The organism is Streptomyces sp. NBRC 110028, from assembly GCF_001417735.1.
GTDB lineage: Bacteria > Actinomycetota > Actinomycetes > Streptomycetales > Streptomycetaceae > Streptomyces.
Map to the genome: position 1 here is coordinate 268,276 of NZ_BBUZ01000027.1, position 90,433 is coordinate 358,708.

The 90,433-nt window shown below is 72.3% G+C and carries 81 protein-coding genes, 4 pseudogenes and 1 riboswitch; of the genes and pseudogenes, 42 read left to right on the forward strand and 43 right to left on the reverse strand.

Going from position 1 to position 90,433, the window contains the following annotated elements; genetic code table 11:
* The 4 genes and pseudogenes from ASC60_RS18405 to ASC60_RS18420 form a co-directional block, all read left to right on the forward strand.
* Positions 1–231: pseudogene (locus ASC60_RS18405) on the forward strand (hypothetical protein); the annotation flags it as partial.
* Positions 228–1,889 (forward strand): cation acetate symporter, encoded by a 1,662-nt coding sequence (locus tag ASC60_RS18410; protein WP_079038467.1) that lies wholly within the window; start codon positions 228–230, stop codon positions 1,887–1,889. The pseudogene ASC60_RS18405 and the gene ASC60_RS18410, both read left to right, overlap by 4 nt.
* On the forward strand, positions 1,819–2,598 hold the full coding sequence (locus ASC60_RS18415) for a PTS sugar transporter subunit IIA (protein ID WP_055552496.1): 780 nt from the start codon (positions 1,819–1,821) through the stop codon (positions 2,596–2,598). Before ASC60_RS18410 ends, ASC60_RS18415 begins: the two co-directional genes overlap by 71 nt.
* Before the next feature lie 28 nt (positions 2,599–2,626).
* Positions 2,627–4,192, forward strand: coding sequence for a PTS ascorbate transporter subunit IIC (locus ASC60_RS18420; RefSeq protein ID WP_055552217.1), 1,566 nt, complete (start codon positions 2,627–2,629; stop codon positions 4,190–4,192).
* 10 nt (positions 4,193–4,202) lie between these two features.
* Here ASC60_RS18420 and ASC60_RS18425 read toward each other — a convergent pair whose 3' ends face one another.
* The gene (locus ASC60_RS18425) at positions 4,203–6,494 is read right to left on the reverse strand and encodes an excinuclease ABC subunit UvrA (RefSeq protein ID WP_055552219.1); all 2,292 of its coding nucleotides are present in this window, start codon (positions 6,492–6,494) and stop codon (positions 4,203–4,205) included.
* Between the two features lie 122 nt (positions 6,495–6,616).
* Here ASC60_RS18425 and ASC60_RS18430 point away from each other — a divergent pair, with 122 nt between their 5' ends.
* Together ASC60_RS18430 and ASC60_RS18435 are read left to right on the forward strand one after the other, a co-directional pair.
* Positions 6,617–7,348 carry a MerR family transcriptional regulator gene (locus ASC60_RS18430; RefSeq protein WP_055552221.1) on the forward strand — a complete coding sequence of 244 codons (732 nt, stop codon included), beginning with the start codon at positions 6,617–6,619 and terminating at the stop codon, positions 7,346–7,348.
* 57 nt (positions 7,349–7,405) lie between these two features.
* Positions 7,406–7,888 carry a VOC family protein gene (locus tag ASC60_RS18435; protein ID WP_055552223.1) on the forward strand — a complete coding sequence of 161 codons (483 nt, stop codon included), beginning with the start codon at positions 7,406–7,408 and terminating at the stop codon, positions 7,886–7,888.
* Positions 7,889–7,953: 65 nt separating this feature from the next.
* Here the strand turns inward: ASC60_RS18435 and ASC60_RS18440 are convergent.
* Positions 7,954–8,897 (reverse strand): annotated as a pseudogene (locus ASC60_RS18440) (serine/threonine dehydratase).
* A gap of 51 nt (positions 8,898–8,948) precedes the next feature.
* On the opposite strand from ASC60_RS18440, the gene ASC60_RS18445 reads away from it, so the two are divergent.
* Complete coding sequence (locus ASC60_RS18445) at positions 8,949–9,599, forward strand: TetR/AcrR family transcriptional regulator (RefSeq protein ID WP_055552226.1); 651 nt, start codon at positions 8,949–8,951, stop codon at positions 9,597–9,599.
* 7 nt (positions 9,600–9,606) lie between these two features.
* On the opposite strand, the gene ASC60_RS18450 is transcribed toward ASC60_RS18445, so the two are convergent.
* From ASC60_RS18450 to ASC60_RS18510, 13 genes are all read right to left on the reverse strand, one after another.
* Positions 9,607–10,563: an alpha/beta fold hydrolase gene (locus ASC60_RS18450; protein WP_234357008.1), complete on the reverse strand. Its 957-nt coding sequence runs from the start codon at positions 10,561–10,563 to the stop codon at positions 9,607–9,609.
* A 145-nt stretch (positions 10,564–10,708) separates the two neighbouring features.
* Positions 10,709–12,589 carry a molecular chaperone HtpG gene (htpG, locus tag ASC60_RS18455; protein ID WP_234357021.1) on the reverse strand — a complete coding sequence of 627 codons (1,881 nt, stop codon included), beginning with the start codon at positions 12,587–12,589 and terminating at the stop codon, positions 10,709–10,711.
* Positions 12,590–12,851: 262 nt separating this feature from the next.
* Entirely contained in the window at positions 12,852–13,034 is a 183-nt protein-coding gene (locus tag ASC60_RS18460; protein WP_055552232.1) for a hypothetical protein, read from the reverse strand.
* A gap of 201 nt (positions 13,035–13,235) precedes the next feature.
* A complete protein-coding gene (locus ASC60_RS18465) occupies positions 13,236–13,682 on the reverse strand; it encodes a nitroreductase family deazaflavin-dependent oxidoreductase (RefSeq protein WP_055552233.1) in 447 nt (148 codons plus the stop codon).
* A gap of 100 nt (positions 13,683–13,782) precedes the next feature.
* Positions 13,783–14,784: a Ppx/GppA phosphatase family protein gene (locus tag ASC60_RS18470; protein ID WP_055552235.1), complete on the reverse strand. Its 1,002-nt coding sequence runs from the start codon at positions 14,782–14,784 to the stop codon at positions 13,783–13,785.
* A 28-nt stretch (positions 14,785–14,812) separates the two neighbouring features.
* The gene (locus ASC60_RS41710) at positions 14,813–14,992 is read right to left on the reverse strand and encodes a hypothetical protein (RefSeq protein ID WP_159043284.1); all 180 of its coding nucleotides are present in this window, start codon (positions 14,990–14,992) and stop codon (positions 14,813–14,815) included.
* Between the two features lie 211 nt (positions 14,993–15,203).
* Positions 15,204–16,157, reverse strand: coding sequence for a DMT family transporter (locus ASC60_RS18475; protein WP_055552237.1), 954 nt, complete (start codon positions 16,155–16,157; stop codon positions 15,204–15,206).
* A gap of 68 nt (positions 16,158–16,225) precedes the next feature.
* Complete coding sequence (locus tag ASC60_RS18480) at positions 16,226–16,681, reverse strand: protein-tyrosine phosphatase family protein (RefSeq protein ID WP_055552239.1); 456 nt, start codon at positions 16,679–16,681, stop codon at positions 16,226–16,228.
* Positions 16,682–17,060: 379 nt separating this feature from the next.
* Positions 17,061–17,675 carry a hypothetical protein gene (locus ASC60_RS18490; protein ID WP_055552242.1) on the reverse strand — a complete coding sequence of 205 codons (615 nt, stop codon included), beginning with the start codon at positions 17,673–17,675 and terminating at the stop codon, positions 17,061–17,063.
* 54 nt (positions 17,676–17,729) lie between these two features.
* A complete protein-coding gene (locus ASC60_RS18495; RefSeq protein WP_055552244.1) occupies positions 17,730–19,274 on the reverse strand; it encodes a Rieske 2Fe-2S domain-containing protein in 1,545 nt (514 codons plus the stop codon).
* A gap of 109 nt (positions 19,275–19,383) precedes the next feature.
* A complete protein-coding gene (locus ASC60_RS18500) occupies positions 19,384–20,187 on the reverse strand; it encodes an ABC transporter ATP-binding protein (protein WP_055552246.1) in 804 nt (267 codons plus the stop codon).
* Positions 20,184–21,248: an iron chelate uptake ABC transporter family permease subunit gene (locus ASC60_RS18505; protein WP_055552248.1), complete on the reverse strand. Its 1,065-nt coding sequence runs from the start codon at positions 21,246–21,248 to the stop codon at positions 20,184–20,186. The genes ASC60_RS18500 and ASC60_RS18505 overlap by 4 nt, the downstream gene beginning before the upstream one ends.
* Positions 21,245–22,279: an ABC transporter substrate-binding protein gene (locus ASC60_RS18510; protein ID WP_055552250.1), complete on the reverse strand. Its 1,035-nt coding sequence runs from the start codon at positions 22,277–22,279 to the stop codon at positions 21,245–21,247. The genes ASC60_RS18505 and ASC60_RS18510 overlap by 4 nt, the downstream gene beginning before the upstream one ends.
* A 209-nt stretch (positions 22,280–22,488) precedes the next feature.
* A riboswitch (cobalamin riboswitch) is annotated at positions 22,489–22,578 on the reverse strand.
* 114 nt (positions 22,579–22,692) lie between these two features.
* Between ASC60_RS18510 and ASC60_RS18515 the strand changes: the two genes are divergently transcribed.
* Positions 22,693–23,262, forward strand: a complete 570-nt coding sequence (locus tag ASC60_RS18515; RefSeq protein WP_055552252.1) for a histidine phosphatase family protein — start codon at positions 22,693–22,695, stop codon at positions 23,260–23,262.
* 155 nt (positions 23,263–23,417) lie between these two features.
* Entirely contained in the window at positions 23,418–24,749 is a 1,332-nt protein-coding gene (locus ASC60_RS18520; RefSeq protein ID WP_370592938.1) for a S1 family peptidase, read from the forward strand.
* Between the two features lie 53 nt (positions 24,750–24,802).
* Here the strand turns inward: ASC60_RS18520 and ASC60_RS18525 are convergent, their stop codons facing one another.
* The 6 genes from ASC60_RS18525 to ASC60_RS18550 all read right to left on the reverse strand — a co-directional run bounded on the left by ASC60_RS18525 (position 24,803) and on the right by ASC60_RS18550 (position 31,515).
* Positions 24,803–27,919, reverse strand: coding sequence for a glycoside hydrolase family 2 TIM barrel-domain containing protein (locus tag ASC60_RS18525; RefSeq protein ID WP_055552254.1), 3,117 nt, complete (start codon positions 27,917–27,919; stop codon positions 24,803–24,805).
* Between the two features lie 100 nt (positions 27,920–28,019).
* Positions 28,020–28,571, reverse strand: coding sequence for a cysteine hydrolase family protein (locus tag ASC60_RS18530; protein ID WP_055552255.1), 552 nt, complete (start codon positions 28,569–28,571; stop codon positions 28,020–28,022).
* A gap of 23 nt (positions 28,572–28,594) precedes the next feature.
* Positions 28,595–29,260, reverse strand: coding sequence for an HAD family hydrolase (locus ASC60_RS18535; protein ID WP_055552257.1), 666 nt, complete (start codon positions 29,258–29,260; stop codon positions 28,595–28,597).
* Between the two features lie 80 nt (positions 29,261–29,340).
* Entirely contained in the window at positions 29,341–29,583 is a 243-nt protein-coding gene (locus tag ASC60_RS18540) for a hypothetical protein (protein WP_055552259.1), read from the reverse strand.
* 76 nt (positions 29,584–29,659) lie between these two features.
* Entirely contained in the window at positions 29,660–30,706 is a 1,047-nt protein-coding gene (locus tag ASC60_RS18545) for a cation diffusion facilitator family transporter (protein ID WP_055552261.1), read from the reverse strand.
* 191 nt (positions 30,707–30,897) lie between these two features.
* On the reverse strand, positions 30,898–31,515 hold the full coding sequence (locus tag ASC60_RS18550; RefSeq protein WP_055552263.1) for a hypothetical protein: 618 nt from the start codon (positions 31,513–31,515) through the stop codon (positions 30,898–30,900).
* Between the two features lie 245 nt (positions 31,516–31,760).
* On the opposite strand from ASC60_RS18550, the gene ASC60_RS18555 reads away from it, so the two are divergent.
* Positions 31,761–33,644, forward strand: coding sequence for an amino acid transporter (locus ASC60_RS18555; protein ID WP_234357023.1), 1,884 nt, complete (start codon positions 31,761–31,763; stop codon positions 33,642–33,644).
* A 15-nt stretch (positions 33,645–33,659) separates the two neighbouring features.
* Here ASC60_RS18555 and ASC60_RS18560 read toward each other — a convergent pair whose 3' ends face one another.
* Positions 33,660–34,190, reverse strand: coding sequence for a GNAT family N-acetyltransferase (locus ASC60_RS18560; RefSeq protein ID WP_055552266.1), 531 nt, complete (start codon positions 34,188–34,190; stop codon positions 33,660–33,662).
* Entirely contained in the window at positions 34,187–35,521 is a 1,335-nt protein-coding gene (locus tag ASC60_RS18565) for a radical SAM protein (protein ID WP_055552500.1), read from the reverse strand. The genes ASC60_RS18560 and ASC60_RS18565 overlap by 4 nt, the downstream gene beginning before the upstream one ends.
* 156 nt (positions 35,522–35,677) lie before the next feature.
* On the opposite strand from ASC60_RS18565, the gene ASC60_RS18570 reads away from it, so the two are divergent.
* Genes ASC60_RS18570 through ASC60_RS18585 form a run of 4 tightly spaced genes read left to right on the forward strand, consistent with a single transcriptional unit; the run spans position 35,678 to position 40,472 of the window.
* On the forward strand, positions 35,678–36,733 hold the full coding sequence (locus tag ASC60_RS18570; RefSeq protein ID WP_055552268.1) for an NAD(+)/NADH kinase: 1,056 nt from the start codon (positions 35,678–35,680) through the stop codon (positions 36,731–36,733).
* Positions 36,734–36,769: 36 nt separating this feature from the next.
* Positions 36,770–37,381: a 2Fe-2S iron-sulfur cluster-binding protein gene (locus ASC60_RS18575; protein WP_055552502.1), complete on the forward strand. Its 612-nt coding sequence runs from the start codon at positions 36,770–36,772 to the stop codon at positions 37,379–37,381.
* The gene (locus tag ASC60_RS18580; RefSeq protein WP_055552270.1) at positions 37,381–38,376 is read left to right on the forward strand and encodes a xanthine dehydrogenase family protein subunit M; all 996 of its coding nucleotides are present in this window, start codon (positions 37,381–37,383) and stop codon (positions 38,374–38,376) included. Before ASC60_RS18575 ends, ASC60_RS18580 begins: the two co-directional genes overlap by 1 nt.
* Positions 38,373–40,472, forward strand: a complete 2,100-nt coding sequence (locus ASC60_RS18585) for a xanthine dehydrogenase family protein molybdopterin-binding subunit (RefSeq protein WP_055552272.1) — start codon at positions 38,373–38,375, stop codon at positions 40,470–40,472. Before ASC60_RS18580 ends, ASC60_RS18585 begins: the two co-directional genes overlap by 4 nt.
* A 119-nt stretch (positions 40,473–40,591) precedes the next feature.
* Here the strand turns inward: ASC60_RS18585 and ASC60_RS18590 are convergent, their stop codons facing one another.
* Complete coding sequence (locus tag ASC60_RS18590) at positions 40,592–41,743, reverse strand: S1 family peptidase (RefSeq protein ID WP_079038469.1); 1,152 nt, start codon at positions 41,741–41,743, stop codon at positions 40,592–40,594.
* A gap of 235 nt (positions 41,744–41,978) precedes the next feature.
* Between ASC60_RS18590 and ASC60_RS18595 the strand changes: the two genes are divergently transcribed.
* The gene (locus ASC60_RS18595) at positions 41,979–42,224 is read left to right on the forward strand and encodes a hypothetical protein (RefSeq protein ID WP_055552274.1); all 246 of its coding nucleotides are present in this window, start codon (positions 41,979–41,981) and stop codon (positions 42,222–42,224) included.
* Positions 42,225–42,242: 18 nt separating this feature from the next.
* Entirely contained in the window at positions 42,243–42,611 is a 369-nt protein-coding gene (locus ASC60_RS18600; RefSeq protein WP_055552275.1) for a hypothetical protein, read from the forward strand.
* 1 nt (position 42,612) lies between these two features.
* Here the strand turns inward: ASC60_RS18600 and ASC60_RS18605 are convergent, their stop codons facing one another.
* The 3 genes from ASC60_RS18605 to ASC60_RS18615 form a co-directional block, all read right to left on the reverse strand.
* A complete protein-coding gene (locus tag ASC60_RS18605) occupies positions 42,613–43,713 on the reverse strand; it encodes an acyltransferase family protein (protein ID WP_079038483.1) in 1,101 nt (366 codons plus the stop codon).
* A 168-nt stretch (positions 43,714–43,881) separates the two neighbouring features.
* The gene (gene dhaL, locus ASC60_RS18610) at positions 43,882–44,592 is read right to left on the reverse strand and encodes a dihydroxyacetone kinase subunit DhaL (RefSeq protein ID WP_055552281.1); all 711 of its coding nucleotides are present in this window, start codon (positions 44,590–44,592) and stop codon (positions 43,882–43,884) included.
* A 33-nt stretch (positions 44,593–44,625) separates the two neighbouring features.
* Positions 44,626–45,624: a dihydroxyacetone kinase subunit DhaK gene (locus ASC60_RS18615; protein ID WP_055552284.1), complete on the reverse strand. Its 999-nt coding sequence runs from the start codon at positions 45,622–45,624 to the stop codon at positions 44,626–44,628.
* Between the two features lie 241 nt (positions 45,625–45,865).
* Between ASC60_RS18615 and ASC60_RS18620 the strand changes: the two are divergent.
* Positions 45,866–46,868, forward strand: a pseudogene (locus ASC60_RS18620) (1-aminocyclopropane-1-carboxylate deaminase).
* Positions 46,869–47,032: 164 nt separating this feature from the next.
* Positions 47,033–47,755 (forward strand): SDR family oxidoreductase, encoded by a 723-nt coding sequence (locus tag ASC60_RS18625; RefSeq protein ID WP_370592940.1) that lies wholly within the window; start codon positions 47,033–47,035, stop codon positions 47,753–47,755.
* Positions 47,756–47,787: 32 nt separating this feature from the next.
* Here the strand turns inward: ASC60_RS18625 and ASC60_RS18630 are convergent, their stop codons facing one another.
* The gene (locus tag ASC60_RS18630) at positions 47,788–48,111 is read right to left on the reverse strand and encodes a hypothetical protein (RefSeq protein ID WP_055552504.1); all 324 of its coding nucleotides are present in this window, start codon (positions 48,109–48,111) and stop codon (positions 47,788–47,790) included.
* A 224-nt stretch (positions 48,112–48,335) separates the two neighbouring features.
* On the opposite strand from ASC60_RS18630, the gene ASC60_RS18635 reads away from it, so the two are divergent.
* Entirely contained in the window at positions 48,336–50,351 is a 2,016-nt protein-coding gene (locus ASC60_RS18635; protein ID WP_234357009.1) for a spermidine synthase, read from the forward strand.
* A 76-nt stretch (positions 50,352–50,427) separates the two neighbouring features.
* Here ASC60_RS18635 and ASC60_RS18640 read toward each other — a convergent pair whose 3' ends face one another.
* Entirely contained in the window at positions 50,428–51,480 is a 1,053-nt protein-coding gene (locus ASC60_RS18640) for a hypothetical protein (protein WP_234357010.1), read from the reverse strand.
* A gap of 90 nt (positions 51,481–51,570) precedes the next feature.
* Positions 51,571–52,536: a D-2-hydroxyacid dehydrogenase gene (locus tag ASC60_RS18645; protein ID WP_055552292.1), complete on the reverse strand. Its 966-nt coding sequence runs from the start codon at positions 52,534–52,536 to the stop codon at positions 51,571–51,573.
* 466 nt (positions 52,537–53,002) lie between these two features.
* Here ASC60_RS18645 and ASC60_RS18650 point away from each other — a divergent pair, with 466 nt between their 5' ends.
* The 4 genes from ASC60_RS18650 to ASC60_RS18665 all read left to right on the forward strand — a co-directional run bounded on the left by ASC60_RS18650 (position 53,003) and on the right by ASC60_RS18665 (position 58,185).
* Positions 53,003–54,376, forward strand: coding sequence for an MFS transporter (locus ASC60_RS18650; protein ID WP_055552294.1), 1,374 nt, complete (start codon positions 53,003–53,005; stop codon positions 54,374–54,376).
* 21 nt (positions 54,377–54,397) lie between these two features.
* Entirely contained in the window at positions 54,398–55,063 is a 666-nt protein-coding gene (locus ASC60_RS18655) for an HAD-IA family hydrolase (protein WP_055552296.1), read from the forward strand.
* Positions 55,064–55,101: 38 nt separating this feature from the next.
* Entirely contained in the window at positions 55,102–56,484 is a 1,383-nt protein-coding gene (locus ASC60_RS18660; RefSeq protein ID WP_055552298.1) for an FAD-binding oxidoreductase, read from the forward strand.
* A gap of 99 nt (positions 56,485–56,583) precedes the next feature.
* On the forward strand, positions 56,584–58,185 hold the full coding sequence (locus ASC60_RS18665) for a PucR family transcriptional regulator (protein WP_055552299.1): 1,602 nt from the start codon (positions 56,584–56,586) through the stop codon (positions 58,183–58,185).
* Here ASC60_RS18665 and ASC60_RS18670 read toward each other — a convergent pair.
* Positions 58,172–59,137, reverse strand: a complete 966-nt coding sequence (locus tag ASC60_RS18670; RefSeq protein ID WP_055552301.1) for a D-2-hydroxyacid dehydrogenase family protein — start codon at positions 59,135–59,137, stop codon at positions 58,172–58,174. The genes ASC60_RS18665 and ASC60_RS18670 overlap by 14 nt on opposite strands.
* 73 nt (positions 59,138–59,210) lie before the next feature.
* Here ASC60_RS18670 and ASC60_RS18675 point away from each other — a divergent pair, with 73 nt between their 5' ends.
* On the forward strand, positions 59,211–60,230 hold the full coding sequence (locus tag ASC60_RS18675) for a ketopantoate reductase family protein (protein WP_055552303.1): 1,020 nt from the start codon (positions 59,211–59,213) through the stop codon (positions 60,228–60,230).
* Here ASC60_RS18675 and ASC60_RS18680 read toward each other — a convergent pair.
* The gene (locus ASC60_RS18680) at positions 60,193–61,038 is read right to left on the reverse strand and encodes an alpha/beta fold hydrolase (protein WP_055552305.1); all 846 of its coding nucleotides are present in this window, start codon (positions 61,036–61,038) and stop codon (positions 60,193–60,195) included. The genes ASC60_RS18675 and ASC60_RS18680 overlap by 38 nt on opposite strands.
* A 360-nt stretch (positions 61,039–61,398) precedes the next feature.
* On the opposite strand from ASC60_RS18680, the gene ASC60_RS18685 reads away from it, so the two are divergent.
* Positions 61,399–62,223: a hypothetical protein gene (locus tag ASC60_RS18685; protein WP_063787159.1), complete on the forward strand. Its 825-nt coding sequence runs from the start codon at positions 61,399–61,401 to the stop codon at positions 62,221–62,223.
* Positions 62,224–62,348: 125 nt separating this feature from the next.
* Here the strand turns inward: ASC60_RS18685 and ASC60_RS18690 are convergent, their stop codons facing one another.
* Positions 62,349–63,479 carry a galactosyldiacylglycerol synthase gene (locus ASC60_RS18690; protein ID WP_055552307.1) on the reverse strand — a complete coding sequence of 377 codons (1,131 nt, stop codon included), beginning with the start codon at positions 63,477–63,479 and terminating at the stop codon, positions 62,349–62,351.
* A 134-nt stretch (positions 63,480–63,613) separates the two neighbouring features.
* Here ASC60_RS18690 and ASC60_RS18695 point away from each other — a divergent pair, with 134 nt between their 5' ends.
* From ASC60_RS18695 to ASC60_RS44100, 4 genes are read left to right on the forward strand one after another with little or no spacing between them, the layout of a single operon-like run.
* Positions 63,614–64,441: an SDR family oxidoreductase gene (locus tag ASC60_RS18695; RefSeq protein WP_107097105.1), complete on the forward strand. Its 828-nt coding sequence runs from the start codon at positions 63,614–63,616 to the stop codon at positions 64,439–64,441.
* 7 nt (positions 64,442–64,448) lie between these two features.
* Complete coding sequence (locus tag ASC60_RS18700) at positions 64,449–65,402, forward strand: DMT family transporter (protein ID WP_055552311.1); 954 nt, start codon at positions 64,449–64,451, stop codon at positions 65,400–65,402.
* A complete protein-coding gene (locus ASC60_RS18705) occupies positions 65,399–66,169 on the forward strand; it encodes a polysaccharide deacetylase family protein (RefSeq protein WP_079038470.1) in 771 nt (256 codons plus the stop codon). Before ASC60_RS18700 ends, ASC60_RS18705 begins: the two co-directional genes overlap by 4 nt.
* Positions 66,166–66,345 (forward strand): hypothetical protein, encoded by a 180-nt coding sequence (locus tag ASC60_RS44100; protein WP_370592932.1) that lies wholly within the window; start codon positions 66,166–66,168, stop codon positions 66,343–66,345. Before ASC60_RS18705 ends, ASC60_RS44100 begins: the two co-directional genes overlap by 4 nt.
* Positions 66,346–66,436: 91 nt before the next feature.
* On the opposite strand, the gene ASC60_RS18715 is transcribed toward ASC60_RS44100, so the two are convergent.
* Positions 66,437–67,387 (reverse strand): sensor histidine kinase, encoded by a 951-nt coding sequence (locus ASC60_RS18715; protein ID WP_055552313.1) that lies wholly within the window; start codon positions 67,385–67,387, stop codon positions 66,437–66,439.
* A gap of 186 nt (positions 67,388–67,573) precedes the next feature.
* Between ASC60_RS18715 and ASC60_RS18720 the strand changes: the two genes are divergently transcribed.
* From ASC60_RS18720 to ASC60_RS18730, 3 genes are all read left to right on the forward strand, one after another.
* Positions 67,574–68,455 (forward strand): alpha/beta fold hydrolase, encoded by an 882-nt coding sequence (locus ASC60_RS18720; RefSeq protein WP_055552315.1) that lies wholly within the window; start codon positions 67,574–67,576, stop codon positions 68,453–68,455.
* 171 nt (positions 68,456–68,626) lie between these two features.
* The gene (locus ASC60_RS18725; protein WP_055552318.1) at positions 68,627–68,950 is read left to right on the forward strand and encodes a hypothetical protein; all 324 of its coding nucleotides are present in this window, start codon (positions 68,627–68,629) and stop codon (positions 68,948–68,950) included.
* A gap of 58 nt (positions 68,951–69,008) precedes the next feature.
* Positions 69,009–69,845: an SAM-dependent methyltransferase gene (locus ASC60_RS18730; RefSeq protein ID WP_055552320.1), complete on the forward strand. Its 837-nt coding sequence runs from the start codon at positions 69,009–69,011 to the stop codon at positions 69,843–69,845.
* Between the two features lie 31 nt (positions 69,846–69,876).
* Here ASC60_RS18730 and ASC60_RS18735 read toward each other — a convergent pair whose 3' ends face one another.
* From ASC60_RS18735 to ASC60_RS18745, 3 genes are all read right to left on the reverse strand, one after another.
* Positions 69,877–72,690 carry an AfsR/SARP family transcriptional regulator gene (locus ASC60_RS18735; RefSeq protein WP_055552322.1) on the reverse strand — a complete coding sequence of 938 codons (2,814 nt, stop codon included), beginning with the start codon at positions 72,688–72,690 and terminating at the stop codon, positions 69,877–69,879.
* 220 nt (positions 72,691–72,910) lie between these two features.
* A complete protein-coding gene (locus ASC60_RS18740) occupies positions 72,911–73,852 on the reverse strand; it encodes a TauD/TfdA family dioxygenase (protein ID WP_107097106.1) in 942 nt (313 codons plus the stop codon).
* Between the two features lie 358 nt (positions 73,853–74,210).
* Positions 74,211–75,194, reverse strand: coding sequence for a LysR family transcriptional regulator (locus ASC60_RS18745; RefSeq protein ID WP_079038471.1), 984 nt, complete (start codon positions 75,192–75,194; stop codon positions 74,211–74,213).
* A gap of 112 nt (positions 75,195–75,306) precedes the next feature.
* On the opposite strand from ASC60_RS18745, the gene ASC60_RS18750 reads away from it, so the two are divergent.
* The 6 genes and pseudogenes from ASC60_RS18750 to ASC60_RS18775 all read left to right on the forward strand — a co-directional run bounded on the left by ASC60_RS18750 (position 75,307) and on the right by ASC60_RS18775 (position 80,624).
* Positions 75,307–75,687 carry an SgcJ/EcaC family oxidoreductase gene (locus ASC60_RS18750; protein WP_055552324.1) on the forward strand — a complete coding sequence of 127 codons (381 nt, stop codon included), beginning with the start codon at positions 75,307–75,309 and terminating at the stop codon, positions 75,685–75,687.
* Positions 75,687–76,910 (forward strand): flavin-dependent oxidoreductase, encoded by a 1,224-nt coding sequence (locus tag ASC60_RS18755; protein WP_055552326.1) that lies wholly within the window; start codon positions 75,687–75,689, stop codon positions 76,908–76,910. The genes ASC60_RS18750 and ASC60_RS18755 overlap by 1 nt, the downstream gene beginning before the upstream one ends.
* Before the next feature lie 150 nt (positions 76,911–77,060).
* Positions 77,061–78,203, forward strand: coding sequence for an inorganic phosphate transporter (locus ASC60_RS18760; RefSeq protein WP_055552328.1), 1,143 nt, complete (start codon positions 77,061–77,063; stop codon positions 78,201–78,203).
* 37 nt (positions 78,204–78,240) lie between these two features.
* The gene (locus ASC60_RS18765; protein ID WP_055552330.1) at positions 78,241–78,489 is read left to right on the forward strand and encodes a hypothetical protein; all 249 of its coding nucleotides are present in this window, start codon (positions 78,241–78,243) and stop codon (positions 78,487–78,489) included.
* An 84-nt stretch (positions 78,490–78,573) separates the two neighbouring features.
* Positions 78,574–79,441: pseudogene (locus ASC60_RS18770) on the forward strand (pentapeptide repeat-containing protein).
* A 13-nt stretch (positions 79,442–79,454) separates the two neighbouring features.
* A complete protein-coding gene (locus ASC60_RS18775; RefSeq protein ID WP_055552332.1) occupies positions 79,455–80,624 on the forward strand; it encodes a damage-control phosphatase ARMT1 family protein in 1,170 nt (389 codons plus the stop codon).
* 103 nt (positions 80,625–80,727) lie between these two features.
* Here ASC60_RS18775 and ASC60_RS18780 read toward each other — a convergent pair whose 3' ends face one another.
* From ASC60_RS18780 to ASC60_RS18795, 4 genes are read right to left on the reverse strand one after another with little or no spacing between them, the layout of a single operon-like run.
* A complete protein-coding gene (locus tag ASC60_RS18780) occupies positions 80,728–81,555 on the reverse strand; it encodes a carbohydrate ABC transporter permease (protein ID WP_055552334.1) in 828 nt (275 codons plus the stop codon).
* The gene (locus ASC60_RS18785) at positions 81,552–82,538 is read right to left on the reverse strand and encodes a carbohydrate ABC transporter permease (RefSeq protein ID WP_234357011.1); all 987 of its coding nucleotides are present in this window, start codon (positions 82,536–82,538) and stop codon (positions 81,552–81,554) included. Before ASC60_RS18785 ends, ASC60_RS18780 begins: the two co-directional genes overlap by 4 nt.
* Before the next feature lie 10 nt (positions 82,539–82,548).
* Positions 82,549–83,829 (reverse strand): sugar ABC transporter substrate-binding protein, encoded by a 1,281-nt coding sequence (locus ASC60_RS18790; protein ID WP_055552338.1) that lies wholly within the window; start codon positions 83,827–83,829, stop codon positions 82,549–82,551.
* Positions 83,830–83,853: 24 nt separating this feature from the next.
* A complete protein-coding gene (locus ASC60_RS18795) occupies positions 83,854–84,906 on the reverse strand; it encodes a LacI family DNA-binding transcriptional regulator (RefSeq protein WP_055552340.1) in 1,053 nt (350 codons plus the stop codon).
* A 191-nt stretch (positions 84,907–85,097) separates the two neighbouring features.
* Between ASC60_RS18795 and ASC60_RS18800 the strand changes: the two genes are divergently transcribed.
* Positions 85,098–85,799: a pentapeptide repeat-containing protein gene (locus ASC60_RS18800; RefSeq protein WP_055552342.1), complete on the forward strand. Its 702-nt coding sequence runs from the start codon at positions 85,098–85,100 to the stop codon at positions 85,797–85,799.
* Complete coding sequence (locus ASC60_RS18805) at positions 85,799–87,067, forward strand: MFS transporter (RefSeq protein ID WP_055552344.1); 1,269 nt, start codon at positions 85,799–85,801, stop codon at positions 87,065–87,067. Before ASC60_RS18800 ends, ASC60_RS18805 begins: the two co-directional genes overlap by 1 nt.
* Positions 87,068–87,084: 17 nt before the next feature.
* On the opposite strand, the gene ASC60_RS18810 is transcribed toward ASC60_RS18805, so the two are convergent.
* On the reverse strand, positions 87,085–87,591 hold the full coding sequence (locus ASC60_RS18810) for a DUF664 domain-containing protein (protein WP_055552345.1): 507 nt from the start codon (positions 87,589–87,591) through the stop codon (positions 87,085–87,087).
* 136 nt (positions 87,592–87,727) lie between these two features.
* On the opposite strand from ASC60_RS18810, the gene ASC60_RS18815 reads away from it, so the two are divergent.
* Positions 87,728–88,495 (forward strand): hypothetical protein, encoded by a 768-nt coding sequence (locus ASC60_RS18815; RefSeq protein ID WP_159043285.1) that lies wholly within the window; start codon positions 87,728–87,730, stop codon positions 88,493–88,495.
* Positions 88,496–88,506: 11 nt separating this feature from the next.
* Here ASC60_RS18815 and ASC60_RS18820 read toward each other — a convergent pair whose 3' ends face one another.
* On the reverse strand, positions 88,507–89,388 hold the full coding sequence (locus tag ASC60_RS18820; protein ID WP_055552349.1) for an alpha/beta fold hydrolase: 882 nt from the start codon (positions 89,386–89,388) through the stop codon (positions 88,507–88,509).
* 129 nt (positions 89,389–89,517) lie between these two features.
* Here ASC60_RS18820 and ASC60_RS18825 point away from each other — a divergent pair.
* The coding region (locus ASC60_RS18825) for a LysR family transcriptional regulator (protein ID WP_063787160.1) at positions 89,518–90,433 on the forward strand (916 nt) is incomplete at its 3' end.

Below are 90,433 nucleotides of genomic sequence, written 5' to 3' on the forward strand. Positions count from 1 at the left end.
CGGCGGCGGCCGTGGCCGTGGACGGCGCGGGCCGCGTGTGCCGCGCTGGCCTGCCATCTGGCCGCCGTGGTGGTCAACTGCACCGCGGGCGGCGGGATCGCCATCGGAGCGGGCGACGGTTTCACGGTGGGCGCCCTGCTGGTGGCCGCCGACGCGGCGGTCCTGGTCACCGTTCTCGTCCGGGCCGAGCGACGCGCCCCCGCCGAGGACACCTACGAGAGGGAGCGATGAGCGGCGACTTCGAGCCCAGAACCCTGGCGTTCGTGCTGTTCGCCTGCTTTATCGCCGTATCGTTCCTGCTCTGCATCCTGGCGGCCACCGACAGCGACGACCCCTCCGAGTTCTACGTCGGCACCGGCGCGCTCGGCTCCATGCGGAACGGCCTGGCCATCGCGGGCGACTACATCTCGGCCGCCACCGTCCTCAGCACCACCGGCACCATCGCCATCGCCGGATTCGACGGTGTCCTCATCACCATGTCCACCGTGGTCTCGATCCTGCTGTTCATGCTGGTGATGGCCGGACCCCTGTGCGGACGCGACCGGTACACCCTGGGCGATGTGCTGTCCGAGCGGCTGAGCGAGCGCCCGGCCCGGATCGGCACCGCCGTCCTGGTGCTGGCGGTCACCATGCCGCTGCTCACCGTCCAGCTGGGCGGCGCGGGCGACATGATGTCCCTGCTGATCGGCATCCCCGGCACCGCGTCGGTCACCGGCTGCACCATCTTCATCGGCTCCCTCATGGTCTGCTACGCCGCCCTCGGCGGGATGAAGGGCACCGGCTTCATCCAGATCCTCAAGACCGTCATCCTGCTGGGCGCGTTCATCCTGCTCGCCGTGCTGGTCGTCAAGCGCTTCGACTGGAACCCGGCGAGCCTCTTCGGCGCGGCGGCCGACAAGAGCGGCTACGGCGACGCCTTCTGGGAGTCCGGCCGCCAGTTCGGCGACTCGTTCACCGGCAAGCTGGACGTCATCAGCGTCCAGCTCACCCTGGCCACCGGCGCGGCCTGCCTGCCGCACATCACGATGCGGCTGCACCCGATCCGCGGCGCCCGCGCCGCCCGCGCCGCCACGACCTGGGCCGTCGGCGCCGTCGCCGCGCTGGGCGCGCTGATCGTCGTCGTCGGCGCGGGCGCCACGGCCATCGTCGGCCTCCCGGCGCTGCGCGCCGCCGACCCCACCGGCACCACCTCCCTGCTGCTGCTCACCCGCGCGCTCGACCCCGACGCCGCGGCCCACCGCAGCCCGCTGTTCACCCTCATCGCCTGCGCGGTCGTCATCACCACGCTCGCGGCCGTCGCGGGGCTCACCCTCGCGGCCGCGGCCTCCCTGGCCCACGATGTGCTGGCCAAGGTCGTGCTCCCGGAACGGCTCTCCCCGGCCCGTGAACTCGCCGCGGCCCGCGCGGCGATCGTGAGCGTCGGCGTGGTGGCCGTCGCCCTCGCGCTCGTGACGCAAGCCTGGAACCGCCAGGTCCTGATCTCGTTCACCTTCACGGCCGCCGCCTCCGCGCTGCTGCCGGTCCTGCTGTACGGGACGATGTGGCGCGGTTTCACGGCGGCCGGAATGCGCTGGGCGATGTACGGCGGCCTCGGCCTGACCCTCCTCACGACCGTCTTCTCCCCGGCCGTCTCGGGCGGCGCCCTCGCGGTCTTCCCCGACCGCGACTTCCACTGGTTCCCGCTGCGCAACCCGGGCCTGATCACCATCCCGGCGGGCTTCCTGCTGGGCTGGGCCGGCTCCCGCCTCGGCGGGCGGCCGCGTCTGGAGGACCACTCGCCACCTGGGACGCAGGGCGAGGATGCGAGGATTTCGCGCCATGGACGAACTGATAGACCTGCTCCCCGTCGAGTCCGTGCGGCTCGACGCGAGGGCGGCGGACTGGCGTGAGGCGATCGCGATCGCCGGCGGGCTCATGGTGGAAGCGGGCCGCACCACCGCCGAGTACACCGCCGAGATGATCGCGAGCGTCGAGGAGAACGGGCCGTACATCGTCGTCGCCCCCGGCGTGGCGTTCGCCCACGCCCGGCCCTCTCCCGCCGTACGCGCGACCGGTATGTCCTGGGTGCGTCTGGCCGAACCCGTCGCGTTCGGCCACGCGACCAACGATCCGGTCACCCTGGTCGTGGCCCTCGCCGCCACCGACTCCGGCGCGCACACCTCGGCGATGGCGAGCCTGGCCCGGCTGCTCGGCGACCCCGCCGCCACGGCGGCCCTCGCCGCGGCGCCCACCCCCGAGGCGCTGCGCGCCGTGCTGGGCGGCGACGAACGGCCCGCCCCCGCCGCCGGGAAGCCCCCGGCGGCCGGGCCCTCGCTGCACAAGATCCTCACGGTGTGCGGCAACGGCGTGGGCACGAGCCTCTTCCTCAAGAACACCCTGGAGCAGGTGCTGGACCGCTGGGGGTGGTCGGCGTACGTCACCGTGGAGGCCACCGACACCATCTCCGCGAAGGGCAAGGCGTCCGAGGCCGTGGCCCTGCTCACCTCCCGCGAGATCGCCCGGACCCTGGGCGACGTGGGACGCCCGGTGAAGGTGGTTCAGGACTTCACGAGCACCGCGGAGGTCGACGCGGTGCTCCGGGACACGTACGACGTCTGACCGAGCTGACGGGAACAGTGGAAGAATCATGGGCTGGCTCGTAACACCCGCGAAGTTTCTCGTGAACGAGATCCTGAGCGAACCCGCGTATCTGATCGGCATCATCACCGCCATCGGACTCATCGCGATGAAGAAGACCACCGGGCAGATCATCGGCGGCGCCATCAAGGCGACCCTCGGCTTTCTGCTCATCGGGGCGGGCGCGGGGCTCGTCACCAACTCCCTCGCCCCGCTGGGCACGATGATCCAGGGCGTCACCGGCGCGCACGGCGTGATCCCGACCAACGAGGCCATCGTCGGCATCGCCCAGGCACAGTTCGGGTCGCGCGTCGCCTGGCTGATGATCCTGGGCTTCGTGGTCAGCCTGCTGCTGGCCCGGTTCACACCGCTGCGCTATGTGTTCCTGACCGGACACCACATGCTGTTCATGGCCACCCTGCTGACCGTGGTGCTGGCGGGCGCCGGCCAGTCCACCGTCGTCGTGGTGGCGGTCGGCGGCGTGCTGCTCGGCATCATGCTGGTGGCCATGCCCGCCTTCGCCCACCCCTGGACCAAGCGGGTCACGGGGAACGACACCGTGGCCATCGGCCACTTCGGCACAGCGGGTTACGTGGTGGCGGGCGTGGCCGGCAAGGTGGTCGGCAGGCGCAGCCGCAGCACCGAGGAGATGAAGCTCCCCGAGGGGCTGCGCTTCCTGCGCGACTCCATGGTGGCCACGGCCCTGTCCATGCTGATCATCTATGTGGTGATGGCGGTGCTCTTCCTCCTCAAGACGGGGCAGAAGACGGCCTTCAAGGCGTTCGCCACCGGCACCGGAACAGCGGCCACGGACACCGGCAACTATGTGATGCAGTCGGTGATGCAGGGCCTGCAGTTCGGCATCGCCGTCGCCGTCATCCTCTTCGGTGTGCGGACGATCCTCGGCGAACTCGTGCCCGCCTTCCAGGGCATCGCGAGCAAGGTCGTGCCGGGCGCGCTGCCCGCCCTGGACGCCCCGATCGTCTTCCCGTACGCGCAGAACGCCGTGCTCATCGGCTTCCTCTCCAGCTTCACCGGCGGCCTGGTCAGCCTGGCGCTGCTCACCTGGGTGTTCAACCCGGCGTTCGGGCTCGCGCTGGTCCTGCCGGGCCTGGTGCCGCACTTCTTCACCGGTGGCGCGGCGGGCGTCTACGGCAATGCCACCGGCGGCCGGCGCGGCGCAGCCGTGGGCGCGTTCCTCAACGGTGTGCTCATCACCTTCCTGCCCGCCCTGCTGCTCAAGGTGCTCGGCGCGTTCGGGCAGCAGAACACCACCTTCGGCGACGCCGACTTCGGCTGGCTCGGCGCGCTCATCGGCAACGCGGGCAAGGCCGGCGGCGGGGTGGGGCTCGCCCTCATCCTGCTCATCGGCCTGGCGGTGCTGGGCGCCGCCGTCCTGGTGCAAAAGCGCGTGGTCGACACGGGCTGGGACCCGGGCGCCGCCCGCGATGCCCTGATGCCCAGGGACGCGGCGGACACGGGCACGGTGGCGGCGGACGCCCCGGGCCGGAGCGCGTCGTACCCGAAGATCGCCCCGCCCGCGGGCGCCCCCGCACCCCCGCCACCGCCCCGGTGACACCCGGCGGCTACCCGCCGACGTACTCCCGCAGATGCGTGGCGGTCAGCGACGTACCGGAGTCCACGAGGTCGGCGGGCGTCCCGGTGAACACCACCCGGCCGCCGTCATGGCCCGCCCCCGGGCCCAGGTCGACGATCCAGTCCGCGTGCGCCATCACCGCCTGGTGATGCTCGATGACGACGACCGTGTTGCCGTCGTCCACCAGCCGGTCGAGCAGCGCCAGCAGCTGGTCCACATCGGCCAGATGCAGCCCGGTCGTCGGCTCGTCCAACACGTACGTCGTGCCGTTCCTCGCCATGTGGATGGCGAGCTTGAGCCGCTGCCGCTCACCACCGGACAGGGTGGTGAGCGGCTGGCCGAGCCCGAGATAGCCGAGCCCCACCGCCGTCAGCCGGTCCAGGATCACCCGCGACTGCCCGGTGGTGAAGAACTCCCGCGCCTCGGCCACCGACATGCCGAGCACATCGCCGATACTGCGCCCGCGCAGCCGGTACGCCAGCACCTCCGCCTTGAACCGCCTGCCCTCGCACTCCTCGCACACCGACGCCACCTCGGCCATCATCGCGAGATCGGTGTAGGTCAGGCCGATGCCCTTGCAGCGGGGGCACGCCCCCTCGGAGTTGGCGCTGAACAGCCCCGGCTTCACCCCGTTGGCCCGGGCGAACGCCGACCGGATCGGGTCCAGCAGCCCCGTGTACGTGGCAGGGTTGCTGCGGCGTGAGCCACGGATCGCCGACTGGTCGGCGACGATCACCCCGTCCCGTCCGCCGAGCGACCCGTGGATCAGGGAACTCTTGCCGGACCCGGCGACCCCGGTGACGACGGTGAGCACCCCGAGGGGGATGTCCACATCGACGTCCCGCAGATTGTGCAGCCGCGCGCCGGTGATCGGCAGGTGCCCGCGGGGCTTGCGCACCTTGTCGCGCGGGCTCACCCGGTGGCCGAGGTAGTCGCCCGTCAGGGTGCCGGAGGCCCGCAGCCCGGCCAGATCGCCCGCGTAGGTGATCTGCCCGCCCGCCGCACCGGCGCCGGGGCCCAGATCCACCACATGGTCGGCGATCTGGATCGTCTCCGGCTTGTGCTCCACCACCAGCACCGTGTTGCCCTTGTCGCGCAGCTGGAGCAGCAAGGTGTTCATCCGCCGGATGTCATGCGGATGCAGTCCGACGGTGGGCTCGTCGAAGACGTACGTCACATCCGACAGACTCGAACCGAGGTGGCGGACCATCCGCACCCGCTGCGCCTCGCCACCGGAGAGCGTGCCGGACTCCCGGTCCAGGCTCAGATATCCAAGACCGATCTCCACCAGCGAGTCCAGTGTGCCGCGCAGGGTTTCCAGGACCGGCCCGACCGCGTCGTCCCGGATGCCCCGGACGAACGCGGCCAGGTCGCTGATCTGCATCGCGGAGCACTCCGGCAGGGTGCGGCCGTCGACCGCGCAGGTCCGGGCGGCCTCGTTCAGCCGGGAGCCGTCACAGTCGGGACAGCGGGCGAGCGCGACCGCCCGGTCGGCGAACGCGCGCGCCTGCGGCTGCATCGTCTCCCGGTCCTTGGCCAGGTACAGCCGCCGGACCTTGGTGACCAGCCCCTCGTAGGTCAGGTTGTTCTTCCCCACCTTGATCTTGGTGGCGGGCTTGTGCAGGAAGTCCTCCCACTGCTCGGGGGTGTAGTCCCCGAGCCGGGCATCGGGGTCGAAAAGGCCGGAGTGCGCAAAGAGCTGCCAGTACCACGTGTCCACCCCGAATCCGGGGACGGTGATCGCCCCCTGGTTCAACGACCGCTCACAGTCGACCAGTTGGTCGATGTCGATCTCCGACACCCGGCCCAGCCCCTCACACCGCGGGCACATGCCCTCGGCCGTGTTGAAGCTGAAGGCGAGCGGCGGGCCCACATACGGGGTGCCGATCCGGCTGAAGAGGATCCGCAGCATGGTGTGGGCGTCCGTGGCGGTGCCCACGGTGGAACGGGAGTTGGCGCCCATCCGCTCCTGGTCGACGACGATCGCGGCGCTGAGATTGCGCAGCGCGTCGACGTCCGGGCGGCCGAGCGCCGGCATGAAGTTCTGCACGAACGCCGTGTAGGTCTCGTTGATCAGCCGCTGTGACTCCGCGGCGACCGTGTCGAAGACGAGCGAGGACTTCCCGGACCCGGAGACTCCGGTGAAGACGGTGAGCCGCCGCTTGGGTATGTCGAGGGAGACCCCCCGCAGATTGTTCTCCCTGGCCCCGCGGACCTGGATCACATCGTGGCCGTCCGCGGCGTGGTGGTGTCGTACATCGTCGCTGTCGCTGACATCCATGCCTTCAAGTGTTTCATTGAAGTGCCGCGTAGAGACTTTTCACCATCCGGTGCCGCTGTGACGGGCAGTGAGGGCGGAAAACTCTCAACTCGCCGTGAAAAAAGCGCGGGTAGGCTCGCCCCATGAGCCGCACTGAAACGCCGCTGCGCCCCATCGATCTGGCGCGCTCGGCCGGAGTCTCGACCCAGCAGATCCGCAACTACCTCGACGCGGGGGTCCTGCCCCCGGCGCCCCGCACCCCGGCCGGCTACCGCAGGCTCGACACCCGCCACCGCCGGGCGCTGGTCACCTACGACGCTCTCGTCCCGGGGTACGGACAGCAGACGGCCCGGGAGGTCATGCGGGCGGTGCACGCGGGGGACGTACCCCTGGCGCTCAGCCTCGTGGACGCCGCCCACGCGGCCGTGCACGAACAGCGGCTGTCGCTGCGGGCCGCGGGCGAGGCGCTCGAAGCGGTCGCCGGACAGACTCCCGAGGCCCTGGACGTACCGCGGGGGGCCTTGCGCATCGGCGAAGTGGCCGCGTACCTCGGCGTCCGCACCTCGGCGCTCAGGGTGTGGGAGTCGGCCGGGCTGCTGGTCCCGAAGCGGGAGCGCGGCACCCGGTACCGTACGTACCGCCCGGCCGACGTCCGGGACGCCCGGATGATCCATATGCTGCGGCAGGACCGCTACCCGCTGGACCGGATCCGGCCCGTCCTGGAGGGGCTGCGCCGCACCGGCGGCAGCGCCGCGCTGCGCGAGGTCATCGCCGAGCGCCGGGAGGGGCTGACCCGGCGCACCACGGCCATGCTCGAAGGCGCCGGCCGGCTGCACGCGTATCTCACCGGAGAACAGGGCGCCGAGGAGCGATGAGTTTGCCGCGCGGCGCCGGTCGGTAAAGGTAAACACTCCCACCAGCAGGAGGCACCGATGGCCAGCGACGGTTTCACCACATGCCTGTGGTTCGACGGCCGGGCCGAAGAAGCGGCGCAGCACTACGTCTCGATCTTCAAGGACGGCAAGCTCGGCCGGACCGTCCGCCACACCGAGGCCGGCCCCGGCGCCCCCGGCTCGGTGCTGACCGTGGACTTCGAGATCAACGGCCAGAAGTTCGTCGGGCTCAACGGCGGGCCGGAGTTCACCTTCAACGAGGCCATCTCGTTCCAGATCCACTGCGCCGACCAGGAGGAGGTCGACTACTACTGGGACCGGCTCCTGGAGGGCGGCGGCCAGGAGGTCGCGTGTGGCTGGGTGAAGGACAAGTTCGGGGTGTCCTGGCAGGTCGTTCCCGAGATCCTCATGGAGATGATCGCCGACTCCGACCCGGCCAAGGCGAAGCGCGCCATGGAGGCCATGATGTCGATGGTCAAGTTCGACATCGCGGCACTGCGGAAGGCGTACGCGGGGGAGTAGCCGGCCCACCGGCCGCACCCGCCCCTTTCCGCATGCGGGACAGGGGCGGGTCGGATTCCTCGCGACTACCGGCGCGCCAGGTCCCCCGGATCGGTGTTGGCCCCGCACAACAGCACCGCCACCTTCTCGCCCGGCCGAGTCTCGTACGCCCCGACCGCACCGCCGCCAGCGCCGTCGCCGCGGCGTGCTCCACCGCGATCCGGCGGTCGTCCCACAGGGCCTGCCGCGCCGAGACGATCGCCTGATCGGACACGAGCACCGACCGCACCCCGTCCTCGCGCGCCCACTCCAGCGCCACCGGCGCCGCGCGCCGCGCCCCCAGCGAGTCCGCCGCGACCGAGTCCACGGGCACGTCGACCACCTCCCCGGCCTCCAGCGCCGCGTTGAGCGCGCGGGAGCCGCGCGGCTCCACGGCCACCACCCGGACGCCGTGCTCCAGCGCGTACGCCGCGACCCCGGTGAACAGTCCGCCGCCCCCGACCGAGACCACCACCGTGTCCAGGTCCGGGCGGCACCGCAGCATCTCCTCCATCACGGTGCCCGCACCGGCCGCGATCAGCGGATGGTCGTAGGCGTGCGACTCCAGCGCGCCGGATTCGGCGGCGTACGCGCGGGAGGCGTCCAGCGCCTCGGCGTACTCCCGGCCGGCCTGGCGCACATCCGCCCCGAGCGCCCGCAGCCTGCCGACCTTGACCGCGGGCGCCGTCTCGGGCACGAACACCGTGGCGGTCACGGAGTGCCGAGCCGCCGCCCAGGCGCAGGCCAGCCCGGCGTTGCCGCCGGAGGCGATGACCACACCCGCGTCCGGAACGGTGCCCGCCTCGACGTGACCGCTGATGAAATTGAACGCCCCACGCGCCTTGAAGGACCCGGTGTGCTGCAGGAATTCCAGCGCCAGCCAGCCCTCGGCCCCGCCGAAGGCTCCCTCGTCCACCGGGGCGAGCGCGACCGGCCGGACGTGCCCCGCGACGCGCCGCCCCGCGGCCTGTACATCTTGATGAGTAACCACGCGATACACTGTAACAACCACTGTTACAACCGGTCCGACAAGGAAGCGCCCGTGAGGAAGAAGCGGACCACCGCGGCCGAAACACCCGCCCTGGACACCATCGCGGTGGCGGCCCTGTCGGTCATCGACGAGGAGGGCCCCGAGGCCCTGAGCTTCCGGGCGGTGGCGCAGCGCCTCGACGTCTCGCACGCCACCGTCTTCCGCCGCTGCGGCGACTTCGACGGACTGCTGAACGCCTGCGCCGACCACTTGGCCACGCTGCTGCCCCACGTGCCGCGGGACACCGACTGGGCCGACGCCACCGAGACCCGCTTCAGCGCGCTCTACGAGGTGCTGACCCGGCACCCGGGGCTGGCGGCGCTGCGCGCGGGCCGCTCCTGGTTCGGCCCGCAGCTGCTGAGCCGCCTGGTGGAGCCGCAGCTCGCCCAGAGCATCGCCGCCGGGATGACACCGGCGGCGGCCGTCCAGGTCTACCGCCGGCTGTATCTGCTCACCCTCGGCGCCGTCGCCTTCGTCGACCACCGCGACGAGAAGCGGGCCCTGGCCACGGCGCGTACGGCGCTCGCCGCGCTGGATCCCGAGGAGTTCCCGGTGCTCACGGGGCAGCTGGACGTGGTGCTGCCCGCCATGACCGACCACCGCGTCTATGACGGCGCGCTGCGCCAGCTGATCCGCGCGGCCGCCGCCGAACACCTCGGCTGAGACGTCCTCAGCCGAGCGCCCCCAGCCATGCGATCAGCAGCCGGTTGACCTCTTCCGGGCGCTCCTGCTGCACCCAGTGGCCGCAGCCGTCGAGGAGATGCGAGGACACCAGGCCGGGGAGGGTGGTGGGGTACGCGGCGATGGCGTCGGCCAGCCAGCCGAGCGAGGCGTCCCGCTCCCCGGCCAGGAACAGCGAGGGCCGGGTGAGCGGTGCCCCGTCCCACGCGGCGAGATCCTCCCAGTCGCGGTCGGCGTTGCGGTAGCGATTCAGCGCCCCGGTCAGCCCGGTCCGCTCGAACTCCGCCGCGCACGCGTCGAGGTCGGCCTCGGTGAGCCAGGCGGGCCGCGGGCCGTCCGGGAAGCGGTCCCGCATCCGCCCGCCCCGCGGGACGAAGAAGGGGCTGCCGCTGTCGGGGGAGGGCGCCGTGTCGCCCGACAGCGCCGCGTAGAACCCGGCGAGCCAGCCGCGCACATCGGGTTCGATCTCCGCCTCGGCCCGCCCCGGCTGCTGGAAATAGCCGACGTAGAACTCCTCGTCCCCGCCGATCCGCGCGAAGATCTCGCTGGGCCGTGGGCCACCCCGGGGCGCGTACGGCACGCCGAGCAGCCCTGTGGCGGTGAAGACATCGGGCCTGAGCAGCGCGGAGTTCGCGGCGATGGGGGAGCCCCAGTCGTGCCCCACGACCACCGCGGTCTCCTCGCCGAGGGCGCGGACCACGCCCACATTGTCGGCGACATGGGCGAGCATGCGGTATGCCGCCACGTCACGGGGCTTGGAGGAGCGGCCGTAGCCGCGTACGTCGAGGGCCACCGCGCGATACCCGGCCGCGGCGAGCGCGGGGAGCTGATGGCGCCAGGAGCGCCAAGTCTCGGGGAAGCCGTGGATCAGGAGGACCAAGGGGCCCGACCCCTCCTCCACCACATGGATACGGGCATCCGCAACGTCGACCAGCCGGTGGTGCATGGATCCTCCCTGAGCCGCCGGGGCCCTGCGGCCCCACCACGCCACGATCATGCGATGGCGGCAGGGGAGAAGCGGAGGAAAATTGCCGGTCCGGCAAAAAGCCCTCCCGGCGGGCCGTGGCGACGGCCCACCGGGAGGGCGCGGGTCACAGCGTCTGCTCCAGGCGACCGGCCATCAGCTTGATGAAGCGCGAGGGATCGCTCAGCTCCCCGCCCTCGGCGAGCAGGGCCATCCCGTAGAGGAGTTCGGCCGTCTCCGCCAGGCCCGAGTCCATCGGGCGCTCGCCGTGGGCCGCGCGCAACCCGCTGACCAGCGGGTGCGTGGGGTTCAGCTCCAGGATGCGCTTGATCTGGGGCACGTTCTGCCCCATCGCGCGGTAGATGTTCTCCAGGGCCGGAGTGACATCGTGGGTGTCGCCGACGATGCAGGCCGGGGAGGTGGTGAGGCGGGAGGACAGCCGCACCTCCTTGACCTGCTCGCTCAGCGTCGTCGTCATCCAGGCCAGCAGATCGGCGAAGTCCTTCTTCTGCTGCTCGCGCTCGGGCCCGCCCTCGCTCGACTCGTCCTCGCCGTCGAGGTCGACCTGCCCCTTGGCGACCGACCGCAGCTGCTTGCCCTCGAACTCGGGGACGGCGTCGACCCACAGCTCGTCGATGGGGTCGGTGAGCACCAGAACCTCGTACCCCTTGGCCTGGAACGCCTCCATATGGGGTGAATTCTCCACGATCGAGCGGGACTCGCCCGTCATGTAGTAGATGTGCTCCTGCCCGTCCTTCATGCGCTCCACGTAACTCCGGAGCGTGGTCGGCTGCTCCGCGTCATGCGTCGAGCCGAACGAGGAGACCTCCAGGATCGCGTCCCGGTTCTCGAAATCGCCCAGCAGACCTTCCTTGAGGACGCGGCCGAACTCCTTCCAGAAGGTCGCGTACCGCTCGGCGTTGTCGGACATCATGTCCTTCACCGTCGACAGCACCTTCTTGACCAGCCGGCGGCGCATCAGCTGAATCTGCCGGTCCTGCTGAAGGGCCTCGCGCGAGACATTCAGCGAAAGGTCCGCGGCGTCGACGACACCCTTGACGAAGCGCAGATATTCCGGCATGAGCGCTTCGCAGTCGTCCATGATGAAGACGCGCTTGACGTAGAGCTGCACACCCCGCTTACGGTCCTGCATATACAGGTCCTGCGGCGCGCGGGAGGGAATGAACAGCAGCGACTGGTATTCGAAGGTGCCCTCCGCCTGCATGCGGATGGTTTCGAGCGGGTTGTTCCAGTCGTGGCTGATGTGCTTGTAGAACTCGTTGTATTCGTCGTCGGTGACCTCGCCCCGGGGGCGGGCCCACAACGCCTTCATCGAGTTGATCGTCTCGAGTTCGGGGGTGGTGCCGTCGTCCTCGGACGCGCTGTCGTCCTCGGGCGTGCTGGTGGCGCTTTCCCCGGCCATGCGGATCGGCCAGGTGATGAAGTCCGAGTACCGCTTGACGATTTCCCGGATCTTCCACGGTGAGGCGTAGTCGTAGAGGTGGTCCTCGGTGTCCTCGGGCTTGAGCCGCAGCGTGACCGCGGTGCCCTGGGGCGCGTCCTCGACCGGCTCGATGGTGTACGTGCCCTCGCCGCTGGAGACCCAGCGGGTGCCCTGGCTCTCGCCCGCGCGCCGGGACAGCAGCGTGACCTCGTCGGCGACCATGAAGCTGGAGTAGAAGCCGACCCCGAACTGCCCGATGAGGTCCTGCGAGGCCGCCGCGTCCTGCGACTCCTTCAGCTCCTTGAGGAATTTCGCGGTGCCGGAGTTCGCGATCGTGCCGATGAGCTGCACCACGTCATCGTGCGACATGCCGATGCCGTTGTCCCGCACGGTCAGCGTGCGCTGCTCCTTGTCGACCTCCAGTGCGATATGCAGATCGGAGGTGTCCGCCTCCAGATCCCCGTCCCGGAGGGATTCCAGCCGCAGCTTGTCCAGGGCGTCGGAGGCGTTGGAGATGAGCTCCCGCAGAAAGACATCCTTGTTCGAGTAGATCGAATGGATCATCAGCTGCAAGAGCTGGCGTGCCTCGACCTGAAACTCGAATGTCTCTACCCCTGTAGTCACCAGATTCCCCTCATGCGATAAGTGTGCGACGCCTTCAAGTCCGGTGCGTCGCCCAAATCTTATCGAAGAAGGAGGTCACTGCGCGTGGTGATCCGGTGTCTTCGCGCTGTTGTGCGTGGCCCGACGGCCGGAGCCCCGGGCCGCGCGGTTGTCGTTGTCGTATCCGAAGACCCGCTGGGGGTGAGGCGGTACGGACTCCTCGTCACTCGCTCTTGTAGTGCGGGTGGGAGTCCTGGCCGGGACGCAGCCGGCTCCAGTCGAGGGCTTCGGCGGCCTCCCGCTGAATCTCCTCGGCCGCTTCCCGCGCCTCGGCGGGAACGTCGCCCTGTTCCGCTATGAGACTGTCGTAGATCGGGGACAGGTCGCCCTTGTTCGCGGTGGTCATGCTGAGGTACTTCCTTCGTGCCGTGGTGCAGGTGTGCCACCCGAGCCTAACCTCCGGTTTCCCTTGTCGCGAGGGCCCATATCACCGTCGTCCCGCGGGTCCGGTTGCGTGAATATTGTGTGATGGCCGGGCGGAGGCCGTCACGCGGTGAGCGGGGGCACGGCAGCCGGGCCGTGCCCCCGCTCACCAGCGTTCAAGGGCTCAATGCGGAGTGTCCGCGGGCTCCAGGACGAAGACGGGGATCTCGCGCGTGGTCTTCTCCTGGTAGTCGGCGTAGTCCGGGAACGCCTCGACCGCGCGCCGCCACCACAGCGCCTTCTCCTCGCCGGTGACCTCGCGGGCGGTCATGTCCCACACCGCCGGCCCGTCGCGCAGCTCGACCCGGGGGTCGGCCAGCACGTTGAAGTACCAGACGGGGTGCTTGGGGGCGCCGCCGAGCGAGGCCACCACCGCGTACCTGCCCTCGTGCTCCACCCGCATCAGCGGCGTCTTGCGGAGCTTGCCGCTCTTCGCCCCGCGCGTGGTCAGCAGGATCACGGGCATGCCCCGCATCGTCGTGCCCTCGGTGCCGCCGGAACTCTCGATCAGCTCGACCTGATCGCGCACCCACTGGGTCGGGCTCGGCTCGTACTCTCCTTGAATCGGCATGTCATCCGTCCCCATCGTCGTCGGCAAAGGTGTCCGCACCGCATAACACCCCGGACCCACGCGATCATCCCGGGGGATCGGGCGGGAACAGGGCGGGCGGTCACGAGACGGTGTGCAGCCGGTGGAGGGCGTGGTTGCGGGCCCTCGGCACGGCCGCCGCGGGGAGCGGCTGCGTACCGAGCGCGGCCAGCCGGTCCAGCAGGATCCCCTCGCGCAGGGCCCAGGGGCAGATGGTGACCCGCCGCACGTCCAGCAGCTCCATGGCGGCCTCGGCCACGATCGCCCCGGCGAGCGACTGATGGGCCCGGGACGCGGAGATGCCCGGCAGCCGGGCGCGCTCGGCGTCGGATCTGGCCGCCAGCCGGGGAATCCACTGCCGCAGATCGGAACGGGTCAGGGTGGTGCGGCCGGGTGCCCCGGCGGCCGGCTTGGGGGCCCCGGCGAGCCGCGCGAGCTGGGCGAAGGTCTTCGACGTGGCGATCGCCGAGGCGGGGGACGGCTGGTCGCGCAGGTCGGCCGTGGCCTCCGTGAGGACGGCACGCACATACTGGCGCAGCCGCGCCACGTCCCGCTTGTGGACCGGCGCCTCGTCGGGCAGGTGGTGGCGGGTGAGCCGGCCGGCCCCGAGCGGCAGCGAGAGCGCCACGGCGGGTTCCGTACGGCTGCCGCAGGCCAGCTCCATCGAGCCGCCGCCGATGTCGAGGAGCAGCATCTGCCCGGCCGACCAGCCGTGCCAGCCGCGCGCGGCCAGGAAGGTCAGACGGGCCTCTTCCACACCGCTGAAGAAGCGCACCCGGATTCCGGTCGCGTTCTCGATCGCGGCGAGAACGGCCGTCCGGTTGGCCGCGTCACGCACCGCGGAAGTCGCCAAGGGCACCAGATCGTCGACGTGATACGCCGTAGCGACCGCTTCGCTCTCGGTCACGGCGCCGACCAGACGCCCGATGGCGTCCTGGCTGATCACGCCTTGATGGTCGGTCGCCTCGGCCAGGTGGACCGACTGCTTGAGCGTGGTCACCGGCTCGGGCGGCCCGCCCGGAACCAGGTCGGCGATTTTCAGATGAACGGCACGTGAACCTATGTCGAGCACTGCAAGACGCATGCCTGCTCAGTGCCCGAGTTGCCGGACTTTACGCCGCGAGGGGGCGCTGCTGGGGGGTGGAGGAGGGGGCGGGGGATTCCTTTTCGCCGTTCCGCTCCGCCGTGCCCGGGGACGTGGTGGTGCGGCGTCCGCTGGAGAACGTCAGATCCGGTACGTCGACCACGGGCGGCAGATCGGGCGTGAGCAAGGTTTGCTCGTTTGTGTCCATGAAGCGATGGGTACCCCCGCGCATCGTGCTCATCCGCGGCGGAGCGGATTCTTCTCTGCGATACCGGTCACATTCGGACTATACCGAGCGGGAAGTGATCGATTGCATGCAGAAAAGCGTGCCAAGCGGCCCCAGGTACAACGGCCGGATCACGCCGGTGCTGAGCCCGAAGCTGCTAGCGGGGGCCTGGTGCCGGTATGCGGCTCATCGGCTAATCGGCCGGGGACGTCTCCTTGGCCGTGCGGCCGCCGGTGGTCACGACCGTCGAGCCCGCCGGGCGCGGACGGCGGCGGGCGACCCCGACCCCGGCCAGGCACAGGGCGCCGCCCGCGAGCGTCAGCGCGCCCGGCACCTCGTCCAGGACCAGCCAGGACATCAGCACCACCAGGGCCGGTACCACATAGGTGGTGGCGCCCATCCGGCCCGCGGTGGTGCGGGCCAGGGCGAAGGCCCAGGTGGTGAAGGCGAGCGCGGTCGGGAACAGACCCAGATAGACCATGTTCAGCGTCGCGGACAGCGGGGCGCGCGCGGCCTCCGACACCAGCGTCCCGGCGAAGGGCAGACAGGTCACGGTCCCGATCAGACAGCCGAACGTGGTCACCTGGAGCGCCCCGCCATGCCGCAGCGCCGGCTTCTGGGAGACGACACCGCTCGCGTACGACACCGCGGCCACCAGGCACAGCAGCACACCGAGGACGGACGCGCCGCCCGAACCGGACATCGAGACCCCCACGACGATCGCGCCGCTGAAGGACACCGCCATCCCCCACAGCAGCGGCCGGGGCAGCCCCTCGCCGAGCAGCTTGGCGCTCAGCAGCGCGATGAGGATCGGGCCGATGTTGACGACCATCGCCGCGGTGCCCGCGTCGACCAGCCGCTCACCCCAGTTGAGCGCCACCATGTAGACGCCGAACCAGAGAAAACCCGAACAGGCGATTCCCGGCCAGGCGGCGCGGGGCGGCCACCCGACCCGCCGTATCAGGCTGATCGCGCCCAGTGCCACCGATCCGGCGAGCAGTCTCCCGAGCGCCAGGGCACCGGGCGAATAGGCCGAGCCCGCACTGCGGATGGAAACGAAGGCCGAGGCCCACAAGACGACGGTGACGGCTGCCGCCGCCACGGCGGGCCATTCCCTTGAGTAACCGGTGTCCGGCGCTTTGGTCATGACGCCGACAGTATGCCGCGCCCTTTTCGGCGCTCAACGAAGTTTCGGCGCCGGGCGGAGAACGGAGGTCACCTGCCGGCCGCGGGCTGCCCGGGCTGCCCGAACCGGGTGACATAGCGGCGCTGCCAGAGCGTCTCGACGGCGCGCGCCGCGTAGTGCTCGCGTACGTACCGCACCGCGCCCCCGGGCGGTACACCGTCGAGCACCGCGACACACGCCAGCGCCGTGCCGGTGCGGCCCCGGCCACCGCCGCAGGCCACCTCGACGCGCTCGCCCGCGGCCCGCTCCCACACCTCGCGCAGCGCGGCGGCGGCCTCCTCGCGGTCCGACGGGCAGCGGAAGTCGGGCCAGCGCAGCCAGCGGGCCTCCCAGCCGACCGGCGGCGGCTGATGGCCCAGCAGATACAGCGCGAAGTCGGGCGCGGGCCCCTCGGGAAGGGGATGGCGCAGCCCCCGGCCACGGATGAGCCGCCCCGAGGGCAGTCGCAGCACGCCTGGCGCGGAAGGGTTCCAAGTGGCGTTCACGGAGCGAGAGTAGCGGTACGGATGGCGGTGTTCCGGACTTCGGCCCCCCGGCACCCGGCCGGACGTACTGCGTCCGCGGGGGCCGCTTGGTCCTCGGTGTCGGCGGAGAACGACGCGGACTACCGCAGCGGTGAGATACCGGTCTGGGGCGGCGGCAACAGTGACGCCGCGCTGCGCAGGGCGGTACGGCACGGCCAGGCGTGGCCTCCGATCTGGTTCACGCTCGACTGGCTGCGCGAGGCGCTGGACCGGATGAAGGGCATCGCGGACGAGCTGGGCCGCCCGGTGCCGGGGCTCGCCCCGCGCGTGGTGCTGAAGCTCACCGAGGGCCGGGGAGCGGCGGCCGATGGCTTCGCTCCCGGCCCTCGTGGCGGGGCGGCTATCCCACGCGCTCGATGCGTGCGTTGCGGATCAGGTTCTTTCCGGGCTCACGGACCTGCTCGAAGGCGGCGTTGTTCAGCAGCGCGCAGCTGCCCGACGTCGAGGTGACGGAGACCGTCGTGGACTTGTCGTTGTCCAGATTGGTCACCTTGAGCCTGGTGCCGGCGGGGAACTGGTTGCTGGACGCGGCCGGTGCCCCGGCCTCGCCGGACAAGGTGACCGTCGAGCCCGCGCAGACCACGTCGCCGTCGGCGGCGCCCCCGGAGGCCGCCGCGTCGCCGCCGCCCGGCGAGGACGCGGCGGCGGGGGCGTCCACGGCGCAACCGGACGCCTGCTGCTTCCGCTTGATCTCCTCGATGACCGCCTGCCGGTTGGCGATCCGGGCGTCGGACTGGGCGTCCGGGTTCGCCTGCTGGTCGGCGATGAACTTCTGGTTGTTGGTCAGGGCCTGAGTCAGACCGTCGCATGCGGTCGACGCCGACTTGACCGAACTCGGGCCGGTGTCGGCGTTACCGCTGGTCGCCATCACTCCGGCTCCCGTACCGGCCAGCGCGACCGCGCCGACCAGCAGCATCAGCTTCTTCGGGCGACCGAGTGCTCTTCTGCGCGCCATGTGTGACTCCTTCGCTGGGTTCATGAACCCATACGCGCCGGAGCCCCGGTCGTCTCACGGATTCTCGCACCGCGTGGCGCGCAGGTCGTGACCGTCGGCCGTCAGACAGCGCCCGGTGGTCAGGTCGTAGCGCCAGCCGTGCAGGGTGCAGGTGAGCACATCGCCCTCGATCTGCCCGAACCGGCCGAGGTCGGCGCGCAGATGGGGGCAGCGGCGCTGGATCCGCCAGCCGTCGAGTTCGATGTCCTGGCCGTCGTCCTCGCCGGAGGCGTAGTAGTTCTCGACGTACTCGATGCGTTCCATGGACAGGCACTTGAAGAACACGTACAGGAACTCGTTGTACGGCCCGATGCGGCTCGCGGTGAACCGCATCGACAGCAGCAGGCTGTTGGACCAGTCGACCTCGCGCTTGACGACGTTGGTGGCCACCAGGTCGCCCGTGGTGGACAGCGTGTAGCGGCAGCGCTCGCCGTTCCACTCCCGTACCTCCCGCGCCGGGAAGTCGATCACGACCGGGATCTCGCCCACGTCCAGCCGGACCGGGCCGCCGACTCCCGCGCAGATGTGGTCCGCGCGCGCCAGCAGCGGCTCCCACCACTGCTTCAGCTCGGCCAGCAGCCGCTTCCGCGACAGCGCGGGGGTGCGCGAGGCGCGTTCGGCGGCGAGGGCCGGGCGTCGGCGGCGGGCGATGTCGCGCAGATAGGCGCGCTTGTCGCCGAAGATGCGGTCGATCTCCTTGTCGGTGTGGCGATGGGTGAGTTTGCAGGCGGTGCCCTCCGGCTCCGCGACCGTGCCCGGCAGCAGCAGATGCGCCGCGACATCCGGCCGCGCCTGCGCGAGCTGGGTCAGGAACTCCCGTTGGTCGGTGAAGATGGATTCGCCGTCGCGGCCGGTGCCGTTGAACTCGAAGAGCGCGTCGTCGAGGAAGCACGGCGGACCCGCGTTGGGGAAGACGTGTGCCGCTTCGACCGCGTCGATGTAGCGCAGCGCGCGGTCGAACTGGCCCTGCCGCTTGCGGGCGGCGAACTCCCGCTTCGCGGAGTCCGGCAGCTGGTAGACCATCGGGTACCAGATCGCCCCGGAGAACTGCACGAAGTACGCGTCGACCTCGCCGAACGCACGGATCGCCGGGATGTCCAGCGGATGCGCGTCGTTCTGGTTGAGGAGCACGGTCCTGCCGTCGTCCAGGGAGAGCGCGGAATCGCCGATCGGGCCGTCGCCGGGGCCGGTAAGGGCGGTGATCATGATGCGCAGACCGTCGCGCTCGACCGGCTTTCCGCTCTCGGTGCGCAGGAACCGGGTGAATCCGAGCGCGCGCAGCTCGCGTTCCAGCTCATCGGTGGCGAAGGCGGGCAGCAGCACGGTGATGTCCTTGCGCACGTTGCGGCGCAGGTTCTGTGCGTCGAAGTGGTCCCGGTGCAGATGGGAGACGTAGAGATAGTCCGCGGCCCGCCCGTAGTGCGCCCAGTCCAGGTCCGCGTTGTCCGGGAACGGAAACCACGAGCCGAAGAAGGCGGGGTTGACCCAGGGGTCGCACAGAACCGAACCCGCCGCGGTGTCGATGAAGAGTCCTGCATGTCCAAGTCCGGTGATACGCATACCGCAGCACCCCAGCCAGCTCGTCAGGTATGTCGGACACGTCCGACTCTCCCGGTGATCCGGGTGGTGTGCATCCGCAGGTGCGCCCGGCGGGTGACCCGGTACCCGATCACCTGGTGAGGAAGCGGATGTGCGGGCGCCCGTCGGGGCCGTCCGGGGTGACGGCCGTGCGCACCCCGTAGACCTCGGCGATCAGCTCCTCGGTGAGGACGTCCCCGGGGGCGCCCGCGGCCGCCACCCGCCCCTCCCGCAACACCAGCAGCGCGTCGCAGTACATCGCCGCCAGGTTCAGATCGTGCAGCGCGATGACCGTGGTGACCGGCAGGTCCGCGACGAGGGCCAGCAGATCGAGCTGGTGCTGGATGTCGAGGTGGTTGGTCGGCTCGTCCAGCAGCAGTTCCCGGGGCGCTTGCGCGAGGGCGCGGGCGATCTGGACGCGCTGGCGCTCACCGCCGGAGAGGGTGTGCCACGACTGTTCGGCCCGGTCCGCGAGACCGGTCCGCTCCAGGGCGTGGCGTACCGCCTCCTCGTCCGTCGCCGACGTCCCCGACCAGGGGCGGCGGTGCGGGATGCGGCCGAGGCCCACCACCTCGCGCACGGTCAGCTCGGACTGGGTGACGGCGTTCTGCTCGACCACCGCGATCCGGCGTGCGACCGCCCTGCGGTGCAGATCCGCCATCGGGCGGCCGTCGAGCGTGACCACGCCCGAGGCGGGGGCCAGCACCCCGGCCAGCAGCCGCAGCAGCGTCGACTTGCCCGAGCCGTTCGGCCCGAGCAGCCCGACGCACGACCCCGGCACCGGGGCCAGGCTCACCCCGTCCACGATCAGTCGGCCGCCCGCGGCGCGCGCCACGCGCTCCGCGCGCAGGCCCACGCCGGTGCCCGCTTCCCCGCTCGTGCCGCCCCCGCTCATGCCGGCCCGGCCTTCCGGGTGCGGTAGAGGACCAGGACGAAGGCCGGTACGCCGATCAGCGAGGTGACCACGCCCACCGGCACCTCCTGCGGGTCGAGCACGGTACGGGCCAGGGTGTCGACCCACACCAGGAACACCGCCCCGGTCAGCGCCGTCACCGGCAGCAGCCGGCAGTGTCCGGAGCCCACCAGGGCGCGGGCGGCGTGCGGAAGCACCAGCCCGACGAAGCCGATCGCCCCCGCCGAGCTGACCAGGGCCGCGGTCAGCAGCGCGGTGACGGTCAGCAGGACGATCCGGGTGCGGGCCACCCGTACGCCCAGGGTGGCCGCCGCGTCCTGCCCGAACGCGAACGCGTCCAGCGCGTGTGCGTGGACCCCGCACACCAGCAGCGCAACGGCCAGCACCGCCAGCCCCACCCACACCTCGGGCCAGCCCACGTTCGCCAGCGAGCCGAGCAGCCAGAACAGCACTCCGCGGGTCTGCTCCGCGTCCGCCGTCGTCATCACGACGAACGAGGTCAGCGCCGAGAACAGCTGCATCGCGGCCACCCCGGACAGCACCACCCGGTCCGTCGTGCCGCCCAGCACCTGGCTGAGCACCAGCACCAGCGCGAACGACACCACCGCACCCGCGAAGGCACCGGCCGAGACGGACACCGCCCCGCCCCCGGCCCCCAGCACCACCACCGCGACCGCGCCGGTGGACGCGCCCGAGGAGACACCCAGGACGAAGGGGTCCGCGAGCGGGTTGCGCAGCAGCGACTGCATCACCGCCCCGCACACCGCGAGCCCGGCCCCGCACACCGCGGCGAGCAGGGTCCGCGGCAGTCGCAGATCCCACACGATGCCGTCCCGGATCGGCGTCAGGCCGGTGGTGCCCCAGCCCAGATGGGAGGCGACCGTGGCCCACACGTCGCCGACCCGGATATCGGCCGGGCCGATCGTGATGGCGAAGGCGATCGACAGCGGCAGCGCCACGGCCCCGGCCGCCCACAGCGCCGGGTACCGCAGCCGCCGTACGCGCGCGGCGGCCGTACCGGGCGTACCAGCCGTACCGCTCACCGGTCGAGACCGAAGCGGCGGAGCGCGGCGGCCACCTTCTCGATGCCGTCGACCGTACGGATCGACGGATTCATGGCCTGCCCGCTGAGCAGGACGTACCGCTTGTGGCGGACGGCGTCCATCGAGCGGGTGACCGGATGGGACTCCAGGAAAGCGATCTTCTTCGCGGCGGTCTCGGCCGACTCCTGTTTCCGGGAGAGGTCGCCGAGCACCAGGACGTCGGGGTTACGCTCCGCCACCGTCTCCCAGTTGATCTGCGGCCATTCCTCATGGGCGTCGTCGAAGGCGTTCTTCGCGCCGACCGCGTCGGTGATGATGCCGGGAGCGCCGCAACAGCCCGCCATATAAGGGGAGTCGGAGTTGGCGAACCAGTAGAGCAGGGAGGCGCCGGAGGCGTCGATACCCCGGGTGGCCCTGGCGACCCGGGACTTCAGCTTGCCGACGAGCGCGTCGCCGCGCTTCTCCACGCCGAAGACCCTGGCCAGGTCGCGGATCTCACCGTAGACGTGGTCCATGGTCAGCGGGGTGGTGCGGCTGCCGTCGCCGTCCCCGCTGTTGTCCTTGGCGCAGTCGGCGGGGGAGACGTACGTCGGCACACCGAGCTTCTCGAACTGCTCACGGGTGGCCACCCCGCCCTTGCCCAGCGTGGACTCGAAGGACGCGGACACGAAGTCCGGCTCCTTGGCGAGCACCTTCTCGAAGGAGGGCGCGTTGTCGGCGAGCCGGGGCACGGTGGCGTTCGCCGCGCGCAGCCCGGGCAGGACGGGATCGGTCCAGGTGGCGGTGGCCGACATCCGGCCGGCGAGCCCCAGGGAGAGCAGGATCTCCGTCGAGCCCTGGTTGAGCGACACCGCGCGCCGGGGCGGTGCGTCGATGCGCACCTTCTGGCCGCAGTCGCTCACGGTGCGCGGGTATCCGGGGGCGTCCCCGGAGGGCCCGGCGGACGCCTTGGGGCCGCCGCCGCACGCGGTCAGCAGCAGGGCGCCGGTCAGCAACAGGGTGGCGCGTCGGGCGGGACGTGCTATCGGCACTGGTGGTGGTTCCTCTGGCGAAGGGCGTTCATGGCTGTGTCGGTTCCCCCGGGGCGGAGCCGAAGCCGGCGCGGCGGGTGGGTCAGTGGCGGGGGAGTCCGAGCGGAAGCCGCCCCTCATGGGCGCTGGGTGCCGGAACGACGGGCTGAGCCATGGCGACCTCCTGGGAACACGCGTCCCGGTTGTTGGTACTCGCACGACGGCGCCGGGTCTGACTCGCCCGCCGGACGCCCCGCATCAGGGGGCGTTTCCGCCGGACACACAGTGGCGCGACCGTGCCGGGTTCTCACCGGGCTTCCGTCACGCCGTCGTTTTCCATGAGACCGTAACGCGCGACACCCGGCCGCCGCTACGGCGCGGTCGCCGGAAGCGCCGCCCCTACGTGGGCGAATGGTGCGGAAAAGGGGAACAAGGTGGTGCATGTCACCCTGCTGGCGCCCGCGGTCAACGCGGCCCTGCGGCAGGTGCGTTTCGACGACGCCCCGCCGGACGCGGCCGCCGTGCGGCGGGCCCGGTCCGCCGCGGGCGCCCTGCCGCACCACGACGTGACGTTCACCGCACCCTCCGCGCGCTGCCGTGGCACCGCGGAAGCCCTCGCCCTGGACGCGGCGGTGGCGCCCGGGCTGCGCGACCTCGACGTGGGCCGCTGGCGCGGCCGGTCCCTGGACGAGGTGGGGCGGGAGGCGCCCGGGGACGTCGCCGCCTGGCTGGCCGACCCGGCGGCGGCGCCGCACGGCGGTGAAACGCTGCTGGAGCTGATCGAACGGACCGGCGCCTGGCTGGAGTCGAGGGCCGGGCAGGACGGACGGGTGCTCGCCGTCGCCGAACCCGCCGTGATCCGCGCCGCCCTGGTCCACGCGCTGGACCTGCCCCCGCTGACCTTCTGGCGGCTGGACGTCGTCCCGCTCACGGCGACCGCGCTGAGCGGCCGCTTGGGCCGGTGGAACCTGCGCTGCGGCGAGCCGCTGACCGCCCCGGAGTGAGCGGGCCGCACGCGATTCCCGGCCGCGTCACAACAGCCGCGCTCCGCGGTGAGCGCGACGCCCGTCCCGCCCGTATGAAGAGGGAGGGCCCTTGCCGGCCGAGCCCTGGCTCTGGTTGTCGGCGACGCGCTGGATCGACGTAAGGAGACGTGGTGGTGAAGCACACGCGGCGAGGCGTGCGCCATGCGGTACGGTACGCGGCCGTCGGTGCCATGGTCTGTGGCGGACTGCTGGTCGCCCAGACCTCACCGGGCGGATCGGCGCACGGGGCGGAGAGCGGCGGCTCCTCGCAGGTCCTGGACGGGGAGAACGCCCAGGGCGGCGGAAGAACCGATCTCGGGAGCCGGCTGGTGTCCGAGCTGGGCGCGTCCCGTACGGCCGGGAACTGGGTGGCCGCGGACGGGAAGCCGGTGGTCGCGGTGACCGACGCGGACGCGGCCGACGAGGTCAGCCGGGCCGGGGCACGGCCCAAGCGGGTGCGGTACAGCATGGACCGGCTGAAATCCGCCACCGAGACGCTGCGCTCGGCGCCCCGGGTGGCCGGCACCGCCTGGATGGTCGACCCGAAGTCCAACAAGGTGATGGTGCTGGGCGACAGCACCGTCTCCACCTCCGACTGGTCACGGATGAAGGACATGGCGGCGCCGATGGGCGACGAGGTGAGCATGCGGCGCACCACGGGGACGTTCACCACCAAGACCAACGGCGCCGCCCCGATCTTCACCAACGGCAGCCGCTGCTCGGCCGGTTTCAACGTCACCAACGGCCAGACCGGCTTCATCCTGACGGCCGGGCACTGCGGCCCGCCCGGAACGCCCTGGTTCCAGGACAGCTCGGGCAAGACCAGCATCGGCACCACCGTGCAGACCAACTTCCCCGGCAACGACTTCTCCCTGGTGCGCTACGACAACACCAAGCTCGCCCAGAACAGCATCCTGGACGTGGGCAACAGCCAGCAAGTGAAGATCACCAACGCCGCCGACCCGACCGTGGGACAGGAGGTCTTCCGCAGCGGCGCCACCTCCGGGCTGCGCTCCGGCAAGGTGACGGGGCTGAACGCGACGGTGAACTACCCCGAGGGCAGCGTCAGCGGACTGATCCAGACCACCGTGTGCGCCGAGCCCGGGGACAGTGGCGGTCCGCTCTTCGTCGGGAACACGGCGCTCGGCGTGACCTCCGGCGGCAGCGGCGACTGCACCAAGGGCGGGGTGACCTTCTTCCAGCCCGTGACCAAGGCGATGACGGCGCTCGGCGTGACCATCCCGGGCACCAGGATCGGTGAGGCGGGCGGCTCGGCCGACAACTCCGCCATCGCCTCGGGCGCGCAGACCGCTCAGGACGACGCGACCTCGATCGACGGCATCATGGAGCGGGTGCGGGCGTTCGGCCCCGGCCTGTGGATCATCGGCGGTGGCGTCGTCGGCTTCGCCATCAGCCTGCGCCCGCGCCGGCGGCGGTACAACGGATACCGCGCCGGCTGGGGGTGACCGGGCGCCGGCCGGCGCGGGCCGCTCGCCCGGTCCTCCTGGAGCCCCCGGCCTCAGCTTTCCGGGACGTCGAGCAGTACGATCCGGTGGGCGCCCCTGGCCTCCCCGGGGTACCGGCTGACCAGATCCAGGCGCAGACGCGAGGTGCGCACCGGGTCGAAGGTGACGACGGTCGGTTCGCCGGAGGCGTCGGCCCAGGTGACCTCCGCCCCGCGGACCGGGGTGAAGCGGCGGCCGTCCCAGGCCGACACGGTGATCGAGGCGGGCAGGGTGTGCGTCGCGTCGAGGGTGAAGGACACCTCGACGCGGCGCACTCGGCGTTTCCTGGCCCAGGTCACCGAGACCCAGTCGGCCTCCCTGGCCCCGTCGAAGGCGGGTAGCAGCGCGGTGGCGGGCTTGTGGAAGGCGTTGGACCAGCCGGTGGCCGGGTCGCCGTCCAGCATGGCGGCGGGCAGTGTGTCGGGCGCCCCCGAGTAGCTTGCGTCGGCCTGCGGATACGCCGGTGCGGCGGGACCGGGGTCGGGGGCGAAGGGCGGGGTGGGGGTGACCCGGGTGGTGGTGCCGCCGGTGGTGCGGAGGGTGATGGTGGCCTTGCGCAGTCCTGTTGAGCGGGCGGTGAGGGTGAGGGGGCCGGGCTTGGTGCCGGTGCGGATGATGGCCAGGGCTTTGCCGTGGTAGGCGGTGCGGGTGCCGGCCTGGTAGCGCTCGGCGCTCTCCTGGCGGCCGTTGTCGACGCCTGCCACTGAGCCTCCGGAGACGTCGAAGGCGATGAGGTGATCGGCGTCGGGGACCACCACGCCGTGTGCGTCGACCACCTCGGCGGTGATGAAGGACAGTGATCGGCCGTCCGCGTGCACGGTCTTGCGGTCGGGGGTGAGGCGGATGGCGTGGGGGCGTCCGGCCGTACGCAGCACATCGGTGGCCACGACGCGGCCGTCGCGGCGGGCCACCGCCTTGAGCTCACCGGGTGCGTAGGGGACTTTCCAGGTGAGGTGGAGTTTGCCGGCGCTGCCGTTGGGGCTGGTGTAGCTGCCGGGGTAGGGGCCGGAGGTGACGGTTTTGTCGTCGCCGGTGGCTTCGGTGGTCTCCAGGTAGGTGCGGCCGTCGGTGGTCTTCTTGGTGTCGAAGCGGCGTATGCCGAGGGAGTCGCCGTTGAGGAACAGTTCCACGGTGTCCACGTTGGCGTAGGCCCAGACCTCGACGGTCTCGCCCGGCCGGTGGTCGGTCCAGTTCATCGGCACCAGATGGACCATGGGCTCACTGGTCCACTGGCTCCTGAACAGGTGGTACATGTCCTTGGGGAACCCGGCCGTGTCCACCGCGCCGAAGAAGGACGCCTTCACCGGGAACACGTCGTACGGGGTGGGCTCGCCGATGTAGTCGATGCCCGACCACAGGAACTGCCCGGTGAAGAACTTCCGGTCGCGGTCCTTCTTCAGCCCGTACTCGCCGCTCATGGTCCAGGAGGCGAGGTTGTTGTCGTAAGAGGACGGCTCACGCTTGCCGGGGGTGTGGTTCTCCCCGGTGTTGAGGTGCTCGGGCTCCTGATAGGCCCCGCGGGAAGAGGTTTCGGAGGAGGACTCGGACTCGAAGAGGAACAGATGCGGATAGCGGGCGTGCAGGGCGTCCACCGAAGCCGCGGTGTTGTAGTTGAGGCCCAGCCCGTCCAGCTTGGCGAGCATGCGGTCGGCGGCCGAGCCGGGGGACGGCAGGGAGCGGTACTTGTCGGAGCCGATCACGACCGGCCGGGTGTCGTCGGCCTTCCTGACCGCGTCGATCAGCCGCTCCGCCATGCCCAGTCCGGCGGTGCTGGTGGAGTCGGGGATCTCGTTGCCGATGGACCACATGATGACGGCGGGGGAGTTGCGGGCGGCGCGCACCATCTCGGTGATGTCCGCCTCACAGTGCTCGTCGAAGAAGCGCCCGTAGTCGTACGGGTTCTTGCCCGTGCGCCAGCAGTCGAACGCCTCCACCAGCATGACGATGCCCAGCCGCTCGCAGATCTCGATCATCTCCGGGGCGGGCGGATTGTGCGAGGTGCGCAGGGCGTTGACGCCCATGCTCTTCATGATGGTCAGCTGGCGCAGCGCGGCGTCGGCGTGGAACGCGGCGCCGAGCGCCCCCAGATCATGGTGGAGGTCGACACCCTGGAGCTTGGTGTACTGGCCGTTGAGGGTGAGCCCGTGGTCGGGGTCGATGGTGACGCGGCGGATGCCGAACGGAGTGCGGTAGCGGTCGGTGGTCTGGTCCCCGACCCGTAGCTCGGTCTCCAGGGTGTACCGCTGGGGTGTGTCGAGGGACCACAGCCGTGGTGTGCCGACGGTCATCTCCTGGGCGGCGTCGCGGGTGGTGTCGGCGCCGACGGTGAGAGTGGAGCGGGCATGGGCGACCGTATGACCGTCGGGGTCCTTGACCGTGGAGAGGACGGTGACGGACTTCTCGTCGCCCGACGCGTTGACCACGCTGGTGCGCACCCGGACGGTGGCGTGGTCTTCGCTCAGGGTGGGGGTGGTGACGTACGTGCCCCAGCGGGCCACGTGGACGGGGTCGGTGATGACGAGGCGGGCGTGGCGGTAGATGCCGCTGCCGGAGTACCAGCGGCTGCTGGGCAGCTGGTTGCGGACCCTGACGGCGAGGACGTTGGGGGTGGTGCCGTCGGCGTGGACCACGTCGGTGAGGTCGAGGGCGAAGCCGGTGTAGCCGTAGGGGTGGTTGCCGACGAGCTTGCCGTTGCAGTACACGTACGCGTCCATGTACACCCCGTCGAACTCGACGGAGATCCGCTTGCCCGCGACCCCGGGCGGCAGCGTGAAGGATTGGCGGTACCAGCCGAGCCCGCCGGGCAGGAAGCCTGTGCCGCCCGTGGTGCCGTGCTCGGTGGTCGGCGTCAGCTCGATGCTCCAGTCGTGCGGCACCGCGACCGTGCGCCACGCGGAGTCGTCGTAGCCGGGCTCGTGGGCGTTGTCGTAGTCGCCGGTCGGGTCGGCGTTCCCGTCCGGGGTGACGAGGACGAACCGCCAGCCGTCGGAGAGCGGGACGCTCCGCCCGCCGGTGGACCGGGACGCGGCGGGCGCGGAGGCGGCCGCCTGTGCGGGGATGCCGGTGGCGAGCGTCCCCGCCATGGGCGCGGCGCTGCCGGCGATCAGCAATGATCTACGAGTGACCGCCATGGCGATCCCCTTCTCTTCGATTATGTTGCTTCTTGGGAATGCCGAGCGACCTCAACCGCCCTTTGCTGAACAGATTCTGACAGTTTCGAACAGGCCGATGTCAAGGCCCGTGCTGCAGCCGCACCTCGTCCGCCGAGCAGATCTCGACGCCCATGTTCCGTTCCATCATCCGCAGCGCGGCGTCCGCCAGGTCACGGTGGATATGCGCCACCGCGTCGTACGGCACGGCCACCGTCAGATGGCGGATATGGGCGTCGAGGGCGGAGTAGAGCACACACTGCTCGGTGACCTGACCGCACAGGACGGTGCGGCTGATGCCGCGCTGCCCCAGCAGATACTCCAGCGGCGTCTGGTAGAAGATCGAGTGCCGGGCCTTGACGACGAAGAGCGAGTCCTCGTCGGGCCGGATGGGCTCCACCAGATCGGCGTGCGGCGACCGCAGCGCCATGTCCAGGAGTTCGTCGTGGTGCGAGCGCCAGCGGCCGAAGTTGTCATTGACGCAGATGACCTCGACCCCCGCCTTCCGGGCCCTGGTCACCAGCTTCCGCACCGCGGGCAGCGCCTCGCGGACGGAGGGGACCAGCAACTCGGCGTCCTCGTGATCATACGTGTTGATCATGTCGATGACGATGAGCGCGGTGTCGTCGTGCATGCCAGTGCCCCAGGGGTCGTCGATCAGGCCAGCAGGCTTTCGTCGAGATGGGCCAGCAGATCCGCCGGACTCTCCCGGATCTCGGCCGCCCCGGCGTCCGTCAGCGCCTCGCGGGGGACGCCACCGGACAGCAGCGCCACACAGGGCACCCCGGCCTTCCGGCACGCCATCACGTCCCAGACGCTGTCGCCGACGAAGACCGCGTCCCCAGGCGGCACTCCGGCCCGCTCCAGGGCCCGTTCGACCAGGTCGGGCGCGGGCTTGCCCTCGTCGACGTCGTCCGAGCTGAGCGCGTCGCCGGTCATGTCGTCCGCGCCGATCGCCGCCCGCATGGCCGCCAGTTCGTCCTGGCCGGCGGAGCTGGCCAGCACCACGTGACGCCCGCGGGCCGCCACCGCGCGCAGCAGTTCCCCGGCGCCTTCGAAGGCGGGCAGCCGGCCGAAGTACGTGGCGTACAGGGTCTTGTGCGCGCCCGTGATGCTCTCGTCCCGCGAACGGTCCCGGTCCTCACCCAGCAGATGGTCCAAGAGCCGGTCGGAGCTCCTGCCGATGGCGAGGTGGACCTGCCGCATCGGCACCGCGTGCCCCGCCTGCCGGAACGCCTCCCACCAGGCCACGGTATGCAGATAGTTGGTGTCCACGAGTGTGCCGTCCACGTCGAACAGCGCGGCCCTCCGTACGGCGGTCATGGTCTCCTCCCGGGGTGGGAAAGGGGAAGTGGCCCCCACCCGTGGCGGGGGCCACCTCGTGTGGTGGGGGGTTTCCGGCCTCAGATCTCATAGTGGTGCCGGTGATGCGGGTCGGGATCCTCGACCACCGGAGGCGTCGCGGCCGTCGGCGGGATCATTCGCCGCCGCTTGTAGACACTGACGTACGCGGCCATGCCGATGAAGCCGACGGCCATGAGGATCAGGCCCACCAAATGCACATTAAAACCACTGCTGTTCCAGTCCGTCGCGAAGGTGAGGATGCCTCCGATCGCGACCATGAGGATGCAACCGCCCAAGCCCATGAGTATTGCCTCCGAACATCAGTTAGCTCTTCCGGGCCGGTCCGCTTTCGGGTACCCCCCAACGGCCCCTCCAATCTCAGGAGCGACTGCCCTCGGCATCGGCGTCCGCGGCCACCGCCTCGTCGAGCGCCTTGAGGTCCCGGCGGGCCCGGGCGCGGTCCTTGGCGGACGCGTCCGTGACGTCGAGGAAGATCTGGTCGGCGTGCGGCCAGACCTCCGCCATCTTGGTCTTGACCCGCACCAGGACCTCCTCGACCTCTTCGCTGTCGAGCCCGGCGACGAGATCGATCCGGGCCGCGACCAGCGTGGATTCGGTGCCCAGACGCATCGTCAGCAGCGTGGTCACCGTGTCGATCTCCGGCTGCTCGTCGAGGAAGTGCCGTATCTCCCGCCGCTGCGCCGGATCGATCGCCTCACCGATCAGCCGGCCGCGCGACTCCATGGCCAGCCGGTAGGCCACGTAGACCAGCAGCGCCCCGATCAGGAACGACGCCACCGCCTCGTACACCCCGTCGCCGGTGATCATGTGGAGCCACATGCCGAGGAGGGCGAACACCACGCCGAGGCAGGCGGTGGAGTCCTCGGCCAGCACGGTGCGCAGCGTGGGATCGCTCCCCGCGCGGATCTCGGCGAGCATGCCGTGGCCCGCCTTCCGGGCATTGCCGCGGACCTGGATCAGGGCGCGGACCAGCGAGGAGCCCTCCGCGATGAGGGCCACCCCCAGCACGGCGAGGCCGACCAGATAGCCGGTGTGGTCCTCCGAACTGCCCGACTGCAGCGCCTCGGCGCCCTGGAAGAAGGAGAAGCAGCCGCCCATGACGAAGATGCCGACGGCGGCGAGCAGCGCCCAGAAGTACCGCTCCTTGCCGTAGCCGAAGGGGTGCTGGGCGTCCGGGGCGCGCTTACTGCGTTTGAGGGAGGCGAGCAGGAACACCTCGTTGAGGCTGTCCGCGACCGAGTGGGCGGCCTCCGAGAGCAGCGCGGGGGAGCCCGTGAAGACCCCGCCGATCGCCTTGGCGAGGGCGATGACGAGGTTGGCGCCGAGCGCGACGAGCACGGTGACCGCGGTTCTGGTGTCCTCGCCGGACCGGGGACCGGTGGTGTGTGCCGCGGATTCGCTCATCGTGGGACTCCATTACGTCGACTCGTCGGTGTCCCACTCTGGTGTCCCGAAGCGGCGGCCTTAACCGTCCCGCCCGCCCGGAACGCGGCACGCCCCGGGGAGAGCCACTCCCGCGGGGCGTGCCGGTTCCTCCGGTCGGAGGCCGTCCGGTCGGCGTATCGTCCGGCCGTCCGGTCGCCGGCCGGTGCGGGTCAGCCGGTGGGCCCGCCACCGGGGCCGGCCGGAACCTTGGGCATCGGGGTGAACACGTCCAGCCCCATCACGGCCGCGATCACCAGGCCGATGACGCCGAGCGCCACCGCGCCCCAGGCCACGGCCGTGACCCAGGTGGTTCCCGAGGCCGGCGTGGCGGTGCGCTGCCGCAGCAGCACCACGGCGGCGATGACCACGGCGGCGAGCCCGAACAGCCCGTTGAAGAAGGCCGTGGTGTGCCACGGCGTGCCGTAGACCGCCTCGATCTGGTTGGCGGCGGCCCCGGACTGGGCCTTGATCTGCCCGGTCAGCTGCTCACGCTCCTGCAGCATGGTGCCGAGCCAGGTGCCGGTGAGTGACGCGAGGCCGAGGCCCGCGGCGGCCACGGCGGCGGCACCGGAGAGCACCCCGGAGGAGGCCGCCGGGGTGGCCGGAGCGGTCACGGGCTCATCGGGCCGGTCCGCGGCCGCTTCAGTGGCGGACTCCTCGGCGGGAGCCTCGGTGTGCGGTTCCTTCGGGTCGGAAACAGCGTTTCGGACACCCTCCGCCGTTGCTTCTTCGGCTTCTGCGGGTTGCGCTGTGCGGTCGGTCGGTCGGTCCGTCTTGGTGGTGTCCATGGGGCGGACCGTAGGTGCCGAAAATGAGAGTCCGCTGAGAATGAGCCCCGGCCTCCGCCCGGGTGCCGCCGACCGGTGCGCGCGGGCCGCTGCGCATACGCTGGCCAGGCAGTCTCACGATGGCTGAAACTCTTCGCCGCACCCGACAGGAGCACATCGTGACCGGCCCTCCTCGACGTCGCTCCGCCCCGCAGGGCGGCTCGCGGCACCGGCTGCGCACATGGCTGCTGGAGGGCCAGACCGACATGGTCAAGCGGCAGCCCGGGCCGCACGCCGAACCCGAGGGCGCCGACCGGGGCCGCCCATGGTGGCGGGTCATGTGCCTGACCGGCCTCGACTACTTCTCGACCCTCGGCTACCAGCCCGGTATCGCCGCTCTCGCCGCCGGGCTGCTCTCCCCACTGGCCACGGTCGTGCTGGTGGTGGTGACCCTCGCGGGCGCGCTGCCGGTCTACCGGCGGGTGGCCGTCGAGAGCCCGCACGGCCAGGGCTCGATCGCGATGCTGGAGCGGCTGCTGACGTTCTGGAAGGGCAAGCTCTTCGTCCTCACCATGCTCGGCTTCGCCGCGACCGACTTCCTGATCACCATCACCCTCTCGGCCGCCGACGCCACCGCCCACCTGGTGGAGAATCCGCACTCCACCGACCTGCTGCGCGGCCATGAGGTGGCCGTCACCCTCGTCCTCATCGGGCTCCTCGGCGCGGTCTTCCTCAAGGGCTTCACCGAGGCCATCGGACTGGCCGTCGTCCTGGTCGGCGTCTATCTGCTGCTCAACGCCGTCGTGGTGACCGTGGGGCTGTGGCACGTCTTCACCGCACCGCACGTCATCACCGACTGGACCACCGCGCTCACCGCCCAGCGCGGCAGCCCGCTGGTCATGGTCGCCGTATCCCTGGTGATCTTCCCCAAACTGGCGCTCGGGCTGTCCGGGTTCGAGACCGGCGTCGCCGTCATGCCGCACATCGAGGGCGCACCCGGCGACACCGAGGAGCGTCCCACCGGCCGTATCCACGGCGCCCGGAAGCTGCTCACCACCGCCGCGGTCATCATGAGCGTCTTCCTGATCACCTCCAGCCTGATCACCACCCTGCTGATCCCCCAGCACGCGTTCCGGCCCGGCGGCCCGGCCAACGGCCGCGCCCTGGCCTACCTCGCCCACGAATACCTGGGATCCGCCTTCGGCAGCGTCTACGACGCCGCCACCATCGCCATCCTCTGGTTCGCGGGCGCCTCCGCCATGGCCGGGCTGCTCAACCTCATGCCCCGCTACCTCCCGCGCTACGGCATGGCCCCCCACTGGGCGCGCGCGGTGCGCCCGATGGTGCTCGTCTTCACCCTCATCGCGTTCCTGGTGACCTGGCTGTTCAGGGCCAACGTGGACGCCCAGGGCGGGGCGTACGCCACCGGCGTCCTCGTCCTCATCACCTCCGCCACGATCGCCGTCACCCTCGCCGCGCGGCGCGCCCGGCAGCACGGCTGGACCCTCGGCTTCGGGACCATCGCGGTCGTCTTCCTCTACACCACGGCCGCCAACGTCGTCGAGCGGCCCGACGGCGTCAAGATCGGCGCGTGTTTCATCGGCGGGATCATGGCCGTGTCCCTGCTGTCCCGGGCCGCCCGCGCCTTCGAGCTACGGGTCACCAGCGTCGCCTTCGACGACATGGCCCAGCGCTTCATCCGCGACACGGCGCACCGCAAGATCCGGTTCATCGCCAACAAGCCGCAGGCCTGTGACCTGGCCGAATACCGTGACAAGGAGCAGCAGGTCCGGGCCGACAACGACATCCCGCCCGAGGACGACATCATCTTCGTCGAGGTCACCGTCGCCGACCCGTCGGAGTTCGAGAGCGAGCTGCGGGTGCGCGGAAAGGTGATGCACGGCCGCTACCGGGTGCTCACCATGGAGAGCGCCACCGTCGCCAACGCGCTCGCCGCCATGCTGCTGGCGGTGCGCGACGAAGCCGGCCAGCGGCCGCACATCCACTTCGAGTGGACCGAGGGCAACCCCCTCGCCCACTTCCTCCGCTTCTTCCTCTTCGGCCAGGGCGAGGTGGCCCCCGTCACCCGCGAAGTGCTCCGCGAGGCCGAACCCGACCGCGACCGGCGCCCCCACATCCACGTCGGCTGACCGCCCCGCGGCCCCTCACGGCCCGCGGCCCACTACGTCCATCCGCCACCGCACCTCGCCGTCCTGCCGGTGGGAGGTGGGCGCGAGCCCGGCAGCGCGGGCGACGGCCGCCGAGGCCGCGTGGCGCGGGTGGATGTGCGCGATGACCTGGGCGACGCAGCGGGTCGCGAGCCACCCCACCAAGGCCCGGGCGGCCTCCGTGGCGTACCCCCGGCCCTGCCACGGCGTGCCCACCACCCAGGCGACCTCGGCGGTACGGTCGGCCGCGGGTCCGCTGACCGTGGCCTGGACCGTGCCCACCAGGCACCGCTCGGCCGCCGCGTGGAGCACCCAGTTGCACCAGGCCACCTCCGGGTCCGGCGAGCCCGCGGCCAGGCGCTCGTAGCGGGCGCGCAGGGCCGCGGGGGACAGGGGCGCGCCGCCGGTGAAGGTGTGCAGGGCCGGGTCGGACAGCGCGTCCGCCATCTCCGGCGCGTGGCCGGGGATCAGAGGCCGCAGCTCCAGCCGCGCGGTGGGGATGACCACCGCGCGGTCGGAGTGGCTCACTCGGCCGCCGCGGCCACGGGCTCGTCGGCCGACAGGCTGTCCATGAACGAGCTGACCGAGAACACGGCCCGCCCGGGCCCGGCCGGGCCGTAGCCCGGGGGCGAGGTCAGCCCGTACTCCTCCAGCGTCGCCCGGTAGGTCTCCAGCAGCCGGATGTGGTACTCCAGCGGCGCGCCCTGCGGATTGGCCTTGCCGAGCGGCGTGGTCGGCTCCGGGCACCACGTGGTGAACCGGGGGACGACGCCGTTGGACATGAAGAACCGCAGCCCCTCGGCGGTCGAGTCGATGGCCTCGTCCACGCTGGTGAAGCCGAACGGCTCGGCCATCTCCACGCCCGCCACGAAGTTGGGGATCACATTGCGCGCGCCGAACACCTCGGTCGAGTCCAGGATCCGCCGATGCCACTCGTCCCGGCCGACGTAGCGCTCCTTGCCCGGGCAGTACAGCTCGAACAGCCGCCGGTCCCACACCTCGAAGTTGGGGTGGTAGATGCGGATGCCGTAGTCGTGGAAACGCTGCACATCGTCGCGCGGCAGCGCCTGCGCCACCACCTTGCCGATCCAGCGGCCCGGGAAGCGCTCCTCGATGGCCTTCGCGTAGTGGCCGTAGAAGTCGGCCTCGTCGCGGCCGCCGACGTGCGTGGTGATCGAGCCGCCGGTGAGGGTGTACGCCTGGGAGGCGCCGGCGGTGTCGTGCCGGTCGATGATCTCCAGCGCCTCCAGCACCTCCTCGACCGGCTTGACCCCGGTGTACGGACGGCCCGCCGCCTTGTGCTGGCGCCAGTTGTGGTTGATGTCGCAGTACTGGCACTCCTCCTTGGCGCCGAAGTACTGGCACACCCGGAACACCGTCAGATAGACCAGATAGCCCCACTGGATGGTCGGCGCGACCTCCATCACCGACTTGCCGTTCGACAGCGTGTGCCGGTAGTACTCCGGCATGGGCGGCAGGCCGACGTCCGCGATCCGGGTCCCGTCCAGGTACAGCCCCAGTGCCCCGTCCTCCCCGGCCCGCACCACGTACGGCGAGTCCGGGTTGACGCGCACCGACACCACGGTGCGCCGCAGCCCGTACGGCCCGTCGGTGAGCACGATCTCCTCCGGCGGCCGGTTGAGCGCGGCGGCGCCCAGCTCGGGAAGGGTGCGGTGGTCGAAGGAGAAGATGAAGTACGACTTCGGCTTGACGTCCCCGTCGTCCCCGCCGCTGAGCGCGGAGTCGTCGAAGGCCATGCCGCCGCGCAGCAGATCCTCCTTGATCACCGCCTCCGGTGGCACCTGCGGGAAGCGCCCCATCAGCTCCTCGACCAGCGCGGTACGGTTCGGACTCGTCATCTGCTGCACCATCCCTGACTCGATGAGATTCGCCGGCTCCCCCGCAGGTCTTCTCGTCCCGCCAGCCTAGATCAGCCCCGTGACCGGCCTGGATCAGCCCCGTGATCCGCCCGCTGCCGGGCGCCGCGCGCCGGGGCGCTCTACGGTGGGAGGAGGATGCCTGTCAACCGGCTCGGCCTGGTCGTCCACCGGGCCCGCCCCGCCGCTGTCGCGGCGGCCCGTGCCGCGCACTCCTGGGCCGCAGCGCGGGACGTCTCCTGCACCGAGATCGACGTGTGGCGCGAGGGCCGTCCCCGGGGCAGCGCGCGGGAGGAGTCCGCCTCGGCCGGGCATCCCGATCTGATCGTCACCTTCGGCGGTGACGGCACGTTCCTGCGCGGGGCCCGCATCGCCGCCACGGACGGTGCCGCGGCGCTGGGGGTGAACGTGGGCCGGGTCGGCTTCCTCACCGAGATCACCCCCGACGACCTGCGGCCCGCCCTGGACGCCGTGCAGGCGGGCCGCACCACGGTCGAGGAGCGCATGATGCTCACGCTGCGCGCGTCGCGGCCGCTGGACATGCCCGCCGGGATGGACGCGCTGCTGCGGTACGGACGCGGGCCGGTGCTGCCCGCGCCGAAGATCCGGCCCGGCAGCCCCGAAGAGGTCGGCTGGGGCGTCGCCCTGGACGTCACCGCCCTCAACGACGTGGTGTTCGAGAAGCTGGCCCGCGACCGCCAGGCCGGGGTGGCGGTCTATGTGTCCGGGCAGTTGCTCGCCTCGTACTCGGCCGACGCCATCATCGTGGCCACCCCCACCGGCTCCACCGCGTACAGCTTCGCCGCGGGCGGCCCGGTCGTCTCCCCGCACATGGACGCGGTCGTCTTCACCCCCGTCGCCCCGCACATCGCCTTCGACCGCAGCGTGGTGGCCGCGGTGGACGAGGCCGTCGCGATCCGGGTGCTGCCGCACTCCGGGCGGGTGGCGGTCTCCATCGACGGGCAGCTGCGCGGGGTGCTGGAGCCGGGCGACTGGGTGGCGGCGTACCGGGCCCCGGCCCGGCTGCGGCTGGTACGGATGCGGCCCGCCGAGTTCTACCACCGGCTGCGTGACCGCTTCCGGCTCGCCGACTCGCCCGCCGCCGACCAGGCCCCGCCGTTCTACCGGCCCCGCAGCCCGGTCCCCGACGACCTCGCCCATCTGCGGCTGCCCCCGCCACCGGGCGCCGGATGACGGGCCCGCGGGCCCACGGTGCGGCGCGCGGTCGAGATGCGGGGCCCCGAACCCGGTGTCATGGTGAGGGCTGTGACAGCTCAGAGGTTTCACACCGATCTCACGCTGCGTGTCAACGGCGCCGACCGGCCCCTCACCCTCGACAACCGGGTCACCCTGCTGGACGCCCTGCGCGAACACCTCGCGCTGACCGGCACCAAGAAGGGCTGCGACCACGGCCAGTGCGGCGCCTGCACGGTCCTCCTCGACGGCGAACGGGTGAACAGCTGCCTGGTGTTCGCCGTGACCGCCGCCGGCCACGACATCACCACCATCGAGGGCGTCGCCGACCTCGCCGCCACGGAGGATCTGCACCCGCTCCAGCAGGCGTTCCTGGAACATGACGGCTTCCAGTGCGGCTATTGCACCCCGGGCCAGATCTGCTCGGCCATCGGCGCGCTCGCCGAGGCGGCCCGCGGCTGGCCCAGCCACGTCACCGAGGACGTGGCCGCCGGTGTCCGCGCGCCCGACGCCCTGGACGACGACGAGATCCGGGAGCGGATGAGCGGCAACCTGTGCCGCTGCGGGGCGTATCGCGGCATCGTGGACGCCATCCGTGAGGCCGCCGGGGCGGACGGCGCGGGCGTGCCGGTCCGGGGCGGTGTGTGATGAAGCCCTTCGCGTATCAGCGCGCCACCCGCCCCGAGGCCGCCGCCTCCCTCGTCGCCGACTCCACCGAGGCGGTGTACCTGGCCGGGGGCACCAACCTGGTCGACCTGATGAAGCTCGGCGTCACCGAGCCCGCCATGGTCGTCGACATCACCGGACTGCCGTACGACCGCATCGAGCACCGGCCCGACGGCGGGGTGCTCATCGGGGCCCTGGTGCCGGGCAGCCGGCTCTCCGGCGACCGCGGCATCCGGACACGCTTCCCCGCCCTCGCTCAGGCGCTGCTGGCCGGGGCCTCCGGACAGCTCCGGACCCGCGCGACCACCGGCGGCAATCTGCTCCAGCGCACCCGCTGCGTGTACTTCCAGGACATCACCAAGCCCTGCAACAAGCGGTCCCCGGGGACGGGCTGTTCGGCGATCGGGGGCAGCCACCGCGACCTCGCCGTGATCGGCACCTCCGACGCCTGCGTGGCCACCAACCCCTCCGACATGGCGGTGGCCCTGGCCGCGCTCGACGCCGTCGTCCACCTGCGGCGCGCCGACGGCGGCCCGCGCACCGTGCCGCTCGCCGACTTCCATCTCCTGCCCGGCGACACCCCGCACCGGGAGACGGTGCTCCAGCCCGGCGACCTCATCACCGGCGTCGAGCTGCCCCCGCCGCCGCCCGGCGCCATGCGCTACCGCAAGGTGCGCGACCGCTGGTCCTACGCGTTCGCGGTGGTGTCCCTCGCCGCCGTGGCCGCCACCGACGGGCAGGGAGCGCTGCGGGAGATCCGGCTCGCGCTCGGCGGGGTGGCGCCCAAGCCGTGGCGCGCGCACACGGCCGAGCGGCTGCTGACCGGGCGGCGGCCGACCGAGGACGCGCTGCGCACCGCGGCGCTGTCCGAATTCGCCTCGGCACGCCCGCTGCCGGACAACGCCTTCAAGATCGGCCTCGCCGCGGACCTCATCACGGCCACCGTGCGCGACCTCGTGGCAGGGGAGGGGCGATGACCACCCTCGAACGGACCGTGGGCACCGGGGTGACCCGGATCGAAGGGCGCGAGAAGGTCACCGGCACCGCGCTCTACGCGTACGAGTACCCCGTACCGGACGCCCTGTACGCCGTGGCGGTGCAGTCCACCATCGCCCGCGGCCGGGTGCGCTCCGTCGACGCCGGGCCCGCGTCGGCCCTCCCCGGGGTCGTCGCCGTGCTGGACAGCGGCAGTGTGCCGCGGCTGCGTCCGACCGACGACCCGGAACTGTCCGTCCTGCAGTCCGCCGAGGTCGCCTACCGGGGGCAGATCGTGGCGGCCGTGGTCGCGGACAGCTATGAGACGGCGCGTCAGGCCGCGGCCGCGGTACGCGTCGGCTACGCGGAGGAGCCGCACGACGTCGAACTGCGCGACGGCGATCCGCACATCTTCGTCCCCGAGACCGTCAACGCCGGATACGTGGGCCGGACGGAGCGGGGAGACGTGGACACCGCGCTGGCCACGGCTCCGGTCACCATCGACGCCACGTACACCACACCGCCCGAGCACACCTGCGCGATGGAGCCGCACGCCACCATCGCGGTCTGGGACGGCGACACGCTGACCCTCTACAACGGCGACCAGGGGCCCTGGGTGACGGCGAACACGCTCGCCGCCCTGTTCGGGCTCCCCGAGGGCGCCGTACGGATCGTGGCGGACCACGTGGGCGGCGGGTTCGGCTCCAAGGCGCTGCCCCGCCCGCCCACGGTGCTCGCCGCGCTGGCCGCGCGGGCGGTCGGCCGCCCGGTGAAGGTGGCGGCGACCCGGCAGCAGATGTTCACCATGGTCTCGTACCGGACCCCCACCGTGCAGCGGGTCCGGCTGGGCGCCGAGCGCGACGGCCGGCTCACCGCGATCTCGCACAACGCGCTCCAGCAGAGCTCCCGGCTCACCCCGTACTGTGAGCAGACCGTCGTCGCCACCCGCATGATGTACGCGGCGCCGCACCGCCGCACCATCCACCGCCTGGCACAGCTCGACGTGCCCACGCCGTCGTGGATGCGGGCGCCCGGCGAGTCCCCGGGGATGTTCGCGCTGGAGAGCGCGATGGACGAGCTGGCGTACGCGCTGGAGATGGACCCCATCGAGCTGCGGGTGGTCAACGAGCCGTCCGCGGACCCCGAGTCGGGGAACGCCTTCAGCAGCCGCAACCTCATCGCCTGCCTGCGCGAGGGCGCGGCCCGGTTCGGCTGGGCAGGGCGTGACCCCCGCCCCGGCCGCCGCCGCGAGGGGCGGTGGCTGGTGGGCACCGGCGTCGCTGCGGGCACCTACCCCGCCCACACCTGGCCCGCCACCGCGACCGCCCGCGCGGAGCCCGACGGGCGCTTCACGGTGAGGATCGCCGCCGTCGACATCGGCACCGGAGCCCGTACCGCGCTGACCCAGGTGGCCGCGGACGAACTCGGCGTGGCGCTGGACCGGGTCACCCTGGACATCGGCCGCAGCTCTTACGGCGAGGCCCCCTTCGCGGGCGGCTCCATGGGCACCAGCTCCTGGGGGTGGGCGGTGAGCAAGGTGTGCCGGGAGCTGTCCAAGCGGCTCGGCGACCTGGCCGGGCAGATCCCGCCCGGCGGGCTGGAGGCGTACGCGGACACCACCGAGGACGTCCGGGCACGGGAGGACCTCGCGCGCCACGCCTACGGCGCCCAGTTCGCGGAGGTGCGGGTGGACGCGGACACCGGGCAGGTGCGGGTCGACCGGCTGCTGGGGATGTTCGCCGCCGGGCGCATCATCAACGCCCGTACGGCCCGCTCGCAGCTGCGCGGCGGCATGTGCATGGGGCTGTCGGCGGCGCTGTACGAAAACCTCGAACTCGACCCGGACTTCGGCGACTTCGCTAACCATGACCTCGCCACCTACCATGTGGCGGCTCACGCCGATGTGCGTGATGTCGAGGCGTACTGGATCGAGGAGGAGGACGACCGGCTCAGCCCGATCGGCGCCAAGGGCGTCGGGGAGCTGGGCATCGTCGGGACGGCCGCGGCCGTCGCCAACGCCGTCCACCACGCGACGGGGGTACGGGTGCGCGACCTGCCGATCACCCTGGAGCGGGTGCGCGCCGGCCGGACGCCGTGACCTGACACACCAGGGGACCTGACACACTGGAGGGGGCTGACAACGCCCCCTCCCGGGTGTCCCGCGGTAACGGCGCGGGACACCCGGAGCGTGAGGGGCGGATGCGGGGCGGTACCGCCTTACTGGGCCGCGCCGCCACCGGCTCCGGCGTCACCGATCGTGGCGCCGACCGCCTCCAGCGCGGTGGTCACCGGCTGGAAGAACGTCTCACCGCCCGCGGTGCAGTCGCCACTGCCGCCGGAGGTCAGGCCGATGGCCTTGCCGTCCTCGGTGAACAGGGAGCCGCCGCTGTCGCCGGGCTCGGCGCAGACGTCGGTCTGGATGAGCCCGCTGACCGAGCCCTCGGCGTAGTTGACGGTCGCGTTGAGACCGGTGACCGAGCCGCCGTTCAGCCCGGTGGTGCTGCCCATGCGCTGCACCTCCTGGCCCACCGACGCCTCGGCCGCCTCGGTGATGTTCACCGTCTTGCCGTCGCCGGTGTCGACCGTGCTCGGGGCATCGGTGGCGGTGTCGTCGTACGTGGCGAGCGCGAAGTCACCGGTGCCGGGGAAGGTGGCGTCCTTGACCGTGGCGACCGGGGCGCCGTCCTGCGTCTCCGACCACTCCTCGGCCGCGACACCGCAGTGGCCGGCGGTCAGGAAGCCCGGGTCGCCGCTGTCGGTGGTGACGTTGAAGCCCAGGGAGCAGCGCGAACCGCCACCGAAGATGGCGTCACCGCCTGCGGCGAAGGTCTTGAACGTGCCCGCTGAGCGCTTGACGTCGGCCATGTCCGCGCCCAGCGACTTGACGGTGGACTGGAGGGTGTCCCACTTCGCGCCCTTGACGGTGCTGTCCGCCGTGACCTGGAGCTTGTTGGTCTTGGGGTTGATGGCCCAGGCGGTGCCCGCCATGGTGGCCTTCTCCTTCAGCGTCGCCTCGGCGGCCTTCAGCGACTTCATGCTGTTCTTGGCGTCCTTGGCGACGGCCCCGGCGCTCTTGACCGAGAGATCGACATTGACCTTGTTGCCGACGACGTTGACGACGACCTGCTGCTTGTCCTTGTCGTACCAGGCGCCGCCGAACGCGTCGCCCAGGCTCGACGCGAGCTGCGAGATCACGTCCGAAGCGGAATCGGCGTTGAGCGCCTTGGGCTTGGCGTCGAGGGCCTCGGACTTCTTGTCCTGCGAGGCGTTGGCGTTGGGCAGCAGAATGGCCGCGCCCGCTACGGCGGCGGCCGCGGCGGCCCCGATGACGATCTTTGTTTTGGGGGCGCGCTTGTGACTCCGGCTCAACTTGTGACCTCCTGTGGGGCGCACGGGGTCGTACGCAGGGGACGGGGTTGGCTACGGAGGTTCATACGCATGGGCCGCTGATTGTGTTCAGACCCCTTCCGCCGCCACGCGGTGACGGGGCTCACACCTTTCGACGTGGAGCGGCAATGCCTGCATTGGTGTCCGTATGCGGGGTACCGGCCGTCCTGTGTCCCTTTCCATCCACGGGACCCGCCGCGCAAGAGAGGAGCGAACCGTGAGTGACGAGCGACCGGAAGCCCCCGGGGAACAGGCTCCCGCCATCCCCAGGGACCTGCCCGACCAGCAGGCGCAGGGCGGTCCGGACCCGCTGGACATCACCGGCGGCACACCGGACTCCGCTCCGCCCCACCGCCCGGAAGACGTCCCCGACCTGGACGAACCCGGCACCCGTCGGCGCGGAAAGCCGCACAGCGGAGGCGTGCACCCCGAGCAGCCGGTGCCCGACGAGCCCTCCGGATGAAGAGGAAGGTATTCACGAATGGCCAGTCAGGAACGCTCAGCCACTCAGGTCGTGGTGGTCCTCAACGGACACTCCAAGGAGGACGCCGACACCGTGTTCGGCGTGCTCCACGCCTGCTACCCCTCCGGCCCGGCCTCCGGCACCCCGCCGCGCGAGGAGGCCGACGGGCACCCCACGGTGTGGAGCGCGACGTTCGAGGTGGCCGGTGTGCGGCAGGAGCCCACCCCCACCCCCTTGGGGGCGCCGCTCACCGCCGATCTCCAGGGCGGCCCCCGCCAGGTGGAGCAGCTGCGCGACGTCCTGGCCACCGCCTTCGTCGTACGCGACGAGGGCCGGATGGCCGGTGACCAGGAGCGTGAACTGCGTCTGCGGCTGGAGAGCCGCTGACTCAAGCAGAGTTCTCCGCGCGCCGGGTGCCGGGCTTCTCGTACCCGGCGCGCCGGAACGCCCACTCCATGCGTGGCTCCACCACCGCGCGGAAGACCCGCCGCACCGGCGCCGTGCACAGCAGCGTGACCATGGTGACGGCCGCGGCGGTCACCGCCAGCTCGCCCAGCGGGGTGTGCAGCCACGGGTGGTCGTACCACCCGCCGAAGCGGGACGACTTGATGATGAAGCCGTGCAGCAGATAGCCGTACATCGTCCCCGCGCCGAGCACCGTGAACCAGGTGCGCCGCCCCGGCACCCAGGCCAGGAAGCAGGCCGTCAGCACCAGCGCCCCCACGAAGAGGACGGGCGTGGAGAGCAGCCCGGCCCACTCCGGCACACCGTCCAGGGCCGCGACGCTCTTGCGGTGGTAGAACCACTCCGAGTTGAACCACGGCGCCACCACGTACGCCGTGATCAGCGCCACGATCCCGACCGGCAGCGCGATCCACCGCGCCCGCCAGGTGCGCAGCCGGGCGAAGTGTTCCGGGCGGAGGGTGAGCCCGAGCACGAAGAACGGCAGGAACGCCAGCGTCCGCTGGAGCGACAGATCGCCGCCGGTCTCCGGCGAGAGCGAGCCGAGCGCGGCCACGGCCAGCGCGACCGGCACCGGATGGCGCAGGGCCAGCCACAGCGGGGTGGTGAGCCGCCAGATGAACAGCGCGACCAGGAACCACATCACGTACCACGGGTCGAGCAGACTGAACGGTTCGTCCGGGTTGTCCAGTGCCCAGCGGGAGAAGAGGGTGTAGGCGACCTCGAAGACGACGTACGGGACGACCACGCCGGTCACCAGCCGCCGCAGCCGCTTGGGCGCCATGTCGAAGCTGCGGGAGAAGTAGCCCGATATCAGCGCGAAGGCGGGCATGTGGAACGCGTACACCAGCAGGTAGATGGCCATGGAGGCCCGGCTGCCGTACGTCAGTGGTTCCCATGCGTGGCCGCAGGCCACCAGCACGATGGTGAGGTACTTCGCGTTGTCGAAGTACGCGTCACGGGCCTTGCCCGGCGCCGTGCCCTCACCCCGTGCCGGTCGTTCCGCCGGGGCGCGCGGGGTTGTCACACGGGCGGGGGTGTCCTGGTGCACTGCTTCTCCCGGTCACCTTCGATCGAGCCAGCGAGGTTTCCTTTTCGCCTGCCCGACGTGGCCCCGCTCATGACCGTTCACGCTAGTGGCGAATGACACCCCGGATTCGCGGAACTGTCCGGATTCGATGAAGTTTCCTCAAGCTCAGTATTCGGCGCCCCGGTGCTCCGGAAGTCTGCTGACGGTGGTCAGCTCGCCGTCGGCGGAGGCGAACAGCAGCGCCACGGCCAGGGCGCCCGGGTCGGGGACGCCGACGGAGTGGTCCCCGGTGTAACTGGCCCGCCCGCGCCGGGCCCGCAGATAGGCGGTGGCCCGCGCGCCGCGGTGGGCGGCCACCGCGGCGAGCCGCAGCGAGCGGGCCGGGTCGGCGGTCGACGGGCAGTCGGCGAGCGCCTTCGCGGCCGGGAGAAGGGCGTCGATCATGGTCTTGTCGCCGACCTCGGCCTCCCCGACCCGCTGGATCGCGGCCGTCCCGGCGGCGACCCCGGCGGCCAGTTCGCCGGTGCCCGGCGGGGTGGGGGCGGCCGCGGCGACCGCGTCGGCCAACTCCTGGAAGAACAGGCCGAACAGCGGGCCGCTGGTGCCGCCGACATCGTCGAGGAAGACCCGGGCGGCGGCGGCGAGCGGTGTCTCCGCGGTGTCCTGGCCGACCGAGGGGGTGGCCGACAGGCCGTCCAGGGCGCGCCGCACCCCGTCCATCCCGGTGGCCAGGTTCACGCCGAAGTCGCCGTCGCCCGCCTGCTGGTCGAGGGCGGTCAGCTCGGGCTCGACGGACCGTACGGTGGCGGCGAAACGCGTCAGCCAGGCGGTGACGGTGGCGCGGGTCAGGGACCGCGGGGCGGGGTTCGTGGACATGGTGCGGGGCTCCTTGCTGCGGGCGGGCGGGGGTCACAGGGGCCAGGCCGCGGTACGGGCGGGGGCGTCCCACAGCCGCAGCACCTCGTCGTCGGTGGCGAGCAGGGACAGCGAGAAGCCACGCATGTCGAGGGCGCTGACGAAGGTGCCGGTCAGGGACCGGTCGAGGGCCGTGCCCCGGGCGTCGAGGGCCTTGGCGAGGATGTGGTGGATCCCGTACAGCTCCAGGGAGGTGACCGAGCCCAGGCCGTTGACCAGCGCGAGGACCCGTGGCCGGGGGCCGTGGGGGAGCGCGGCCAGCAGCCGGTCCGTCATGGTTTCGACCAGCTTGCTGAGCGGCGCGTGCGGCACGGTCTTGTCGGCGCGCTCCCCGTGGATGCCCACGCCGAACTCCAGCACGTCCTCGGGCAGGTCGAAGGCCGGGGTCCCGGAGGCGGGGGTGGTGTGCGCGGCGGAGGCGACGGCGAGGCTGCGGGAGCGGCGGGTCAGATCGACGCCGAGCGCCACGAGCTCGTCCAGGCCGCGTCCCTCGTCGGCGGCGGCGCCGAGGACCTTCTCCACGATCAGGGTGGCGCCGGTGCCGCGCCGGCCGACGGCGATCTCGTCGGAGTCGGTGGCGAGGTCGTCGTCGATCAGCACCCGCTCGCAGCGGATGCCCTCGTGGTGGAGGCGTTCGGCGGCGATGCCGAAGTTGATGCGGTCACCCGTGTAGTTCTTGACCAGATGCAGGACGCCGTCGTCCCCGGCGACGGCACGGCTGGCCTCGAAGATCTGCCGGTTGTGCGGCGAGGCGAAGATCCGGCCGGGGCAGGCGGCGTCCAGCATCCCGGCGCCGACGAACCCGGCGTGCAGCGGCTCGTGGCCGGACCCGCCGCCGGAGACCAGCCCGACCCGGCGGGCGGGCGAGGCGGCACGGGCGCGGAAATACCCGTGGCCGGGATGGTGTTCGACGAGGGCGGCGTGGGCGGTGGCGAAACCGGCGTGCGCGTCGGGGACCAGTGATTCGGATGAGTCGGCGAAATACAGCGGCATGGTCGCGGCTCCCCTGGAGGAGTGGGACGGACAGGGGCACTGGCACCGATGGTCCGCCGCGCCGATGGACTCGTCGCGCCGACCGACCCCGAACGGAGTACACGCATAGGCCGGTCGTGCGACGGGGTAGGGCTGTTCACTGAAGACCGCGAACACACCACGGCACCCATCCGGCAGCCACCACGGCACCCACCCCACCGCACGACACGCACCGCGCACCCCCGGCTCCAAGGAGCCCGTCATGCCCCTCGACGACTTCGACCGCCACCCCCTGCTCTTCGGTCCCAGCCCCGTCCACCCCCTCGACCGCCTCAGCGACCACCTGGGAGGGCCCCGCATCTGGGCCAAGCGCGAGGACTGCAACAGCGGCCTGGCCTTCGGCGGCAACAAGACCCGCAAGCTGGAATACCTGGTGTCCGACGCGCTGCGGCAGGGCGCCGACACGCTGGTGAGCATCGGCGGAGTGCAGTCCAACCACACCCGACAGGTCGCCGCCGTGGCGGCCCGGCTGGGGCTGAAGGCTGTCCTGGTGCAGGAGAGCTGGGTGGACTGGCCCGACGCCGTCAACGACAAGGTCGGCAACATCCTGCTGTCCCGCATCATGGGGGCGCGGGTCCAACTGGTCGACGCCGGATTCGGCATCGGGTTCAAGGACAGCTGGACCCACGCCCTGGACGAGGTGCGCGCCGCGGGAGGCACGCCGTACCCGATCCCGGCCGGGGCCTCCGACCACCCACTGGGCGGGCTGGGCTTCGCCAACTGGGCGTACGAGGTCGAGCGGCAGGAGCGCGAGCTGGGTGTGTTCTTCGACACCATCGTCGTGTGCAGCGTCACCGGCTCCACCCAGGCCGGGATGATCGCGGGCTTCGCGGGCCAGGACCGCCCCCGCCGGGTGCTGGGCATCGACGGCTCCGCGAAGCCGGCCGAGACCCACGCCCAGGTGGAGAAGATCGCGCGGAACACCGCCGAGCTGATCGGCCTCGGCCGGGAGCTGCGCGACGAGGAGATCACCCTGCTGGAGGGCTGGGCCGGAGACGCCTACGGCGTCCCGGTGGACTCCACCCTCGACGCCATCCGCCTCACCGGCGGCCTGGAGGGCGTGATCCTCGACCCGGTCTACGAGGGCAAGTCCATGGCCGGGCTCATCTCTCGTACGCGACGGCGAGATCCCCAAGGACTTCACGGTGCTGTACGCGCACCTCGGGGGCCAGCCCGCGCTCAACGCGTACAGCGGCGCCTTCTAGGGGCCCCGCCCAGGAAGGTACGGCGGCGGGCGGTCGACCGCCGCCGAGCGGGTACCCGGGCCCGCGGACCACTCGTACGACCACTCGCACGACCACGAGGAGCACAGGTGACGGACCCGAACACCGGTGACGGGGGCGCCCCGCTGACCGGCTGCGTGACGCTGGTGACCGGAGCGTCCAGCGGCATCGGGGCGGCCACCGCCCGCCTGCTGGCCCGGCAGGGCGCCGATGTCGCGCTGGTCGCCCGCCGTACCGACCGGCTGGAGGAGCTGGCCTCCGGCATCCGGGACCTCGGCCGCGCCTGTGTGCCGCTGACCGCCGACCTGCGGGACGCGGCCCGGGCGCGGCGTTGCGTCGACGAGGCGGCCGAGCGGTTCGGGCGGCTGGACGTGCTGGTGAACAGCGCCGGGTTCGTGGCGGCCGCTGGGGTCGAGGAGAGCGACCCCGAGAACTGGGAGCGCATGGTCGACCTCAACCTGAAGGCCGTTCTGCACACCTCGCAGCGGGCGCTGCCGCATCTGCTGCGCGCGGCGGCGGAGGGCCCGCGCGGGGTCGCCGACCTGGTGACCATCAGCTCGGTCGCCGGCCGGATCGCGCGGCCGCGCAACAGCGTCTACTCGGCCACCAAGCACGCGGTCTGCGCGTTCAGCGAGGCGCTGCGCCAGGAGGTGACCGGGCGCGCCGTGCGGGTGGGGCTGGTCGAGCCCGGCATGACCACCACCGAGATGACCGACAACCCCACGACCGGGACCGTAGCCCGCGGGATGCCACGAGAGGACTGGCTGCGCGCCGAGGACGTCGCCCGCTCCATCGGCTTCATGGTCACCCAGCCCGCGCACGCCGCCGTCAACGAGATCCTGGTGCGCCCCACGGCCCAGGAACACTGATCCGTCAGTGTCCCCGGGCCGGTTTCCCCGGTCTACTTCCCCAGGGCCTTCTTCAGCTGGGACTTGTTCATCTGGGACCGGCCCTCGATGTTCCGGCGCTTGGCCTCGGCGTAGAGCTGATCCCGCGTGGGGCCCTCCGCCCCGGTGTGCGACCGTTTGCCGCCGCGCCGCGAGGACGACATGTCCTGGGTCGAGGTACGGCTCGCGCTGCGGGCCTCCCCGGAGCGGGCGCGCTCCTTGTTGACCGTACGCGCGGCCATCTCCTTGGCCCGGCGCCCGCTCGCGCCGCGCTCTTCCGCGCTCTCCTTGATGCGCTCGTACTGTCTCTCCCGCTTGGAGCTCGATCCCCTGGGCATGGTGTGCACCTTCTCTCCGGAGACAAGCACTACAGAGACAAGCACCACCATTTTCGCTCCGGACACCCGTCTCGCAACAGCGCTGCGGCCGCCCGCCACGCGTGATTGGGCCCATCAGGTGAGATGTGCTCCGGGGGCGGTCGGACCGCCCTGCTGGTGCTCGACCTGTCCCGCCTCGGATGACAGCGTGGGCCGACATGGAGCACAGCCCTGGACCGCAAAACGTGCGCGCGAGGCTGCTGCTGGCCAGCGCCACCATGCTCTTCGTCGAGCTGGCGCTGATCCGGTGGACCGGCGCCAATATCGTCCATCTGAGCTATTTCTCGAACTTCATCCTCCTGGGCTCGTTCCTCGGAATCGGCCTCGGTTTCCTCCTCCCCGCCGGGCGCGGGCAGTGGCTCACCCGCTGGGCGCCCATCCCGCTGGCCGTCCTGGTCGTCCTGGTCCGGGAGTTTCCCGTCCAGGTGCGGCAGTCCAGCGGCGAGGTCATCTACTTCACCGCCGTGAAGACCACCGGTCTGCCGCAGTGGGTCACCCTGCCCGTGCTCTTCGGGCTGACCGCGCTCATCATGGCGGCGATCGGCAAGATGACGGCCGACCAGTTCCGGCGGCTGCCGTCGCTGGAGGCGTACCGCTACGACCTGCTCGGCTCCCTCACCGGCTCGGTGTCCTTCGCGCTGCTGTCCTGGCTGCGCGCCCCGTCGGTGGTGTGGGGTGTGCTCGCGGCGCTGGCGATGCTGGTGCTGGGCGGGCGGCGCAACACCGTCCGGTACACCATTCCGCTGACCGTGATGGTGGTGGTGCTGGCCCTGGAGTCGGTGGCGAACGGCATCTCCTGGTCGCCGTACTACAAGATCGAGGTCAAGCGGTCGGCCTCGAAGGCCCGCGACTACAACATCGCCGCCAACGGTGTTCCGCACCAGTCCATCGCTCCGCTGAAGGCGCTGACGAAGCCCGGTTCGCCGTACGAGCAGCCCTACCGCGAGACCCCGCGCAACTCCCACCGCCGGGTGCTGGTCATCGGCGCGGGCAACGGCAACGACGTCGCCCTCGCCCTCGCCCACGGGGCCCGCCGGGTGGACGCCGTGGAGATCGACCCGAGGCTGCAGGAGATCGGCGCGTCCCTGCACCCGGCCCGCCCCTACGACAACCCCCGGGTGCATGTCCACATCAACGACGGGCGGGCCTTCCTGGAGCAGACCACCGCCCGCTACGACCTGATCGTCCTGGCGCTGCCGGACTCCCTGACCCTGGTGTCCGGGGCGAGCAACCTGCGCCTGGAGAGCTATCTGTTCACCCGGCAGGCGTTCGAGGCGGCCCATCGCCATCTGGCGCCCGGCGGCGCGTTCGCCATGTACAACTACTACCGGCAGAACTGGCTCATCGACCGCTTCGGCGGCACCCTCACCTCCGTCTTCGGGCACGCCCCCTGCATCACCCACTACGGCAACCAGCGGGCCGCGGTCCTCGTCGCGGGCGCCACCCCGGCGGCCCAGTCCTGCGGTGCCACGTGGAAGGCGTCCGGGCCGGTGCCGAAGGCCGCGAGCGACGACCATCCGTTCCCGTATCTGCTGCACCGCACCATTCCCACCCTCTACCTGGGGGTGCTGGGCGCGATCCTGCTGGTGACCCTGGCGTCGGTGCGGCTGACCGGGGTACGGCTGCGGCGGACCTTCGCTTACGCCGACATGTTCCTGCTCGGTGCCGCCTTCATGCTGCTCGAAACCAAGAACGTGATCGGCTTCGCGCTGTACTTCGGCACCACCTGGCTGGTCAACGCCATGGTGTTCGCCGGTGTCCTGCTGGCCGTCCTGTGCGCGGTCGAGGTACGGCGGCGCATCCGCCGGCTCAACCAGTCGGCGCTGCGGCTGCTGCTGTTCGCGTCGCTGGCCGTCTCCTGGCTCATCCCGGCGCATCTGGTGCTCGGACTGCCCTTCGCGGGGCGGCTCGCCGCCGCGATCGCGCTGGCCTTCGCGCCCATCTTCTGTGCCAACCTCATCTTCTCCGACCGGCTGGCGGTGGCCTCCGACCCCACGGCGGCCTTCGGCGCCAATCTGCTCGGCTCGCTGGTCGGCGGCACCCTCGAATATCTCGCGCTGGTCACCGGCTACCAGGCCCTGCTGCTCGTGGTGGCGGTGCTGTACGCGGGCGCCTGCGCCCTGATGCGCTTCACCCGGCCCGGTGCCGGCGAGCGCTCCGGACACGAGCCGGTCACCGTGCCCACCGCGCCACAGACCTGACCCCGGCAGGCGTCAGGCGACACCAGGCCGCCCCCGGTCCCATCCGCTTCACGGACCGGGGGCGGCCTGGTGTCTGTCACTCGAACATCACGTAGTCCGGCCGAGGCCGCAGGGCCAGCACCTCCTTCGGTGTCATCAGCCGGCTGACCTCGGCGTCCTCCTCGTAGAAGAGCTTGAAACCGGTGCGCAGGCCCTCCGGCTGGTCCTTGACCAACTGCCGCCAGGTGTCCCGCTTCATGCCCGGCGAGCCGATGCCGTCCGCGCTCTTGATCATGACGACGCCGGGCTGCTGGCGCAGCGCGGACTGGTCGCGGACCACGGACACCGCCACCTGGTGGAAGACCAGGGGCTTCTCCGGCAGATCGTGTTCCTCCACGATCCCGGACAGATAGCGCGCCACGTCGGTCAGCTCCTGCCCGCTGGTGTGACCGTAGGTGTCGCCCGGTGTCTCTCCCGGGCCCATGTCCCACTCGGGGTCCAGCGCTATGCCCACATCGGGCTCGACGAGCCACTTGCGCAGCGCCTTGACCTCGTCCAGTGCGGCGGCCCGGCCCGGCTGGATGTTGAGCAGCAGCATCGCGTCATGGCGCCGGGCCGCGGTGTGGAAGCGGCGGATGGTGTCCTCCGGGACACGGGTGCGATAGGTGCCGTCCGGTCCCGCGGAGCTGTTGGTCACGGTCGCGAGCAGTTCGAGGACCGGCAGCGGCTCCCGGTCGGCGGCGTAGTCGCGCGCGGTCTTCTCGATCTCCTTGACCCGCTGGTTCAGGTCGCCGGTACCGAGCCGGCCGAGTGCGGCGGCGCCGGGCAGTCCGCAGTAGCCCACCAGGCGGTACCGGGACAGATCCCGGCCGCCGCGCGGGAGTTCGGGCCGCCGCTTGGTCGGCCGCGGCGACGGTGAGGCCCGGTTGGCCGAGCCCGCGGCCGAGGTCTCGCGGCCCTCGGACGGCGCGGGACTCCTGGCCGGCTCGGCCCCCTCGGTGGTCTGCTCGCCACAGCCGGTGAGCAGAGCCAGACCGGCCGCCGCCGTCACCGAGAGCAGCCCCCGCCGGGTCGGCGGGGCGCTCTGTCCTCTGGTGTTCTCCCGGCTCCGCTCGGCGTCGGTGCCCTGACCTGGTGTCGTGTGCGCCACGTTCTCTCCGTCCGCGGGGCGAATGGTTTTTCCTCGTCCTCTGCGGCTTTCCGGCGGGAGCCACAATGAAACGACAGCGGTGGTCACCACTTACCTGACGTAACCCAGCTCCTTGTCGACCACATTGCGCAGCGGACGGCTCTCGGCCCGGCGGACCAGGTTGTCCAGGAACAGCTCGGCGAGGTCGTCGCGCCACCGGGTCACCTCACCCGCGGTGTGCGGGGAGACGATGACCCCCGGCAGCTCCCACAGCGGGGAGGCGGCGGGCAGCGGCTCCCGGGCGAACACGTCCAGCGCGGCGCCGGCCAGCCTGCCGCCGGACAGGGCGTCGACGAGGGCCGGCTCGTCCACCAGTTGGCCGCGCCCCACGTTGACCAGCCGGGCCCCGGGCTTCATGGCCGCCAGCACCGAGGCGTCCACCATGCCGTGGGTGGCCGGGGTGAGCGGGGCGGCCAGCACCACGTAATCGGCCTCGCCCAGCCCGGTGCGCAGGGTCGCCGGGCCGTGCACGGTGCCGAAGTCGGGGTCTTCCGCGCGGGGGCTGCGGCCCGCGCCGCTCACCCGCATGCCGACCGCGCGCAGCAGCCGGGCGACGGCCCGGCCGATGGACCCGGTGCCCCAGACCAGCACGGTGCGGCCGCCGACGCGCTCGCTGTCGCGCGGCCGCCACCGGCGGCCGCGCTGGTGGTCCCACATGCCGGGGAAGTCCTTGGCCAGGGACAGGATCAGCCCGAGGACGTATTCGGCGATGGGCTGGTCGTACACCCCGCGCGAGTTGGTGAGCACCACATCCGGGTTGCCGGTCAGCGCGGGAAACAGATACGGGTCCACCCCCGCGGCGGCCACATGCACCCAGCGGGGGGCCTTCGCGGGATCGCCGGGCCACGCGGCGGCGACGGCCGGGCTCAGCGGCCACCAGGCGAGCAGAACGTCCGCGCCGGGGAGGACCGCCGGCAGTTCCTCCTCGGTCGCGTACACGGTCCGCGCCAGCGACTCGATCCGCTCCCGGTTGTACGGCAGGTGGTCGTTGTACAGGACGATCAGCCGGTCACCCACGGCCGCCTCCCGACGGCTCGCTCAGGCCGCCCGGGGGCTCACACCGGAGTGTCATGACGGTTCTCCCGAGGTCAGGAAGGGCGCGGAACGGATTCCCCACACCCTGACCGCACCCGCGCGGAGGGGCAACGGGCACAGTGTCCGCTCCGGCGGGCCGTTGTGGACGCTGTGTCCCTCGCCCCGCCACGATCCGGGACCAAAGTCCTGCGCAGCCCCGGTGCGGACCGGGCGTACACAGTGTCCACCACGGGCCGGGCGATGGAACAGGATGGCCGTTGACGGTGCTGGGCGGCTGAACCATGGTGAGGGCCATCCATCCGCCCGTCATCTGCCCGTCCCCGGCAGCACACCCCGAGGCCCCCGCCGCGCACCGCACGAATGCTTGACGCCCGATGCCGCCCCGTGTGCCGCATCGCCCAGCGCCCTCAGCGCCTTAAGTGTCTCCTCGTCCCCAGGAGTCTCAAGCATGTCTTCGCCCCCCTCTTCGCACCCCGCCGAGAAAACCACCACAAGAGCCCGGAGTCTCGACGAAGCCCCCGTCACCGGCTTCCACCGCAGGATGGTCGCCGTCGCCATGGGCGGACCGTTCTGCGACGGCTATCTGCTGGGCATCATGGGCGTCGCCCTCAGCCTGATCACCCCGGCGCTCAGCCTGGACACCATGTGGGAAGGGCTGATCGCCGCCTCCGTCCTGGTCGGCGTCTTCATCGGAGGTGCGGTCTTCGGACCGATCACCGACCGGGTCGGCCGCCATCTGATGTATGTGCTCAACCTGATGACCTTCGTGGTCTTCTCCGCCCTGCAGTTCTTCGTCACCGAGGCGTGGCAGCTGCTGGTGCTGAGGCTGCTGATCGGCATCGCGATCGGCGCCGACTACCCGATCGCGTCGGCCCTGACCACCGAGCTGGTGCCGCGCAAGATACGCGGCCCGGCCCTGTCCGGGCTGGTCCTCGCCTGGTGGATCGGCTACGGCGTCAGCTTCTGGGTCGGCTGGCTGCTGCTGGGCACCGGCGACGACGCCTGGCGCTGGATGCTGGCCTCCGGCGCGGTCCCCGCCGTGATCTTCATGTTCTTCCGCACCGGAGTGCCCGAATCGCCCCGCTGGCTGGCCTCCCGCGGCCGGGTGGAGGAGGCCAAGGAGGTCGTGCGCCGCCATCTCCGCCAGGAGGTCAGCACCGAGGAACTGCTCGCCGAGAGCGGCCGGCCGCGGCGTGGCGGCTCGGGTCTGGGCAACCTGGTGGAGATCTTCCGCCGTGGCTACGCGGTCCCCGCCCTGTTCTGTTCGGTGTTCTGGATCTGCCAGGTGGCGCCCGCCTTCGCCGTACGGTCCTTCCAGCCGCAGATGCTGGAGTCGTTCGGGGTGGGCAGCACCTTCGGCGCCAGCGCGCTCATCACCACGATCGCGGTGGCGGGTACGGCGGTCGGGCTGCTCGTGGTCAATCGGATCGGCCGGCGGCCCCTCCTCATCGGCAGCTTCGCCTGCATCAACGTCTGCCTCATCGCCCTGATCGTGCTGCCCCTGCACTACGCGTTCCTGGTGGTCGCCCTCTTCGCCGGGTTCCAGTTCTTCGAGGCGGCGGGCAGCGGACTGCAGTTCGTCTACCCGAGCGAGCTGTTCCCCACCGACCTGCGCGCCACCGGCGTCGGCGTCGCCACCGCCATGAGCCGGGTCGGCTCCGCCTCCAGCACCTTCCTGCTCCCCATGCTCACCACCGACTTCGGCGTCCGCGGCACCCTCGCGATGGGCGTGGGCATCACCCTCATCGGCCTCGTGGCCTGCATCGTTCTCGCCCCCGAGACCAAGGACCTGGGCCTGGCGGAAGCCAGCCGCCGCACCTGAACCCCCTGAAAGGAAACCCCCATGCGCAAGCTCGTCTCCTTCGACTGCTACCGCACCCTCATCAACTTCGACACCCAGAGCGCCACCCACGAGATCGTCAAGGACCGGCTCGCCGAGTACGGCGTCGACCCCAAGCAGTTCCACCACGACGCGTACGTGATGCGTTTCCAGGGCGTCGTGGACCATTACCGCCCGTACCGGGAGACCGTCCGCCGCACCCTGCACAACGTCATGCTGCTGCACGGCCTGCCCTACCGCGACGAGGACGGCGAGGCACTGATCGAGGCCATCAAGCGGTTCAAGCCGTTCCGCGAGGTCCCCGACGCGCTGCGCCGCCTCAAGGGCGAATACGACATCGCCATCCTCTCCAACAGCGAGGACGACCTGATCACCTACGCCGTCGACGAGCTGGGCGTGGAGTGGGACTACGTCCTCACCGCCGAGCAGGCGGGCGCGTTCAAGCCGCTGCCGCAGGCCTTCGAATACCTCATGAAGGCCACCGGGCGGGGCCCCGCGGACATCATCCACACCGCCCAGGGCTGGGAGTACGACATCATGCCGACCAAGCGGTACGAGGGCATGCGGCGGATCTGGGTCAACCGGTACGGCTTCCCCGGTTCGGCCGCCTACCAGCCGTACGAGGAGATCAAGGACCTGTCCGAGCTGCCCGGCCTGCTCGGCGTCTGACCCGGCTCCCGGCCGTCCCCACACCGCGAGAGGACCCCATGTCCGCCACCACGGCACCGGTCAACGGGCGCGTCGCCCACTGGTTCGCCGAACTGCCCGCCCCCCGCCCGGCGCTGCCCGGCGACCGCGACGCCGACGTGTGCGTCGTGGGCGCCGGAATGACCGGGCTGTGGACCGCCTACTACCTCAAGCAGGCCGACCCGTCGCTGCGCATCACGGTCCTGGAAGCCGAATTCGCCGGCTTCGGAGCCTCCGGCCGCAACGGCGGCTGGGCCTCCGGCCTCATCCCCGGCGCCCGCGACCGGCTGGCCCGCACCTACGGCCGCGACGCCGTCCTGGACTGGCAGCGGGCCATGAACGAGGCCGTGGACGAGGTCATCGCCGTCGCCGCGCGCGAGGGCATCGACGCCGACATCGTCAAGGGCGGCACCCTGCGCGTCGCCCGCACCCCCGCCCAGGCCACCCGGCTGCGGCACAAGACCGAGCAGGACCACGAGTGGGGGGTGCCGGAATCCGTCCTGCTCACCCCCGCGGAGTCCGCCCGGCACATCGCCATCGACGGGGTCACGGCGGGCGCGTACACCCCGCACTGCGCCCGGCTGCAGCCCGCGGCCCTGGTGCGGGGGCTCGCCGAGACGGTGGAACGGCTCGGCGTCACGATCTACGAGAAGTCCCCCGTCACCGCCATCGAGCCGGGCCGCGCGCTCACCGCACACGGCACGGTCCGCGCCCCGGTGGTGCTCCGCGCGACCGAGGGCTTCACCGCCTCCCTCAAGGGACTGCGGCGGGCCTGGCTCCCGATGAACAGCTCGATGATCGTCACCGAACCGCTGCCCGAGGAGATCTGGAAGGAGATCGGCTGGGAGGGCCGGGAAACCCTCGGCGACACCGCGCACGGCCACATGTACGCCCAGCGCACCCCGGACGACCGGATCGCGATCGGCGGGCGCGGCGTGCCGTACCGCTTCGCCTCCCGCACCGACGACTCGGGCCGGGTCAGCGATCGTACGATTCTCCAGCTCACCCGGACCCTCCAGCGGATGCTGCCGCAGACCACCGGCGCCCGGGTCGACCACGCCTGGTGCGGGGTCCTCGCCGTACCCCGCGACTGGTCGGCCACCGTCGGCCTGGACCGGGCCACCGGCGTCGGCTGGGCGGGCGGCTACGTCGGCCACGGTGTCACCTCCACCAACCTGGCCGCCCGCACCCTCACCGACCTGGTGCTGAAGCGGGACACCCGGCTGACCCGGCTGCCCTGGACCGGGCACCGCCCGGGCACCTGGGAGCCGGAGCCGTTCCGCTGGCTCGGGGTGCGCGGACTGTACGTCGCCTACCGGCTGGCGGACCGGCACGAGGCGGGCGGCCGCACCCGTACCTCGCCCATCGCCACCGTCGCCGACCTCATCGCCCGCCGGCCCTGAGATCCTGGAGTCCCGGCGCCCCGCCTCCCCGGGGGCCGCCGGGACGTCCCGGACATCCGCCCGCCACCGCGGGCACAGCGCAGGGAGGGAGCGGGCCGGATGGCATTGCTCACCGTCGCCGACGTACTGCGGCTGCCCGTGATCGCCGCGGGGCTGCCCCGGGTCATGGCCGGCGAGGACCGGCTGAACCGCCCCGTGCGATGGGTCCACGTCACCGAACTGCTGGACCCGGCGTCGTTCCTGGAGGGCGGCGAGCTGGTGCTCACCACCGGCATGCCCCAGCCCAACGACCCCACCCGGCTGCGCGGCTACGCCGACCAACTCGCCGACGTCGGCGCGGCGGGGCTGGTCGTGGAGCTGGGCCGCCGCTACCAGCAGGTGCCCCCGGATCTGGTGGCCGCCTGCCGGGCCCGGGACCTGCCGCTGATCGTGCTCTCCCACGGCATCCGGTTCATCGAGGTCACCCAGACCGTCCACGCGCTGATCCTGGACGCCCAGGGCGAACTGCTGCGCCGCTCCCACCAGGTCCACGAACTCTTCACCGACCTGACCCTGCGCGGCGCCCGGCCCGAGGAACTGGTCCAGGTCGCGGCCGACCTGATGGGACGGTCGGTGGTGCTGGAGAACCTGGTGCACCACGCCATGATCGTCTGTACGGCGGGCCCTCCCGGCGGCCAGATACTGCAGGCGTGGCAGCGCCGCTCCCGCGCCACGCCCACCCCCGACCACACGGCGCCCAGCGGACCCGAGGGCTGGCTGGTGGCCCCCGTCGAACACGCCGGGCAGCGCTGGGGGCGCCTGGTCGCGCTGCCCGGCCAGACCGGCCCGGCCTCCGGACCCGAGCACACCCTGATCCTCCGGCGCGCCGCCACCGCCCTCACCCTGGCCCGGATGACCGGCCACACCCAGTGGGACCGGCAGGCCCGCGCCTCGGCCCTGCTGGAGCTGCGGCACGCACAACCCCTGAGCCGCACCGAGTCCCGCATCCGGGTCGAGGCCCTCGGCCTGCCGACCGTCGGCCACCTCTTCATCGCCCTGGCTCTTCGCCACCGGCCCGACGCCGCCGACCGCGCCGACCTCGACAGCCGGGTCGGGGATGACCTGCGCGGCGCCGGAATCCACGCCCTGGTCGGCAGGCTCTCCCCGGACCGCACCGGCGTCCTGCTCACCCTGCCGCTCGCCGCCGCGTGGCAGCCCGTCGTGGAGCGCATCGGCCGGGTCACCGAGGAGACGCTCGGCGAGGAAGCCGTCCTCGCGGTCGGCCCCGGCGTGACCGCGCTCGACCAGGTGGCGCGGTCGTTCCGGCAGGCCGAGGAGGTCGCGGACGCCATCGGCCCGAGCACGCCGCGGCGCCCGTTCCACGTGTCCGCGGACCTCGGGCTGCCGGAACTGCTGTACACCCTGCGCGGCGACACCCGCGTCCAGAACTATGTGGAGCGGCAGCTCGGCCGGCTGATGCAGCACGACGAACGGCACGGCGGCGACCTGCTGGCCATCCTGCGCCAGTACCTCGACGCCGCGGGCAACAAATCGGTCGCCGCCAAACAGGCCGGACTGTCCCGGCAGGCCTTCTACCAGCGCCTGCACACCATCGAGCGGCTGGTCGGCGGCCACCTGGAGTCCGGCGCCGAGCGCTCACGGCTCCACGTCGCCGTCATGGCCCTGGACACCCTGAACCCCGCGCCGCCTACCGCGCGGTGAGGACGCGGACCGGCTCCCCCGCGAGATAGGCGCGGATGTCCTCCACCGCGTCGCGGTAGTAGCCCTCGTAGTTGCGCCGGGTCACATAGCCCAGATGCGGGGTGCCGAGCAGATTCGGCAGCGTACGGAACGGGTGCTCCGGCCCCAGCGGCTCCTCGTCGAACACATCGACCCCCGCGCCCGCGATCCAGCCGCCCCGCAGGGCGTCCGCGAGCGCCGCCTGGTCCACGATGGCCGCGCGGGAGGTGTTCACGAGATACGCCGTGGGGCGCATCCGCCGCAGCTCCGGCTCACCGAGCAGCCCCCGGGTGCGGTCGCCGAGCACCAGATGCACCGAGACCACATCGCTGGTCTCCAGCAACTCCTCCAGGGAGGAGACGAACCCGACGCCCTCCGCCGCCGCCCGCGCAGGTGTGAGGTTCTGGCTCCAGGCGGCCACGTCCATGCCGAACGCCTGGCCGATCCGCGCCACCTTGGTGCCGATCTTGCCCAGGCCCAGCAGGCCGAGCCGACGGCCGTGCAGATCCATGCCGACCGTGCTCTGCCACGGCCCGCCGTTCCGCAGCGCCGTGCTCTCCGCCACCAGGTGGCGGGCCAGACCGAGGATCAGCGCCCAGGTCAGCTCGACGGGCGGCTCGGAGGAGCTGGCCGTGCCGCACACGGTGACCCCGTGCCGGGCGGCCGCCTCCAGATCGACGGACGCGTTGCGCATCCCGGTGGTGACGAGCAGCCTGAGCCGGGGCAGCCGGGCGAACAGCTCCGCGGGGAACGGGGTGCGCTCCCGCATGATGACCACGATCTCGCAGTCCCCGATCGCCTCGGCCAGCGCCTCCCGGTCGGTGAAGTGGCGCTGGTGCGACACCACCTCCACCGCGTCCCGGACACCCGACCAGTCGGCCGAGGACAGGGCCACGTCCTGGAAGTCGTCGAGCACGGCACAGCGCAGTTTCATCATTCCACCTCGGGCTCTTCCAACAGGTCCGTGCAGGTACGTTGTTTCTACCACCCACGGGGAAAGGGTCCTGGTGCGATACATCATCATCGGAGCGGGCGCGGTCGGCGGATCGATCGGCGCCCGGCTCCACCTCGCCGGTCACGACGTCGTCCTGGTGGCGCGCGGCGCGCACCACGAGGCGCTGCGCGAACGCGGACTGCGCTTCACGGCGCCCGAGTCCACCCACGAGGTCCCGGCGCCCGCCGCCACCGGGCCCGAGGGCGTCGAACTGGGCCCCGACGACGTGCTCGTCCTCGCCGTGAAGACCCAGGACAGCGCGGCGGCGCTGGACGCCTGGGCGCCGCGCCCGGTCACCGGCGGCGGCACCGCGGGGGAGCGGCTGCCGCTGCTGTGCGCCCAGAACGGGGTGGAGAACGAGCGGTTGGCGCTGCGCCGCTTCCGCCGGGTCTACGGCGTGTGCGTCTGGATGCCCTCGACCTACCTGGAGCCGGGGCTGGTCGCCGCGCCGTGTGCCCCGTACACCGGGATCCTCAGCCTGGGCCGCTATCCGTCCGGAGCGGACGACACCGTCCGGCGGGTGGCCGCGGACCTGGAGAAGTCCGTGTTCCTCGCGCCGGTCGTACCGGACGTGATGCGCTGGAAGTACGCCAAGCTCATCAACAACCTCGTCAACGCCGTCGAGGCGATCTGCGGGCCGCTCGTCTCGGACGAGGCCCAGGCCCTCGGCGCCCGGGCGAAGGCCGAGGGGGTCGCGGTCCTCGACGCCGCGGGCATCGCCCACGCCGACGCCGCCGAACAGGCCGCGCTCCGCTCCGGAAAGGTGGAGATACGGCCCGCCGACGGCGTGGAGCGCGGTGGCGGCTCCTCGTGGCAGAGCCTGACCCGGGGGACCGGCACCATCGAGGCGGACTACCTCAACGGCGAGATCGTGCTCCTCGCACGCGAACACGGCATCCCGGCCCCGGTCAACGAGACGCTGCAGCGGATCGCGGGCGCCTGCGCCCGGGAACGCCGCGCGCCGGGCAGCATGACTCCCGAAGCGCTGACCGCCCTCATCGACGCCGCAGCGTCTCCCCCAACACCTCGGTGAACTCCGCCGGGTGCTCACTGAGCCCCGTGTGACCGCCGGGGAAGTCCACGACCCCGGTGCCCAGCCGCTCGGCGAGCGCCACCGCCGGGCGGTACAGCAGCAGCCCGCGGGAGTCCCGGCCGCCGGCCGGGACCAGCCGCTCCGATACGGCCGCCAGCGCCTCCACATCCGGGACGTGGCCGGTGAACGGGCACAGGATGTGCTCCAGGAAATACGGGAAGTTGGCCATCATCCGGTCGATCGCCTCGGCCGGACGCGGCGGGGGCCGCACCCCGCGATCCAGCTTCGCCGCCGCCCCTTCCGCCGGGCCGGTCCCCGCGGACATCACCGCCACCGCGGCCCCGATGCCCTCGCGGCGGTACGCCTCGCGCACCTCGGCGAAGAACGCCCGCTGCTTCTCGGCATCGGGCAGCAGTTCCACCAGCGGCGGCTCGTGGGCGACGGCCAGCCGCACCCGCTCCGGGTGACGCGCCAGCAGGTCCACCGCGGCGATCGCGCCTGAGCTGCAGCCGACCACGTACGCCGGTTCGCCGTCCGGCGCCACCGCGTCGAGCAGCAGGAACGCGTCCTCGCTGTGCACTTCGACCCGCTGGTCGCCGCGCGGTCCGTCGAGCGGGCTGCGCGACATGCCGCGCGGATCGTAGGACACCACCGTGTACCGGTCGGCGAGGGCCGGGGCCACGTGGTCGTAGGAGGCGGCGTCACCGGCCCCGCCCGGGATCAGCAGCAGCACCGGACCGGTGCCGCGCACCTCGTAATGGAGCGTGGCGCCGGGCACCTTCAGGGTGCCGGCCTTCGGATCGTTCATGGTGTGCGTCGCCTTCTCTTCGTCGGCCGCGCCGGTGACGCGCCCCGTATCCCCGCCCTCACCAGCGGAACCTCTCGGGCTCCAGGCGCGTTTCACGGTATCCGGGTGGTGTGGGGGGCGCGCGGTGTTTTTCACGCCTGATGTGTCGTCATCACGACGCGCGCCACCACTCCTGCGGATGACACGGCCGGTCTGACAAGGGGGTTCGTGCCACGTGACTTCATGGAAAGTTGGCTGCTCCGTAGCCGTCAAGGCGGTCCGAGTTGTTTTGCGTGGTGGCACACAGGGCACCGCACACACCTAACAGCAGGCATAATCGCAGCAACGATGGGCGCAGACGCCCAGAAAGGGGACGAAGCGATGGCGAACGCGCTGAGTGCCGACAACAGTGTGGGCTCGACGATCGAGGCACTGAAGGCAGAACTTCCGCAGCTGGAGAAGCAACAGGAGGCCCTCAAGGGTGATTTGGACGCCGTCACCCAGCGGTTGGAGGTGGTCAGCACGGCGCTGAGCAGCCTTCAGGCCCTGTCGGGAGCCGCCGCGCTCCCGCAGACCGCCAACGGCGACATCGCGGAGGCGAAGCCGAAGCCGGTGTCCGAGAACACCGCCACCGCCGCGGACGCGGCCACCGAGGCCGAGCCGAAGGCGGCAGCCGAGGCGGCGGCGACCCGGACGCCCGCCGCCACGCGCAAGGCCGCCATCGGCCGGCAGCGCAGCAAGGCCAAGTCCACCGCGGGCGGCCGGACCGCGAAGACCGCCACCAAGGCCGCGGCCAAGAAGACCGCCGCCAAGAAGCCCGCCGCCAAGAAGGCGGCGGCCAAGGACACCACCAAGGACACCACCAAGGACACCACCAAGGCCACCGCCAAGGCGGCCACCAAGGCGGCCAAGGCCACCGACAAGAGCGCCCAGACGAGCGAGAAGGCCACCGCCAAGGCCACCGAGAAGACGGCCAAGGCGGCGGGCACCTCCTCCGAGCGCTCCACCGGGCTCGCCGAGTCGGTGCTCGGCTGCCTGAAGAAGGCGGGCCGTCCGATGCGCGCGTCCGAGGTCAACGAGGCGCTGGGCCGCGACGAGACGCGCACCAACGTGAACTCGGTGCGCAACACGCTGGAGCGGCTGCGCACGACGGAGCGGGCCAAGCGTTCCGGGCGTGGCCTGTACGAGGCCGCGGCCACCAGCTGACCGCCGCTGTCCCGCCAGTGTGCCGCCACCTCATCGGTAGCGGGGGCGGAAGTGGCCTTGGGAGAGGGTGGGCCCGGACGGGTCGGCGGCTGTGCGGGCGCCGAAGCCGCGGTCCACCCACTCCTTCACGAGGACGTCACCGCGGCCAGCCGGGCGGTGACATCGGCGGGGTCGGGGGCGAACAGCCGTCGGCCCGCCGCGATGCGGCGTTCGCGGGGCTCCGAGGGCGCGGTGAGCGCGTCGAGCAGACGCAGCAGTTCCCCCGAGTCCGCCGCGTGGTCCGTCAGGCCGAGGGCGGCCATCCGGCGGACCCCCTCGCGCCCATGGCCCGGGATGGGGCGGTAGCCCACCACCGGGACTCCGGTGGCCAGTGCCTCCAACGCGGTCTGTCCGGCGGCGTTGTCCACCAGCGCCCGCGTGGCGGCCAGCAGCCCGGGCAAGTCCGGCTCCCAGCCGAGGGCCATCACCCCGGGCCACCGGGACAGCCGGTGGCGCAGCCGTTCGTCCCGGCCGCACAGCGCCACCGGAAGATAGCCCGCGGCGGACAGCAGCCGTGCGGTGGCCGTCAGCCGCGTACCGGCGCCCCAGGCCCCGGCGGACAGGGCCACCGGCGGCCGGCCGGGGGTGTGGGCGTCGAAGCGGCGCCGCCAGCCCGCCGCTCCGGGCGCCGGGCCGAGGAAGCGCTCCGCCACCAGCGGGCCGGTGGCCAGCGCGGGCCGGCCGAGGCTCCGCCGTATGTGTTCGGCGGCGTCCTCGGTGACGCACAGATGCAGATCGTTGCCCGGGTGCAGCCACTGGCGGTGCACCGCGAAATCGGTGACCACCACCGCGCTCGGCACCGTCAGCGTCCCACGGGCCCGCAGCCGGCCGGTGAGCTGGGCGGCGAGGTGGAAGACGGGCACCACCGCCGCCGGTCGCAGCCGCTCGGTCAGCGCCAGCAGCCGGGCCTCGGCGAGCGCCGCCAGTGGCGCGGTGCCGGGCCGTGGCCCCCTGCCGGGGCCGGGAGCGGGGCCGGGGCCGGGCTGGAAGAACGCCCGGTAGATGCCCGCGTAGACCACCGGGGCCCGGCGCACCGCCGTCCGGTAGAACGCCCGCAGCCCCGGCCCGACCCCGGCGGGCAGCAGGGCCAGCACATCCACCCGGTCCGCCCGGTGTCCCGCGCGCTCCAGTCGGCGCACCAACTCGGCGGCGACCGCGTCGTGCCCGGCCCCCATGCTCGCGCTCACCACGAGAAAACGCTGCGACGGCAGGCGCATGCTCACCTCCGATGGTGCGAGGCGCGGCCGCTCATGGCTCACTGGAGGTATCCGCTCCGCGTGCCGTCAAACCGCGCGCTCGACGGCCGGTGGTGTGCATGCGCCACCGGCCGGCAGCGAGACAGGAAGATGCCATGGCCCGCCCTCTGCCGGACGCACAGCCGCACCCCGCCGCGCCCACCACGGCCGGTCCCGCCACCGGGGGCGCCCCCGCCGAAACCGGGGTGGCGCTGGTGACCGGCGCGTCCTCGGGGATCGGCGCCGCCGTCGCGCACCGGTTCGCGGCGGGCGGCGGATGGCGGCTGCTGGTCAGCGGCCGCCACCGGGAACGCCTCGACCGGGTGGCCACCCGCACCGCGGCCGTCGCCCTCCCGGCCGATCTGGCCACCTCCGAGGGCGGACGTGGCCTGGTCGAGGCCGCCTTCCGTACCGCCGGACGGGTGGATCTGCTCGTCGCGGGGGCGGGCATCGGCTGGGCGGGCCCTTTCAGCGCGATGCCACCCGCCGCCATCGACCGTGTGGTGGGCGTCGACCTCCTCGCCACCATGCGGCTGGTACGCATGGTCCTGCCGCACATGCTGGCCGAGCGGCAGGGCCACATCGTGCTCATCGGATCCGTCGCGGGCAGCGTCGGGGTGCGGGGCGAGGCGGTGTACTCCGCGGCCAAGGCGGCGCTCGGCGTCTTCGCCGACGCCCTGCGCCACGAGGTGCGCCGGGGCGGCGTACACGTCACCCATGTGGTCCCCGGTGTGGTGGACACCCCGTTCTTCGCCCGCCGCGGCGCCCCGTACACCCGCCGGACGCCACGCCCGCTGCCGCCCGAGCGGGTCGCCGACGCCGTGTGGGACGCCGTCGCGCGCGGCCGGGACGAGGTGTACGTACCGGCCTGGCTGCGGCTGCCCGCACTGGTGCGCGGCGCGGCGCCGGGGCTGTACCACCGGCTGGCCGCCCGCTTCGGGTGAGGGCGGCATGGGCGTCCTGACCGTCCTCCTCGCGCTGCTGTCCGCCCTGGGCAACGGCGCCGCCTCCGTCCTGCAGCGGCGCGCCGCGATGGACCAGGCGCGGGAGCTTCCGGGGGCCGGCGGCGGGGTGGGGCAGGCGCTGCGGCATCTGCCGCGGCTGCTGCGGCGCCCGTACTGGCTGGCCGGGGGCGCGGCGATGGTGGGGTCGGCGGTGGCCCAGGTCGGGGCACTGGCGGTGGGGCGGCTCTCCGTCGTACAGCCGCTGCTGGTCAGTGAGCTGCTGTTCACCCTGGTGGTGGGGAGCCTGGTGTTCCACCGGCGGCCGGGCGGCCGGACCTGGCTGGCGTTCGTGATGCTGGCCGCCGGGCTCGCGCTCTTCCTCGTCGTGGCCGATCCCTCGCACGGCCGTGCCACGGCCCGCAACGGGCTGTGGCTGCCCGCCGGGGTGGTCCTGGCGCTCGTCGTGGGGGCCCTGGCCCTGGTGGCGCGGGCGGTGCGGGGCGCGACGCGGGCCGCGGCGCTCGGCTGTGCCACGGCCGTCGGCTTCGCGTGCACCGCGGCCCTCATCAAGGAGTTCACCGGGCGCTTCGGTGGGGGAGCGGCCGCGGTGTTCACCGGCTGGCCGCTGTACGCGGTGTGCCTCGTGGGGCTGCTCAGCTTCCTGATGCTCCAGGTCACCCTGCGCGCGGGCACCCTGGCCGCCTCCCAGCCCGCCCTGACCCTCGGGGACGCGCTGGTGAGCATCGCGCTGGGCTGGGTGCTGTTCGGCGAACGCGTCGAACTGGGCCTGCGCCTGCTGCCCGAGGCGATCGGCGTCGCCCTGATGGCGGCCGGGATCGTCGGCCTCACCCGATCGCCCGCCCTGGCCGAGGGCTGGGACGCGGACACCACCGGCGCGGCGGCACGGCCGGCGGTACGGCCGGCGGTACGACGGGTCCCGGGCGGCGGGAGCCCGCCATGACCGCCGGGCGGCGCACCGGTGTGCGGGGCCGGAACGCGGCGGTGCTGGCCCGGAACGCGGCGGTGCTGGCCGCGGCCGCGCACCTGGTCCCGGCCGGCACCTGGCTGCCGGGGCCCAGGCAGCTCCTCTTCCCCGCCCTGGCAGGGCGGGGCCGGTCCGACCACATCGCCCTCACCTTCGACGACGGCCCCGACCCGCACTCCACCCCGCGCTTCCTGGACGCCCTGGACGAACTGGCGGTGACCGCCACGTTCTTCGTGCTGGGCGCGAGCGTGGCGCGCTATCCCCGCACGACGCGTGAGATCGCGCTCCGCGGCCATGAACTCGCCGTCCACGGTTGGACCCACGACCGTCCCTGGCTGCCGAGGCCGGTCCGGGACGTCTCCGAGGTCAGCCGCGCCGCCCGGGTGGTGCGGCTGACCACCGGCGCCGTACCGCTGTGGTACCGGCCCCCGTACGGCGTCCTGACCAGTGGCCGCTGGCTCGCGGCCGTACGCGCCGGGCTGCGGCCCGTCCTGTGGTCGGCCTGGGGGCGCGACTGGTCCCCGAACGCCACCCCGGCCTCGGTGCTGGCCACCCTCCGGGGCGGCCTCCGGGGCGGCGCCACGGTCCTGCTGCACGACACCGACCGGGCGAGCGCCCCCGGCTGCTGGCGCGTCACCCTGGCGGCCCTGCCGCGTCTGATCACCGCGTGCCGCGCCGCGGGGCTCGAGGTGGGCCCGCTGGCCGCCCACGGAGTGCCCCAGCGCCCGGCGGCGCCGAAGTGAACCCGGGCGCTGCGCGCCCGCCGGGCCCGCTGCCCCAGCTGGCCGCCCACATCGCCGCGTTCGCCCTCAGCACGGTCGGCTCGCTCTTCCTGACCTGCCGCTTCACCTACCGGGTGCGGCCGACGTGGCGCGCCTTCTTCCTCTTCCCGCTGTCCACGGCCCCGCCAACTTCGTGATCACGACGGGCGGGATGTACGTCCTCGTCGACCTCGCGCACCTGGGCGACCGGCACGGCCCCGCTGATCGCCGCTGCGGCGGCCGAGCCGGTCACAGGCCCGTGCGCAGCCTGATCAGGGTGCCGTCCGCGTCCGTCTGCATCTGGACGACGTCGCACAGCATCCGCACGCCCCACAGCCCGAAGCCGGTCTGCGACCCCTCCGGCGGGGTGAAGCCCCACAGGGCGTCCGGGTACCAGTGGCCGGGCCCGGCGATCTCGCAGACCAGATCGCCGTCCTGGGCCCACACCCGCAGCTCCGCCGGGGCGCTGCCGTGGTGCAGGGCGGTGGTCGCCACCTCGGTGACGGCGGTGACCATGTTGCGCAGGGCCTCCTGGCCCATGCCGTGCCGCCCGGCCCGCTCGGCGATGAAGACCCGCACGGCCTCGAGGTCGGCCGTGCCCACCGGCAGCCGGTCGGCCACCGCCGGAACGGGCGGCAGCGCCCGGCGGTCGCAGGTGGCGCTGAACGGGCCGGGGGCCAGGTATTCCAGGCTCTGCTCCGGCCCCAGACCGTCGATGATCTCGGGGTGGGTCCGGCGCGCGTACGTCAGGATCTCGGGGTGCAGCACCCGGCGGTCGTAGCAGCAGATGGCGCGGGCGCCGGAGTGGGCGAACGCCGCGTTCACGATCGACTCGTAGCGAGCCCACTCCACCACCTCCAGCGGAGTGCGGCCCTGCCACACCGGCTCGGCTATCACCCGGACCCGGCGCGGCGACTCGGCCTTCACGAACGAGTCGTACGCGGCGATGGTCTTCACCGGGTGCTGGTACCAGCTGAGCGCGTCCTCGAACTGCACCGCCGGGGCGTCCTGCCCGAGGGCGTCCCGCAGCGCCGCGATGTTCGACTTGGCGGCCACCACGGCCACCGCGTCGTCGGCCTCCAGCCCCTCCCGCAGGAACGGCACGCAGATGTCGACCACTTCGCCCTCGTCGCGGTAGAGGAACCCGCGGTGCACCATGGCCTCATGTGGGTCCGCGACGGAGTTGCTCGGGCTGGTCATGGGGGCCTCCCTCGGGCCGGGCGGGGCATCACGCGGGTGTCCGTTCCCAATCCCGTGGATCCGGACGGCACAGCGCGCAGTCTGCCATCCCCGAAGGCCACCTCGCAGCCGGATCATCGGGCGCTGAGGAAATCCCCCGATGCCGTCCGTGGACGTGTTCCTGACGGTGAATTAGCATCGCTGAGCGTGACACAGGTCAAGAGCATCACCGCAAATGGACTCGAATTCGGCTATCTCGAAGCGGGCCCGGTGGACGCCCCGCTGGCGCTCTGCCTGCATGGCTTCCCCGACACCGCACACTCCTGGCGCCACCTGCTGCCCGCCCTCGCGGACGCGGGCTACCACGCAGTCGCCCCCTTCATGCGGGGCTACGCACCCACCGGCATCCCCGCCGACGGCGCCTACCAGGCGGGCGCGATAGCCTCCGACGCCAACGCCCTGCACGAGGCATTCGGCGCCGACGGCGACGCGGTGCTCATCGGCCACGACTGGGGCGCCATCGCCGCCTACGGCGCCACCGCCCACGCCCCCGAGCGCTGGCGGCGCGCGGTGACGATGTCCGTGCCCCCGCTGGGCGGCGTGCTGGCCGACTTCTTCAATTTCGACTACGGCCAGTTCAAGCGCTCCTTCTACATCTTCCTGTTCCAGACCCCGCTGGCCGAGGCGGGCGCCGCGGCCCACGACATGGCGCTCATCGACGGTCTGTGGCGCGACTGGTCGCCCGGCCACCACGACTCCGCGCAGGACATCGCCCACGTCAAGGAGAGCCTGAAGGACCCCGCCCACCTCGCCGCCGCGCTCGGCTACTACAAGGCGCTGTTCGACCCGACCCGCCACGTGGCGGCGTACGCGGCGGAGCAAGAGGCGATCACCGCCACCGGTGAGCGGCCGATCCTCTTCCTCCACGGCACCGACGACGGCTGCATCGGCTCCGACGTGGTCCACAGCGCCAAGGACCACCTCCCGGCGGGCTCCCGGATCGAAATCGTCGACGGCGCGGGCCACTTCCTGCACCTGGAGCAGCCCGAGCGGATCAACCGCGAAGTGCTGACCTGGCTCGCCGAATGACCCGTTTCCTCGCGCCCCCGTAGACCCGGTACACCCCGTACGTCCCGCACGCCCGGCCGGTATAGCGCGGTGGCATACCGCTTTACCGCCGCTATACCGCCGGTAATCCGCCCTCCCCGATGCTGGACGCATCGCCAAGCCCGCCGGTAGAGATGCGTCTGGAGAGGGCCAGTGAACGTCGACCAGCAGCAGCAACCGCACACCGAGGCCGAACCCCTCTACGCCTGGAGCACCTATCAGGTCTCCGGCGGGGTGGAGGGCTGCGGCCCGAGCGGTACCTGCCGGGCGGAACGGACCGCGCGCGCCTGCCTCGAAGCGGCGCTCCACGCCGCGGTGGTCCACTCCCACGCGTATTCCTGGGGCCAGCTCAGCCGGGTGTCCGCGGATGTCGACCTGCCGTTCCACCTCTGGTCGCGGGCCCCCGTCGCCTGGGCGGAACCCGGGCCCAGTGACACGGTCACCTGGCGTCCCGGCCCGGCACCGCATCCGCGGTGACGGTGACGGACACGGCAAGCGGCAGGGCGACGAAGGCTCAAGGGCAGGGGATTCTCGGATGAACAGCAGCGGGCCCGGCATCGGGCTCACCACGGTGGAGTGGCAGTCGGCCGACCACGGCCGCCACTCCGGCCGGCAGGCCAACCCGGCGCGGGTCTACAACTATCTCGTCGGCGGCAAGGACAATTACCTCGCCGACTACGAGCAGGCCCAGCGCTTTCTGCGGATCGCGCCGGAGATCCGGGACACCGCCCTGTCCAACCGGCGGTTTCTGCAGCGGGCGATGGCCGAGCTGGCCGGCGCCGGGATCAGCCAGTTCCTGGACATCGGCTCGGGCCTGCCCACGACCCCGAACGTGCACGAGATCGCCCAGGCCGTGAACCCCCGGGCCCGCGTGGTCTACGTCGACAACGACCCCATCGTGGCCAGCCACGGACAGGCCCGGCTGGCCGTCCCCGGCACCACGATGATCGATGGCGATCTGCGCGAGCCCGAGAAGATCCTGGCCCATGACGAGGTGCGCCGGCTGCTCGACCCCGGGCAGCCGGTGGGGATCGTGCTCACCTTCATCCTCGACTACCTCGAGGACAAGGAGGATCCGTACGGCGTCGTCGCCCGGCTCATGGAGTGGGCCGCCCCCGGCAGCTGTCTGATCCTGTCCCATGTCACCGGCGACTTCACCGACGAGACGCCCGAGGACCGGGACTGGGCGCCGCTCAGCGTCAGCCCGGTGACCGCGGCCCCGCGCGACTACGACGGGATCAAGGGCTTCTTCCGCGGGCTCGACCTGCTCGAACCGGGCCTGGTGCAGCTGGCCTCCTGGCGCCCGGGCATCGGCGCCGAGCACGACCCGAGCCGGGTGTGGGCCTACGGCGGGGTGGCCCGCAAGCCGTAAAACCACCGGGCGTACGGCCCCCGGCCCCGCCTCAGTGCGGGCCGGGGCCGATCTGCAGCGTCATACAGGCGGGGAAGAGCCCGCTCCAGGTGTGCCCGCGCCAGCTCTCGTACATGCCCGGCCGCTGCCACACCGGCAGCGCCTCGTCCAGATGCGCCCGGCCCTCGGGGAACTTCCCCTGCTCCATGTACGTGATGCCGATCTCGTACATCGCGAAGCCCTGATGGTGGACGTCGCCGGTCCGCCGGGCCTGATCCAGGCTCTCCTTGAAGTACGTCAGGGCGTCCTCGGGGCGGTCGAGACCGCGGTGGGCGCGTCCCAGGTTGCCCAGGCCGATCACCTCGGCCGCCAGGTCCCCGGTGTCCCTGGCCAGGGCCAGCTGACGCCGCTGCACCTCGATGGCCTCCTCGAACCGGCCCAGTTCGGTCAGCGCGTCCGCCAGGTTGCACAGCGACCGCTGCTCGCCCCGCTGATGGCCGATGGCGCGCCAGATGCCCAGCGCCGACTCCAGGGTGGTCCGCATCTCCTCGTAACTGTGCCGCAGCCAGTGCGCGCCGGCGAGGTGGTCCAGGGCCCACGCCTGGCTCTCCAGGTCGCCCAGCCGCCGGGCGGCCCCGATCGCCAGTTCGTTGACCGTCTGCAGATCCTGGGCGTGCGCCCGCGGATACAGGAACCACTGCAGGGCCTGGGCCAGCCGGATCCCGAGCCGGGCGAGCGCGTCGGACTGGGTGACCGCGTGGGCGACGGCGGCCAGCAGGTTGCCCGACTCGGCCTTCAGCCACGCCTCCGCCTCGTTGCGGTCCCGCAGCGGGACCACGGCGCCCTCGACCGGGTGGCGGGGCCAGGGCCGGTGCGGGTCGAGCATCGTGACCGCCCGCTGGGTGGTGGCCACGTAAGCCGACATCGCCCGCTCCAGCGCCGCCGCGGGCTCGCCCTCCGGTTCCTCCTGCTCGGCCCGCTCCGAGGCGAACAGCCGGAGCAGATCGTGCATGTGGTACCGGACGGAGTCCGGGCTCTCCAGCAGCTGCGCGTCGACCAGCCGCTCCAGCGCGTTCTCCGTGCGGTCGGCCGGATGGCCCAGCAGCGCGGCCGCCACCGGCAGGCTCACGTCCTGCCCGGGCACCGTGCTGAGCAGCCGGAAGGCCCGTACCGCGTCCGCGTCGTCGGAGCGCCGGCCGAGCCGGAACGCGTCGTAGCTCACCTCGAAGCTGGTACGTACGCCCAGGTCACCGAAGCGCAGCTCGTCCAGCCGGCCGCGGGCGTCGGCCAGCTTGGACACCAGGGTGCGCAGCGGCCAGGCCGGGCGGGCGGCCAGCCGGGCGCCCGCGATCCGGAGCGCCAGCGGCAGACGGCCGCACAGCCGGGTGATGGCCTCGGCCTCCTCGCGCTCGGCCCGCACCCGCTCCACCCCGACGATCCGCTCCAGCAGCGCCACGGCCTGGTCGTGGGGGAGGACGTCCAGATGCAGATGGGTGGCGCCCTCCAGGGTGGTCAGCATCTCGCGGCTGGTGACCAGCGCGGCGCAGTCGGGCCCGGCGGGCAGCAGCGGACGGACCTGGTCCACGCAGGCGGCGTTGTCCAGGATGACCAGCATCCGCCGGCCCGCCACCAGCGAGCGGAACTGGGCCGACGCTTCGTCGGTGTCGCCCGGCACGCTCGACCCGTCCACGCCCAGGGCGCGCAGGAACCGCCCGAGCACCTCGGCCGGTTCGAGGGCCGAGAGCCCGGCGGTGGTGCCGTGCAGGTCGACGTAGAGCTGGCCGTCCGGGAACCGGTCGGCGAGCTGATGCGCTGCGTGGATGGCCAGCGTGGACTTGCCCACGCCGCCGGTGCCGTCGATGGCCGCGATCACCACGGGGCGCCCGGCCCCGCCGCTGTCACCGTCCCCCTCACCCTCCGCACCCAGATCGCTTTGGTCGCGTTGGTCCAGGAGTGCCCGGATCACCGCCACCTCGCCGTGGCGGCCGGTGAACGCCTGGCTGGCGGGTGGCAGTTGGCGAGGGCCCCGGGCGGCCGCGCGCGGGGCCGGAGCGGCGGGCGGCTCCTTCTTGCGGGCGGCCGGCGGCGCCAGCAGGGAGGCGTCGGCGGTGAGGATCCGCTGCTGGAGCCGCTGCAGCGGCGGGATCGGCTCGACCCCGAGGTCCTCGGCCAGCAGCCGGTGCAGATCGCGGTAGGCGGCCAGGGCGTCGGCCTGCCGGCCGGAGCGGTAGAGGGCCAGCATCAACCGGCCGCGCAGCCCCTCGCGGTACGGATGCTCGGCGGTCAGCGCCTCCAGCTCGCCCAGGACATCGGCGTGCCGGCCGCAGCGCAGATCGGCGTCGATACGGGCGTCCACGGCCTGCAGCCGGAGTTCGCCGAGCCGGGTGGTCTCCGCCTCCACGGACGGGGTCGGGGGCACGTCCGCGAACGGCGTGCCCCGCCACAGCACCAGCGCCTCGCGCAGCCGCTCGGCGGCGCGGGCTGGACTGGGAAACTCGGCCTCCCGGTCGAGACCGCGCCGCCCCTCCTCGACCAGCTGCTCGAACCGGTGCGCGTCGAAGTCGGCCGCCTCCACCGCCAGCCGGTAGCCGTGCGCCTTGTAGCCCTGCTTGTCGGTGATCAGGGCTCCGCCGGACGCGTCGCCGAGGCTCTGCCGCAGCCGGGAGACATACGTCTGCAGCAACTTGGCCGCGCTCTGCGGAGCCTGGCCCTCGCCCCACAGCTCGTCCAGGAGCCGTTCGGCCGGAACGGTCCGGTTGGCGTGGCACAGCAGCACCGCGAGCAGCATCCGCCACTTCGCCGGTCCGAGGGACGTCCAACCGTCCCCGTCCCACAGCTCGAGCGACCCAAGGACCCGGTATCGCACCCGTAACCTCCGAGGCCCCCTGCCACAGCCCGGCCTCTGTCTCATCGGCCCGTGAAGACCGTCAACTCGTTGCCCCGGTAACGGTATACCTCAGCTTTGGCCATGGCCGCCCCGATATCCCGCATCCTGATCAGTCCCGAGCAGCGGGGCATCATTCCCGGTCAACGGGGCACACGGGCCGTTGAACCCCGCCGACCGTTCCGGCCCGTAACGGACCGCGTCAGAACGGGCGGTCCCCCTCGATGGCCACGCGCTCGGCCACCCGCGGGTGCGGCGCGTAGTCGTTCACCGCGTAGTGCTGGGTGGCGCGGTTGTCCCAGAACGCCACGTCGCCGGGCTGCCACCGGAAGCGCACCTGGTACTCCGGGACCTGCGCCTGACGGCACAGATATGCCAGCAGTCGGTCGCTCTCCTCCCGGTCCATGCCGGTGATCCGGGTGGTGAAGGAGGTGTTCACGAAGAGCATCCGCCGCCCGGTCTCCGGGTGGGTGCGCACCACCGGGTGCTCGACGGGCGGGAACACGTCCTGGAACGGAGCCAGCCGCTCCGGGCCGTAGAAGCGGGAGAAGCCGGGGATGAAGTCGTGCACGGCCGTGGCGCCGTCGATACGGTCCCGCACCTCCCGGGGCAGGTTGTCGTACGCGGCGGCCATGTCCGCCCACATGGTGTCCCCGCCGACGGGCGGGACCTCGCGCAGCTGGAGCACGGCGCCGAGCGCGGGCCGCTCCCGGAACGTGACATCGGCGTGCCACACGTTCTCGAAGGTGGGGGTGGCGCCCTCGCCCTTGTCGAAGCGGACCACGTCCTCGCTCGATCCGCTGGCGAGCAGGGGATTGGTCTCCAGCTCCCCCCAGTGGCGGGCGAGGTCGCGCTGCTGGGCGGAGGTGAGGTGGGCGCCGCGGAAGAAGAGCACCTTCCACTCCAGCAGGGCGCGGTTCAGCTCCTCGCGCAGCCCCGCGTCCAGCGGCCGGGAGAGGTCGGCCCCGCGGATCTCGGCCCCGAGGGTGCGTCCCTGGGGCACCAGCTCGAAGCGCTCGTACGGGCGCTCCAGCCAACCCTCGGGCAGCCGGCGCAGCGTACGCGGCCCCTCGTACAGACCGCCCGGGGGAATGCGCGCGTCGCGCAGTACCGGTGGGTTCGGCGGGGTGTCGATGACGGTCATGGTGTTCTCCTCATACGTGACGCGGTGGCAGGGCGAGGCCGCTGGGACGGATGGCAGAGATGCCCTCGCGCCGCGCACGGGGAGACCCGTCGGGATGCGGTGCGGATGTCGCGGACGTGCGCTCGGTTTCGTCCGTGGTGCCCGGTCGGAGCCGGTCGGGTCCGGGAGTGCTCCGGAGGGTCAGGAGGCGGACCGGGCGCGGGCCTGGCGGCACGGGACGGCCGTCGCGAGGGCCGGGGAAGGCCGGCTAGAGGCCCGAGCGTTCACAGCCGGTCCGATCCGGGGCGCGAAGGTGTCCCGTCGTGTCGAACCGGTTCCTGATCATGGCGTCAATTCTGGGATCCGCCACTGACCGCTGTCAATGGCCCGTCTCACGCTCGGAGACGGCCCGGCGGATCGCGGTTCCGCCGGGCGCCGACGCCGCCGTCGGCGCGGCCGGGTCGCCCACCACGCGGCGGGCGTGCTCCATCAGGGCGGGGCGGGCCCGCGCGATCAGGGCGCGCCCGGCGGGCCCGCTCGGGCCGCCCGCCCGCCAGGCGAACACCAGCCGCCCGCGCATCGCCGGCCGGGTGATCCGGACGGTCCGCAGCCGGTCCGCCCGCGCCTCGGCGAACGAACCGGGCAGGATCGCCGCGCCCAGTCCGCGCTCGGCGAGCTGGGCGAGCACCTCCGGATCGCTCGCCTCGAAGGCGATGCGCGGCGCGAATCCGGCGGCCGCGCACGCCTCGTCGAGCCGGGTGCGCAGCCCCGTACCGGACGGCAGGCTGATCAGGGGCCGCCCGCGCAGGGTGTCCAGCGAGATGGCGGAGTGGACGGCCAGCTCATGGTCGTGGCCGACCGCCGCGACGATCGGCTGGTCGGTGAGCACCTGCATCTCGATCCCGGGCGGGGTCTCCCTGCCGACGCTGACGATCGCGGCGTCGAGCCGCCCCGTGCGCAAGCCCTCGAGGAGCTGGTCCGAGTTGGCCTCGGACAAGGTGATCTCCACCGCCGGATGGGCGTCGTGGAACTCCGCCAGCAGGTCCGGCAGATCGGCGGTGTGCGAGGTCACCGTCCCCACCGCCACCTGCCCCCGGAGCAGCCCGGTCAGCTCGTCCACGGCCTGCCGCGCCCCCTCCACCGCGGCGAGCGCGGCCCGCGCGTACGGCAGGACGGCCTCGCCCGCCTCGGTCAGCCGCACCGAGCGGCCGGAGCGGTCCAGCAGCTCCTGGCCCAGCTCCCGCTCCAGCCGCCGGACCTGGGCGCTCACCCCGGGCTGGGCCACATGCTCCCGCTCCGCGGCCCGGGTGAAGTTCCGCTCCTCGGCCACCGCGACGAAGTAGGCGAGCTGACGCAATTCCATAAGCATTCATTCTAGCGGCCAGACCTGTCATCTCTTGGACTTCTGGCCGGGACGGCCGGAGAGTGGAGACAGGAAGGCAGAGCACGGAAGACCGGACACAGGAGGACCCGAGATGACCGGGACGGCCCGCGAACGCGCCACCACCCCCGAGGACCTGACCCGGCTGTTCGTCGAGCGCGCCAACGCGGGCGACGCCGAGGGCATGGCCGAGCTGTACGCGCCCGACGCGGTGCTCGCGTACCCGCCGGGATCCGTGACCGTCGGCCGGGAGGCCATCCGCGCGGTGTGCCAGGCCCTGCTCGACCACGCGACCGAGCCCTTCCGGCCGGAGGAGCCGCTGCCCACCGTTCGCTACGGCGACCTCGCCCTGACCTCGACCCCCTCCTCCGACAACACCGGCGGCCGGGTGCAGGTCGTCCGCCGCGAGCCCGACGGCACCTGGCTGCGCGTCATCGACCGCCCCGAGGTCCGCCCCGCTGCCCGCCCCGCGTGATGAGCGTCCTCATCGCCGGTGCGGGCATCGGCGGGCTGACCGCCGCGCTCAGCCTGCACGCCGCGGGGATCGGGGCCACCGTCGTCGAGAGCGCCCGGGAGATCCGCCCGCTCGGCGTCGGCATCAACCTGCTGCCCCACGCCGTACGGGAGCTGACCGAACTCGGCCTCGGCGACGCCCTCGCCGGCCTCGGCGTGGCCACCGCGGAGAACGTGTACGCCGACCGGCACGGCCGCCGGATCTTCAGCGAGCCGCGCGGTGTGGCCCAGGGCTACCGCTGGCCGCAGTACTCGATCCACCGCGGTGAGCTGCAACTGCTGCTCCTCGCGGCGGTCCGGGAGCGGCTGGGCCCCGGCGCGGTCCGCACCGGAGCCCGCGTCACCGGCTTCGCGCACGGTCCAGGGGAGGCGGACGGCGTCCGCGCGCGGGTGCTCGACCGGGCCACCGGCACGGTCGCGGAACACCACGCCGACGTGCTCATCGGCGCCGATGGCCTGCACTCGGCGGTGCGCGCCGAACTCCATCCGGACGAGGGGCCGCTGCTGTGGTCGGGCATCCGGATGTGGCGCGGCACGACCAAGGCCGCGCCGTTCCTCACCGGCCGCTCGATGGCCATCGTGCGCGACGGGGACGCCGAGCTGGTCGCGTACCCGATCGGCCGCGACCGGATCAACTGGGTGTGCCAGGTGAGGGTGGCCGAACCGGGCCCGCTCGCCGGGGACGTGGGCTGGAACCGCCCCGGGCGTGCGGCCGACGTGCTGCCGCACTACGCGCACTGGGCGCTCGGCTGGCTCGACGTACCCGCCCTGCTGGCCGGCAGCGGGGAGATCCTGGAGTACCCGATGGCCGACCGGGACCCGCTGCCGTCCTGGGGGAGCGGCCCCGTCACCCTGCTCGGCGACGCCGCGCATCCGATGTACCCGGTGGGTGCCAACGGCGCCTCCCAGGCCATCGTCGACGCCCGGGTCCTGGCGTACGAGCTGTCCGCACCGGACGGGATACGGGCCGGGCCGGCCCGCTACGAGGCCGCCCGCCGCGACGCGACGGCGGCCGTCGTACGGGCGAACCGGGCCATGCTCCGGGACGGCGGACGCGGCCCGCGGGAGCTGGCCCGGATCACCGACACCTATCGGCGCGCCACCGGAAGCGAGGTGGAGTCGCTGAACACCCGCCCGTCCCTGAGCCGCCCATCCCCGACCCGACCGCCCCTGATCCGCAGCTGAGCGGCACGGCCCTCGGGCAGCGCAGCGCCGCTCGGCACGGCCGGGGTGTGCGATGGCGGACGGGTGAACTCGCGCATAACGTGGGGAAGGCAGCGAATTCGCGGACGGTTCGGTGCGGCGTCGCGCGGAACCCCGGCGCGGGAGGTCCGGATGGGGTCCGTCTCCTTCCTGCTCATCGTAGTGATCATCACGGCGTTGGCCTTCGACTTCACCAATGGCTTCCACGACACGGCCAACTCCATGGCCACCTCCATCGCCACCGGGGCGCTGTCCCCGCGGATCGCCGTCACCGTCGCCGGAGTGCTGAACCTGGCTGGTGCGTTTCTGTCCACCGAAGTAGCCAAGACGATCTCCAACGGCATCGTGGACGATGCCCGGGTCTCCCTGGCGATGATCTTCGCGGGGCTGGTCGGGGCGATCCTGTGGAATCTGATCACCTGGCTCGTCGGGCTGCCCTCCAGCTCGTCGCACGCCCTCTTCGGCGGGCTGATCGGCGCGGTGTGGGTGGGCGCCGGGGGATCGGCGGTGCGGTTCGCCGAGATCCTGGAGAAGGTCGTGATCCCGGCGGTCGCCTCCCCGCTGGTGGCCTGCGTGGTGGCCACGTTCGCCACGTATCTGGCCTACGTGATCACCCGCCGCGTGGCGAGCGGGGCGGTCCGCAAGGGCTTCCGCGCGGGCCAGGTCGGCTCCGCCTCCCTGGTGGCCCTGGCCCACGGCACGAATGACGCGCAGAAGACGATGGGCGTCATCACCCTCTCCCTCATCTCCGCCGGGGTGCTCGGCCATGGCACCGGACCGCCGTGGTGGGTGGTGCTGAGCGCCGGGCTGGCGATCTCCCTGGGGACGTACGCCGGGGGGTGGCGGATCATCCGGACCATGGGCCGCGGGCTGACCGACATCCAGACCCCACAGGGGTTCGCGGCCGAGACCAGCGCCACCGCGGTCATCCTGGCCTCGTCCCACATGGGCTTCGCGCTGTCCACCACCCAGGTCTGCACCGGCAGCATCCTGGGCGCCGGTCTCGGCCGCAAGCTGGCCCAGGTGCGCTGGGGGATCGCCGGGCGGATCGCGGTGTCCTGGCTGCTCACCCTGCCCGCGGCGGCGGCCGTGGGAGGCGTCGCGGCGTGGGTGGCCGACCGGGGCGACGCGGGCGTGGCCCTGGTGGCGAGCGTCGCGGTGGTGGCGGCCGCGGGCTTCTACGCGCTTTCCCGCCGCCGACCGGTCACCTCCGGCAACGTCAACGAGCTGCCCGCCGCCGAGCGCCCCGAGCACGCCGTGCGCCCGGCGGCGTGACCCCGGGCCACCGGCGCGGGCGAAGGAGCTGGATGCGATGGGCATCGAGTGGGGCATCCTCGGAGGGGTCTTCGGCGTCAGCCTGGGGATCACCATCGTGGTGGTCGTGATGTTCTCGCTGGGCATCGCCGCCTGGGCCCGCGCTGCGGGCGGGCCCCGCCCCGGCGCGTCCGCCGGCCAGGGCCGCCGGGGCCGGGACAAGCCGGCCGCGGCTGTCGCGGTGGTGTGCTTCGCCGCCTGCCTGGCGGTCGCCGGGTACGGCATCGACCTGATCGTCCCGGGCTGACGGGACCGCCGCCCCTGGGATCATGGGAGTTCGCAAGAGCACCGCCGGGACCAGGGCGGTGCCCGCCCCCTGGGAGAACACGCTGTGTCATCCGGACCCGACGCCCCCATATCCGACGCGGTCCGCCCCGATCTGCGGGCCGACTGCGGCAGCTGTTTCGGGCTGTGCTGCGTCGCCCTGCCCTTCGCGGCCTCGGCCGACTTCGCCGTCGACAAGGCGGCCGGGCGGCCCTGCCGCAACCTGGAGACCGACTTCCGCTGCGGCATCCACTCCCGGCTGCGCGAGAAGGGCTTCGCGGGCTGCACCGTCTTCGACTGCTTCGGCGCCGGTCAGAAGGTCTCCCGGAGCACCTTCGAGGGCCGCGACTGGCGGACGCGCCCCGACACCGCGTCCCGCATGTTCGCAGTCTTCCCCCGTGATGCGGCAGCTCCACGAACTCCTCTGGTACCTCAACGAGGCCCTCACCCTCCCCTCGGCCCGCCCCCTCCACGAGGAGCTGCGCCGGGCGCTTCGCACCACCGAGCGGCTGACCGAGGGCAGCGCGGAAGAACTCCTCGCGCTGGACGTGGCCGCCCACCGGGACGAGGTCAACGCCCTGCTGCTGCGCACGAGCGAACTGGCCCGGGCCGGGGCCCGGCCCACGGGCCGGGGCAAGCGGAAGAACCACCGGGGCGCCGATCTCATCGGGGCCCGTCTCCGGGGCGCCGATCTGCGCGGAGCCGGCCTCCGCGGGGCTCTCCTCCTCGCGGCCGACCTCACCGGCGCCGACCTGAGCGCCGCCGACCTCATCGGGGCCGACCTCCGCGACGCCGACCTGAGCGGTGCCGATCTGACCGGCGCCATCTTCCTCACCCAGGCCCAGCTGAACGCCGCCCGGGGCGACGCCGCCACCCGGCTGCCGTCCGGCCTCACGCGCCCCGCGCACTGGTCACCGTTCCCCGGCGCGGTGTGAAACCCTGGCTGCCATGTCCGAACCCGCCGACGCGCCCGTGATCCTCGGCGACGAGCCCGGATCGTTCGCCCGGAGTGTGCTCGCCGAGCGGCATCCGGCGCTCATCGAGAAGGTACGGGACGCCTTCCCGTACGGCCCCGAACAGCACCGGGCGCTCGACGCCCTGCGCCACGACCACGCCGAAGGCGTCATCACCCCGCTCGACCCGGGCGCCCACGACCACGACCGATGGCGGACCTGGGGGCGCGAGTACGTCGGCCGCTCGTGGTTCGAGGTGCCCTTCCTCTGGATCGAGAGCTACTTCTACCGCCGCCTCCTCGGGGCCGTCGGCTACTTCGCCCCCGGCCCCTGGCAGGGCATCGACCCGTTCCGGCCCTTCAAACAGGCCGAGCTGGACACCCCCGAGGCCGCCCGCGAGCTGACCGCTCTCGACCACCTCCTGGACCGGCCCGCCGACGAGGCCGGGGACGCGCTGCTGCACGGCTCGCTCTGGGGCAACCGCGCGGACCTCGGCTTCCGCATCACCTCCGGCGGCGCCGCGTCGTCCGCGGGGGCACCGCTGGTGGCCGACGACGCGGACGCGCTGTGGCGGCTGCTGCCCGCCGGCGCCCCGGCCACGCTGTGCCTGGTCGCCGACAACGCGGGCCGCGAGCTGCTCCCCGACCTCGTCCTCATCGACCATCTGCTCCGCCACCGGCGCGCCGAGCGGGTCGTCCTGCAGGTGAAGCCGTATCCGTACTACGTCTCCGACGCCACCACCTCCGACGTCGTCGACTGTCTGCGCCGTCTGGCGCGCGCCGAGGGCGCCGCGGGCGAGGCCGGGACGCGGCTGTGGACGGCCATGGCCGACGGGCGGCTCACCGTCCGGGCGCACGACTTCTTCTGCGCGCCGCTGCCGTACGCCGAGATGCCGGACGATCTGCGGCGGGAGTTCGCGGACGCCACCGTGACCGTGCTGAAGGGCGATCTGAACTACCGCCGCCTGGTCGGCGACCGGATGTGGCCCCCGACCACGCCCTTCGCCGACCGCACCGCGTACTTCCCCGGGCCGGTGGCCGCCCTGCGCACCCTGAAGTCGGACGTCATCACCGGCCTCGACGCGGACACCGAGGCCGCGCTGGACGCGCGGGAGCGCCACTGGCGCACCAGTGGCACCCATGCGCTGATCCAGGTGCGGCCTTGAGCCCTGTCGGGACCGAAGAAGGACCACGACTCCCGCACACCGCCGACCGCGCCACCCACCACGAGGAGCGGACCCTCCACCGGCGGTGACGCCGGTGTGGAGGTCAGGACTTGACGCTTCCGGCGGTGAGCCCGCCCACGATGAACCGCTGGAGCATCGCGAAGACACACACCACCGGCACGCTGACGATCGTGGCGGCCGCCATCAGGGGGCCCCAGGCGGTGCCGGTCTGGCCGACGAAGGTGTTCAGCAGCACCGTGACCGGCTGCACCTCGGGATCGCTGTTCACGGTGATGCCGAACACGAACTCGCCCCAGCCGAGCAGGAAGGAGAAGGCGCCCATCGCGATCAGCCCCGGCCGCATCACCGGCAGCACGATCCGCCACAGCACCCCCGGCAGTCCGCAGCCGTCCACCAGCGCCGCCTCCTCGATCTCGGCGGGCATGGCGCGCACCAGCGGCCGCAGCACGATCACCGCGAAGGGCAGGGTGAGGGTGGTGTCCGCGATCACCAGACCCAGCAGCGTGTTGTTCAGCCCGGCGTCCCGGAGCACGATGAACAGCGGGGCGGCCAGCACGATGCTCGGCAGCAGCTGCGCCACCAGCAGCGACAGCACCATGGCCGCCGAACCGCGCATCCGGATGCGCGCCACGGCGTAGGTGAGCGGCACCGCGAGCACCAGGGTCAGTGCCACCACGCCCAGCGAGATGGCCACGCTGTTGAGCAGCGCCTGCCCGAGCATCGGCTTGTCCAGCGCCCGGGCGTAGCTCTGGCCGCTGGGCGGGGAGGGAAACCACTGCGGTGGCGAGCTGAGCACCTCGTCGGGCCGCTTCAGGGAGGTGGCGATCATCCAGTACAGCGGCAGCAGGAAGAAGGCGGTGATGACGCCCGCGACCAGGGTGAGCAGCCAAGGGTGGCGGGGGCGGGTCATGCGGCGGCTCCTTCCTTGCGCAGCCGGCGTACGTACGCCACGGCCACCAGCAGCGGCACCAGCAGCAACAGGGTGCCCGCCGCCGCGCCCCGGCCGAGCTGGAAGAGCAGAAACGCCGACTGGTAGACGTAGAGGGGGAGGACGGTCGTGGAGTCGACGGGGCCGCCGCCGGTCAGCACGAAGACCAGGTCGAAGACCTTGAAGGTGTACACCAGGCCGAGCAGCAGCACCGCCGCCGCCACCGGCCGCATCAGCGGCAGCGTGAGGTGGCGCAGCCGCTGCCAGGGCCCCGCGCCGTCGATGGCCGCCGCCTCGTAGAGGGCGGGGTCGATGGACTGGAGCCCGACCAGGAGCAGCAGCATGTTGAAGGGCACGCCCACCCACACGTTGGCGGCGATGACACCGGGCAGCGCGGTGGCCGGGTCGGTCAGCCAGTTGTGCGCCAGCGCGTCCAGCCCGACGGTGCGCAGCAGTTCGTTGTACGCGCCCGAGTCGGCGTCCAGCATCCAGCGGAACAGGGTGCCGCTGACGATGGGCGGCAGCAGCCACGCCACCAGCATCAGCCCCCGGAACAGCCCGGCCAGCGGGAACCGCCGTACGAACAGCAGCGCCAGCGCGAAGCCGATGGTGAACTGGAAGACCAGCGAACCGGCCGTGAACAGCAGGGAGATCCGGGCTGCGTGCCAGAAGGCGGCCTCGGAGACCACCGCGTCGTAGTTGCCGGTGCCGTTGTACGCCCAGTCGCCGGTGACCAGATCACCGATCTCGACCTGGTGGACCGAGGTCCAGAGGTTGTAGAGAAGCGGGAACAGCATGGTCGCGCCGAGGAAGAGCAGCGCGGGCGCCGACATGCCGTATCCGGCCCGGGTGCGGCGCGTGGCGAGGGAGCCGCCGCGCCGACGGCCACCGCCCGCCGCCGGGCCGGTGAACACCACCGGCTCCCGGACCTTCACTCGCGTGCCGTGTGTGCTGCGCGTGGTCATCGCGGCCCCGCTACTTCGACAGCTTCGGCGTGATGGCGTCCGCCGCCTTCTTCGCGGCGGCCCCGGGGGAGGAGCTGCCGGTCAGGGTGGCCTGCAGCGCCTCGGCCATGGCCTGGGACATCTGCCGGTAGTGCTCCCCGTACGCACGCGGCCGGGCGTTGCCGAACTCCCGCACGAACACCTTCAGGGTGGGGTCGGTGGCCCAGTCGCCGCTGTCCGCCATGTCGCTGCGGGCGGGCAGCAGCCCCACCGACCCCAGATAGGCCGCCAGGGGCTTCTTCCGCTGGCTGTACTCGATGGCCCGCCACGCCTGGTCGGCCTTGCCGCTGGTCTTGAGGATCACCCAGTTCTCCCCGCCCAGGCAGCTCGCGGGCTCCTTGTCCACCGGAATGGGTACCACGCCCCACTTCACCTCGGACTGCTGCTTGAGGCCGGGCAGTTGCCACGGACCGTTGATCTGCATGGCCGCGCGGCCGGAGGTGAACTGGGTGTTGACGTCCTGCTGGGTCCAGCCCACGCACTGCCGGGACAGCGCGCCCGCCTTCACCAGATCCCCCAGATAGCCGAGCGCGGTGGCGCCGCCGGTGGCGAAGGTGTCCAGATCGCCGCCCGCCGACCACAGGAAGGGCAGGAACTGGAAGACCCCCTCCTCGGTCTTGATCGCGCTCATCGCCAGCCCGAAGGTGCTGCCCCGGGTCAGCTTGCGCGCCGCCGCCGACAGCTCGTCCCAGGTCTTCGGCGGTGTGACGCCCGCCTTCTCCAGCAGCTCGGTGTTGTAGTAGAGGGCCAGGCAGTTGGCGTTGTTGGGGATCGAGTAGGTCTTGCCGTCGACGACCCCGCTGCTCCACGGGCCCTTGTAGTACGCGTCGGCCTGCCCCCACTCCTTCACCCGGTCGGTGAGGTTGGTGAGCAGCCCTTGCGGGGCGAGGGAGTTCATCGAGGTGTTGTCGATGATCGCCAGGTCCGGCAGATCGCCGGAGGCGGCCCCCTTGAGGATCGCGGGCTCCAGTTCGGCGTACGGAAAGGTCCGGCGGGTGATCTTCAGCCCGGGAACGCTCTTCTCGATGTCGGCGATCAGGGCCTTGATGCCCGGCTGGCGGGCGTCCTCGACGAGGTAGTCCCACCAGACGAGGTTCTTCGCCGAAGATCCGCCGCCCCCGCCGCCACAGGCGGTGAGGGAGCCGGCCAGCCCCGCGGCGAGCAGCCCGGAGCCCGATATCCGCAGGAAGGAGCGGCGGCCGAGAGGACTTCTCTGCGCGGTAGCCGGGGGCCTGTTGGCTCGGTTGGCCATGTGCGTCTCCGAGGGGTGAGTCGGTCAGTTGCGGTGCGGTGCCGGTCCCGTGCTGGCACGCGGGGTGAGCGGAGGGGCGAGCAGATGCTGCCGGGGCGCCGCGGCCGGGGCGTCCAGCCGCTCCAGCAGCAGATCGACGGCGAGCCGGCCCATCAGGTCGGAGGGCACGTCGGCGCCGGTCATCATCGGGGTGACGGCCTCCGCCCAGCGGGCCGCCGCCACTCCGGTCACCGAGAAGTCCCCGGGTACGGAACGGCCCGCGAGGCCGAGCCCCCGGTACAGGCCCACCAGCGCCGCCTCGTTGAGCGTCACGATCGCGGTGGTGCGCGGGTCCCGGTCCAGGAGCCGTGCCACCACGGCCTGGCCGGAGGCGGCGTCGTCACCGCAGTGGTGGACCTCGCCGGTGAGCCCGAGTTCACGGGCGACCCGCAGGAATCCGTCCTGCCCCCGGTGTGCGGGCACGTATCCGGCGTCGTACAGCTCCCGGGGCCGCCCCACCAGCGCGATGTGGCGATGGCCGAGCCGCCCCAGATGGCGCACGCAGGCGGCGGTCAGCTCCGCGAAGTCCAGATCGACCCAGGACAGCTGGTCCGTGTGCTCGGTGTGCCCCATGGACACGAACGGGAAGCCCGAGCGGACCAGCCGCTCCACCCGCGAGTCCGGCGACCGGATCTCCATCAGCAGCGCGCCGTCGACCCGCCGTTCCCCGACCAGCCGGCGGAAGGAATCGTCGCCGTCGCCGTCGCTGCGCGAGAGCAGGATGTCGTGGTCGTGCGCGGCGGCGGCGTCGACGACGCTGTTGATGAAGTCCAGTTGCATATCGGTGTAGCGGCGGCTGACGGTCGGAAAGACCAGCCCGAGGGTGCGGGTGCGGCCGTGGGCCAGCGCGCGGGCGCTGGCGTTCGGCTGGAAGCCCCGGTCCTCGATGACCTGCTGGATGCGCTGCCGGGTGCGGTCGGAGATCGGCCGCTTGCCGCTGAGCGCGTAACTGACCGTGCTGCGCGACACCCCGGCGAGACGGGCGATCTCACCGATGTTGACGGGCGGGGGCTGCTGGTCGAACCGGTTCGACACCACTGGCGCGTACCTCTCGGGAGATCCGTGCGTTCGAAATATCGAAGGGATGCCGGAGGCCCGAACCGGCTTGCCTGAACGTAGGAGTGGCCCACACCACATGTCAACGGTCGGGAACGCAGAAGTTGATGGCACCATCGATCTCGCCCACCGCGCGCCCGGGCCGGTGGTGCCTTCGGAAGTGAGGATTCGCCATGTCAGCCCCGCGTCAGCTCGACGACCTGCCGTACGCGAGCCATCTGCGCCCGTTCGACGGCACCTTGACCGTGGAGGGGGACTACGACACCGTCCACTTCGACGGCGGGGAATTCGAGGGGGCCGAGGCCGGTCAGGCCCGCTTCCTCGAATCCGCGTTCTCCGCGGTGAGCTTCACCGGCGGCCGCTTTTCCGGGGCCCGCTTCAACGACGTCTGGCTGGACGGAGTGCGCTGGGTCGGCTCCGACCTGGCGGACGGCGACTGGCTGGACGGTGAGCTGATCGGCTGCGTACTCGCCGGACTGGAGATGTTCGGCACGGTGATGCACCGCGTGACCTTCCACCGCTGCAAGTTCGCGTCGGTCAATCTGCGCGGCACCGAGCTGCGGGAGGTCACCTTCGCGGACTGCCTCCTGCGGGAGACCGACCTCGGCGGAGCGAAGCTGACGGACGTCTCCTTCCCCGGATCGACGCTGGACGGTGTGCGCTGCGGCGACGCGCGCATGACCCGGGTCGATCTGCGTGACGCCGCCCGGCTGGGCATCACCGAAGGCGTCGACGCGCTGCGCGGAGCCACCATCACCGGCGGTCAACTGCTCGAACTGGCACCGCAGTTCGCCCAGGCCCTCGGCGTCACGGTGCGGGAGAGCGGTACCCCCCTGACGCCCGGCACCGCCAAGCGGCGACGCCGGGGCGCGTGATGGCGGGAGCGACTGAGGAGGCCGCCGCGAAACCGGCCCCGTTATGGGCCAACCGCGACTTCACCGTCTTCTGGTGCGGACAGACCCTGTCCGAGCTGGGCAACGCCTTCGCCCTGGTGGCCCTGCCGCTGCTGGTGCTGGACGCCACCGGGTCCATCGCCCGGATGGGGCTGCTGACGGCCGTCGCGGGCGCCGCGTCGATCGTCACCGGCCTGTTCGCGGGCGTCCTCGTCGACCGGCTGCCCCGGCGGCAGCTGATGATCGTGTGCGATGTGGTCCGGGTGGCGCTCTTCGCCCTCATCCCCGTCAGCTGGGCCGTGGCCGGGCCGCAGGTCTGGCTGCTCTACGTGGTGATGGCGGCCGCCGCGGTCTTCGACATGGTCTTCAAGGTCACGTACGTCGCCGCCGTACCCAATCTGGTGGACCCCGAGCGGATCATCGAGGCCAACGGGCGGCTGCAGACGACGAACGCGATCGCCTTCATCGTGGGGCCGATGCTGGCGGGCGGGCTGTCCGGGCTGCTCGGGCCGACCGCGGCCATCGCGGTCGACGCGGCGGGCTTCGCCGCCTCCGCCCTCGCGCTCTCGCTGATCCGCTTCCGGGCGGCGGCCGCACGGCAGGCCGCCCCGTCCGCCGCGGCCACCGGATGGCGCCGAGCGAAGCGGGAGTTCCTGGCCGGATTCGTCTTCCTGTGGCGGTCGCCGGTGCTGCGCTGGCTCACCGTGCTGCTCACCGGCGTCTCGCTGCTCGGCCTGGGCATGACCGACGTCTTCATCTACCAGATACGGGAGGGGCTGGGCGCGGGCGACCGGACGGTCGGCGTCGTGATGGGCGTGGCGGGCGCCGGGACCGTGCTGGCCGCCGTGCTCATCCCGGTGCTGCGCCGCACCTGGGGCTTCGGCGTGTGCTGGCTGGGCTCGTACACGCTGTGCGGGCTGGCCCTGGGGGCGCTCTCCCGGTCCACCACCGTTTGGGCTACGGCGGTGGCGGTGCTGTGCTATCAGTTCGGCATGGCGCTCGCGGGAATCTCCTCGATGTCCCTGCGCCAGGCGATGACCCCGGACCATCTGCTCGGCCGGGTCACCTCCGCCTTCTGGACCCTGCACAACTCGCTCGCCCCGCTCGGCGCCGCCGCGCTCACCGCGCTGGTGGCGCGGTTCGGTGCGCGCGCGCCGCTGCTCGGCTCCGCCGCCCTGTTTCTGCTCATCGTGGCGGTCGGGGCGGGCACCCCGATCCGGCAGCGCGCCCCCGGGGCGGCCGCCGTATGACGGTGGCCCCGGCGCGCTCAGCGCCTGCGGATCGCGCCCCGGACGAACGCCGCCTGCCCCGCGTGCTGCAGGTCGTCCTCGATGACGCTGATCAGCCGCACCCCGAGGGTCACCGGTGGGGTCCACGCCTCGTCCACGACCTGGTCGAGATCGGCGTTGCGCAGCCCGCGTACGTAGTCGTCCGTCCGCTCGTGCACGGCGTCGTGGTAGCCGATGAGCAGATCGGCCGGTGCCAGGACCTCGGCCACGTCCCGGCCCCGGTGGCCGTAGCCGGTGGCTTCAGGGGGGAACGGCAGCCCGAACCGCTCGTACCAGCCGCCGGTGGTCCAGGCCTGTTCGGTGCCGGCGACCTCGGAGATGTGGTCGTCCTGGACGCGGGTCAGATGCCACACCAGCCAGGCGACGGAATTCGCGCCGTCGTCCAGACGCACGGCCAGTTCGTCGGTGGTGAGCCCACCGGCCGCCTCGTGCACGGCCTCCCGCACCCGGCCGAAGGCGTCTGCCAGCAGATCTGCGCTCTTCACGCGCGGCTCCCTCGCTCGTCGTCCCCGCCCGCTCATGGTGGCATCCGCACACCGCCCCGACGGGACGCGGCCCGGCGCCGGCGCCAGGGAAGCCGGCGGTCGTCACCCGGATGGACCGCCTTCTATGCTCGGGTGTGTGACGACAACAGGGAACCCGGTACTCGCCGGCATACTCGACCGCCAGGCCGCCCGGACCGAAGGGGAACAACTGCTCAACGCCATCGTCGACTTCGGGGTGCTCGTGCCCGTGGACGCGAACGGCTCGGTGATGTTCGTCGGTATGGAGGGGAGCGGCCCGAGCCTGCCCGGTTACACCAGCGAACAGTGCTGCCGGGAGCGGCTTCCGCAGTCCGCGGGGGCGGTGCACTGCGATGTGGCGCGGCTGCTGGACATCGAGCGGCAGACCAAGGTGGCGACCCTGTCGGTGTTCTCTCCCGGGGGCTATGCCGGGATCCCCATGTCCCTGCTGCACCAGGTCCTCCAGCAGCGCGGCCAGCGGCTCCCGGAGGACCGTACGCTCACCCTCGGCCGGTCCACCCATCCGCGCGCGGTGGCCCTGCGGGACGCGCTGCGCGACCGGCTGCGGGACTTCCCCGAGGTGCACGCGGTGTGGATCGGGCACGCCCGGTGGAACGAGAGCGGTATGGAGCAGCTGATGCTGCACATGGCTATCGGTTCGCAGGCGCCCGAGGGCACCGCGGACCGGCTGATGAAGGCGCTGCTCGAGAATCAGCCCGCGATCGGTGACGAGGAACCGGCCATCGCCCTGCGCGTCCTGGACCCGGTGGCGGAGGCGGACGAGATCAGCCGGCTCGACACCCTGGGGCTCGACACGGTGCGCGTCGACCCCGCCACCCGGCGGACCGAGGTCGTCTCCCAGGAGTACGACCAGCGGCCGGAGTGACCCCGGAGCCCTCAGCCCCGTCCGGCCAGGAAGGGCAGCACCAGGGCGGCCACCTCGTCCGGCACCTCCTCCGCGAGGTCGTGTCCCGCGTCGAGGACATGACCGGTGACGTCGTGGGCCATCAGCCGCATCTGGGTCTCGTTCCGGTCGCCGATGAACGCCGAACCGCCGAGCGCCAGCACCGGGATGTCCAGCTTCTTCCGCGCCGCCTCCCGGTTCTGCTCGGCGTCGACGAGCATGGCGCGGTAGATGGAGAGCATCGCGCGGATGCCGCCGGGCAGGGAGTAGCAGCGCACGTACTCCTCGACCGCGTCGGGGGTGGCGGTGTCGGGGCGGCTGCGCTCGTTCTTGATCATGTAGGTGATCAGTTCGCGCTCGTGCCCGGCGATCAGCATCTCGGGTACGTCCGGGTGGAAAGAGAAACCCAGATGCCATAGGTGCATCCCCGCCAAGACGTTCTCCTCGGTGAGCGCGGTGTGGTCCTCGAAGCCGAAACCGGGGAACAACGCCTCGGCGAACACCAGCGCGTTGACCTGATCCCGGTGCCGGGCGGCGAGCTGGTAGCCGATCACCGCTCCCCAGTCCTCGCCCATCACGCTGTAGGACGCGTGCCCGAGGTGTGCCATGAGCGCCGCGATGTCGTCGGCCATCGTCGCCGAGTCGTAGCCGCCCGCGGGACGGGCGGAGTCGCCGAGGCCCCGCAGGTCGGGGACGACGACGGTGTGCCGCGGCGTCAGCTTCGGCACGAGGTGGCGCCAGTGGTAGCCCGTCTTGGGCACGCCGTGCAGCAGCACCACCGCCGGACCGGATCCGCCCGTCCGATAGTGCAGGCTCGTTCCGTTGACGGTGGCACGGTTCGTGCGGAGGGAGTCTCCGTCATGGTCGAAAATCATCGGTGAAACCACCTTTCCCGGCCGGGAGCGGCCCTTGCCCATGACCGACAGTCCACCTCGGCGCCAAGGCGCTATCCACGGCCATATCTCATGACCGGCCCGCCGATATCTCCTCGATATGATCGCCCGGTGGAAGCACGACACATGCGGTACGCCCTGGCCCTGGCCGACCACCAGCACTTCGGGCGGGCGGCCGCCTCCCTGGGGATCGCCCAGCCCCCGCTGTCCCAGCAGATCGCCGCGCTGGAACGGGAACTGGGCGCGCGGCTCTTCGACCGTACGGCGCGCGGGGTGTTCCCGACGGCCGCGGGCGAGGCGTTCCTGGCCAGGGCGCGCCGGGCGCTGGCCGAGATGTCGGCCGCCGCGTCCGACGCGGGCCGGGCCGCCCGGGGCGAGACCGGCGGTCTGCGGCTCGGCTTCATCGGCTCGGCGCTGCTGGAGCTGCTGCCGTCCCTGCTCGGCCGGTTCATCCGCGAACGCCCCGAGGTGCGATTGGGCCTGCACGAGATGTCGACCTGCCGGTCGGCGGCGGCCCTGCTCGGCGGTGAGCTGGACATCGCCATCGGGCGTGGCGCGCCCCGGGGCGCCGGAGCCGAGGACCTGGTGTCGGTCACGGTCGGCCGGGACCATCTGGTCGCGGTCGTCGGAGCCGGCCATCCCCTCGCCGGGCAGCCGAAGGTGGGCGTCGAGCAGCTGAAGGGGCAGCATCTGATCGTGGCGCCCCACGATGAGGAACCGGTGGTCGCCGGATGGCTCGACGCGCTGCTGGGTGACGGAGCCGGGGCGGCCGCGCCGGGCGGCGGGGTCACCGAGGCCCGCGATGTGCACACCATCATCGGGCTGGCCTCGTGCGGGGTCGGGGTGGGGCTCGGCCCGGGGTGCCTGCGGGTGGCGGCGCGGCCCGGCACCTGGGTGTGCGAGGTGAGTCCGCGCGTGGAACTGCCGGATCTGGTGATGTCCTTCCGCGCCCAGGACCGCTCTCCGGTCCTGGCGGCCTTCCTGGACACGGCCCGGGAGCTGTGCCCCGGGGTGAACGAGCGGCTGG

Coding starts and splice junctions, on each gene's coding strand:
- ASC60_RS18450 (WP_234357008.1), bottom strand. CDS start 10,563: ATGCACCACCGGCTGGTCGACGTTGCGGATGCCCGTATCCATGTGGTG.
- ASC60_RS18525 (WP_055552254.1), bottom strand. CDS start 27,919: ATGGCGGTCACTCGTAGATCATTGCTGATCGCCGGCAGCGCCGCGCCC.
- ASC60_RS18785 (WP_234357011.1), bottom strand. CDS start 82,538: ATGACCACGCGCAGCACACACGGCACGCGAGTGAAGGTCCGGGAGCCG.
- ASC60_RS18800 (WP_055552342.1), top strand. CDS start 85,098: ATGTCAGCCCCGCGTCAGCTCGACGACCTGCCGTACGCGAGCCATCTG.
- ASC60_RS18790 (WP_055552338.1), bottom strand. CDS start 83,829: ATGGCCAACCGAGCCAACAGGCCCCCGGCTACCGCGCAGAGAAGTCCT.
- ASC60_RS18750 (WP_055552324.1), top strand. CDS start 75,307: ATGACCGGGACGGCCCGCGAACGCGCCACCACCCCCGAGGACCTGACC.
- ASC60_RS18580 (WP_055552270.1), top strand. CDS start 37,381: ATGAAGCCCTTCGCGTATCAGCGCGCCACCCGCCCCGAGGCCGCCGCC.
- ASC60_RS18715 (WP_055552313.1), bottom strand. CDS start 67,387: ATGACCAGCCCGAGCAACTCCGTCGCGGACCCACATGAGGCCATGGTG.
- ASC60_RS18535 (WP_055552257.1), bottom strand. CDS start 29,260: ATGACCGCCGTACGGAGGGCCGCGCTGTTCGACGTGGACGGCACACTC.
- dhaL (WP_055552281.1), bottom strand. CDS start 44,592: ATGTCCACGAACCCCGCCCCGCGGTCCCTGACCCGCGCCACCGTCACC.
- ASC60_RS18530 (WP_055552255.1), bottom strand. CDS start 28,571: ATGCACGACGACACCGCGCTCATCGTCATCGACATGATCAACACGTAT.
- ASC60_RS18570 (WP_055552268.1), top strand. CDS start 35,678: ATGCCTGTCAACCGGCTCGGCCTGGTCGTCCACCGGGCCCGCCCCGCC.
- ASC60_RS18730 (WP_055552320.1), top strand. CDS start 69,009: ATGAACAGCAGCGGGCCCGGCATCGGGCTCACCACGGTGGAGTGGCAG.
- ASC60_RS41710 (WP_159043284.1), bottom strand. CDS start 14,992: ATGGACACAAACGAGCAAACCTTGCTCACGCCCGATCTGCCGCCCGTG.
- ASC60_RS18435 (WP_055552223.1), top strand. CDS start 7,406: ATGGCCAGCGACGGTTTCACCACATGCCTGTGGTTCGACGGCCGGGCC.
- ASC60_RS18430 (WP_055552221.1), top strand. CDS start 6,617: ATGAGCCGCACTGAAACGCCGCTGCGCCCCATCGATCTGGCGCGCTCG.
- ASC60_RS18460 (WP_055552232.1), bottom strand. CDS start 13,034: ATGACCACCGCGAACAAGGGCGACCTGTCCCCGATCTACGACAGTCTC.
- ASC60_RS18615 (WP_055552284.1), bottom strand. CDS start 45,624: ATGCCGCTGTATTTCGCCGACTCATCCGAATCACTGGTCCCCGACGCG.
- ASC60_RS18740 (WP_107097106.1), bottom strand. CDS start 73,852: ATGACCGTCATCGACACCCCGCCGAACCCACCGGTACTGCGCGACGCG.
- ASC60_RS18780 (WP_055552334.1), bottom strand. CDS start 81,555: ATGACCCGCCCCCGCCACCCTTGGCTGCTCACCCTGGTCGCGGGCGTC.
- ASC60_RS18760 (WP_055552328.1), top strand. CDS start 77,061: ATGGGGTCCGTCTCCTTCCTGCTCATCGTAGTGATCATCACGGCGTTG.
- ASC60_RS18650 (WP_055552294.1), top strand. CDS start 53,003: ATGTCTTCGCCCCCCTCTTCGCACCCCGCCGAGAAAACCACCACAAGA.
- ASC60_RS18670 (WP_055552301.1), bottom strand. CDS start 59,137: ATGAAACTGCGCTGTGCCGTGCTCGACGACTTCCAGGACGTGGCCCTG.
- ASC60_RS18550 (WP_055552263.1), bottom strand. CDS start 31,515: ATGGACACCACCAAGACGGACCGACCGACCGACCGCACAGCGCAACCC.
- ASC60_RS18490 (WP_055552242.1), bottom strand. CDS start 17,675: ATGGCGCGCAGAAGAGCACTCGGTCGCCCGAAGAAGCTGATGCTGCTG.
- ASC60_RS18425 (WP_055552219.1), bottom strand. CDS start 6,494: ATGGATGTCAGCGACAGCGACGATGTACGACACCACCACGCCGCGGAC.
- ASC60_RS18820 (WP_055552349.1), bottom strand. CDS start 89,388: ATGATTTTCGACCATGACGGAGACTCCCTCCGCACGAACCGTGCCACC.
- ASC60_RS18655 (WP_055552296.1), top strand. CDS start 54,398: ATGCGCAAGCTCGTCTCCTTCGACTGCTACCGCACCCTCATCAACTTC.
- ASC60_RS18545 (WP_055552261.1), bottom strand. CDS start 30,706: ATGAGCGAATCCGCGGCACACACCACCGGTCCCCGGTCCGGCGAGGAC.
- ASC60_RS18540 (WP_055552259.1), bottom strand. CDS start 29,583: ATGGGCTTGGGCGGTTGCATCCTCATGGTCGCGATCGGAGGCATCCTC.
- ASC60_RS18500 (WP_055552246.1), bottom strand. CDS start 20,187: ATGAGCGGGGGCGGCACGAGCGGGGAAGCGGGCACCGGCGTGGGCCTG.
- ASC60_RS18705 (WP_079038470.1), top strand. CDS start 65,399: ATGACCGCCGGGCGGCGCACCGGTGTGCGGGGCCGGAACGCGGCGGTG.
- ASC60_RS18765 (WP_055552330.1), top strand. CDS start 78,241: ATGGGCATCGAGTGGGGCATCCTCGGAGGGGTCTTCGGCGTCAGCCTG.
- ASC60_RS18660 (WP_055552298.1), top strand. CDS start 55,102: ATGTCCGCCACCACGGCACCGGTCAACGGGCGCGTCGCCCACTGGTTC.
- ASC60_RS18755 (WP_055552326.1), top strand. CDS start 75,687: ATGAGCGTCCTCATCGCCGGTGCGGGCATCGGCGGGCTGACCGCCGCG.
- ASC60_RS18410 (WP_079038467.1), top strand. CDS start 228: ATGAGCGGCGACTTCGAGCCCAGAACCCTGGCGTTCGTGCTGTTCGCC.
- ASC60_RS18690 (WP_055552307.1), bottom strand. CDS start 63,479: ATGCGCCTGCCGTCGCAGCGTTTTCTCGTGGTGAGCGCGAGCATGGGG.
- ASC60_RS18470 (WP_055552235.1), bottom strand. CDS start 14,784: ATGCGTCTTGCAGTGCTCGACATAGGTTCACGTGCCGTTCATCTGAAA.
- ASC60_RS18745 (WP_079038471.1), bottom strand. CDS start 75,194: ATGGAATTGCGTCAGCTCGCCTACTTCGTCGCGGTGGCCGAGGAGCGG.
- ASC60_RS18775 (WP_055552332.1), top strand. CDS start 79,455: ATGTCCGAACCCGCCGACGCGCCCGTGATCCTCGGCGACGAGCCCGGA.
- ASC60_RS18695 (WP_107097105.1), top strand. CDS start 63,614: ATGGCCCGCCCTCTGCCGGACGCACAGCCGCACCCCGCCGCGCCCACC.
- ASC60_RS18685 (WP_063787159.1), top strand. CDS start 61,399: ATGGCGAACGCGCTGAGTGCCGACAACAGTGTGGGCTCGACGATCGAG.
- ASC60_RS18680 (WP_055552305.1), bottom strand. CDS start 61,038: ATGAACGATCCGAAGGCCGGCACCCTGAAGGTGCCCGGCGCCACGCTC.
- ASC60_RS18495 (WP_055552244.1), bottom strand. CDS start 19,274: ATGCGTATCACCGGACTTGGACATGCAGGACTCTTCATCGACACCGCG.
- ASC60_RS18700 (WP_055552311.1), top strand. CDS start 64,449: ATGGGCGTCCTGACCGTCCTCCTCGCGCTGCTGTCCGCCCTGGGCAAC.
- ASC60_RS18565 (WP_055552500.1), bottom strand. CDS start 35,521: ATGACGAGTCCGAACCGTACCGCGCTGGTCGAGGAGCTGATGGGGCGC.
- ASC60_RS18665 (WP_055552299.1), top strand. CDS start 56,584: ATGGCATTGCTCACCGTCGCCGACGTACTGCGGCTGCCCGTGATCGCC.
- ASC60_RS18575 (WP_055552502.1), top strand. CDS start 36,770: ATGCGGGGCCCCGAACCCGGTGTCATGGTGAGGGCTGTGACAGCTCAG.
- ASC60_RS18805 (WP_055552344.1), top strand. CDS start 85,799: ATGGCGGGAGCGACTGAGGAGGCCGCCGCGAAACCGGCCCCGTTATGG.
- htpG (WP_234357021.1), bottom strand. CDS start 12,589: ATGATCCATTCGATCTACTCGAACAAGGATGTCTTTCTGCGGGAGCTC.
- ASC60_RS18555 (WP_234357023.1), top strand. CDS start 31,761: ATGGTCAAGCGGCAGCCCGGGCCGCACGCCGAACCCGAGGGCGCCGAC.
- ASC60_RS18630 (WP_055552504.1), bottom strand. CDS start 48,111: ATGCCCAGGGGATCGAGCTCCAAGCGGGAGAGACAGTACGAGCGCATC.
- ASC60_RS18415 (WP_055552496.1), top strand. CDS start 1,819: ATGGACGAACTGATAGACCTGCTCCCCGTCGAGTCCGTGCGGCTCGAC.
- ASC60_RS18420 (WP_055552217.1), top strand. CDS start 2,627: ATGGGCTGGCTCGTAACACCCGCGAAGTTTCTCGTGAACGAGATCCTG.
- ASC60_RS18475 (WP_055552237.1), bottom strand. CDS start 16,157: ATGACCAAAGCGCCGGACACCGGTTACTCAAGGGAATGGCCCGCCGTG.
- ASC60_RS18585 (WP_055552272.1), top strand. CDS start 38,373: ATGACCACCCTCGAACGGACCGTGGGCACCGGGGTGACCCGGATCGAA.
- ASC60_RS18600 (WP_055552275.1), top strand. CDS start 42,243: ATGGCCAGTCAGGAACGCTCAGCCACTCAGGTCGTGGTGGTCCTCAAC.
- ASC60_RS18465 (WP_055552233.1), bottom strand. CDS start 13,682: ATGCCGATTCAAGGAGAGTACGAGCCGAGCCCGACCCAGTGGGTGCGC.